The following is a 113,675-nucleotide window of genomic DNA, read 5'->3' as shown; positions in this document are numbered from 1 at the left end:
CCAAGCTCAACCTCGCCGACCCCGACCTCCGCGCCGCGATGGTCGAGGGCCCCGACTCGGTCGTCGCCCGCTGGCTGCGGCCGCCGTTCGACGTCGACGGGTGGCGCATCGACGTCGCCAACATGACCGGCAGGCTCGGCGCGGTCGACGTCAACCACGACGTGGCCCGGGCCGTCCGCCGCACCGCCGAGGCCGAGCGGCCCGACCCGCTGGTCATCGGCGAGCACAACCACGACGCGTCCGGCGACATCGACGGCGACGGCTGGCACGGGACGATGAACTACTCCGGCTTCTCCTGGCCGGTGTGGTCGTGGGTCCGCGACCCCTCGTCGCCCGCCCGCGCGTTCGGCCGCCCGCTGCCGGTGCCGCGGCGGCCCGGGCCGCTGGTGCTCCGGTCCTTCCGGGAGTGGCTGGCCCGCTTCGGCTGGCGCGCGGCCAGCCAGTCGTGGAACATCCTCGGCTCCCACGACAGCGCCCGCATCCGCACCGTCGCCGGCTCCCCCGAGGTGCACCGGGTCGCGGCCGGGCTGCAGTTCACGCTGCCCGGAGTGCCGATGCTCTTCGCCGGGGACGAGATCGGGCTCGAGGGCGTGCTCGGCGAGGACTCCCGCCGGCCGATGCCCTGGGACCGGCGCAAGGACTGGGACCACGCCACGCTGGCGACGTACGCCGCCCTGGCCGCCGCGCGCCGCGACCACGACGCCCTGCGCCGCGGCGGGCTCCGCTGGGCGCACGTCGACGACGACGCGTTCGTCTTCGTGCGCGAGCACCCCTCCGGCTCGCTCCTCGTCTGCGCCCGCCGCGCGGGCGGCCCGGCCATCGGTCTCGAGGCGGGCCTGCTCGGCTTCGGCGACGGCTCCGTGGTGCTGGCGACCGAGGGCGAGCCCGCGCCGCTGACCGCGACCGACGGCACCGTCACCGTCCCGGCGTCCGAGCACCCCGGCGTCTGGATCTGGCGGGTCTAGGCTCGGCCGCGTGGCCCTCCACGTCGTCGCGCACCGACCCGACCCGGCGCTGCTCGGGCTGCCCTGGTCGGCGCCGCTGGAGGAGTGGGGCGCCGAGCACGTCGTTCCCCTCCCCCGAGGGCTCTCCCGCCACGTCGTGCGGATCGTGCGCCAGGGCGACTCCACGTACGCCGTCAAGGAGACCGTCGAGGAGATCGCGTTCCGGGAGTACCGACTGCTGCGCGACCTCCAGCGGCTCGGGCTGCCCGCGGTGGTGCCCCAGGGCGTGGTCACCGGCCGCGTCGACGCCGACGGCCAGGAGCTGCCCGCCGCGCTGCTGACCCGGCACCTGCGGTTCTCGCTGCCCTACCGCAGCCTGTTCAGCCACGGCACGACCGCCGAGGGGCTGCCGTCGCTGGTCGACGCGATGGTGGTGCTGCTCGTGCGGCTGCACCTCGCGGACTTCTTCTGGGGCGACGTGTCGCTGAGCAACGTGCTCTTCCGCCGCGACGCCGGCGGCTTCGCGGCGTACCTCGTCGACGCCGAGACCGGCGAGCTGCGCTCCTCCCTCTCGGACCGGATGCGCCACCACGACGTCACCATCGCCACCGAGAACGTGTACGCCGAGCTGCTCGACCTCCAGGCGAGCCGGCTCGTGCCCGACGAGGTGCCCGCGGAGGACATCGTCGCGCTGCTCGAGCGCCGCTACGGCGAGCTGTGGGACGAGCTGACCGGCGCCGAGGAGTTCTCCGCGGCCGAGATGTGGCGCATCGAGCAGCGGATCGAGCGGCTCAACACCCTCGGGTTCGACGTCGAGGAGCTCGACATCGTCACCGACTTCGACGGCGACCGCGTCCGCATCCAGCCGCGCGCCGTCGAGCTCGGCCACCACCGGCGCGAGCTGCGCTCGCTGACCGGTCTCGACGTCGAGGACGCCCAGGCCCGCCGGCTGCTCAACGACATCGCCCGCTTCACCGCCCACCACGACCTCGGCCGCGAGGACCGGGTGCTCGTCGCGACCCGGTGGCTCACCGACGTCTTCGAGCCCCTGATGGCGATGGTCCCGACCGAGGCCCGCGGCAAGCTCGAGCCGGCCGAGATCTTCCACGAGGTGCTGGTGCACCGGTGGTACCTCTCCGAGCGGGCCGGCCACGAGGTCGACCTCTTCGAGACCGCCCGCGACTACATCGACACCGTGCTGGCCGGCAAGCCCGAGGAGGCGCTCACTCCCGAGCCGGAGTGACGCGGCGTGCCGGGGACCGGCCGCGTGACCGGCCACGCGGATCGCCGGTCACGTCCCTTCCGGCCGCCGCGCTGGAGGCCGAGCTGCGGGAGCCAGACCCCGCCCGCCGCAGGCGGACCCCCCTCCCCGAGGCCGCAGCCCGTCTCACCGGGTTTCGACACGCTCAGGCCTGGCGGCCTTCGCTGCTCAACCAGCAGGAGCGTCGGGGCCGCGTCCCCGAGGCCGCAGCTCGTCTCACCGGGTTTCGACACGCTCAGGCCTGGCGGCCTTCGCTGCTCAACCAGCAGGAGCGTCGGGGCCGCGTCCCCGAGGCCGCGGCTCGTCTCACCGGGTTTCGACACGCTCAGGCAGCAGGAACGGCGGGACCGCTGTCCCCGAGGCCGCGGCTCGTCTCACCGGGTTTCGACACGCTCAGGCCTGGCGGCCTTCGCTGCTCAACCAGCAGGAACGGCGGGACCCCGTCCCCGAGGCCGCAGCCCGTCTCACCGGGTTTCGACACGCTCAGGCCTGGCGGCCTTCGCTGCTCAACCAGCAGGAACGGCGGGAACCCCGTCCCCGAGGCCGCAGCCCGTCTCACCGGGTTTCGACACGCTCAGGCCTGGCGGCCTTCGCTGCTCAACCAGCGAGGGCGGCCTTCGCTGGTCGACCAGCAGGGGCGGGGCGGAGGGGGTCAGGGCTTGCAGACCCGGCAGGTGGTGAGCTGGCCGGCGCGGCCCTGGGCCTCGGCCTCGCCGACAGGGTGGAGGTCGGTGCGGTGGGCGATGAGCGCGCAGTCGCGGCGGTGGATGGTGGTGCCCTCCCCCGCGGTGACCGGCAGCGCGGAGGTGTCGACGCCCTGGTCGTTGACGGCGGCGGACCGGGAGGTCACGTCGGCGAGCACGAGCAGGGTGTCGGCCAGCCGCTTGGACGACTCGCGTCCGTCGTCGGCGATCCGCGCCAGCCAGGCCCCGAAGTAGAGGAACCCGCCTACGAACGTCAGTCCGAGGCCGAGGAGGCCGCCGGAGACGAGGTAGGAGAGCTGGTCGTACTGGTAGGGCGTGTTCGCGGCGCCGTACCAGCCCAGCACGATGACGACGAGGCCGAGCGGGAGCAGGATCGCGCCGGCCCAGAAGAGCACGACCTGGAGCAGCTGGTAGTTGTTGTTCTTCATGGGGGCCGCGCCGGTGGCGCTCCCGCCGCGGCCGGCCCGCGGGAGGGCGGAGCCGGAGCCCATCCGTGCGCCGGAGGCGGGCGTGGACATGGAGGTCATCTCAGGGTGCCTTTCGAGTGGAGCCGCGCGGGTCAGGCCTTGCGGAGGTCGGGGAGGCCGCTGTCGAGGCCGTGGGGGCAGGAGGCGCCGGCCCCGAGGGCGAGCGCGCCGATCTTGCGGAGGTAGCTGCCCGCGACCGCGGCCAGCGCGATGCCGCCGAAGAGCAGGGCACCGGGGATGGAGTTGAGCGGCGGGAGGCCGGCGCCCGCGGGCGCCGCGTCGACGAGGTCGCCGTCGGCCGGCGCGGAGTCGCCGCCGGCGTCGCCCGCGCCGAGGTCGGACGGGGACGAGGGGGTGCCGGCCGTACCGCTGCCGGTGGTGCCGCCCGACGTACCGCCGGAGCCACCGCCGCTGCTGTCACCGCCACCCTCGCCGGACGGGTCGTTGTCGGGGATCTCGCCCTCGGGGAGGTCGAGCTTGGGCGCCCGCTTGACCTCGCTGCCGGCGACACCGAGGTGCAGCACGATCCGCGGGGACAGCTGGTTGAGGGCGCCGAGGAGGCTCTTGAGGATCGCCGCCTCCTCGGGGAACGGGATCGGCGCGAGGATCTCGCCGAGCGGGATCTGGGACAGGACCGGCTTGAGGATGCCGAGGTCGACCTGGACGCGGAGCGCCTCGATCTCGGCGCTGGCGGCCTTGCCGCCGCTCTCGAGCCGGGGCTTCGGGAGCGTGATGGAGACGCCCAGCTGCTCGAGCGCCTTGGCCGGGTCGTCGGAGAGCCCGGGGATCGCGCCGCCCTGGCCGACGGCCTCGTAGCCGTCGGGGCCGATGGAGAACTCCTGGCCCGCGATCGAGAGGGTGCCGTAGCGCGCCTTCCCGGAGGACTTCTCCGCCTTGCCGTCGCTGCTGGTGACGGCCTTGGCGGTCACGCCGGAGAGGGTGATGATCCCACCGAGCAGGCGGACGTCGCCGAGCGCGGAGCGGGTCGTGGTGGTGACCGAGCCCTTCTCGACCTGCGACCGGCTGGTGGAGATCATCCCGCCGACGTCGACGAGCGCGTTGAGGGCGGAGGGGATCTGGCAGGCCGCGGCCTCCTCCTCGGCCTGCTGCTGCCGCTCGGCCTCCGTGGCGGCCGACTGGCCGGTGATCGCGGCGCCGAAGTCGCTCAGCGGGTTGCCGGCCGAGCCACCCGAGCCGCCGGTGAGCCCGCCGAGGCCACTGGCCAGCCCGCCGAGCAGGCCGTCGAGGCCGCCGGTGGGCAGGCCCGGGATCTCGGGCAGGCCCGGGATCGGGCTGTCGCCGCCCCCGTCGCCGCCGTCGCCACCGTCGCCGGCGTCGGGCTCCTCGACGTCGCAGTCGCTGGAGAAGCCGGACGCGGCGCGGACGTCGCCCTCACCCGCGCTGGTCCGCGACACCGAGCCCGGGAAGGGCTCCTGCGCCTCGGACTCGGGGCCGCCGGGGAAGGCGGAGTTCACCTGGATCGGGTAGCCCTGCTCGGCGATCGGGTTGGCGATCTCCGGCGGCAGCCCGAGGTTCTCGACGACGGTCTTGAGGCCCTCGCCGATCGAGTCGCCCGGCCAGAGGTACGCCGCGCGGCCCTTGCCGCCGCTGCTGTCGGCCGTCACCTTGCTGTAGCCGAGGTTGAGCTCGAACTGCGGGGTGGCCGGGATCGGGATCACCGGCTCGAAGATCTCCAGCTTGATGGGCGTCGCCGTGCCCTCGGAGCTGTAGCCGTAGTCGAGGGTCTCCTTCCCCGACGGACCCGACGGCTGGGCGGCCGCGGGGGACGCGGTCGTGGCGCCGAGCGGCAGCACGGCCGCGACGAGGCCACCGGCGACGAGGGGCAGGACCCCACGCTTGGACGGGTTGAGCGGCGTGCGCTTCACGCGGCACCTCCGAGGATGACGTCGGACATGGTCTCGAGGACCTCGGCGGGTTCGCCGGAGGCCACGATGCGGCCGCCGGACATGACGGCTGCGTAGTCGGAGACCCGCAGCGCGGTGCGGGCGAACTGCTCGATGCACAGGATCGAGACACCGGACTCCGCGATCTGCGCGACGGTGTCGTAGAGCTCGTCGACGATGAGGGGCGCGAGCCCCATCGACAGCTCGTCGAGCAGCAGGAGCGCCGGGTCGGAGGCGAGCGCCCGCGACATCGCCAGCATCTGCTGCTCGCCGCCGGACATGGTCCCGGCGAGCTGGTTGCGCCGCTCGGAGAGGCGCGGGAAGTAGGAGTACGCCGTCTCGAGCACCGCGTCGGCCGACACCCCGGCGTACGACATCAGGCGGAGGTTCTCCTCCACGGTGAGGTTCGGGAAGACCGACCGGCCCTCGGGGACCGTGCACAGCCCGAGCCGGGCGAGCTCCTCCGAGCCCGCGCCGCGGACGTTGACCCCGCCGAGGTGGACGTCGCCGGAGGTCGGCTTCTTCTGGCCCGAGATCACCTTGACCAACGTCGACTTGCCGGCGCCGTTGGGCCCCAGCAGCGCCATCACGGCGCCCTTGGGGACGGCGAGGTCGACGCCGCGCAGGACCTCGATCCGGCCGTACGCCGCGTGGAGGTCGACGACCTCGAGGATGGGGATGCTCATCGCGGCGGCTCCTGGCCGTGGGAGGGGACTGGGGGCGCTGCAGGGACGACGGGGATGACGGTGGTGGCGTCGGTGGCGGCGCCGACCGGCACCAGGTCGGTGCGGGTCTCCTCGACGGCGCTGACGTGGGTGCCGACGTGCGCACCGGTGGAGGCACCGACGAGCTCGTGCTCGGGGACCTCGTCGGAGTAGCCGAGGTAGGCCCGCTGCACGGCCGGGTCGCGGCGGATGTCGCCGGGCGCGCCGGAGGCGATGACCGAGCCGAAGTCGAGGACGTGGATGGTGTCGCAGACGCCCATGACCAGGTCCATGTCGTGCTCGACCATGAGGATGCCGCGGCCCTCGGCGGCCAGGTCGCGCAGCAGGTCGCCGAAGTCGTCGGTCTCGGACTCGTCGAGGCCCGAGGAGGGCTCGTCGAGCAGCAGCAGCTGCGGGTCGCCGGCCAGGCAGCGGGCCAGCTCGAGGAGCCGCGCGGTGCCGGTCGGGATCGAGTCGGCCCGCTCGTCGGCGTACTCCGCGATCCCAACCCGCTCGAGCAGCGCGTCGATGTCCTTGGCGCCCGGCCGGAGGAGGCCGACGATCCCGCGGTGGATGTCGTGGGCGACCCGGACGTTGTCGCGCACGGTCAGCGAGCCGAACGCCTCGAGCCGCTGGAACGTGCGACCCATCCCCCGCTTGGAGCGGCGGTGGACCGGCGCGCCGGTGACGCTGCGGCCGCGGAAGCGGACCTTGCCGCGGGTCGGCTTCTGCAGGCCGGAGATCACGTTGAAGCAGGTGGTCTTGCCGGCGCCGTTGGGCCCGATCAAGCCGGTCACCTGGCCGGCCTCGGCGACGAAGGACGCCTCGTTGACGGCGGTGACGCCACCGAACTGGACGACCACGTGGTCGACCTCGAGCAGCGGGACGTGCGCCCCGCCGTGCTGGCCGTGGGGCAGCTGGTCAGACATGGGCGGGCACCTTCCCGGTGGAGTCAGGGGTGTCGGGCAGGAGGTCGGCGAGCTCGCCGTCCTCGGCGTCGGCGTCCCGGCGGCTGGGCAGGACCGGCAGCCGGTCGCGCAGCTGCGGCACGACGACGGTCTGGATGCGGCGGCCGAGCCCGAAGAGCAGGTTCGCCAGGCCGTTGGGGTCGCGACCGAGCGCGACGGCGCCGAAGCCGAGGATCGCGAAGATCAGGCCGGCGATGCCGGGGTTGTTGGACTGCATGACCGGCAGCAGCATCAGCCCGACCCCGCCCAGGGTGGCGCCGGTGACCGAGGTGACGCCGAAGACCACCGCGAGCAGCAGCAGCGGCAGGCTGTTGAAGAACTGGAAGTCGGCCGCGCCGATCGTGCCGCGCAGCCCGGCGAAGAGCGCCCCGGCCAGGCCGGCCATGCCGGCCGAGAGGCCGAAGAGGCCCACGCGGAACCACCGCATGTCCAGCCCGAGCGTCCCGCAGGCGGCCGGGCTGTCGCGCATGGCGATGAGCACGCGGCCGAGCGGGCCGCGCCGCAGGAGCAGCAGCCCGATCCCCATCAGCACGAGGAAGAGCGTCATCACCAGCACGTAGCCGCCGGTCGACTCGATCGCGTTGCCGAGGATCGAGAGCCGGCCCGCCTGGAGCGTGCCGTTGAACCCGAAGGCGAACTCCGCCTGGAAGATCATCTTGTCCATGAGCACGCCGAAGGCGAGCGTGGAGAGCGCGAGGTAGAGGCCGGTCAGCCGCAGCACCGGCAGTGCCACCAGGGCGCCGACGCCGGCGGCGATCGCGGCGGCGAGGAAGAGGCCGGCGAGGTTCGGCTGCTCGAGCTTGGCGTAGGCCAGGGCGCCGACGCCCGCGAAGGTCAGCTGGGCCAGCGAGACGTGCCCGCCGTAGCCGGTCAGCAGGACCAGGCTGAGCATGACCATCGCGTACGTCGCCGCGGTGCCGACCAGCAGCAGGTTGGCCGTCGACATCCCGCCGCCGACCAGCAGCGCCACGAACACCAGCAGCGCGCCGCCCCAGCCGACCGACTTGGTGATGGAGGGCAGCGGCGCGGACACGATGCCCTTGACCTGGCCGATGCGCAGCTGCGCCTGCGGCATCGCCACGATCACCACGAACAGGAACAGCGCCGGCACGACCGCCCGCGTCCCGGCGAGGAAGCCGTCGCTGGGCAGGTAGGCCACCGCGAACGACTGCAGGATGCCCAGCCCCATCGCCCCCACGAAGGTCAGCGGGAGCGACTTGAGCCGGCCCAGCATCGCCGCGGCGTACGCGTTGATGACGAGGAGGGTGAGGTCGTAGTAGGACAGGCCGATCACGCTGGAGAGCAGGATGCCGCCGAGCGCCGCGAGGCTGATGCCGATCGCCCACGACAGCGCCGCGACCGTGTCGGGCTTGCCGCCGAAGAGCTTGAGCAGCTCGGGGTTGTCGACCGAGGCGCGCATCGCCGTGCCGATGCGGGTCCGGTTGAGCAGGACGTAGAGGCCGAGCGCGACGGCGATCGAGATGACGATGGTGATGATCTGGTGCGCGGTGACGTAGGTGTCGCCGAGCTGGATGCCCGAGGCCGCCATGAACGGCGGGACGGTGCGCGGCTCCGGCGGCCAGACCTGCTGGGCCAGGCCGATGAGGCCGACGAACAGGCCGACCGTGACGACCAGGGCCACCGAGACCGGGCCCTCGCCGAGGCCCTTGGTCACGAACCGCTGGATCCCCCAGCCGATCGCCGGGGCGATCACGCCGAGCACCAGGAACAGCGAGAGGAACAGGTTGAGCCCCTGCCGCTGGGAGAAGTCCCAGAAGACGAACGCCATCACCATGCCGAAGGCGCCGTGGGCGAGGTTGAAGACCCGCGTCGTGGTGTAGGTCAGCACCAGGCCGGAGGCGGCGATGGCGTACGCCGCCCCGGTGAAGAGCCCGAGGATGGTGAAGGACAGCAGGGAACTCATCGGTCAGCCTCCCAGGCCGGTGTTCGTCATCGAGCCGCAGAGGTACTCGCCGGGCGAGACCTTCTTCCACGTCCCGTTGCTGAGCTGGATGATCGAGGCGCAGTTGGCGGTGGTCTCCGCACCGACCTGCTGCGGGACGTGGATGCCGTTGCCGGTCCAGTCCTTGACGCCGCCCATCCGCTCGACCAGCGAGGCGCGGGTGAGCTTCCCGCCGAGCGCGACGGCCTGCTCGACGAAGAGGCGGGCGGCCGACCAGGCGAAGACGCCGTAGGTGTTGGGCTGGGCGCCCGGGTCGACCTGCTGCAGCCAGGACCGGTAGAGCTTCATCTCGGCGACCGAGTAGTCGTCGAAGAGCGGCGTCTGCGAGTAGACGTAGGTGCCGTCGCCGTCCGCGCCGGCCTCGTCGACGTAGCGCTGGTCGTGGACGGTGGCGTCCTGGAGGAAGACCTCGGGCTCGTAGCCCTGCTGCTTCATGGCCTGCTGGAGCCGGACGGTGAACTGGTAGGGCCCGGTGTAGTTGACCAGCTGGGCGCCGGCGTCCTTGGCCTGCTGGACGTACGGCGCGTAGTTGAACTCGGCGGTGTCGATGGCCTCGAAGACCTTGACGTCCCAGCCGTTCTTCTCCCAGGCGGCGCGGAAGTTGGCGGCGTTCGCGGGGGCGGCGCCGGCGTTGACGTAGAACATCGCGACCGACTTCACGGCCTCCGGAGCCTTCTTGGCCCAGAACTGCGGCATCGCGTTGGGCACGAGGTTCGGCTGGACGGCGTACGCCGCGAAGCAGGTGGTGCACGCGGTGCGGTCGCCGTTGACGGAGTAGGAGCGGATGTCGGGGAGGCCGCAGTCCTGCGCGGTCCGGGCGCCGCCGGAGTCGAAGGCCGACATCGACCCGACGGCGGCGAAGGCCTCCTCGCAGGCGCGGGCGTAGGCCTGCTGGTCGGCGCCGGCGTCGGCGCGGCTGTCGAGGTCGAGCACCTTCAGCGAGCGGCCGCAGACGTCGCCGGCGGAGTTGAAGTACGCGGCGTACGCCTGCGTGGCCTGCTGGGCGGACTCGAAGATGCCGGGCACGGGACCGGAGATGTCGGAGACGTTCGCGATCGTGATCGTGTCGTCGGTGACACCGGTCTGATTCTCGAACCCGTCGCAGGAGCCGGCCTCGACCCCGCCGTCGGCGGCGTTCTCGCCGCCGCCCTGGGCGCCCGCCGCCGGTGCGTCACCGCCACCGGTCGAGCCGGTGCCCGCGCCGCCCGTGCCGCCGGTGCTCGACCCGGCGCCACCGCCGAGGTCGCCGCCACCGACCGTGCCGGGGACGGATCCGGCGTCGCCGCCGGTGCCGCCGACGAGGCCTCCCTCGGCGCCGGGTACGCCGGCGCCGGCGCCGGTCCCTGCGCTCATCCCCACCACGGTGTCGGGGTCCATCCGCGAGCCGCACGCGGCCAGCGAGGCCGCGGCGACGACTGCGACGAGCACCGCGACGCGGCGCGCGGGGCGCCGGCGAGGCAGGTGCGGGACCCGGGGACGGGTGCGCAGCGAGGTGGTCATGGGGTCCTCCGCGAGGTGGGACGAGTACCGGTCAAACGAGACACAACCGGCCAGGTGACGCGGATCACAAGCCCTACCCGCGGGTATGGACCACTTTTCGGACAAGTTTCGTCCGATCTCGGTCACGGCCCCGTCCCGTCGTCGTCCGCAGGTCCGGTCAGACCGTGGTGAGGCCGGCGCAGGTGTACTTCGTGCCACCCGCGGACACCCACCTGCTGCCCTCGAGGGTCAGGAAGCGCCAGCAGTCGCCGGTACGGCGCGGGCCGGGGTACTGCGGGGCGTGCATGCCGTTGGCGGTCCAGTCCGACACCCTGCCGAGGTCGGCGACGAGGGACTCGCGGCTGAGCTTGCCGCCCAGGGCGACGGCCCGCTCGACGAACAGGCGGGCGGCCGACCAGGAGAAGACACCGAAGAACGACGGCTCGGCACCCGGGCGGACCTGGTTGAGCCAGCTGACGTAGGTCTGCATCTCCTTGTTGCTGCTCGCCTCCTCGAAGGGGACGAAGTTCGTGAACACCGTCGTGCCGTCGACCGCGGAGCCGCCGCTCTCGACGTACTCGGAGTCGTAGGCCGAGGGGTCGATCATGAAGACGTCGGGCTTGAAGCCCTGCTGCTGCATGGCGTCGGCGAGCCGCACGAACTGCGCGGGCTGGGCGATCATCTGGACGTACTTCACGCCCTTGTCCTTCATCTGCTGGACGTAGGGGGCGTAGTTGAACTCGGCGATGTCGATCGCCTGGACCATCGAGAACTTCATGCCGCGCTGGGTCATCGCGGAGGCCTGGAGCTTGCCGTTCTCGGCGGCCGCACCGGCGTTGATGTAGAGCATCGCGGCGTTCGCGGCGGCGTCCGGGAAGTTCTTCTTCACGTAGTCCGGCACGGCGTTCTGGAACTGGTTGGCGACCGTCGACTGGGCGCCGAAGCAGGTGCCACAGTCCTGCCGGTCGTTGGTGACCATGGCCGAGCGGATGTCGGGCAGGCCGCAGCCCTGCGCGGCCGCCGCGCCGCCGGAGTCGAAGGCCGACATCGACCCGATCATCGCGAAGACGTTCTCGCAGCCGTCGGAGTAGGCCTGCTGGTCCGCCGCGGCGTCGGTGCGGCTGTCGTAGGACTTCAGCTCCAGCTTGCGCCCGCAGATGTCGGTGGAGGCGTTGAAGTAGGCGACGTACGCCTTCACCGCGTCCTGGCTGGACTCGAAGATGCCCGGCACCGGGCCGGAGATGTCCGAGGCGTTGCCGATGGTGATCGTGTCGTCGGTGATCCCGACCTGGTTCTTGAAGCCGTCGCAGGAGCCGGCCTTGGTCCCGCCGTCGGCCGCGTTCTCGCCACCGGGCTGCGGCGCGCCACCCGCCGAGCCGCCCGAGCCGGACGCCCCGGTCGTGCCCCCGGTGGTCCCGCCGGTCGTGCCCCCGGTGGTCCCGCCGGTCGTGCCGGCACCCGTGCCGAGGTCGCCGCCCACCGTGCCGCCACCCGGCACCTCACCGCCCGCGACCGCGCCGCCCTGGACGCCGGCCGCCGTGCCGCCGGCACCCACCACCTGGTTCGGGTCGAGCTGCGACCCGCAGGCGGCGAGGCTGAGCGTGAGCGCGCCGGCGAGGACGCCGAGGGCGACCGATCCGGCTCGGTGACGACGAAGGCTGGGCACGGGTCCTCCACAAGAACTAGAACAGGTACTAGTTCCTAACGAGGCCGGTCACCAAAGGTGACGGCGCCCACACGTTTGGCCGTCCGCCCGAGTGGGTTGTCGCCCGTCCCCGCGGCGGCGCGGCCGGGTCAGCGGAGCAGGTCGCGGCCGATGACCATCCGCTGGATCTGGTTGGTGCCCTCGAAGATCTGGGTGATCTTGGCGTCGCGGAAGAGCCGCTCGACGGGGTAGTCGCGGGTGTAGCCGTTGCCGCCGAGCACCTGCACCGCGTCGGTCGCCACCCGCATCGCGGCGTCGCTGGCGCTCAGCTTGGCGATGCTCGCCTGGCGGGAGAAGGGGCGGCCGGCGTCCTTGAGCCGCGCGGCGTGGAGGTACGTCGCCCGCGCCCGTTCCACCTCCGCGCCCATGTCGGCGAGCAGGAACTGCAGCCCCTGGAACTCCCCGATCGCCCGGCCGAACTGCCTCCGCTCGCGGGCGTAGGCGACCGCGTGGTCGAGCGCGGCCTGGGCGATCCCGGTGGCGACCGCGGCGATGCCGAGCCGGCCGGCGTCCAGCGCGGAGAGGGCCACCCGCATGCCGGCGCCCTCCTCCCCGATCCGGTTGGCCGCGGGGATCCGAGCGCCGTCGAGGATCACCTGGGTGGTGACGTCGCAGTGGAGGCCGAGCTTCTTCTCGGGCGCCCCGAAGGACACGCCGGAGGTGTCGCCGGGGAGGACGAACGCGGAGAGGCCGCGCTTGGGGTCCTCGCCGGTGCGCGCGAAGAGGATGTAGTAGTCGGCGTGCGAGCCGTTGCTGATCCACTGCTTGGTGCCGGTGACGACGTACTCCCCGTCCTCCGGCGAGCCCTCGAGGACGGCCTTGGTGGCGATCGCGCTGACGTCGGAGCCGGCCTGGGGCTCGGAGAGGCAGTAGGCGCCGAGCCAGTCGCCCGAGAGCATCCGCGGCAGCCAGGTCGCGCGCTGCTCCTCGGTCGCGTGGGCGGCGACGACGGTGGCGGTCAGGGAGTGCACCGAGGCGCCGACGCCGACGCTCGGCCACGCGGTCGCGAGCTCCTCGATGACCTGCAGGTAGACCTCGTAGGGCTGCCCGCCGCCGCCGTCGGCCTCGGGGAACGGCAGGCTCAGCAGGCCGGCCCGCCCGAGCAGCGCGTAGGCCTCGGCGGGGAACTCCGCACGCTCCTCCATCTCGGCGACCTGAGGCGCGAGCTTCTCGGTCGCGATGGAGCGCGCCAGGTCCAGCAGCGCCTCCGCGTCCTCGCCCGGCAGGAGCCTCTCCACGTTCGTCGGCATGCGCCCAGCCTAGGTCGGCCGGGACGCCGTAGGTTCGCCGCCATGACCCGCACCACCCGCCTGCTGACCGCCGACGACCTGGGGCAGACGCTCGCCCTGGGGCAGGAGGCGTTCGGCGCCCCGCCCGAGGGCTGGCGCCCGCCGACCGCGGAGGGCTGGCCGCCGCCGGGGCGGCACTCGTGGGGCACCTTCGCCACCGGCCCCGACGGCGACCGGTTGCTCGCCCGCGTCATCGGGCTCGAGCTCGGCTCGTGGTTCCACGGGGCCGCGGTGCCGACGTGCGGCATCGCCGGGGTCGCGGTCGCCGCCGAGCACCGGGGCCAGGGCATGCTCGCGGACCTGTTCCGCGTCGTGCTGGGCGAGGCGGCCGAGCGGGGCGAGGCGCTGAGCGCGCTCTACCCGACCGCCCCGGGCATCTACCGCCGGCTGGGCTACGAGGTGGTCACCGCCCTCGACGACGTCGACCTGCTGACCGCCGACCTGGCCGCGGTCCGCCCGCCGGCCGACGGCACGACCGTGCGCCGCGCGACGGTGGCCGACGTCCCCGCGGTCCGGGCGGTGTACGACGCGTGGGCGGCCGCCCAGAACGGCCCGCTGACCCGCCGCGGCCCGTCCGACACCGCCACCGACGCCGAGCTGCTCGACGAGGTCACCGCCATCACCGTCGCCGAGGACGCCGACGGCCGGGTGACCGGCTTCGCCTCGTGGGACCGTGGCACCGGCTACGACGAGTCGGCCGTCATCACCGTCCACGACCTGGTCGGCCTGACCGGCGACGCGCACCGGGCGCTGTGGCGGGTGCTGGGCTCCTTCGCGACCGTCGCGCGCACCGTCCGGCTCACCACCTCCGGCGCGGACGCGGCGCGGCTGGTGCTGCCGGCCTACGCCTGGCGCCGGGTGGTGCACCGGCCCTACATGCTGCGCGTGCACGACCCGGCCCGCGCGCTCACCGGGCTGCGGCTGGCGCCGGGCTCGTGGGAGGTGGCGTTCCGGGTCGCCGGCGACGTGCTGGGGGTGATGGACGGCGGCTACCGGCTGGTCGTCCGCGACGGGGTCAGCACGTGCACGGCCGCCGAGGTGCCGGCCGACGCGGCGACGTACACCCCGCAGGGGCTGGCGCTGGCCTACGCCGGCACGCAGGACTCCGCGAACCTGCGGCTGGCCGGCCACCTCGGCGGCAGCGCGGCGGACGACGCGGTGCTCGACGTGCTGCTGCGCGGCCGGCCCGCGCACGTGCGCGACTACTACTGAGCCGTTACTGAGCGGCGGCGACGGCCGGGGCGTCGTAGGACAGCTCGACGTACTCCCCCACCTCGAAGACGCCGTTGGTGAGCAGGTCGACCTCCTGGAGCCCGACCGGCCGCTCGTCGCGGTAGGTGATCAGCGTGACCGACGCGGTGCGCCGGATCTTCGAGCCGATCGCGATGGCGTACGCCGCCCCGCCGGTCGTGCCGGTGGTGAAGCTGTGCCCGACCTCGCCGTTCTCGCCGACCACCTGCTCGGGTCCGCTGGCGACGTGGAGGTGGCCGCCGACGACGAGGTCGGCGCACCCGCGGTCGAGCACCTCGCGGCCGAGGTTGGCGTCGTGGACCAGCACGGTGGCGACCCGCTCGTCGGCGTCGCAGACTACGTCGGCGAGCCGCTCGCCGACGTCGGTGAACGACAGCTCGGTCTCGTCGCGCCACGCGCCGAGGCCGCTGGACCGTGGGTCGTCGACGCCCATGAGCGGTGCGCCCCCGGGCCCGTCGACGACCTCCCCGTCGCTCGCGTCGAGCATCGTCCAGCCGCGGTCGGCCAGGTAGTCGCGCACGAAGCTGCCGTGGTCGTGGTTGCCCGCGACGCCGTACCGGTCGAGGTCCTCGAAGGCGGCGGTGACCGAGTCGAGGGAGAAGGCCTCCCACGGCTTGCCCGTGGAGGTGTCGTCGCCGGCGTCGAGGACCGCGGTCGCGCCGCCGGCGTCGCCGATGGCGCGGGCCACCTCGTCCATGCCGATGTTGTCGTGGCGGTCGGAGACGAGGAGCGCGACAGTCTCGTCCTCGGCGGGCTCGCGCACGTCGAGGCCGGCGGCGTCCTCGGCCGCCGCGGCGTACCACTGCTTGCTCCGCATGTAGGTGTCGACGGCGCTCTCGACGAGCCGCTTGGTCTGGGAGGTGGTGACGTCGCCGCGGACCTCCAGGCCGGCGAGCTCCTCGGGCAGCGGGACGGACGCACCGAGCCACTGCGCGAACGGCACCCAGGCGCGGGCGTCGTCGACCGGCTCGTCGTCGGAGCGCCACGGCTCGAGCAGCACGACGACCAGGCCGGCGACGAGGACGACGGCGACTGCTCCGCGCCAGGAGCGGCCGCGGCGCAGCAGCTCACGGCGGCGGTCGCGGCCGACCGCGGCCCACACGAGGAGCGGGACCAGGGCGATGACGCCGCCCCGGACCGCGGCGTCGCGGGCCATCGAGGCGACGACCCCGGTGACGCGCACCCGCGGCCCCTCGGGCTGGGTGCCGATGTAGGCGTAGCGCTGGACCAGCTCGTCCAGGGTCGTGGCCTCGGTCTTGCCGAGCCGGACGTCGACCCCGATCCGCGAGCCGGAGTCCAGCCGCAGGTCCGGCAGCACCGGCCCCGTGCGGACCACGACGGTGCCGTCCAGGGTCGGCCTGACCACGGCGTCGTGGCTGGCCAGCGAGACCGTCCGGGCGTCGGCGAGGAACAGGGTCAGGCCGACCGCCACGGCGAGCACCGCCCACACCACCACCGCGACGGTGGTGGTGAGGACGCGACGCGGCACCCGGGGCACCGTCAGGCGCGCGCCTGCGCGATCGCGTAGAGCGTCACCGACGCGGCGACGCCGGCGTTGAGCGACTCCAGGGTGTTGGCCATCGGGATCGACACGATCTGGTCGCAGGTCTCCTCGACCAGCCGGGAGAGGCCGCCGCCCTCGGCCCCGACCACCACGACCAGCGGGCCGTCGGCGAGGTCGAGGTCGGGCAGGGAGACGTCGCCGTCGGCGGCCAGGCCGATGACCATGCAGCCCGCGTCCTGGTACGCCTTGAGCTGGCGGACCAGGTTGACGGTCTGCGCGACCGGGATCCGCGCCGCGGCGCCGGCGCTGGTCTTCCACGCCGCGGCCGTCATGCCGGCCGCCCGCCGCTCGGGGATGACGACGCCGTGGGCGCCGAAGCCGGCGGCCGAGCGGACGATCGCGCCGAGGTTGCGCGGGTCGGTGATCTGGTCGAGCACGACGATCAGCGGCTTCTCGTTGTTCGCCGCGGCCGCCTCGAGCAGGTCGTCGGGGTGGGCGTACTCGTACGCCGGGATCTTGGCGACCAGGCCCTGGTGGACCGCGCCGCTGGTGATCCGGTCGAGCTCGCCGCGGGGCACCTCGAGCAGGCCGATGCCCTTCTCCGAGGCCAGCCGGAAGGCCTCGCGCAGGCGGCCGTCGCGCTCGGCGCCCTCGGCCACGTGCACGGCGGTCACCGGCACGCCCTCGCGCAGCGCCTCGACGACCGCGTTGCGACCGGCGATCCACTCGACGTCGCTGGTCTTCTTGCGGGTCCGCGTGGGGGCGCGGCGCTCGCTGCGCTGCGCGTCCTTGTAGGCCTTGTGGTAGGGCCGGTCCTTCGCCTTCGGCGTCGGGCCCTTGCCCTCGAGGCCGCGCTTGACCCGACCGCCCGAGCCCGCGGTGGGTCCCTTGCTGGTCTTGCGGATCGCGCCCTTGCGCTGGCTGTTCCCTGGCATCAGTCAAGACTCCACTGGTAGTCGCGGTCGGGACCGTCCTGGACGGAGATCCCCGCGTTCTTGAGCTCGTCGCGGATCGCGTCGGCGAGCGCGAAGTCACGGTTCTCCCGCGCCGCCCGCCGCTCGTCCATCCGAGCCCTGATGAGCATGTCGAGCGCCGCCTGCGCCTTGTCCTCGGCGCGCGACGAGGCGCCCCAGGCCGGGTCGGCGGGGTCGAGGCCGAGCACGCCGAGCATGGCGCGCACGGCGCCGGCCCGCTCGCGCGCCCCGGCCGCGTCGCCGGCCTGCAGCAGGCGGTTGCCCTCGCGGACGGCGTCGTAGAGGACGGCCACCGCCGCCGGCGTACCCAGGTCGTCGTCCATGGCGTCGACGAAGCCCTGCGGCAGCGCGCCGGGCTCGACCTCGCCGGCGCGGTCGAGGAAGCCCTCGACCCGGCGGAACCCGGCGGCGGACTCCTCGAGCGCCTCGAAGCTGAACTCGACGTGGGAGCGGTAGTGGGAGGCCACGAGGTAGAACCGCAGCTCGATGCCGCGGAAGCGCTGGAGCACCGACGGGATGGTCAGGCTGTTGCCGAGCGACTTGCTCATCTTCTCGCCGGCGGTGGTGATCCAGGCGTTGTGCATCCAGTACGACGCGAACGGGTGGCCGGCCGCGCGCGACTGGGCCTGCTCGTTCTCGTGGTGCGGGAACCGCAGGTCGACGCCCCCGCCGTGGATGTCGAAGGCGCTGCCGAGGTACTTGCCGGCCATCGCGGAGCACTCGATGTGCCAGCCCGGGCGGCCGCGACCCCACGGGCTCGGCCACGACGCCGTCGACGGCTCGGACTCCTTGCGGCCCTTCCACAGGGCGAAGTCGCGCGGGTCGCGCTTCCCTCGCGGGTCGGCGTCCTCGGCGGCCTCCATGTCGTCGATGCGCTGCGAGGTCAGCTCGCCGTACGCCGGCCAGGAGCGGACGTCGAAGTAGACGTCACCGGAGCCGTCCTCGGCGGCGTACGCGTGGCCCTTCTCGATGAGCGCCTCGATCAGCTCGACCATCTCCGGGACGTGGCCGGTGGCGGCGGGCTCGTACGTCGGCGGGGCGACGTTCAGCGCGGCGTACGCCGCGTCGAGCTCGCGCTTCATCGTCGCGGCGTGGGCGTACCACGGGCGGCCGAGCGCCTCGGCCTTGCCGAGGATCTTGTCGTCGATGTCGGTGACGTTGCGGATGAACGTGACGTCGTAGCCGCTGTGCCGCAGCCACCGCTGGAGGACGTCGAAGTTGACGCCCGAGCGGACGTGGCCGACGTGGGGCTCGGACTGGACCGTGAGACCGCAGACGTAGACACCCGCCCTCCCCTCCTCCAGGGGGACGAAGTCGCGCACCTCGCGCGTCGCGGTGTCGTAGAGCCTCAGGGTCACCCCGCCAGTCTAGGGACGCGGCGGGGCGCGGCCCGCATCCCCGGCGGCCGCCTCGGGGACCGACTCGTTCCTGTGACTCCTGGGACGGGTGTGACATACCGTGGCACCATGCGGCGGCTCCTCCCCCTCCTCCCCCTCGTGCTCACCGGCTCGCTCCTCGCGGCGGTGCCCGCGCCCGCCTCCGCGGCGCCCGCGCGGCCGATCGCCTACACCCAGTGGGACAGCCCGGCCGAGCTGCGCTCCGGGCGTCTCGACGGCACCCGGGTCACCCGCGGGACGCTCGTCCAGACCAAGGCACCCTCGGGCCGGCGGAAGGTCGACGGGTCGGCGTACGACGTCGGGCACTGGCTCTCGCCGTGGACGGAGCCGGGCTTCGCGCTGACCGAGCTGATCGGCTCCTGGTCGGCGACCACCAGCGGGGACAGCTGGGTGGAGGTGTCGGTCCGCGGCCGCGCCGCCGGCGGCGGGCAGTCGAGCTGGGACGTCCTCGGCCGGTGGACCTCCGGCGACGAGTTCACCCGCCGCACCAGCGTCGGCGGCCAGGGCGACGACCTCGCCGACGTCGCCGTCGACACCTGGAAGGCGGCGCGCGGCCTGACGTCCTACCAGCTGCGCGTCTCCCTCGCCCGGCGCACCGGGACCGCCGCCAAGGCGGTCGTCGACACCGTCGGGGCGGTCGCCTCGCGCCTGCCGGCGGGCGAGGTCGCGACGTCGAAGCCGGGCGTCGCCCGCGGCGTGGTGCTCGACGTCCCGCGCTACAGCCAGATGATCCACGAGGGCCACTCCCCGCAGTGGGGCGGCGGCGGCGAGGCGTGGTGCTCGCCGACGTCCACCTCGATGGTGCTGGGCTACTACGACGCGCTGCCCGCGGCGGCCGACCGCGCCTGGGTCGGCAGCGGTCACCAGGACCCGTGGGTCGACCACGCCGCGCGGATGACGTACGACGCGGCGTACCGCGGCACCGGCAACTGGCCCTTCAACACCGCGTACGCCGCCCCGCTGGCCGGCCACGCGTTCGTCACCCGCCTGCGCTCGCTCCGCGAGGCCGAGCGGCTCGTGAAGGCCGGCATCCCCGTCGTCGCGTCGGTCTCGTTCGGTCGCGGGGAGCTGTCCGGCGCGCCGATCTCGGCGACCAACGGCCACCTGCTCGTGATCGTCGGCTTCACCCAGGCCGGCGACGTGGTGGTCAACGACCCCGCCGCCCCCACCAACGCCGGCGTCCGGCGCACCTACGACCGCGGCCAGTTCGAGTCGGCCTGGCTGCCCACCTCCGGCGGGCTCGCCTACGTCATCCACGACGACGCCCACCCGCTCCCGGCCTCCAACGGCACCTGGTAGTCCACCGCGAGTCGAGCAGCGGGCTCCTCGCCGAGGGGCGTCGCGGCCCGGGAGCCCGGGAGCCGGGTGCTGTGGCCGCCGCCCTGCGTCCCCCACCCGGTCTCGACCCGCTCGCGCCACCTCGTTCCTCGGTCGCGTCGCTTGCTCGACCCGCCTTCGCCCACGCGCCGTCCTCGTTCCTCGGACGGCGCTGCTCAGGCGTCAGGCGGAGTAGCCCCCGTCGACGTCCAGCTTCTGGCCAGAGACGAACCCGGCCCGGTCGGAGGCGAGGAAGAAGACCGCCTCGGCGACGTCGTCGGCGCTGCCGAAGCGGCGCAGCGGGATGTTGCGCCGGGTGACGGCGAGCGCGGCCTCGTCGAGCTCGCCGGAGCCGATGAGCCTGGCGGCCATGCCGTCGGTGAGCATGCCGGGCCCGACGGCGTTGACGCGGACGCCGTACCGCCCCTCCTCGACCGCCAGCGCCCGCACCATCGCCTCGACCGCGCCCTTGGGCGCAGACGACAGCCCGTCGCGGACCGGGAACCGGCTGGTCGCGGCGGTGGTGACCGCGACGACCGAGCCGCCGGCCTCGCGCAGGTGGGGCAGGGCCGGCTGGACGACGCCGAAGAAGCCGGCCGCGTCCGCGTGCAGCTGGGCCGCCATCGTGGCCGGCGCGACCCCGGACAGGTGGGTCATAGGCACGTGCGGTCCCGCGGCGTGCACCAGCGTGTGGAGGCCGCCGTGCCCCGCGACGACGGTGTCGACGACCTCCGCGGCCGCGTCGAGGTCGGCCAGGTCGAGGCGGTGCGCGTCGGCCCGCACCCCGTGCGCCCGGACCGCGTCGACGGCGGCCTCGGCGGCGTCGGGCCGCGAGCGGTAGGTCAGCGCGACGGCCGAGCCGCGGGCGGCCAGCATCCGGGCGACCGCGAGGCCGATCCCGCCGCTCCCGCCGACGACGAGCGCGCAGCCCGCGCGGTCGGCGAAGTCCCGATTCGTCATGCCTCCACCGCACGGAAGGACCGCTCGTGCCAGCCGGTCGCGCCGTCGGGCAGGACGTCGGCCTCGGCCCCGGTCTGCACAAGCCCCTCCTTGTCGGTCATCCGCACCCGCACCACGTGGTCCCCCTCCTCGACGTCGGCCTCGGCCACCCACTGCACCCAGGTGTCGTCGGTGCCGGGGTCGGCGACCTCGGCGGCCAGCCACGGCCCCCCGTCGACCGCGACCTCGACCGCCGCCACGCCCGTCGTCTGCGCCCACGCGACCCCGCCGAACCGCACGGTCCCCGCGGGGACCTCGGCGCCGGACGGCGGGACGTCGACCCGCGAGGCCATCTTGATCGGCCCGCGCTCCCCCCAGCCCTTGCCCGTCCAGTACGCCTCGAAGTCCGCGAACCGGGTCACCTCCAGCTCGCGCACCCACTTGGTCGCGGACACGTAGCCGTAGAGGCCCGGCACGACGGTGCGGACCGGGAAGCCGTGCTCGACCGGCAGCGGACGCCCGTTCATCGCCACCGCGAGCATCGCGCCGCGGTCGTCGGTGAGCGCCTCGAGCGGGGTGCCGCAGGTCCAGCCGTCGTCGGAGGTCTGCTTCACCGCGTCCGCGCCCTCCTGGACTCCGGCCTCGGCGAGCAGGTCGGCGATCAGCACGCCGCTCCACCAGGCGTTGCCGACGAGGTCACCGCCGACCTCGTTGGAGACGCAGGTGAGCGTGACCCAGGACTGGGTGATCTCGCGGGCGACCAGGTCGGCGTAGGTGATCTCCAACGGGCGGTCGACCATGCCGGTGATCCGCAGCGTCCAGTCGGCCGGCGCGATCGCCGGCACCACCAGCGCGGTGTGGATCAGGTAGAAGTCCTCGTTCGCGGTGCGCCACGGGCTGACCTCCTCCAGGTCCACCCGGGCGCGTGCCGGCACCCGCCCCTCGGTGACCCCGTCGAGCTTGAGCAGCCGGCGCGACTCCTCGACCTCGCGCCGACCCTGGCCGACCGAGCGCCCGAAGACTGCCACCGCCGCCCCGAGCGCGGTCAGCAGGCCCGCACGCAGCACGAAGCCGCGCCGCGTGTGCCGGTGCAGCGTCGGCAGGTCGCCGCCCCCGCCCGGGCCGCGGTCGGCCGCCTCGGCCTCGACCAGCTCCGCGCGGCGCAGCGGCTCGACGAGGACGAGCAGCGCCACGGCCCAGGTGCCCAGGCCGACGCCGACCGGCAGCAGGTCGACCGGCCCGGCGCCCCGCTGGGCGAGCACGGCGACGGCGCCGATCGCGGCGAGCACGAGGTAGACCACCCCGGGGCGCCACCACGACCGCCTCGCCAGCCGCCCGGCCCAGGCGAACGTCGCCACCAGGGCGGCCAGCACGAGGAGGACCAGCAGCGGCTTGCCGAGCGAGCCGAGCAGGCGGATCGCCTTCTCGGTGACCCCACCGGGCACCAGCCGGATGATCTGCTCGACCACCGCGACGACCGGGGAGTCGCGGATCGTCATCACCATGGCGACGCAGTACGACGTCGCAAGACCGGCCGCACCCGCGACGAGCCCTGCGAGCGACCACGCACCGCGAGACGTCCGCACGGGGGTGATTCTTGCTCAGGCATGATCACCGCGTGCCACCGAACCTCGCAGCCGGGATCCGCGTCGGGACCGGCACCGACGTCCACCGCCTCGTCGACGGGGTGCCGATGCACCTGGCCGGCCTCGCCTGGCCCGACGAGCCGCAGGGTCTCGAGGGCCACTCCGACGCCGACGTCGCCGCGCACGCCGCCTGCGACGCGCTGCTCTCCGCCGCCGGCCTGGGCGACCTCGGCTCGAACTTCGGAACCTCCGAGCCCGAGTGGGCGGGCGCCTCCGGCGCGGCGCTCCTCGGCGAGACCGCGCGGCGGGTGCGCGCGTCCGGGTGGGAGGTCGGCAACGTCGCGGTGCAGGTGATCGGCAACCGGCCGCGGCTGGGTCCCCGCCGGGCCGAGGCCGAGGCCGCGCTCAGCGCCGCCGCGGGCGGGCCGGTCACGGTCTCCGCGACCACCACCGACGGCCTGGGCCTGACCGGTCGCGGCGAGGGCGTGGCCGCCGTCGCCACGGCGCTGGTCGTGCGGGCGGGCGCATGAGGCACACGCTCACCACCCACGACGGGCTCACCCTCCACGTCACCACTCACGGTCGCGAGGACGCGGCGGTCACCGTGCTGCTCGCCCACTGCTGGACCGCCGACGAGGAGGACTGGCACTACCAGGTGCGCGACCTGCTGGACCGCTACGGCGCCGACCTGCGGATCGTCACCTGGGACGCCCGCGGGCACGGCCGCTCGCAGGAGGCGCCGCTCGAGGCGTGCACCATCGCCGACCTCGCGCGCGACCTCGGCGCGGTCGTCGACGCGCACGCCGCCGACGGCCCGCTCGTGCTCGCCGGGCACTCGATCGGCGGCATGACGCTGATGGAGCTGCCCGAGACGCGCCCGGACCTGGTGCACCGCGTCCGCGGGCTGCTGTTCGTCTCGACGTCCTCCGGCGACCTCGGCACCGTGACCCTCGGCCTGCCCGACGTCGGCTCGGCCGCCCGCCGCGCGATCCCGCACGTGCTGGCGCTGCGCGCGCGGCTGCTGACCCGGCGCGAGCGGCGGCGCACGCCGTCCATCGAGCGGTACGTCGTCAACCGGCTGCTCTTCGGGGAGCCGCTGCGCCTGCGGGACGCCGGGCTGGCCACCGACCAGCTCATCTGCTGCCCGCCGGCCACGATGGAGGGCTTCTACCGCGACCTGATGCAGCACGAGCGGTTGGCCGGCCTGGCGGCGTACGACGACGTCCCCGCGATCGTCCTCGTCGGCAGCGCCGACCGGCTCACGCCCCCGCCGCACGCCCGCCGGCTGGCCGGGGGCATCCGGGGGGCGCGGCTGCTCGTGGCGCCGGGGGCCGGGCACTACCTCCCGCTGGAGCGCCCGGAGCTGGTGACCGAGCACCTCGTCGCGCTCGTCGAGGGCGCCCGGGGCTGAGCCCGCGCCGGTCAGGCGGCGGCGGAGTGCTGGACGGCGCGGAACCGTCGCGCCACCAGGTCGGCCACGAACCGGTGCGCGCCGATCGGCTCGGCGACCACCGCGGCGCCGGCGGCGGCCGCCCGCCCGCGCAGGGCCTCGGCGTCCGCGCCCGGGGCCAGGACGTACGGCGTGACCACCGTGCCGCGGCCGATCACCTCCTCGGGGCGCGGGCCGGGGCCGGCCGTCGTGGCCAGCCGGACCGGCCCGGTCCAGGTGTCGGCCAGCAGCGCCGCGGCCCGGTCCAGCCGTTCCTGGGCGTCGTGGTCCTCGGACCCGGCGGCGACCATGACGACCGGACGGCCGGCGCGCACCCCGGCCGCGAGCAGGCGGGCCGCCTGGGCCGCGGCGAGGAGCGGGTGCGGACCCAGCGTGGGCCCGAAGCCACCGGCCGCGTTGAGCTGCAGCGGGACCAGCACCGGCGTCCCGCCGGAGCGGCGCAGCGCCGCCGGCAGGTCGGCGGGCCACGTCGCGACGGCGGGGACGCCGAGCGCGACGCCCGCCCGTCGGGTCACCTCGCGCGCGACCGGGCAGGACCGCTCGGCGACGGTGACCAACGTCCTCATGCCGCGGCCGCCTTGCGGTGGCCGATGTGCACGGTGCCGTCGACGACCTTGACGTCGTAGGCCGGCACGGCTGCGCTCGGGTCGTCGAGGCACTTGCCGCTGCGCAGGTCGAAGGCGTGCCGGTGCGCCGGCGACGCGACGAACGGGACATCGCCGCGGCGACCGACGATGCCCTTGGCGATGACCGACGCCTTCGCGAACGGGTCGTGGTTGCCGAGCGCGTAGACCCGGTCGTCGGCGAGCCGGAAGATCGCGATGGCCTGCCCGTGGACCAGCGCGGTCGCCGCGCGGTCGACCTCCAGGTCGGCGAGGGCGCAGACCGGCTGCCACTGGTCGTGGGCGGCTCGCGGGGTCACCGTCCGAACGTAGGTCCGCGATGTTCTGGCCCGGTTTCGTCGTGCAACAGCCGTGTAAATCGTTGCGTGCACCGGTGCCCGGACCCGGGCGGTAGCCTGCGCCGCGTGCCAGCCGCCGTCGTGATCCTCGCCGCCGGCGCCGGCACCCGGGTCGGCGCCGAGGTGAACAAGGTGCTGCTCCCCCTGGGGCCTGCCGCCGTGCTCGCCTGGTCGGTGCGCGACGCGCTCGCCCTCGACGACGTGGCCCGGGTCGTGCTGGTCGTGCGCGCCGGCGAGGCGCAGGCCGTCGCGGACGCGGTCGGCCCCCACCTCGGCGACCGCGAGGTGCGGCTCGTCGTCGGCGGGGCCTCGCGGCACGCCTCGGAGTGGCAGGCCCTCCGCGCGCTCGCCGCGGACGTCGAGTCCGGTCTCGTGGACGTCGTCGCGGTGCACGACGGCGCCCGGCCGCTCGCCGGACCCGACCTGTTCGCCCTGACGCTGGACGCCGCCCGGGAGCACGGCGGCGCCATCCCGGTCGCCCCGGTGCCGGGCGTGCTGTCGGTGGCGGGCGGTCCGCTGCCGGCCGGGCTGTCCGGCGTGCAGACGCCCCAGGCCTTCCGCGCCGACGCGCTCCTGGCGGCGTACCGCCGTGCCGACGCCGACGGCTTCGAGGGCACCGACACCGCCAGCTGCCTCGAGCGCTACCCCGACCCGGCCCGCCCGGTCCGGGTCGCGGCCGTGCCGAGCACCTCGCGCAACCTCAAGATCACCTTCCCCGAGGACGTCGAGCTGGCCCTCGCGGTGAGCGAGGGCTTCTAGCGCTCGGGCGTGGTCAGCGCCTCGAGGAGGCGTACGTCGTCCTCCCCGGCCACCCGGCGCGCCGAGGGCGGCGCGTCCGCGAGCTCGACGGGGAACCGCGCCCGCAGGTCCTCGACCAGCTCGACGAAGTCCAGTGACGGCAGCCCGTCCAGACGCGCCACGACGCTCGCCGGCAGGACGACCGGGGACGCCACCGCGACCAGGCCGGCCCGGTCCACGGTCGCGCCGACGAACCCGCCGGCCGTCTCCTTGACCGTGTCGGTGACCGGGCGGGTGCCGACGACGACGACGTCCTGCTCCGCCGCCCGCTCCAGGCACGCGACGAGGAAGTCGGTGGGGGTCATCGGGCACAGCGCGTCGTGCAGCACCAGCGGCGCGCCGGCGTCGACCAGCCCGGACCACTCGGTCCCGACGTCGATCAGGGTCACCCCGGCCTCCCCCAGCGCCCAGGACGCCGCCACGACCAGCGCCTCGCCGTGCACCAGCGCGAAGGGCAGGGAGCCGCGGCCGGACTCCACGACCGTCCCCAGCGGCCGGACCCGCTCGTCCTCGTCGTCCCAGTCGAAGTCCACGCCCCCGACCCTAGGCCCCGGGCCCGGCCACGCGGCTCGACGCGGGCCGGGCCCGGACGCGACGAGGCCCCCGGGTGGTCACCCGGGGGCCTCGGTCGACTACTGCTGCGCGAGGGGCGTCAGGAAGCGAGCACCTCGTCGAGGAGGGCCTCGGCCTTGTCCTCGTTGGTCTTCTCGGCCAGCGCGAGCTCGGAGACCAGGATCTGCCGGGCCTTGGCGAGCATCCGCTTCTCGCCGGCGGACAGGCCGCGGTCACGCTCGCGACGCCACAGGTCACGCACGACCTCGGCGACCTTCATGACGTCGCCGCTGTGCAGCTTCTCCAGGTTCGCCTTGTAGCGGCGCGACCAGTTGGTCGGCTCCTCGACGTGCGCGGCACGCAGGACGTCGAACACGCGGTCCAGGCCGTCCTTGTCCACGACGTCGCGGACGCCGACCAGGTCCAGGTTGCACGCGGGGACGCGCACGACCAGGTCCTGCTGGGCGACGATCCGCAGGACGAGGTACTGCCGGTCCTCGCCCTTGATGGTCCGCATCTCGATGTCCTCGATGACAGCGGCCCCGTGGTTCGGGTAAACAACCGTTTCGCCGACGGTGAAAGTCATATGTCAGGTACCCCTTCCTAGGGGACCATCTTATCATGCGTCTGGACCACTCCGATCGACGTTCTCGCAGGTCAGAGCCACAATGCGGTCTTGACAGACCCCAGGTCCATGTGCAGGCGGGGCCTCCGCGGGAGGGGTCTCGGAGGACGAAACCGCAGGTGAACCGCGTGGTTCGCCCGTTCCCCGACGTGACGGAGGCGATACTGCGGACATGGCGATGAGGGAGCGATTCCGGCGGCGAAGTGGTACGCCGGGGACCGATCAGGCAGGGGTCGCGACGACCGAGGGAGCGACCGTGGCGGGCGGCGCCTCGGCGGTCGCGGTCGAGGACCGCTCCCCCCAGGAGCCGCCGGCGCCCGTCGTACGCCGTCGGCGGGGCGTGCGCGACCTCGAGCCCGTCCTGCTCCTGCAGGCGGCCCACCCCAAGCAGGCGGTCCTCACCGCAGTCGGCATCGCCGCGTGCGCCGCGCTCGCCGGACGTGAGCTGCGCGAGGTCGGCGTCGTCCTCTTGACCGTGCTGGTGGGGCAGACGGTCCTCGGCTGGCACAACGACCTCGTCGACCGGCGCCGCGACGCCCGGCACGACCTGCCCGGCAAGCCGGTCGCCCAGGGCCGGCTCGAGCCGGGCTCGGTGTGGTTCGCCATCGCCTGCGGGGTGCTGCTGCTGGTGCCGCTGGCCGTCACGACGGGGATCACCGCCGGCAGCTGCTACCTGCTGTCGGTCGCGATCGGCCTGCTCGGCAACGTCGTGCTGCGGCGCGGCCTGCTGTCCTGGGTGCCGTGGGCGGCGTCGTTCGCGCTCTACCCGGCGTACCTCTCCTACGGCGGCTGGGGCGGCCAGCACGAGGGCAACCCGCCGGAGGTCCTGGTCGTCGTGCTCTTCGCGCTCCTCGGGGTCGGGGTGCACGTGCTGCGGGCGCTGTGGGGGCTGGTGCCCGACAACAAGGACGGCTGGACCTACCTGCCGCTGCGGCTCGGCCTCCGCCTGGGGGCCGCGCGGCTGCTGACGGTGACCTCGGTCTACCTCGGCGCGGTGCTCGTCGGTCTCGCGTTCGCCGGCACCTCGGTCGGACTGTCCCGGTAGCCACCGCTAGGCTGAGCCGCATCTCCGGCCGCTCACCCTGCGAGGCTCCAGACATGCTGCTCCGACGCACCACCGCGCGCGCCCTCGGCGTGCTCGTGCTGACCGTCCCCGTCCTCGGCGCGTGCGGGTTCAACCCCGCCACCGACCGGGTCAACACCATCTCGATGAGCGGCAACGACCGCTCCGGGTCGGTCGACGTCGTCGGCGCGGTCATCGTGTCCGAGCGGGCCGGGTCAGGCACGTTCCTCGCGACGTTCTCCAACAACCCTGAGGCCGACGCCACGGAGGTCGAGTCGCTCACCGGCGGCTCCGGCGCCAGCGTCGAGGCCGCCGAGTTCGAGCCCTACGAGATCATCGAGGGCGGGCTCGTCTCGCTGCTCCAGGAGGGCGGCATCCGCCTGACCGGCGACTTCGACCCCGGCGACTTCGTGCCGCTCACGATCGGCTTCTCCTCCGGCGAGGAGGTCTCGCTGACCGTGCCGGTCGTCCCGGCCTGCGACGAGTACGAAGGTCTCGACGACGCCCCCGAGGCCGAGGGCGCGACCACGTCCGACGCCGAGGCGTACGACTGCGAGGGCGTCTCGGTCGAGCCCCACGACGTCGAGGGCTCCGCGCCGCCGGAGGCTGAGTCGGAGTGACCTCGACGCTGGTGCTGCTCCGCCACGGCGAGAGCGAGTGGAACGCCAAGAACCTCTTCACCGGCTGGGTCGACGTCAACCTGACCGAGAAGGGCCGCGGCGAGGCCGTCCGCGGCGGCGAGCTGATGCGTGAGGCCGGCGTCCTGCCCGACGTCGTCCACACCTCGCTGCAGCGCCGCGCGATCAACACCGCCTGCCTCGCCCTCGACGCCGCCGACCGGCACTGGATCCCGGTGCGCCGGTCGTGGCGGCTCAACGAGCGCCACTACGGCGCGCTCCAGGGCAAGGACAAGAAGCAGACCCTCGCGGAGTTCGGCGAGGAGCAGTTCATGCTCTGGCGCCGCTCCTTCGACGTGCCCCCGCCGCCGCTCGACGACGACGCGGAGCACTCCCAGGCCGGCCTGCCGCAGTACGCCGACCTCGGCGAGGACATGCCCCGCACCGAGTGCCTCAAGGACGTCATCGCGCGCTTCCTGCCGTACTGGGAGTCCGCGATCGTGCCGGACCTCCGCGCCGGCCACACGGTGCTCGTCGCCGCGCACGGCAACTCGCTGCGCGCACTGGTCAAGCACCTCGACCGGATCGGCGACGACGAGATCGCCGGGCTGAACATCCCCACCGGCATGCCGCTGGTCTACGAGCTCGACGACGACATGCGGCCCACCGCGCCCGGCCGCTACCTGGACCCCGAGGCCGCCGCCGCCGCTGCCGCCGCCGTCGCCAACCAGGGCCGCTGAGTCACCGCGCCGGAGCGACCGGGGCACGAGGTCGGTCCGCCGCGCACGGAGATCGAGCAAGCCGCGCGGCCGGCGGTCCCTGCTGGTCGAGCAGGGAGGCGCGCCAGCACCGAGCGTCGTCGAGACCCCGTGGGCTGCCCACGGCCGCAGGGGAAGGTCACCCGCTCTCGGCGCAACGTGCGCTGCCGGGATAGTCACGGACGTTTTCGTCCTCCCGGGTGGTGGTCACGGACGTTCTCGTCCGTGACTACCCCGCCAGCCGGCGCCGCCGGCACGGCGGACGGTCAGGCGGTCACCGAGTGCGGGTTGTCGCCGGTGACGACGAAGACGACCCGGTTGGCGACCGAGACGGCGTGGTCGGCGATCCGCTCGTAGTAGCGGCCCAGCAGGGCGATGTCGACGGCCGCCTCGACGCCGTGCTGCCAGTCGTCGGCGAGCAGCTCGGCGAAGCTGCGGCGGCGCAGCTGGTCCATCTCCTCGTCGGCGCGGCCGAGCGCGATGGCGGCGGCGACGTCGCGCCGGGTGATGATCTCGGCGACCCGGCGGACCATGTCCTCGGCGACGGTCGCCATCCGCTCGATGGTGGGCCGCACCTCCTCGGGGACGGCGATGCCCGGGACGCGCAGCCGGGCGATCTTCGCGACGTGGACCGAGAGGTCGCCCATCCGCTCGAGCTCGCTGACCATCCGCAGCGCGGCGACGACCGTGCGCAGGTCGCCGGCGACGGGCGCCTGGAGGGAGAGCAGCTGGAACGCCGCCTCCTCGACCTCCTCGCGTGCCCGGTCGATGTCGGCGTCGGCGCTGATCACGCGCTCGGCCACCTCCGCGTCGCCGGTGAGCAGCGCGCGGCTGGCGTCGCCGACCGCCAGCTCGACCCGGCTGCAGATGCCGGCGAGATCGGCGAAGACGGACTCGAGCTGCTCATGGAAGGCCTCACGCATGTGACCGAGGGTCGGGCACGGTACGCAACGGGTGGCAGGCACGGGGTGAACGCCGGATGAACGTTCGTGAACCGGGCGCCCGGGCGGCGGAGCGGCCCCGCGCGCGGCCGTACGATCGCGGCGTGGACCCGACGATGCAGGCGTTCCTCGCCGCGATCATCGGGGCGCTGGTCGGTGGTGCCGCCGTGCTGGCCTGGGCGGTCAGCGAGCGGCAGCAGCACCGGCTCCCCGCGACCGACGAGCCCGTCGTCCCCGCGGGCGTCGCGACCGTGCTGTCGGTGCTCCGCAGCAGCGCGGTGGTCGTCGACGAGTCCGACGTCGTGCTGAAGGCCAGCGCGCCGGCGTACTCCATGGGCCTGGTGCGGGGGACGGTCCTCACCTCCGACGAGCTCGCCGACCTCGTGCGCCAGGTGCGCCGCGACGGGCAGATCCGGGAGACCGAGCTGCTGATCGAGCGCGCCGGCGTGCCCGCGCGCAACGTCAGCGCGCGCGTGGCGCCGCTCAGCTCGCGGCTGGTGCTCGTGCTGGTCGAGGACCGCACGCGCGAGCGGCGGGTGGAGGCGGTGCGCCGCGACTTCGTCGCCAACGTCAGCCACGAGCTGAAGACCCCCGTGGGCGCGATCCGGCTGCTGTCCGAGGCGGTCGCGGAGGCCGCCGACGACCCCGACGCCGTCAAGCGCTTCTCCGACCGGATGCTCGTCGAGAGCGAGCGCCTCGGCCAGCTCGTGCAGCAGGTCATCGAGCTCTCCCGTCTCCAGGCCGACGACCCGCTCGAGGCGCCGCAGCCGGTCGCGGTCGACGAGGTCATCGACGTCGCCGTGGACACCAGCGCCATCGACGCCTCCGCCAAGCGGATCACCGTCGTCACCGGCGGCACGACCGGCCTGCGCGTCCTCGGCAACGCCGAGCAGGTCGCGGCCGCGGTCTCGAACCTGGTCGCCAACGCCGTGTCGTACTCCGACCCCGACTCCACAGTCCTGGTGGCCACCAAGGCCGAGGACGGCATGGTGGAGATCTCGGTGGTCGACCAGGGCATCGGCATCCCCAGCCGGGAGATCGACCGGATCTTCGAGCGCTTCTACCGCGTCGACCCGGCCCGTCACCGCTCCACCGGCGGCACCGGGCTCGGGCTCTCCATCGTCAAGCACGTCGCCGCCACCCACGGCGGCGAGGTCCGCGTCTGGTCGGTCGAGGGCCAGGGGTCTACCTTCACCCTGACCCTGCCGCAGCAGGCCGACCGGCCCTCCCACCTCTCGGGCCACCACGTCTCGGACCACCTCGTCCCGGGCCCTCTTGTCCCGGACCCCGTCAACCAGGAGGAACGCCCGTGACCCGGGTACTCGTCGTCGAGGATGAGGAGAGCTACAGCGAGGCTCTCTCGTACATGCTGCGCAAGGAGGGCTTCGAGGTCGCCGTCGCGGCCGACGGGCACGCCGCGCTCGCGGAGTTCGACCGCAACGGCGCCGACATCGTGCTGCTCGACCTCATGCTGCCCGGCATCCCCGGCACCGAGGTCTGCCGCACCATCCGCCAGACGTCCAACGTGCCGGTGATCATGGTCAGCGCCAAGGACGACGAGGTCGACAAGGTCGTCGGCCTCGAGCTCGGCGCCGACGACTACGTCACCAAGCCCTACTCCCCCCGCGAGCTGGTCGCCCGGATCCGCGCGGTGCTCCGCCGCGGCCAGGAGCCGGACCTCGCGCCCGCCACCCTCGAGGCCGGCCCGGTCCGGATGGACGTCGAGCGGCACGTCGTCACCGTCGACGGGCAGGAGCAGCGGCTGCCGCTGAAGGAGTTCGAGCTGCTCGAGCTGTTCCTGCGCAACCCCGGCCGCGTGCTCACCCGCGGTCAGCTCATCGACCGCGTCTGGGGCTCGGACTACGTCGGGGACACCAAGACCCTCGACGTCCACGTGAAGCGGCTGCGCGCCAAGCTCGAGCCCGACCCGGGCGAGCCGCGCTACCTCGTCACCGTGCGCGGCCTGGGCTACAAGCTCGACCTCTAGCCCAGGAGCGGGTACGTCGGGTGGTCGCTCGGCGCCCGCCCGGTCGCCTGCAGCACGACCTCGACCGGGCTCGCGGCCGGTGGCAGCGGGCCGCCGTGGATCCGCTCGAGCACGGCGGTCGTGTGCTCGACGGCCTCCGCCGGCGGTTCACCCCACAGGTCGAGCAGGTGCACCGTCGCCTCGACGACCAGCGTCGAGACCAGGTCGCGGGCGCTCAGCACGTGGCCCTGGGTGGACACGAGGGCGTCCGGGTCCGCGGCGGCGGCCGCCCGGGCCGCGGCCCCGGCGGTCTCGGCCCACTCCGCGAGCAGGCCGGCGCTGCCGTCGTACGCCGCAGCGGCACGGACCACGAACCGGGCATGGGCGGCTCCACCGTCGCCCTCGTCCGGCCGGAAGCCCCGCCAGTACGTCGCCGCGTCGACGTCCGCCGGCCCGGCCGCCGGCGTGGCCAGCGCGACCAGCGCGCGGCGGGCGTCGAGCAGCTGGTGGAGCAGCAGCTCGCGCACCGTCCACGCCTCGGCGCGCGAGGGCTGCGCGAGGTCCTCCTCCGAGCGCACGCGGAGCGTGTCGGTGATGGCGGCGTACACCTGGTCGAGCACGCGGGGCCGGTGCCCGCCCGGGGGCTCGGGCGAACCTGGCAGCCGATCGCGCATCGACGTCCGGAAACCGCGTGTCGACCGTCGGCACCCCTCCCTAGGCTTGCCCGGTGACGACCGGTACGACGACCCCCTCGGCTCCCGCCCCCGCCCCCGGCTCCGCCGCCCCCGGGCCGGCCTGGCTGCCCGTGGCCGCCGTCGGGGTGACGCTGGTGCTGTGGGCCTCGGCGTTCGTCGCGATCCGCCACCTCGCCGACGACTTCGGCCCCGGCTCGCTCTCGCTGGGTCGCCTGCTCGTCGGGGCGGTCGTGCTGGGGGCGTTCGTGGTCGGCCGCCGGCTCCCGCGGCCGACGGGACGGCAGTGGGTCTCGCTGGTGACGATCGGCGTGCTCTGGTACGGCGTCTACAACGTCGCGCTCAACGCCGGCGAGCACCGGGTCGACGCCGGCACGGCCGTGATGCTGATCCAGGTCTCCCCCGTGCTCATCGCGCTCCTGGCCGCGGTGTTCCTGTCCGAGCGGTTCACCGTCCACCTCGCGCTCGGCCTGGCGCTGGCGTTCGGCGGCGTCGCCGTCATCGCGTTCTCGACCTCCGAGGCCGAGGACCGCGACCCCCTCGGCGTCGTGCTGTGCCTGGTCGCCGCGCTCGTCTACTCGATCAGCCTGGTGCTCCAGAAGCCGCTGGTCGCCCGGCTCTCCGCCCTGCACGTGACGTGGCTGGCCTGCACCATCGGCGCGGTGGTCTGCCTGCCGTGGGCCGGCGAGCTCGTCGCCGACGTGCGCGACGCCCCGACCAGCTCGGTGCTGTGGGTCGTCTACCTGGGCGTCTTCCCGACCGCGATCGCGTTCACGACGTACGCCTTCGCGCTGCAGCACATGAGCGCCTCGAGCCTGGGCATCACGACCTACCTGGTCCCCCCGATCACCATCGTGCTCAGCGTGCTGCTGCTCTCCGAGGCGCCGCCGGCGATGGCGTACGTCGGCGGCGTGCTCGCCCTCGTCGGCGTCGCCGTCGCCCGGCGCAAGCCGCGCACGGTCGCCCAGGAGCCGGCTCCGGCCTGAGGCCGGGGATTCCTTTACCCGGCTAGACCGTTGCGGCGGATGCGGTCGTTTGCGCCGCCCCGGGGGTGCCGCGCCCCCTAGCCTTGCCAGGTCGGACCCGGAGGGGCGTCCGCGGTCGACCTGGGGGGGAAGGCATGAGTGCTGTCGCGCGCGCCGCCGCCGACCCCCCGCGCCGGCCGGTGGGCCGCCGTCGCCGCACCGTGGTGATGCGCGTCGACGACGGCGTGGTCAGCCTCGGCGGCCACCGACTCTTCACGGGCACCGAGGAACAGCTGCTGGCGTCGATCGCCGAGCTGCGCGCGCTGGGCCGCCCGACGCTGATGGTGACCGCGAACGTCGACCAGGCGCTGGACCTCGAACGCCGGGCGGGGACCGCCGAGGCCTACGCCGCCGCGGACCTCGTGATCGTCGACGGGATGCCGCTGGTGCACCTGGCCCGGGCGCTCGGCGCCCGCGGGATCCACCGCCACACCGGCGCCGACCTCCTCCCGCAGGTCGCCGGGCTCTCCGGCGGCCGACGCTGGCGCGTCGTCGTCCTCGGCGGCGACCCGGCCGTCGCGGAGCAGGCCGTGCGCAACCTGCGCGCTGACCACCCCGGAGCGCGCATCTCCGCCGTCCCCTTCCCGTGGATCGACTCGGCCGACGACCCGGCGTCCTCCGCCGCAGTCGAGGGCCTGCACCGGGCCCGTCCCGACATGGTGTTCGTCTGCCTGGGGTCGCCCAAGCAGGAGGCGTGGTACCTCACCTGGCAGGACGCCCTGCCGCCAGCCGTCTACATCGGTGCCGGCGCGGCCGTGGACTTCGCCGCCGGCCGGTTCGCCCGCGCGCCGAAGGTCGTCCAGCGCATCGGCGGGGAATGGGTGTGGCGACTGTGCCAGGAGCCGCGCCGGCTCGCGCACCGGTACCTCGTCAAGGGACCGCGCATCGTCCGGGTGGCGCTGAGGTCGTGGGCCGCCCGACGGTCCCCGGACCCCGAGGGCCGCGCCGAGGTCGGCCTGACGGTGGTGTCGCCGGCGCCGCCGCCCTGTCGCGGGTGCGACGGGCCGGTGCCGTGCGACCTCCACCGAGTCCCGGTGGAGAACGGCGACCAGCCGATAGCCTGACGCACCGTCGGGTTCCGTGCCGAGCGAGACGACGATGGGGGTGGGCGATGGACCTGCGCGAGTACCTGCTGCTGCTCCTGCGGCGGTGGCCCTCGTTCGTCCTCGCCTTCGCGAGCATCGTCGCCCTCGGCGTCGGCGCGTCCCTCCTCATGGAGCCGACCTACGAGGCGTCGGCGTCGGTCTACGTCAGCGCGGACCCCGTGCGGGTCGAGGCGGCCGCGGGGTCCCAGGGCGACTTCGAGTCGGCCCTCTCCGCCCAGGAGCGCGGTGACGAGCTCGTCGCCGAGCGGCTGAAGAGCTACGCGATGGCCATCAACTCCGAGGCCGTGCTGCTCCCCGTGATCGAGGAGCTCGACCTGGGCGGCGAGGCGCAGTTCGGCGCCCTGAACCGCCGGGTCTCGGCCGAGGTGGTCTCCGACTCCCGGGTCATCGAGGTGACCGTCACCGACCGCACCGCCGGCGGGGCGGCCGACGTGGCCAACGGCATCGTCGCCAGCCTCCCGTCCGCGGTCGCCCGGCTCGACGGCGCCCGCGGGCCGCAGGCCTCGCTGGCACAGTTCGCCGTCCTGCAGCGGGCCCTGCCGCCGCAGGACCGGGTCTCCCCGAACCTCAAGCTCAACGGCGCGCTGGCGCTGGTCCTCGGACTCTTCGCCGGCGCCCTCGCGGCCGTGCTGACGGAGACGTTCGACAACCGGCTCCGCCGCGGCTCCCAGGTGAGCGCCTCGGGCGCACGCCACCTCGGCTCGCTGCCCGAGCTCAAGGAGCGGGTCCGCGCGACGCTGCTCGTCCCCGACGAGCAGCCGCCCGAGGTGCGCAACCTCTTCACCCGGCTCGCCGTCGACGTGCGCATCGCCGCCGGGCCCGGGCCGCTCCGGCTCCTGGTCACCTCCCCCCGCGAGGGGTCCGGCACCACCAGCGTCGCGGCCAACCTCGCCGCCCGTCTCGCCGCCGCGGGCGAGCAGGTGCTGTACGTCGACACCGACACCTCCGACCGCAGCTTCTCGCGGGTCGCGGGCCTCGCCGACGGCACCGGTCTCTCCGACGTGGTCGCGGGGAACAGCGAGCTGGAGACCTCGCTGACCTTCTGGCAGCCGGGCGGCTTCACCGTGCTCCCGCACGGCCGGTCGACGGTGAACGCGGCCGACCTGCTCGGCGGGGCGTCGTTCCGCAGCCTGCTGGAGACCGCCGACCGCATCTTCGACGCGGTCGTCCTCGACGCCCCCACGATGAGGCACAGCCCCGAGGCGGGGCTCCTGCTCCGGGAGGTCCCCAACGTCCTCCTCGTGGTGGGTGCCCGGCGCACCCGGCGCGCGGAGTTCCGGGCGGCGATCGAGGCCGTGCAGCGGTCCGGGGCGACCGTCGTCGGCTCCGTCCTCACGCGGGCCACGCGGAGCACGACCATCGCCACGGCCGCCGAGGAGCACGAGGCGCCGGAGGCGGTCGCCCGGTGAGGCTCCTCGTCGTGACCCCCGTGCACAACGAGGCGGAGAACGTCGCCGGGCTGGTCGAGACGCTGGCCGACCAGCACTTCCAGGACTTCGACTGGGTGGTGGTCGACGACGGGTCCACCGACGACACGGTCGCCCGGCTCGCCGCGCACGACCGGGCCCGGCGCGCCCGCGTGGTCGCCAAGGCCAACGACGGCGGCCTGATCGGGGGGTCGGCGTACACCTCGTGGCGCTTCGGCGTCGCCGCGGCCCTCGCCGAGCGCGAGGACCACACCCACGTGATGAAGCTGGACGCGGACGTGCGCCTGGCCCCGGACTACCTGGCCCGGGTCGTGCCGCTGGCCCGCGGCGACGTCGGGATCGCGGGCGGGGTGATCGTGTCGCGCGGGATGGCCGAGCAGAAGTTCCACGTCCCCGGGCCGGTCAAGCTCTTCACGCGCGAGGCCTACCACCTGGCCGAGACGCTCCCGGCCGCGATCGGCAACGACGTGATGGACGAGGTGGCGGTCGCCCGGGCCGGGTTGCGGACGGTCGTCGACCCCGCGGCGCGGTTCACCCTCGCCCGGGCGATCGGCGCCAGCGAGGGCCGGGTGCACGGCCGCTTCCGCAACGGCCGGGTCTGCCGGTGGACGGGCTACGACCCGGCGTACTTCCTGCTCCACGCCGCGCGCTACCTGGTGCGACGGCCGTGGGCGGTCGGGACGATCGCGATGCTGGCCGGCTACCTCACCGCCGGCCCCGGCCCCTACGAGCCGGGGCTGAAGGACGCGCACCGGCGGATGCAGCGGCGCAAGCTCGCGGAGGCCGCCCGCGGCCCGATCGCCTTCTGGCGCCGGGCCTACCGGGTCGAGCACCCCTGACGGCTCAGCCCTCCGGTCCGGCGTTCCGGCTGGAGTGCAGGCCGAAGGCGGGGTCGGCGGCCAGGCGCCGGCGGTTGGCGCGCTGGTCCCCGTCCGGGTCCCGGAGCCGCCGACGCCACGGGCTCGCCTCGACGGTCGCGTAGACGCGTCGGTGCAGGTCGACCCCGGTCCCCCAGCCGCGCCGGTCCAGCGGGGGCGGGCCGGCGCGCGCCGCGTCGCGGGCGGCGACGAGGGCGTCCCGGAGGACCTCGGCGGTGAGGGGCGGGTCGTGGAGGGCGACCCAGGCGGGCCCGACCTCCGCCTGCAGGGCGAGGTTCGCCGGGCTCCGCGGGACGAGGACCGGCCGGCCCACGGCGAGCGCGTAGAGGAGCGCCCCGGAGTTGTACATGCCCTCGTACGGCAGGACGACGAGGTCGCGCGCCCGGATCATCCGGACCAGCTCGTCGTCCGGGACGTGCCGCGCGGCCAGCTCGACACCGGGGCTGCGGTCGGCGAGCGCGCGGAGCTCCGCGGCGTACGTCGCCTCCACCGGCCGGCCCGCGACGAGGACCGGCACGTGCGCCGCGGTCGCCGCCTCGACGACCCGCTCGATCCCCTTGTAGGGCCGCAGCATCCCGAACAGCACCGCGCCCCCGACGTACGCCGCCCGCCCGTCGTCGAGCGAGGCGGTGCGCTCGAGCCAGGGACGGTAGGACCCGTGGAGGACGACGACCCCACGTGAGGTGTCGTTGTGCTCGGCCTCGTTGAGGTAGACGCGCACCGACACCAGACGGTCGAGGAACCGTGCGAGCAGCCGCTCGGCCCGGCTGCCCGTCTCGTGGGAGGCGAGGTTGTGCACGGTCAGCACGACCGGGACGCGGCCGCGGGCCACGCGCAGGAGCAGGACGGTCGAGGTGAGCAGCTTGACCAGCGTCCGGAGCCGGGTGGCGCCCCGCACGAGCTGGTGGGGCCAGTGCACGTGGACGACGTCGGCGCGCAGGCGCAGGGCCGTCCAGGGGTCGAGGAACCGGATGTCGGCGTGTGCGCCCAGGCCCGCCACCAGCTCGTGCAGGTACGGGTTGTCGGTCTCCTTGAGCGGCCCCGTCGAGAACAGGACCACCGGCCTGGCGGCGCTCACGCGGGGCTCCTGCCGAGGACCGAGCGACCGGTGGCGACCAGCACCCCCAGGTCCGCGCGGCACCCGCGCGACAGCAGCGCGGGCGTGCAGGCCAGCACCCACACGACCGCGGCGACGAGCAGGGCCGGCACGGCACCCAGCTGACCGCCCCACCGGGCGTCGGCCCAGGCGGTCACCCCGCAGGCGACCGCGAAGACCGCCGCCGGACGCAGGGGCACCGCGAGCAGCAGCCCGGACGGGATGCCGACCCGGGGCAGCGCGACCACCGCCGCGGCCAGGAGGAGCAGCAGCTGGCCGGCGGCCGCCGCGAGGGCCACCCAGGTCGGCCCCCACGGGGCCGCGACCACCATCATCGCGACCATGACCGTCCGGGCCCCCAGCTCGGAGGCGAGCAGCACGCCGGCCCGGTCCTGCGCCAGCAGCACCCAGTAGCAGACGTAGCCGGCCGCCTGGAAGGCCCCGCCCAGGCAGAGCGCGCGCACGTACGGGACGGCCTGGTCCCAGCCGTCGCCGAGGACGACCTCGACGAGCGGCCGAGCAGCGCCGGCGATGAGGCTGAGCACGCCGAGGAGCAGCGTGCACAGCAACAGCTGGGCCGTCCGCACGGCGCCGGCGAAGGCGACCGGGTCCGCACGGCGGGCCGTGAGCTGGGGCAGGACCACCCGCGTCAGCGGCGCGGCGACCTGCTGCACCGGCAGCCGGGCGACCTGGAACGCGCGGTTGTAGGCCCCGAGGACCGTCGGGCCCCACACGCGCCCGACGAGGACGGAGTCGACGTTGCTGCTCACGTAGTTGGCGACCTGGGCGGCGAAGGTCAGGCCCCCGAAGCGCAGCAGACCGCCCATGCCGGCTCCCCGTCCCGGCAGGCCCGGCCACCAGCCGGCGCGACCCGCCAGCACGACCAGCGTGACAGCGGCCGCGGCGACCTGCTGGACGACCAGGCCCCAGTGGCCGCCACCGGCGAGGATGGTGACCAGGCCACCGGCGAGGCCGACGACCTGGCCGACGACGTCGGCCCCGGCGAGCACGCCGAAGCGAGAGGCGCGGTTGAGCTCGGTCCGGAACTGGCCGGCCAGGCCGTTGAGCAGGAAGACCACGGACAGGCCGTACGCGACGGGGCCGACCGCCGGCTCGTCGTACACGGCGACCAGCAGCGGCGCCGAGGCGCAGACGGCGGCCGCGAGCACCGCACCGATGCCCGTGGAGATCCAGAACAGGTTCGAGCGCTGCCGCGCGGTCAGGTCAGGGGCGCTGAGCGCCGCGAGCGAGAGGCCGAAGTCGCCCAGCACGTGGGCGACGCCCACCACGGCGACGACCATCGCGACGAAGCCGAACTCCTCCGGATTCAGCATCCGGGAGAAGAGCATCAGGGCTACGATCTGGACGCCGTACTTGGTCCACTGCCCGCCGAGCGCGACAGCTGCGTGCCGACCGGAGACGCGAGCACTCACGCAGTTGCCTTCCTCACCCCTCTGGAGTCGTAGCCGGTGACAAGCTCCGTGGCGGTCCGGGCGACTGGGCCGAGACTAGCGAGCCGACGCCGTCCTGTTCGCGAGTTGCTGCGGGTCGGCCCGCAGCGGGCGGCGTCGCTGCTCGCGGTGCTGCTGTGGCTGCGCCTGGTCGGTGAGCTGCTCGTGCTGTCGTTCACCACCGAGAAGCGGTTCGTCCCCGTCGGCCAGGAGGCTCCCTCCAACGCCACCGCCGGCGCGGTCGCCACCGGGCTGACCGTCGCGACCATCGCCGTGGCCGGCCTGCTGGTCCTCGCCAACCTCAACGCCGCCACGAGGGTGGGGCTCGGCCGGGTCGGGCTCTTCCTGCTGCCCTGGCTCTACCTGCTGTGCCGGGACGCGTACGCCGGGCACGTGGAGCGCAACGCCGTCGTGTTCGCCCTGATCGTGCTCGCCCTCGCCGCGCTGAACCCGGGCGTCGCGCTGTTCCGGACGCTGGCGGCCCTGACCGTGCTCACCGCCGTGATCGCACTCGTCCTGGGGATCGTCGCCCCTGAGACCGCACTGCTGCGGGAGACCACCGGCGAGCTGCGCATCTCGGACAAGGCCCTCGTCCCCGCCCTGGGGCTGCTCCAGGGCCCGTTCACCTCCGAGAACAACCTCGCGCAGTACCTCGCCCTCGGACTGCCGTCGCTCGTCGTCCTCCGGCGCCGCGCCTGGCGGTGGACGTCGGTGGTCCTCGTCCTCCTCGCGATCGGGTGGAGCTCGAGCAGGAGCGGGCTGCTGACCGCCGGCGTGGTGCTCGCGGCCGGCGCGGTGCTCGCGGTCCTGGCGCGCCGGGGCTGGCGGCGGGCCGTGCAGCTCGTGGCGCTCGGGCTCACCGCCTGCCTCGCGGCCGTCGGGGCGGTGCTGCCGTTCCTGCCGTGGCCGCCGGAGGCGTTCACCGAGCGGGCCCTCATCTGGCAGGGCACCGCCGGCGCGTGGCTGTCCCAGGACGAGGTCTTCGGGCTCGGCACGCAGTGGTTCACCGAGGTCGGCGGCACCGTGACCAGCCCGCTCAACGACGCGGCGTACCACGCCCACAACCAGTTCCTGCAGCTCGGCGCCACCGGCGGGCTGCTGCTCGTGGTCCTCGCGTCCGTGTGGCTCCTCGCCGTGACCCTCCTGGCGACCGACGCCGGCTCACCCGCCCAGCTGCCCGCGGCGCTCACCGTGCTGGCGGTGGTGGTCAGCGGCTACCTCGAGGTCCCGGTGGGCTTCGTCGACCGGTGGGCCTTCTGGGTCGTGACCTCCGTGCCGCTCGCCGCGGCGTACTTCTCGGCCCCCCGGGTCTTCCGCTGGGGAGGGGAGGGATGACGCCTCCGTCCGTGCAGGAGTCGCTCCGCGACGCCCTGGAGCAGGATCGCCGGGACCGTCGCTCGCGGGTCGTCGTCGGGACCGTCGTCGTGCTCGCGCTGGTGGGAGCCCTGGTGCTGGGGACGACCGGCGTGCTCTCCGCCCTCGGCCAGCACGGTCGGTTCGAGCACGAACCCGCCGTGGTCGTGACCGACGGCGACCCCTACACGACGATGGCGCTCTACGCCGACCCCGCGTCGGAGACCGCGCGGGCCGCCGCGACCGATGCCCGGGTCGCCCCGCTCGCGGCCGTGCCCCAGGGCGCGTGGTTCACCGACTGGACCGACGCCTCGACGATCCGCGGGTCGGTGGCGGCGTACGTCGGCGGCGCGTCGGCCCGGCACGAGCTGCCCCTCGTCGTGCTGTACCGGATCCCCGACCGGGACTGCGGCGGCCACGCCAGCGGAGGCGCGAGCGATGCCGAGGACTACCGCGCCTGGGTCGAGGGCGCGGCACGCGGGATCGCCGGCCGGCCCGCCATCGTCGTCATCGAGCCGGACGCGGTGGGCCAGCTCGACAAGTGCACCGGCCCGGAACGGGTCGACCTGCTCCGCTTCGCCGTGGAGCGGATGGCGGCCACCGGGGCGTGGGTCTACATCGACGCGGGGCACTCCGACTGGTGGCCCGCCGAGGAGATGGCTCGGCGGCTCGAGTCGGTCGGCATCGCCGGTGCCCGCGGCTTCGTCACCAACGTCGCGAACTACCACTCCGCCGACGCCGAGCAGTCCTACGCCGAGGACGTCGTCGCAGCGCTCGCCGCCCGCGGGACCGAGGACGTCCGCTACCTCGTCGACACCGGCCGCAGCGGCGGCCGGGTCGAGGCCGGCGAGCGGTGCAACCCGCCCGGGGCGAGGACCGGCCCGGCCCCCGCCCTGGTGTTCGACGGCAGCCTCGACGGCTACGCGTGGGTCAAGCCGCCGGCGGAGTCGGACGGGCCTTGCGCCGGTGGCCCGCCCTCCGGGTACTACCGGCAGCTGGCGCTCATGCTGCTGGGCCTCCCGAACAGCATCGAGGACTGACGCATTCGCCGGTCGCAGCCGCCCTGCAGTTGCTAGCGTGCGTGCAATGCACGGGGGAGCAGGAAAGGGTGTCGCCGTCGTCATCGACGACGAGCCGGACGCCCGTGCCCTCCTCGAGACGATCCTGGTCGCGGCCGGCTTCGACGTCGTGACCGCGGGCGACGGCGCCGAGGGGCTCCGCGCGGTCCGGGCCCACACCCCGCGGCTGATCACGCTCGACCTCTCGATGCCGGGCACCGATGGCTTCGCCGTGCTCCGGGAGGTCCGCGAGCTGTCCTCGGCCTACGTCGTCATCGTCTCCATGCGCGCCGACGAGGTCGACCTCCTCCAGGGCCTCGGTTCCGGCGCGGACGGGTACGTCGTCAAGCCGGTGCGCCCGCGGGAGTTCCGAGCCCGCGTCGAGGCGCTGCTGCGCCGGCCCCGCCAGCTCGAGCAGCAGGCCGCCGGCCACCTCGCCGGCGCCGCGCCCGCCACCGCGCCGGCGCTCCCGATGCCGATGCAGGCGGCACCCGCGCCGCTGCTCCCGCCCGTGCCGGCGCAGGCCGCACCCGCGCCGGTGCTCCCGCCAGTGCCGGCGCAGGCCGCACCCGCGCCGGTGCTCCCGCCCGTACCGGTGCAAGCGCCTCCTGCGCCGCCGGCACCCACCCCCCTGCCGCCGGCACCAGCACCGCAGGCCGAGGCCCCCGCGCCTCCCCCAGCGCCCGAGCCCGCACCCGCACCCGAGGCGCTCGAGGCACCTCCGAGCCCGGCCGCCGGGGCACCGCCGCCCGAGCCGGTCCGCGCCGGCTCGTGGGAGCGCTTCCGGGGCCTGGCCCTCAACCGCACGACGCGGGAGCTCGTCGTGGACGGCGACCGCATCGAGCTCGACGCCGACCAGTTCGAGCTCCTGGTCTCGATCCTCGGCTCCGGCCGCCGGCTCCGCACGCGCTCGGACCTGTCGGTGGTCCTCACCGGTCTCGGGGAGCCCGGTGCGGGGTCCTCGGACCTCGAGCCACGGCACGTCGACGCGGTGATGGCGAGCCTGCTGGTGACCCTCGGCGAGGACCTCGAGGCGCCTCGGTGGATCGAGTCGATCCCGGGGGTCGGCTACCGCCGGGCGCAGATGTAGCGCCGGGCCGGGGTGCAGCTAGGCCGAACCGTCGGCGTCCGGGTCGGGCTCCTCGCCGGACTCCAGCCAGCCACGGAACGCCTCGAGGTTGCGGGTGGACTCCCCGCGCAGCTTGCGCCACTCCCACTCCTTGCGGATGGACGAGGCGAAGCCGAGCTCGAGGATGGCGTTGAACGACTCGTCGGCGTAGGTCAGCACCGACCCGAGGAGCCGGTCGAGCTCGTCGGGGCTGACCGAGCCGAGCGGCAGCCGGCCGTCGAGGTAGATGTCGCCGGTGCGGTCGACGGCGAAGGAGACAGCGTACATCCGCAGGTTGCGCTCGAGCAGCCAGCGGTAGACGCGCTCGTGGTTCTCGTCGGGGTTGCGGCACACGAAGGCGTGGACGCCGAGCGCGTGCTCGCCGACGTCGAGGCGGACGGCGGTCTGCAGCTTCTTCTCGCCGGGGAGGGTGAAGGAGAAGAGCCCCTCGCGGGTCTCCTCGAACTCGATCTCGTTCTCGGCCAGGTAGGACCGGACGCTCTCGGCGGTCTGCTCGTTCATGCCGCGGCCTCCCGCATGCCGGCGCGCGCCCGGCGGTAGACGTCGAGGGTCGCCGCGGCGGTCGCCTCCCAGGAGAACTCGCGGGCCTGGGAGAGCGCCCCGGCCGCGAGCCGGTCGCGCAGGACGGGGTCGGTGACGACGCGGTCCAGGGCCGCGGCCCAGTCGCGGGCGTCGTGCCCCTCGACGAGGAGGCCGCTGCGGCCGTCGCGGACGACGGTGGTCAGCCCACCGACGGCGGCCGCGAGCACGGGGGTCCCGCAGGCCTGGGCCTCGGCGGCGACGAGGCCGAAGGACTCGTTGTAGGACGGTACGGCGACGGCCGTGGCGGCGGCGTACCACTGGGCGAGCACCCGCTGGTCGACCGGCGGCACGAACCGCACGACGTCCGCGATCCCCAGCTCGGCGGCGAGCGCGGCGAGCGACTCGGGGCGGTCCAGGCCGGAGCCGGACGGGCCGCCGACGACCGGCACGACCAGGCGCGAGCGCAGCCCCGGCGAGCGGCGGAGCAGCTCGGCCACGGCGCGCAGCAGCACGTCGGGCGCCTTGAGCGGCTGGATCCGGCCGGCGAAGAGCAGCACGGCCGCGTCGCGGGGCAGGTCGAGCGCGGCGCGGGCGGTTGCCTGGTCGGTCGGGCAGAAGACCGACAGGTCGACGCCCGGGTGGACGACCTCGACGCGCGCCGGGTCGGCGTCGTACAGCTCGATCAGCTGCTCGGCCTCGAGGTCGGTGTTGGCGATGAGCATGTCCGCGGCCTCGACCACCTGCTCCTCGCCGATGATCCGGGCGGCGGGCTCCGGGGAGTCGCCGGCGGCCAGCGCGGCGTTCTTGACCTTGGCCATCGTGTGCATCGAGTGCACGAGCGGCACGCCCCAGCGGTCGCGGGCCAGCGCGCCGACCTGGCCGGAGAGCCAGTAGTGGGAGTGCACGACGTCGTAGTGCCCGACGGGCTGGACCGCCTCCGCGCGCAGCACCTCGCGGGCGAAGACGCACAGCTGGGCGGGCAGCTCGGCCTTGGTGAGGCCCTCGAACGGCCCGGCGTGGACGTGGCGCACCGAGACGCCGTCGTACGCCTCGACCACCGGCGGCAGCGCCGAGCTGGTCGCGCGGGTGAAGACGTCGACCTCGATCCCGTGGCGGGCCAGCCGCTTGGCGACCTCGACGACGTAGACGTTCATGCCTCCCGCGTCACCGGTGCCGGGCTGGTCGAGCGGCGAGGTGTGCAGGCTGATCATCGCCAACCGCCTGATCGGGTCCACGCTCGTCCTTCCGCCGTCCGCCGGTCCTCCGGGGCCCAACCGGTGGAGACCGCCGGTTGTTCCCGTCACCGGGCGTGGCTCCTGGTACCCGTTCGGCGGGAGGGCCGTCCCCGCCGGGCGCGGGCAGCCCCGGCCGCGGCCACGAGCAGCGCGCCGAGACCGACGAGCCCGTCGAGGGCGAGGCCGTCGCCGTCACCACGCAGCACCTCGAGCAGCGACCCGACCAGCACCGGCAGCGCCACCCCGACGACGACCTGCAGCCAGGTCACCCGCACGAGCGTCGCGCCGTACGCCGCGAGCGCGACGGCCAGCGCGACCAGGCCGATCCAGTACGCCGCGTCGCCGGCCGCTCCGCTGCCGAGCGGCCAGCGCACCGACCAGGCGAGACCGCCCAGCAGGCCGGCGGACCGGGCGAGCAGGAGGAGGCGGGGCTGGGACACGGCAGGCCAGTGTGCCAGCGGGCCGGACGGCTCACCACAATGGTCCGCATGACCGAGCCGACCCCCGCCCGTCGTACCGCCGTCGTCACCGGAGCCAGCAGCGGCATCGGCGCAGCGACCGCCCGGATGCTCGCGGGCGAGGGGTTCCACGTCGTCTGCGCCGCCCGGCGGGCCGAGCGGGTCGAGGCGCTCGCGGCCGAGATCGGCGGCACCGCGGTCGTGTGCGACGTGACCTCCGAGGAGTCCGTCGCGGCCCTCGCCGAGGTCGTGGGCGACCGGCTCGACGTGCTGGTCAACAACGCCGGCGGGGCGTTCGGCTCCTCGCCGGTCGCGCAGGCCGACAGCGACGAGTGGCGCCGGATGTACGAGGTCAACGTCATCGGCCTGATGCAGGTGACCCGTGCCCTCCTGCCCGCGCTGGTCGCGAGCGGCGCCGGCGTCATCCTCAACGTCGGGTCGACCGCCGGGCGGATCGCCTACGAGGGCGGCGGCGGCTACACCGCCGCCAAGCACGGCACGCAGGTCGTCACCGAGACCCTGCGGCTGGAGCTGTGGGACCAGCCGGTGCGGGTCTGCGAGGTCGCGCCCGGGATGGTGAAGACCGACGAGTTCGCGCTCGTGCGGTTCGAGGGCGACCGCGAGAAGGCGGAGTCGGTGTACGCCGGGGTCGCCGAGCCGCTGACCGCCGAGGACGTCGCCGACGCGATCACCTGGATGGTCACGCGTCCCTCGCACGTCAACGTCGACGAGCTGGTCATCCGCCCGCGGGCGCAGGCCGCGCAGCACAAGGTGCACCGCGTCCTGGACTGACGCGTTCCACGGTGTGGCCCGTCGCACGCCCCCGGCGGCCGGGAACCGTGGAAGGCTGACCGCCATGCAGACGATCGGACTTCTCGGCGGGCTCGGCTGGAAGAGCAGCGCCGTCTACTACGAGGCCCTCAACCGCGGCGTCGAGGAGCGGCTGGGCGGGCTCCACTCCGCGCGCACCGTGCTCGCGTCGGTGGAGTTCGCCGAGGTGACCGAGCTGGCCGCGGCCGAGCGCTGGGACGAGGTCGCAGCGACCCTGGTGGCCGCCGCGCAGGGCGTGGAGCGGGCCGGCGCGGACTTCCTGCTGATGTGCACGACGGCGTACCACCAGGTCTTCGACGAGGTCGAGGCCGCCGTCGACGTACCCGTCCTCCACCTCGCCGACGTCGTCGCCGACGCGTGCAAGGAGGCGGGGGTGTCGTCGGTGGGCTTCCTCGGGACGAGGTTCTCGATGACCCGGCCGTTCTTCACCGACCGGCTCGCCGGCCACGGCATCACCGTCCACGTGCCCGACGAGAAGCACCACCAGGAGCTCGACGACGTCGTGTACGGCGAGCTCGTGCACGGCCGCGTCCTCGACTCCTCCCGCCGCGGCGTCGTCTCGGTGATCGACGAGCTCTGGGACGCCGGCGCGGCCGGTGTCGTCCTCGGCTGCACCGAGCTCGAGCTGCTCGTCAAGCAGGCCGACGCCGACATCCCCGTCTTCCCCTGCACCACCCTGCACGTGGCTGCTGCGCTCGACCGCGCGCTGGGCTGAGCGGTCCTCCCGGGGGTAGTCACGGACGTTTTCGTCCTCCGGAGGGGTAGTCACGGACGTTCTCGTCCGTGACTACCCCGCCTTCGCCCGGGCGCGCCTAGGACGACGGCACGCGGTCCGGCGGGAAGCCACCGGTCGCGACGGGACCCCACGAGGTGGGCGTGATCCGCAGCAGCGACTTGCCCTGGTTGCGCATGGCGGCGCGGTACTCCTCCCAGTCCGGGTGCTCCCCGGAGATGCACCGGAAGTACTCCACCAGCCCGTCCTCGGCCTCCGGCGACGGCATGTCGAGCACCTCGCAGGTGCCGTCGACCTGCACCCAGGCGTCGTTCCACTCGTCGGAGAGGACGAGGACCGAGCAGCGGGGGTCGCGGCGGAGGTTCACGGCCTTCGCGCGGTCGGGGTACGTCGAGATCACGATGTGCCCCTCGGCCGAGACGCCGCCGGTGACCGGCGAGACCTGCGGGCGGCCGTCGGCGCGGTGGGTGACCAGCACGAGGTGGTGCCGGGTGCGGGCGAAGTCGAGCAGCTCGGGCAGCTCGACGCGGGTGTTCGTGGCGATCGTGGGCATGCGTCCACGGTGCCCCGGGCCACACCCGACGATGCGGACCGACTGCGCCCCCGCCTCTAGACTCGACGAGGCCCTCCTGCGGCCCCGCACCTCTGACTTGACCCCCGACGGAAGCGACGTACCACTGCCATGCCCGGAACCACCGCCCGCACGGACCTGCGCAACGTCGCGATCGTCGCGCACGTCGACCACGGCAAGACCACCCTCGTCGACGCGATGCTCCGCCAGGCCGGCGCCTTCACCGCGCACCAGGCCGAGAGCGTCGCCGAGCGCGTCATGGACTCCGGTGACCTGGAGCGCGAGAAGGGCATCACGATCCTCGCGAAGAACACCGCGGTCCACTACGCCGGTCCCGCCGCGGACGGCAAGCCGATGACGATCAACATCATCGACACCCCCGGCCACGCCGACTTCGGTGGCGAGGTCGAGCGCGGGCTGTCGATGGTCGACGGCATCGTGCTCCTGGTCGACGCCTCCGAGGGCCCGCTCCCCCAGACCCGCTTCGTGCTGCGCAAGGCGCTCAACGCCGACATGCCGGTGATCCTGGTCGTCAACAAGACCGACCGCGGCGACGCCCGGATCGCCGAGGTCGTCGACGAGACCTACGAGCTGTTCATGGACCTGCTCGACGACAGCCACAGCCAGGAGGCGCTGGACTTCCCGGTCGTGTACGCCTCGGGCCGCGCCGGCGTGGCGGGCCTCGAGCAGCCGGCCAACGGCGAGCTGCCGGACAGCCCCGACCTCGAGCCGCTGTTCAAGACGATCCTCGAGACCATCCCGGCGCCGACGTACGACGAGGGCGCGCCGCTCCAGGCCCACGTCACCAACCTCGACTCCTCGCCGTTCCTCGGCCGGCTCGCGCTGGTGCGCGTGCACCAGGGCGAGCTGCGCAAGGGCCAGCAGGTCGCGTGGATGAAGCGAGACGGCTCGGTCAACCGCGTGAAGATCACCGAGCTGCTCGTCACCGAGGGCCTCGAGCGCAAGCCCGGCGAGCTGGCCGGCCCCGGCGACATCGTCGCGATCGCCGGCATCCCCGACATCACCATCGGCGAGACCCTGGCCGACCCGGAGAACCCGGTCGCGCTGCCGCTCATCCACGTCGACGAGCCGGCGATCTCGATGACCATCGGCACCAACACCAGCCCGCTCGTCGGGCGGGTCAAGGGCGCGAAGGTCACCGCCCGCCTGGTCAAGGACCGCCTCGACTCCGAGCTGATCGGCAACGTCTCGCTGCGCATCCTCCCGACCGACCGCCCCGACGCGTGGGAGGTCCAGGGCCGTGGCGAGCTGGCGCTGGCGATCCTCGTCGAGCAGATGCGCCGCGAGGGCTTCGAGCTGACCGTCGGCAAGCCGCAGGTCGTCACCCGCGAGATCGACGGCAAGGTGCACGAGCCGGTCGAGCGGCTGACCATCGACGCCCCCGAGGAGCACCTCGGCTCGATCACCGAGCTGCTGGCCACCCGCAAGGGCCGCATGGAGCAGATGACCAACCACGGCACCGGCTGGGTGCGCATGGAGTTCCTCGTGCCGGCGCGCGGCCTGATCGGCTTCCGGACCGAGTTCCTCACCGTCACCCGCGGCACGGGCATCGCCCACCACATCTTCGAGAAGTACGAGCCGTGGGCCGGCGAGATCCGCTCGCGCAACAACGGCTCGCTGGTGGCCGACCGCAAGGGCGCCGCGACGGCGTACGCGATGACCTCCCTGCAGGAGCGCGGCGTGATGTTCGTCGAGCCGACCACCGAGGTCTACGAGGGCATGATCGTCGGCGAGAACTCCCGCGCGGACGACATGGACGTCAACATCACCAAGGAGAAGCAGCAGACCAACATCCGGTCCGCGACCTCCGACAACTTCGAGAAGCTCATCCCCCCGAAGAAGCTCTCGCTGGAGCAGTGCCTGGAGTTCTGCCGCGACGACGAGTGCGTCGAGGTGACGCCGGAGATGGTGCGCATCCGCAAGGTGATCCTCGACGCCAACGAGCGGGCCAAGATCGCTTCCCGCGCCCGCAAGTCGAAGTAGCCGCCACCGGCCCTCCCCACCGCCTCGTGATGCCCAGGGTGCGCTCCAGCGCACGCTCGGCATCACGAGGCGGTCGGCATTTGCGCGGCGTCCGTCCTCGCGGCTTGGTGGAAGCGCTTCCACGGCGTCTAGGATCGAGCGCATGAGCCGCCCTGACGCCGTCGAGTTCCCGCCCGGCTTCCTCTGGGGCGCCGCCACCGCGGCGTACCAGGTCGAGGGTGCCGCCGCCGAGGACGGCCGCAGCCCGAGCATCTGGGACACCTTCGCCCGCGTGCCGGGCGCGGTCATCGGCGGGCACACCGGCGACGTCGCGTGCGACCACTACCACCGGTACGCCGCGGACGTGGCGCTCATGGAGGAGCTCAACCTCGGGGCCTACCGGTTCTCGGTCTCCTGGCCGCGCGTGCGGCCCGACGCCGGCCCGGTGAACCCGGCCGGGCTCGCGTTCTACGACCGGCTCGTCGACGAGCTGCTCGCCCACGACGTCCTGCCGTGGCTGACGCTCTACCACTGGGACCTGCCGCAGGCGCTCGAGGACGCGGGCGGCTGGACGAACCGCGACACCGCCTACCGGTTCGCGGAGTACGCCCTCTCCGTCCACGACGCGCTCGGCGACCGGGTCGGCGCGTGGACGACGCTGAACGAGCCGTGGTGCTCGGCGTTCCTCGGCCACACCGGCGGCCAGCACGCCCCGGGCCGGCAGGAGGGCGCGAACGGCCTCGTGGCCGCCCACCACCTGCTCCTCGGCCACGGCCTGGCCGCCGCGGAGCTGCGCAGCCGCGGCGTCGTCGCCGACACCGCGAAGCCGCACTCCGGCCTCGGCATCACCCTCAACTTCACCGTCGCGGACGCCAACGACCCGAGCGACGAGGTCGACGTGGACGCCGCGCGCCGCGTGGACGGGCTGTTCAACCGGGTCTTCCTCGACCCGCTCTTCCGCGGCAGCTACCCCGCCGACGTCCTCGCCGACACCGAGGCGATGCCGGTCCCCGGCCGCAGCAGCTGGACCGACGCGATCCAGGACGGCGACCTCGAGGTCATCAGCGCGCCGATCGACGTGCTGGGCGTCAACTACTACAACGGCAACGCGATCGCCGGCCGCCCGCACCCCGACGAGCTGGTCAGCAACGAGAACGAGACCGGCCGCACCACCAGCACGCCGTACGTCGGCTGCGAGGACGTCATCTTCGTCGGCCGCGGCCTGCCCCGGACCGCGATGGACTGGGAGGTCCAGCCGGAGGGGCTGACCCGGCTGCTGGTCCGGCTCGACGAGGAGTACGACGTCCCGCCGCTCTACATCACCGAGAACGGTGCGGCCTACGACGACGAGGTCGCCGCCGACGGGTCGGTCGACGACCCCGAGCGGGTGGCGTTCATCGACGCGCACCTGCGGGCGCTGCACGCGGCGACCGAGGCCGGCGTGGACGTGCGCGGGTTCTTCCAGTGGTCACTGCTGGACAACTACGAGTGGGCCTTCGGCTACACCAAGCGGTTCGGCATCGTCCACGTCGACTACGACACCCAGGTGCGGACGCCCAAGTCGTCGGCCCGGTTCTACGCCGCGGTCGCCGCGTCCGGGAGCGTGCCGCCCCCGCAGGCCTGAGGCCCGCTAGGTTGCCTCCGTGGACGCCCCCGGTACGCCGACCCTCGACGAGGTCGCCCGGCTCGCCGGGGTCTCGCGGGCCACGGCCTCGCGCGCGATCAACGGCGGCAGCCGGGTCAGCGAGCGGGCACTGGCCGCGGTCGACGCGGCGGTGCGCAGCCTCGGCTACACCCCGAACCCGGCCGCCCGCACGTTGGCCACGCGACGTACCGACTCCGTCGCGGTGGTCGTCCCCGAGCCCGACGACCGGGTGTTCTCGGACCCGTTCTTCGGCCGGACGCTGACCGCGGTCAACCGGGTGCTCGCCGAGCGCGACCTGCAGCTCGTGCTGCTCCTCGCGCGGCCGGGCGAGGAGGAGGGCCGGACGCTGCGCTACCTGCGCAACGGGCACGTCGACGGCGCGATCGTGGTCTCCCACCACCGCAGCGACCACCTCGCCGAGCACCTCGGCGCCCTGGGGCTGCCGTGCGCGTTCGTCGGCCGGCCGATCGTCGGCGCGGACGGCGTGGCCTGGGTCGACACCGACAACGTCGCGGGCGCCCGGCTCGCGACCGACCTGCTGCGCGAACGCGGCTGCCGCCGGATCGGGCACGTCGCCGGACCGTCGGACATGGCCGCCGGGCAGGACCGGCTCGAGGGGTACGTCGCCGCCTCGGGGGCCGGGCCGGGAGGCGCGCTCGTCGAGCACGGCGACTTCACCGAGGCCAGCGGCGAGGCGGCCTGCGCGCGGCTGCTCGCAGCGCACCCCGACCTCGACGGGCTCTTCGTCGCCTCCGACCTGATGGCGCGCGGCGCGCTGCGGGCGCTCGCCGCGGCCGGGCGGTCGGTGCCGGACGACGTCGCGGTCGTGGGGTACGACGACCTCGGCGCCGACCACTGCGATCCCCCGCTGACGACCGTCGTCAACCCCGCCGGCGAGCTCGCCGAGCGGGCGACGCGGCTGCTGCTGGACCGGCTCGCCGGCTCCGCAGCCGGACCCGCGTCGGTGCTGCTGCCGCCCACGCTCGTGCGGCGGGCGTCGGCCTGAGCGACCCACGACCCGTCGCCGCACGGCGCGGGCCATGGACCGCCGGAGGCCCGGACCGCTACGGTCCCCCGGTGCGCGGACGGGTGGACCACCTCGACGGGATCCGCGCGCTCGCGATCCTGGCGGTGCTCGGCGCGCACTGGGTGGCGACGTACCTGCCGGTCGGGAAGGGCGGCTACCTCGGCGTCGACGTGTTCTTCGTGCTGAGCGGCTTCGTCATCACCTCGGTGATGTGGCGCTCGCGGTCGAGCGAGCCGGTGGGCCGGCAGTACGTGACGTTCCTGCGCAAGCGGGTCCGCCGCCTCTACCCCGCCCTGCTCGCGCTGGTCGTGGTGTCGCCGATCGCGGTGGCGCTCGCGCCCGGCGCGGCCGTGACCGCCACCGACGCCGCCGAGCGCGGCCTGCTCGCGGCGGTCCAAGGCACGTGGGTGCTCGAGGCGATGGGCGAGACGACCGACCCGTTCCGCCAGACCTGGTCGCTGGCGATCGAGTGGTACTTGTACCTGCTCTGGCCGCTCGCCCTCTACACCGCCAGGCGCCGCGGGGTCCCCGCCCGCACCTTCGCCCGCTGGTCGGCCCTGACCGCCGTCGTGCTGTACGCCGCCGCGCTGCCGATGAGCGGGCTGCTGTTCTACGGCACCCCGCCCGCCCGGTTCGCGGAGATCCTCGTCGGCGCGGTGATCGCGCTCGCGGTGGCCGAGCCCGCCACCCCGGACCGGCCCGGCCGGATCCCCACCGGGCGGGGACCGCAGGCCCTGGCCCTGCTCGCCCTCGCCGCGGTGACGGCGTACGTGGTGCTCGCCCCGTGGCACTACACCGCCGACCCGGTGCGCTGGCTCGGCGTCCCGCTCGCGGTCGCGGCGACCGGCTGGCTGGTGCTCCACGGGGTCGCCGAGACGGGCGGGCCGGCGCTGCGGCTGCTGTCGTGGGGACCGCTGGCGCTGCTCGGGCGGGCCAGCTACAGCCTGTACCTGTGGCACTGGCTGCCGGTCTACCTGCTCGACAAGGACAGCATCGGGCTGCCCGTGCCGGTGCTGGCGCTGCTCGGCGTCGGCCTGGCGGCGGGGCTGACCACGGCGAGCTACCTGCTGCTCGAGCGGCCGTTCATGGGCTCGCACGCCGCCGCGCTCCGGCCGGGCCGCGAGTCCCCGGCCCCCACCGAGAGGGTCTGAGGATGCTCCTGGACGTCCAGCTCGACGGGAGGCCCGACCGGGCGGCCGAGCGCGCCCGCGAGCTGGTCGGTGCCGGCGTCGCGGGGCTGTTCACCTTCGAGGGACCGCACGACGTGTTCCTGCCGCTGGCGGCGGCCGCCGGCGCGGTGGAGACCGACCTGATGACCAACGTCGCGATCGCGATGCCGCGCAGCCCGATGCACCTGGCGCACACCGCGTGGGACCTGCAGCTGATGTCGGCCGGGCGGTTCCGCCTCGGGCTGGGGTCCCAGGTCAGGCCGCACGTCGAGAACCGGTACGGCGCAACCTGGTCCCCGCCGGCCGCGCGGATGCGGGAGATCGTGCTCGCGGTCAAGGCGATCCTCACCTCCTGGCAGGAGGGCACGCGGCTGGACTTCCGCGGCGAGCACACGCGCCACACCCTGATGCCGCCGACGTTCGTCCCCGGCCCGAACCCGTTCGGGCCGCCGCCGGTGCTCCTCGGTGCGCTCGGCCCGCTGATGACCCGCACCGCCGGCGAGGTCGCCGACGGGCTGCTGGTGATGCCGTTCCACAGCCACCGGCACTTCCGCGAGCGGACGCTCCCCGCGCTCGGGACGCCCGTGTCGCCGACCTTCCGGGTCCACCCGCAGGCGATCGTCGCGATGGGCCGCACCCGCGAGGAGCAGCACGCCGCGGCGCTGGGCGTGCGCGGGCTGCTGGCGTTCTACGGCTCCACGCCGGCGTACCTCCCCGTCCTCGAGGTCGAGGGCTGGGCCGACGTCCAGCCCGAGCTCAACCGGCTCTCCAAGGTCGGCGACGTCGCCGCGATGATGGAGCTGGTCACCGACGACATGCTGCACACGCTCGCGGTCGTCGGCACGCCCGAGGAGTGCGCCGCCGAGATCCACCGGCGCTTCGGCGACGTGGCCGACCGGGTCTGCGCCTACTTCCCGGGGTACGACGCGCCGCTGAACCAGGTGGGGGCCCTGGCCCGCGCGCTGGCGTGAGGCGGGCCCGGGGGTCGGGGTAGTCACGGACGTTTTCGTCCTCCCAGGAGGTGCCCGAGGACGTTTTCGTCCGTGACTACCCCGACGACGACCCGCCCAGCAGCGCCGCCCGCCGCCGAGCGAGACGGTCGAGCTCGGCCTGCTGCTCGGCGACCCGCTCGAGCAGCCGCGCCCGCACCTGCTGGACCACGTGGGCGGTACGACCGACCCGCTCGGCGGCCTCGGTGATCCGGTTGCGCACCGACCAGTCGCTGAAGATGTTGTCGAACCACACGTCGAAGGCGCGGGCGAGCTGGGTGACCTCGATGCCGCCGACCGCGGCCTCGCCGACGTCGGCCAGCTCGACCGAGAGCCGGCGCAGGGCGGCGTCGGCGTCGCGCATCAACCGCTGCGCGGAGTCCATCCGGTCGTACTTCACCAGGTCGGTGACCAGCCCGCCGTCGAAGAACGTGTCGGCCGTCGACCAGCTCCGCGCCGAGGCGAGCAGGTCCGCGGCGGCGCCGAGCCGGGCCAGCGCGTGGTCCGCGGCCACGCCGGCCTCCTGCAGCTCGGCCAGCGCCGAGCGGCCGGCACCGGTGGCGGCCGCGACCCGGTCGAGCTCGACGGCGGACGGGTGGCCGGTGCCACGCAGGTGCTCCTCCTTCGCGGCCAGCGCCCGCTCGCGGCGTACGTCGGCGTCGGAGACGGCCCGCAGTCCGGACGCGGCCCGGGCGGCCTCGTCCTCGGCCGCGGCCAGCCCCGCCTCGGCCCGCGCGACGGCGTACTCCGCCGCCTGCTGCTCGGCCCGCTCGCGGTCGAGGTCGACCTCGCGGCTCCCGCGCATCGCCGCCCAGATCCGGGTGGGGCTGAACGACTCGAGCCGCGCGACGTCGGCCTGCTCGTCACCCAGCGCAGCGCGGGCCCGGCCCACCTCGGCCCGCGCCCGCTCGACGGCGGCCTCACCGCGGGCCAGGCGGGCGGTCAGCCGCGACTTCTCCGCCAGGTCGCGCTCGGCGTCGGCGAGGGCGGCGTCGAGCTCGGCGAGCCGGTCCTCAGGCACGGGCGAGGCTCCTGCGGTGCGGGTCGGGCAGGGCGGCGGTGATCGCGATGCCGGCGAACCCGAGCGCGAGGAGCAGGACCGCGGCCCGGGTGACGGCGTCGGGGAGCACGCCGCCGAGGGCCACCGCGACCAGGTGGGCGGCCAGCACCGCAGGCACCCAGCGCGGGACCTCGGGGACGCGCAGCAGCGCGAGGGTGACCAGCAGCTCCCCCAGGACGAAGGCGACGACCCACCCGTAGAGCACGACCGTCAGGCCGGACTCCTCGGCCGCCGCCCGCAGCGCGGGCCCGCGGATGGCGTCGGTGATGACGAGTGCGCGGAAGAACGTCACGAGCATCCCGTAGCCGGCGAGGCCGATGAACCCCAGCGCCAGGCTGATCACGCCGAGGCCGCCGAGGAACCGCGACCGGTCCTGCAGCACGTACAGGATCGTGGGCAGGCCGAGGGTCAGGCAGGCGGAGGCGAGCAGGTAGATGACGGCGACGGCGAGCCACCGGCCGTCGTTGTTCTCGACGCTGCGCAGCGTCTCGCTCGTGCTGCCGCCGGAGTCGCCGACGAGCGTGGCGAGCGCGAGGGCCATCGCGCCGGTGACGAGCAGCGCGGCCGAGACGGGGAGCCAGTCCGAGCGCATGGCGTCACACCCTAGGCCCGGCTGCGCCGATCGACCCAGGACGCCGCCAGCGCGCCGCCGACCGCGCCGAAGAGATGGCCCTGCCACGAGACGCCCGGCTGGCCGGGGAGGACGCCGAGCAGGAGGCCGCCGTACGCCAGGAACAGCACGATCCCGAGGATGATCTCGCCCGCGCTGCGGGTGAAGACGCCGCGGAGCATGAGGTAGACCAGCCAGCCGAAGACCAGGACGCTGGCGCCGAGGTGGAGGGAGTACGCCGGCGCGGTCAGCCAGACGCCGAGGCCGCCGACCAGCCAGATCACGGCGGTCGCGGCGAGCCCGCGCTCGGTGCCCCCGACGAGCACGAGGAACGCCAGGACGAGCACCGGCAGGGTGTTGCCCGACAGGTGGTCCCAGCCGGCGTGGAGCAGCGGCGCGAGCGCCACGCCGACGAGCCCGTCGTCGTCGCGCGGCCGGACGCCGTACGTGTCGAGGTCGCGGCTCCACACCGCGTCGAGCACCTCGATCGCCCAGAGCAGCGCGACGAACCCGACGCTGAGCACGGCCGCGCGGGCCCAGGTGCCGCCGAGGTCCGCACCGGAGCGGTGCCGGGTGCTCACCGCAGCAGCTCCGCGACGGCCTCGACCTGCGCGACGTCGGAGCCCGTGGGGATCAGGTGCACCTCGTCGGTGCCGACGTCCTCGAAGCGGCGCAGCGTGTCCCGCAGCTGCGCCGGGGTGCCCGCGAAGCCGGTGGTCGGCGCCATCGCGTCGACCAGGTCGGCCGGCAGCCAGCTCATGTAGTGGCGCAGGTGCCGGTGGACCTGCGCCCGGGCCGACCCGTCCCCGTCGTCGAGGGCGAACCAGAACGACGTCGTCAGTCGCGGCTGCCCGCGTCCGGCCTCGGCCCAGGCGGACTCGGCGACGTCGAAGAGCCGTCGTACGCCGCCGGGATCGACGTCGAGCGTCACGCCGGCCAGGCCGTCGGCCCACGCCGCGGCGGACCGGATCGTCCGCGGGCCCATGGTGCCGACGAGCAGGTCGGGGCCGCCCGGTCGTGCCGGCGGCGGGCCGATCGGGCGGGACGCTCCAGCGACCGTGCTGCCGCTCCACACGGTCCGGAGCACGGCCGCGCGCTCGGCCATCTCCCGCATCGTCTGCCCGGCGAGGTCGGCGCCGACGACGCGGTAGTCCTCCTCGCGGCCGCCCACACCGAGCCCCACCGTCAGCCGCCCGGCGCAGAGCCGGTCGCCGGTGGCGAGCGACTTCGCGAGCAGCACGGGGTCGTGCAGCTGCGGCACCACCACCGTGGTCGCGAGCTGCACCCGGCTGGTCCACGCCGCGACCGCGCCCAGCAGCGTGAGCGTCTCGGGGTTGTCGAAGGCGATCCGCTCGCCGAAGCACAGCGTGCCGAACGGGCCCTCGTCGACCGCGCGCGACCACTCCTCGAGCGTCGTCGCGCCGTCGTCCCACAGGTCCGGCTCCATGACCGGCAACGTCATCCCCACCTGCACGCGGGCAACTGTGGCAGACCCGTCGCAGGCGGACGTTACGGTTCGTCGGTGCTCCCTCGTCTCTCCGGCGCGCTCGTCATGCTGCTCGCGGCCCTCGTCGTCGCTGGCACGGCGTGGGCGTACCTCGACTGGCAGGACCGCGTCCGGGCGGACGTGACCGCCGACGACCCGGTGGCCGACCGCCCGATCGAGGGCTCCGCGTCCGCTGCACCGACCTCGTCGCCGACCGAGCCGCCTGCCACGGAGACCGGCACCCGGCCGGTCTCCCTGTGGCTGGGCGACGGCTACACCACGGGTTACGCGTGCGCGACCGCCGAGGAGCTCGACTGGGAGTGCGTCGTCGAGGCCGAGGAGGGCGCCGGGTTCGTCAATGCCACCACCGGCGCGCGGCTGGTCGACCGGCTCAGCGAGGTCGTCGACGAGGGTGTCGATCCCGACGTGGTCCTCGTCGACGCCGGTCGCAACGACCTGCGCCTCGTCGACGGGCCCAACCTCCGCACCGCCATGGACACCTACCTCGACGCGCTGCGCGAGGCGTTCCCCGACGCCGCCCTCGTCCAGGTGGTGCCGTGGACCCTCGCGCAGGAGGGCCCGCTGCCGGGCGGCGTCGCGGCGCTCGTCACCGAGGTAGCGGAGGAGCACGACGGCTTCGCCGTGGACCCGGTCGCCGAGGGCTGGGCGGGCGCGGGGCGCACCGACCGCGCCGACCTGCGCGACCCCGAGGGCGGGGCCAGCACCGCCGGCGACGCGTACCTCGCCCGCAACCTCGCTGACGCCCTGGCCGACCTGGACCTCCCGCTGCCCGCGGCGGGCTGACCGCCTGGGCGGGCGTCAGTCCGCGACGACCGCCGCGGCCCGCCGCAGCTCGGGGACGAGCGCGACCAGCCCGAGGAGCGGGAGCACCGCGAGGATGCCGAGCGCGCCGGGGGTACCGATCGCGTCGCCGATCCCGCCGACGACCGCGGAGCCGACCGACCCGCCGACGAGGAACAGCAGCGTCGCGACGCCGAGGGCGACCCCGCGGACGTCGAGCGAGACCGCGTCACCGACGGACGCGGTCAGCGCCGGCTGGCCGAGCCCGAACGCCATGGTCACCAGCACGACCGAGACCCCGAGGACCACCGGCGAGACCGCCGCGGTGCCGACCGCCGCGAGCACCAGCGCGACCGACGCGGTGACGCCGGAGAGCGCCAGCGCGGTCGGCCCGCCGACCCGGGTAAGCAGCGGCCCGGCCACCCGCGGCACGAACAGCGCGATCACCGCGCTCGGCACGAGCAGCAGCCCGACCTGCCAGGCCTGCCAGCCGTGGGCGACGAGCACCGCCGGGACCGAGACGAGCAGCCCGAACCACGCCGCCGGCACGGCCGTCGCCGCGACCGCGCTCCGCACCACCGTGGCGTTGCGGACGACGGCCAGGGGGAGGAAGCCGTGCGGCCGGCGGCGTACGCGCAGGGCCACGAGCGGCGTGCCGAGCACCATCAGCAGCACCCCGACGAGCGCGACCACCAGGCCGGTCGAGGGCGACTGCACGAGCAGGACCAGCCCGGCCGCGGTCGCGGCCACGAGCACGGCACCGAGGACGTCGAGGCTCGCGCCGCTGCCCTCGCCGGTCAGCGCGCGCCACAGGAAGGGCACGACCAGGACGCCGAGGATCGGCAGCGCCATCACGACGCGCCACCCGAAGGCGTGCTCGACGAGCCCGCCGGCGAGGGGGCCGAGGCACGACACCGCGGCGGCCATCCCCGCGAGCCGGCCGAGCGCGAGACCCTTGACCTCGCCGTCGTACCGCGCGCTCAGCGCCGCCACGCCCAGCGTCGGGACGGCGGCCGCGCCGGCGCCCTGGAACAGGCGGCCGCCGAGGTGCACGCCGTACGTCGGCGCGAACGCGGCCACCAGCGCGCCGGCGGTCATCAGGCCGATGCCCACCAGCAGCGGCAGCTTGACCCCGACCAGGTCGGAGATCCGTCCGTAGACCGCGGTGGTCACCGCCAGCATGAGCGCGTAGAGGCTGATCGACCACGTCGCCACCCCGACGTCGACGCCGAGGTCGCTGCCCATCAGCGGCAGCGCGACCGCCGCGGAGGACGAGCCCATGCCGGCCAGGCCGAAGAGCAGTCCGAGCAGCAGCGACACGCGGCGTGAGTCGTCGGGGGTCATGGGCCTCGTCAACACCGAGCGGACGCTCGGTGTTCCCGCGGCGCGTGTCGGGTACCCCTCCACGTGCCCGGCGCCGTCCACGACCTCCCGACGACCAGCGACCCCGCCACCCACCCCGAGAGCCGCACCGACACCGAGGACGGGGTGGGCGGCCGTGTGGCGTGGCGGTTCCTCGTCGTGGGCGGCCTGGCGTACGTCGTCGACCTCGGCTGCTACAACCTCGCCCGGCAGCTGCTGGAGACCGGCCCCCTGACCTCGAAGACGCTGGCGTTCGTGGTCTCGGCGACCTTCGCGTTCGCCGGCAACCGGGCCTGGGTCTTCGACCGGCGCCGACGCACGCAGCTGACCACGGCGTACGCGCTGTTCTTCCTGGTCAACCTGGGCGGCCTCGTGGTCAACCTGGTGCCGCTCGCCCTGACCTCCTACCTGCTGGGCTGGACCTCGGCGGTTGCCGAGAACGTCTCGGGGAACCTGGTCGGCGTGGCACTCGCGACGCTGTTCCGCTTCTGGGGATATGAACGTTGGGTGTTCCCCAGGGAAACCCCTCCGGGCACCGACGACCGGCACCGTACGGTGGGTCCATGAGGTTCCGGCTCGCCGTCGCGCTCGCACTCACCCTGGGGTGCGGTGCCGGTCTGTCGTACGCCGACGGGCAGGCCCCCGCCCGCACGGCCGCCGAGCCGGCGCTCGCGCCGCCGGCCGTGTCCGGGGAGATCCCGACCTTCGGCTCGACCGACCCGGTCCCCCCGTCGCTCGGCCTCTACCCGCCGCCGGTCGTCGCGGACGTCTCGCCCGGCACGGCCGCCCCGCCGCAGCTGGTGTTCCCGTCGTCGTACACCGCTCCCGACATCGCGCCGACCACGTCCTACGTGCCGCCCGCCGACCACACCTCGGCCCCGTCCGGGGCGCCGTCCCCCCCGTCGACGGCCGGTGGCCACCAGTCCGACCACGCCTTCGAGTCGGCCGAGCCCTCGCCGGCACCGCAGCAGCCGTCGGGTGACTCCGGCTTCGAGCCGGGGCCCGCCCCCCAGCAGCCGCAGCCGACCCCGCAGCAGCCCCAGCAGCCGACGCCCCAGCCCCAGCCCCAACCGACGCCACAGCCGGAGCCGGAGCCCGTGGCCGACCCGTGCGCGGACGCACTGGCGCTGGAGTGGACCTGCGAGGTCGACGAGGACGCGGCGCCGACCGACCCCGCGACCGTCGAGGACGAGGAGGCGCTGCTCGAGCTCGTGCCCGAGGAGGCCGACGGCGCGGCGTACGAGCTCGTCCTGGACCTCGGCGGGGAGGACCGGCCGGTCATCGTGGTCGGCACCAGCGACCTGACGCGCGAGGCGCTGGTCGCCTACCTGGCCACCGTCCGCGAGACCCGTCCCGACGCCGCCCTGCTCTCGGTCGCCGGCCCGGCGACCGACGCCACCGCGGACACGGAGGTCCAGCCGGCCGGCTGAGCCCGCCTGGCCGTCGGCGGCGCGCGTGGTTTGGATCACGTGCGCGGACGGAAGAACTGCGCCATGACGGATTCATGGGGGTTGGGTTCCGGCGCCGCAGCCGGAGGACGCCTGGTCACGAGCGACGAGTTCGCCCGGACCGTGGACGAGCGGGTCGAGGAGATCGCGGTCGCGGCCCTCGACTCGGCGATGTACTGGCACATGCGGGACAGCGCGGTCTCGGCCGTCCCCGGTTGGGCCGACGACGCGGCGGTGCACATCGACGGCGACCCGCAGAACGGCTGGAGGGCCTACTTCGGGATCGCTCCCCTGTTCGTGTGGGTGCGCCGCTACCCCTCGCCGCTGACGGGGGCCACCCCGTCGTTCGACGCCCACTACCTCGGCTTCGACGTGCCGGACGGCGCGGTGGACGACAAGGTCGAGCCCGAGGTCCCCGCCGGGCTCCTCGAGGAGTACCGGGCGGCCCTCCAGGAGGCCTTCGAGCCGTGGCGCAGCCTGCAGGCCCCGGAAGGCATCGTCACCGGCACGGTCGTGCCGATCATGGACGGGATGTACCTCGTCTCCGACGAGCCGAGCGCGCTCTCGGGCAGCAGCAAGCCGCCGGTGCTGGCCAACAAGGACTACCACGACCTGCTGGCCCGGTTCGGGGACGCGACCCCGCACCTCAAGGGCGTGGCGATGGAGTACTTCAAGAGCAAGTACGTCCGCCAGCTCGACGTCGTGATCCCCAACCTGCAGTACGTCATGGGCGAGATCGCCGAGGCGGCGCTGGGCAACGCGCTCGCGGTCCAACGCGCCCGCAAGGCGGTGCTCGCCGTGCTCGACGCGGCGATCGTCGCGATGGAGCGGGCCAAGCCCGGCGACGACTACTCCGGGTACCAGGTGGCGCTCGGCATCCTGGGCGCCGTGGTCTCCGCGGCCGCGGCGTTCGCCACCGGCGGCGCCGCCATCCCGTTCATCGCGGGCCTCGGCGGCGGCCTGATCGGCACGCTCGCCGGCAGCATCCCGGACGGCGATCCTGCCGACATCTCCGTCACGCTCGGGGCGGAGAAGCCGACCGGGGTGCTCGAGAACATCCGCTCCGCGCTCGCCACCACGGACCGCGAGCTGCTGACGGAGGAGCAGGCCGCGGCGTACGCCGCCTTCGACCAGATCGACCTGCTCAACGCGACGCCCGGGCCCGGGCAGCCGGACCCGTTCCGTCTCGAGGAGCCGGACGAGACCCGGGGGCCGCTGATCCAGGCCGACCGAGCCAACATGGCGGTGCTCTGGGACACGCTCCCCCTGATCGCGGCTCGCCTCCGGAAGGCCGCCGCGCTGCTCGACGGAGCGGTCGGCAACGACGCGGTGTTCCGCCACGGCAGCGTCGGCCGATCCGTCGTGGGTGCCCAGCAGGACATCGCGGCTGCAGGCCAGGAGGCGTGGACGGCCCTGCGCGCCCTGGCCGAGGACCTGGACGAGGGCGCGCAGGGGCTGCGGGACCTGTGGCGCGACTTCTCCGACACCGACGGCCTGACCCGCGGGGAGTTCGCGGACATCAAGCGCGAGCTCGCGTGAGGCCAGGGCCCGGTCGGGCACCACAGGTCGTCACGGAGGTGGTGGAGCCGAGGGAGACGCGGCGGCTTCGCGGACTCCCATGTGCGGGGAGCGCCGCCGCCCGCGAGGCCGCCGCGTCTACGCGCGTCCCGTTGACCCGCACCGGGGAAGGTAAAACCGGAGACGTCGTCCTGGTCTGGACCACCGCGCGGATGACTAGTCCGCCCTCGCGGACGAATGGCTCGGACGAGCCATGTCGCACGCATCGATCCCGGCCTAGCGTTCTGCCCCATGGGGGTCTCGTTGTCGCTGTTCTACTCGTTGATCGGGCTCGGCCTGGCGCTGTGGGCCGTCGTCATCCTGGCACTGGTGGGCAGCCTCCTCTGAGCCCGGCGGCCCGGGTCGCGTGAGCGCGGCCGGGAGCTCCTCAGGCCCCACGCTGACCCACGACGAGTTCCTGGGCCTGCGCCGGTTCGGCTCCCTCGACGGCCTGCGGGCCATCGCGATCACGCTGGTCTTCACCGCCCACATCGGGCACCAGCAGCTCTGGCCGCACCTGCACGGGGCGAGCGGCGTGACGCTGTTCTTCGTGCTCTCGGGCTTCCTCATCACCACGCTGCTGCTGCGCGAGGAGGACCGGTCGGGCCGGGTGGGGTTCGGCTCGTTCTACGTGCGCCGGGCCTTCCGGATCTACCCCATGTTCCTGGGCGTGCTGGCGCTGTACTGCGTCCTCATCCTCGGGCTCGGCCTCGAGGCCGACCGCCGCGACCTCTTCGTCGACGCGATCCCGGAGATCGTGCTGTTCTTCCCCGAGCACATGGTCTTCTTCCACCCCGACGGCCAGCCCTACCCGCCGTACGACGGCGCCTGGTCGATCGGCATCGAGGAGAAGTTCTACTTCGTCTGGGCGGTCCTCGCCTTCGCGCTGCTCGCCGGCGCCCGGGCCCGGCTGCGGCTGCCCGTGCTGGTGGTCCTCGGCGGGCTGAGCCTCGCGGCGAGCTTCCACGACCCGCTCATGTACCTCGCGCCGTACCAGTTCCTCGCCTACGGCGCGATCGTCGCCGTCCTCCTCCACCACCCGGCCGGCTTCCGGGTCGCGGCCGCGTGCGGCCGGCCGGTGGTGCTGCTCCCGGTGCTCGTCGCACTGCTGGCGCTGCAGGTCGGCTCCGACCAGATCGACGCGTACGGCGACCTGTACTGGCTCTACGGCCTGCTGGTCGCCCCGCTGGTGGCCGGTCTGGTGGTGACCCGGTCGCGCGGCGTGGGGTGGCTGTCGTCGCGGCCGATGGTCCACCTGGCCGCGGTCTCCTACGTCTTCTACCTGCTGCACAACTTCGTGCTGAACGGCGTCGAGTCGGCCCTCCCGACCGGTGGGGGCCTGCCCGGCTCCGTGCTCTCCAGCGCGCTCGCCTTCGCCCTCGCCGTCGTCGGGTCGACCGTCGTCCACCGCACCTTCGAGGAGCCGCTGCGCCGCGTCGGTGTGCGGATCTCCCGCCGGCTCGAGCGACGCGCGGCCGACCGGACCGCCCAGCGGCTCGACCCGCTGGCCCCCTGAGCGCATGCGCGTCTCGCTCCGACGCCGCGTCAGTGCACGATGCTCGCGATCGCGTCGAAGACGTCGGCGATCGTGAGGTACCCGGCCTTGAGGCAGAGGTAGTCCGCCACCATGACGGCGGCCAGGACCCTCATGGTCTCGTCCTGACGTCGCTGGCGCTGGTCGTCGGCACTGTGCAGTTCTCGTTCCGTGCCTGGACAGCACACATCGAGGCAACCTCCCCCCGGCGGTCACTCGTCGTTCCTCTCCACGTAACACGACGACCGGGCCGATGCCCAGAGGGCTCTAGACCGGCGACTGGGCTCCGTGGTGGAGGAGCCGACCTCCCGACCGCCCTGTCAGCGGCATCACAGGGGGAATCACCCGTCCACACCCATCCACACCTGCAGCGGCCTCGGATCAACCAGGTCGGCCTCGACGTGGAGGCGCCTGGGGGGAGTCACCGCGCGGCCGACGAACCGCCGGCCGCGTCCCACCTGCTGGCGCGGCCGGCGGGCACCAGCAGGCTTCCGGGCCGGGGTCGCTCCCCGCCGCCGGGCACGCCGCGCCCCGTGCCCCGGCTCACCCCCGGTCCACGAACCACCGGGCGAGGAGGGTGCCGCGCTCCTCGAGCAGCAGCTCGAGGGAGAGCGGTACGTCGACGGGCGGGCCGGCCGAGATCCGCGGCCCGTCGGCGGCGACCAGCGTGGGCACGATCGTCGTGCACACCTCGTCGACCAGGCCGGCCGCGAGGAGGTCGTGCAGCAGGTGCGGGCCGCCCTCGGACAGCAGGCTCCCCCAGCCGCGGCCGACGAGCGCGTCGCGGAGCGCGGCCAGGTCGACGGCGTCCTCACCGAGGACCAGCACGTGCTCGGCGCCGAGCAGCACGCGCGCCTCATCGAGGTGCTCGGCGGTGGCGCACGTCGCGACGAGCACGCGACCGGGCTCGTGACCACGGAGCTTCGGCGGCACCTCCGCGCGCCGGCTCACCAGCACCAGCGGCACGTCGGCCGGCCCGTACTCCTCCGTCCGTGCGGTGCCCGCGCCCACCACGACCGCGTCGGCCAGGCCCCGCAGCGTGCGGAAGACCGTGTGGTCGGCGTCGTTGTTGATCGAGCCGCTGCGACCGTCCGGACCGGTGGCGGCGCCGTCGACGGTGCTGACCATGTTCGCGCGCAGCCACGGCCGGCGCGGCACGGCGTACAGGTCGGGCAGGTCGCCGCCGCGCGGGCCGAGCAGGACCCTCACGCGCCCCACCTCATGACCCAGTACTGCACGCCGTACGGATCGTCGTCGAGGTCGACCCTCGCCGGCCCGGCGATGACGTCCGCCGCGCGGCGGATCCCGTCCACCGCCGCCCACAGGTCCCCGGCGAGCGACCAGTCCACGCCCCCGAGGTCGCCGGCGACGAGCGCGGACCGAAGGGCGTCGTCGAACGCGGAGGACCGCTCGTCGAGGTGCCCCGGCGCCTTCTCGGACCGCTTGGCCGAGCCGTTGCCGACGACGAGGTAGGCGCCGCTCCCGCGCCGCACGGCCGCGGCCTCCAGCAGGGCGTCGGCCACCCGCTCCCCCTGCGGGTCGGCGAGGACCTCGACGCCGCCGGGGACCTCCCCGAGCCACCGCACCGCCGCGAGGGCGGCCGCCCGCAGCTCCGGGAGCGGGTCGACCTGCGAGGCGTACGCCGGCAGCAGCGCGAGCGCCCCGGGCACCAGCACGACCCGCGTCACTGGAGCCCCCGGATCGCCCGCGCCGGCAGCCGCCGCCCGGCGATCGTGTTGACCATGTCGACGACCTGGCGGGTCTCGACGACCTCGTGCACGCGGTAGATCCGCGCGCCGGCCAGCGCGCAGACCGCCGTCGCCGCGAGCGTGCCGGTGAGCCGCTCACCGACGGGCAGGTCGAGCGACTCCCCGACGAAGTCCTTGTTCGACAGCGACACCAGCACCGGCCACCCGGTCGCCACCATCTCGTCGAGCCGGCGGGTGATCTCGAGGGAGTGGAAGGTGTTCTTGCCGAAGTCGTGCGCCGGGTCGATCACCAACGACTCGCGCGCGACGCCGGCGGCGAGCGCCCGCTCGGCGTACGCAGTCGTGTCGTCGATCGCGGAGCGGACCACGTCGTCGTACTCCACCCGGTAGGGCCGCGTCCGCGGCACCGCCCCACCCGTGTGCGTGCAGATGAGCGCGACGTCGTGCTTCGCGGCCACGTCGACCAGCCCCGGGTCGGCGCCGCCCCAGGCGTCGTTGAGCACGTCGGCGCCGGCCTCGCAGACCGCGTCGCCGACCGAGGCGCGCCAGGTGTCGACCGAGATGACGAGCGAGGGGTACGCCGCCCGCACCCGCGCGACGAAGTCCACGACCCGTCGCTTCTCCTCGGTCTCGTCGATCTCCTCGCCGGGGGCCGCCTTGATGCCGCCGATGTCGACCATCTCGGCGCCCTCGTCGACGACCTGGGCGACCCGGTCGAAGGCCTTGTCCTCGGCCCAGGTGGCGCCCTTGTCGTAGAACGAGTCGGGCGTGCGGTTGACGATCGCCATCATGATCGTCGCGTCGTCGGCGAACTCGTGCCGACCGAGCCTGAGCGTCATGCGACCGACCTGGCGGGCGGGCGCTCGGCGACGAGCACCGCGCGGTCGACGGGTGCGATGCCCCCCGGCCCCGGCTGGTACTGCCGCAGCGCGACCGTCCCCCGCTGGTCGAGCAGCGAGCCCCGGCCAGCGTCGACGAGACCCGGTGAGCCGGAGGACCTCCGGCCGGCCATCGCCGCGAGGATCTGCGTGGCCATCGCGCCGAGGTCGAGCAGCGCCTGGTGCGCGTGGTCGCGCCGGCCGAGGTCGACCTGGGCGATCGCGTCGACCCCCAGCAGGCCGACCGTGTCGACGAGGGCGGCGAGCTCCACGGCGTACCCCGTCGGCACGGGCAGCGCCTCGAACAGCGACCGCCGCACCGCCCACTCCCCCGCGAGCGGCTGCACGAGCCCGGCGAGCTCGGGGTGCTCGAGCGCGATGAGCGGTCGGGCGACGAGCTCGGTGACCCGGCCGCCGTCGTACGGACTCTCCGCCCCCGGCCGCTCGTAGAAGCCCTTGACCAGCGCGACGTCGGACCGGGTCAGCAGCGGACCGAGCAGCCCGGGCACGAAGTGGGTGTCCCAGTCGAGGAGGTCGGCGTCCATGAAGACCAGCACGTCGCCGGTGGTGACGAACAGCGACTTCCACATCGCCTCGCCCTTGCCCGGGTGCGAGCCGAGGTCCGGCCGCACCTCGGCCGAGCGGTGCACGACCGCGCCGGCGTCGCTCGCCACGGCGTACGTCGCGTCGGTGGAGTCGGAGTCGATCACGACCACCTCGTCGACGAGGGCGACCGTCTCGACCAGCGCCTCGCGCACGCGGGAGACGACGTCGCCGACGGTGCCGGCCTCGTTGCGGGCGGGCACGACCAGGCTGACGCGCTGCGAGCCCTTCGCCGCGACGAGTTCGGCCAGCGACCAGTCGTCCCAGTGGTGGGTGTTGCGCGTGAACCAGCCGGCCCCCGCGTCCTCCATCGGCACGGACATGCCGCCAACCTAGTGGGCCACCGGATGGTTCAATCGCTGGCATGGCGTCCCCCCACCCCGCGCCGCGCCGCAGCCGCGGCCGCCCGCGCACGCCCGGGGCGGAGGCGCGGATCCTCGAGGCGGCGCTGGAGGAGTACGGCGAGCGCGGCTGGGCCGGCTTCACCATGGACGCTGTCGCCCGCCGGGCCGGCGTCGGCAAGTCGACGGTGTACCTGCGCTGGCGCGACAAGGACTCGCTCCTGCTCGACGCCGTGGAGGCCCGCGCGGCCGGCATCGAGGACGTCGACACCGGCTCGTTGCGCGGCGACCTGGAGGACCTGGCGACCAACCTGTTCCGCCACTACCTCGACCCGGCCGGCTGGGCGACCGTGCGGATGGCGGTCGACGCGGCCGGCGCCCCGTCCTCGCTCGGCACCTTCACCGAGAAGGTGGCTCGCCACCACACCGACGCGGTCCTGCCGATCCTCCAGCGCGCGGTCGACCGCGGCGAGGTGCCGGCGGACCTGCCCGCCACGACGCTGGTGCTCTGCCTGTACGGCGCGGTCACCATGAACCGGCTGCTCCTCCCCGGCGAGGGCCGCACCCTGGGCGACGACGAGCTGCGGGCGCAGGTCCAGACCATCGTCGACTTCGTGCTCGCCGGTGCCGGGGCCGCGAGCGCCACCCGACCGGAGCGAACTGCGCGGTAACAAGCCGGACCCCTACCCTCCGGCCATGAGCTCCCTCACCAGTGCCGTCTCATGGGGACGACGGCACATCCCCGACGTCGCCGTGCCGGCGATCACCCGCACCAGGCTGGCCCGCGCCCGCAAGGACGACGCCCGCGCCGCGAAGGCCCACCGCGAGATGGACTTCCTCCTCGGCGGCGTGAGCACGCCCGCCGAGGTCGACCGGGCCGCCGAGCGGTACCTCGAGCGCGACATCCTCCGCTCCGAGCTGCGCTGGCACCCGAAGCTCATCACCTTCCAGGAGGTCGAGGGCGTCGCGAACCTCGTCGCGGCCCGCAAGCGCGGTCGCGGCGTGGTCATCAGCTTCTTGCACCACGGCCACTACGAGGGCGCGGTCGCCTCCGTCTGCCGAGCGGACCAGCCGATGCTGGTGGTGGTGTCCCCCGAGATGCTCGCCCCGGACGCGCCGGAGTTCCTCAAGCAGCACGTCCGCACCGGCACCGTCTCCGGCGGTCGCCCCCTCGACGCCACGGTCGGCGCGAAAGGCATGCTCGCCGCGCTGGCCGAGGGGGAGGTGCTCGCCATCGCCAGCGACGTCCCGGGACGTACGCCGATCCGCTTCCTCGGCGTGGACCGCCTGGGCTCCTTCGGCGCCGCCCGCCTGGCCACCGGCGCCGGAGCGCCGGTCGTCTCGATGACCGCCCACCCCGACGCCGACGGCCGGCCCTATCTCCGGCTCAGCGAGCCGCTCGACCCGCGCGACTTCGCCTCGCCGGACGACCTGCTGCTGGAGATGGTCCGGCTGCAGGAGGCACCGGTGCTGGCGTGGCCGGAGGCCTACCACCAGCCGACCCTGCGCTGGGGCGCCGTGCAGCCGGCCGGCTCCGCCGCGGCCTCCTGAGAGGTCCCGGCTGCCGGGTGACTCTGGAACACCCGGCAGCCGGGCGTGCCCAGCCTGGCACTCGCCCGCAGTGACCAGATCCCCCGGACGTCCGGGTCTCGACTAGTCCGACCCCAGCCCTGAGCCCGCCCGGCAGCACACGCACACCGCACGGGTCACTCGTAGCCGAGGACCTCCGCGCGCTTCTCGCCCCAGGCGAGCGCCGAGGCGATGGCCTCGTCCAGCGAGAGCTCGGTGGACCAGTCGAGCAGCTGCCGCGACTTGTCGACGTTCGCGAAGGCGCCGACGGCGTCCCCCGGTCGCGGGGGCGCCTCGGTCGTCGGGACCGAGGACCCGAAGACGTTCTCGAACGACGCGATCAGCTCGCGGACCGTCACCCCCGATCCGGTGCCGATGTTGATGACGGTGCTTGGCGCGCCGACGGCGTCGATCACGTCGTCGAACTTCTCGACCGCGCGCACGTGCGCGCGAGCGAGGTCCCACACGTGGATGTAGTCCCGGATGCCCGTGCCGTCGCGCGTCGGGTGCTCGACGCCGGTGATCGTGAAGCTGTCCTTCTGCCCGCGCGCGGCCATCACCAGCTGGCCGAGCACGTGGGACGGCTCCTTGGCGTAGATGCCGGTCTCCAGGTCCGGGTCGGACCCGATGGGGTTGAAGTAGCGCAGGATGACCGCACGCAGGTCGGTCGCGGCAGCCATGTCCTCGAGGACCTGCTCCATCATCCGCTTGGTGCGGGCGTACGGCGACTGCGGCGCCAGGGGGTCCTCCTCGGTCACCTCGAAGGAGTCCTTCGTGGCGTAGAGGCTCGCGGAGCTGGAGAACAGCACGCGCCCGAGTCCGAGGCCGTCCAGCTCGTCGAAGAGCTCCAGCGACTTCGCGACGTTGTCGCGGTAGTACTCGTACGGCTTCTCCACCGACTCCGGCACGACGATCCGCGCGGCCATGTGGATCGTCGCGTCGAGGTCCGGGTGCTCCTCCGCGATCCGGCGCAGGAGCGCGCGATCGGCGATGTCGCCCTCGTAGAACGCGCGGTCGCCGACGAACACCCGCGGTCCGGTCAGCAGCGAGTCGAGCACGACGGGCACGTGCCCGGCCTGCTCGAGCGCCTTGCAGGTGGTCGAACCGATGTAGCCGGCACCGCCGGTGACGAGGACCTTCATGCCCGGCAGGCTAGCGCTCGGGGAGCGCCGCTCAGGGCGACGACGCAGCCGGCGGGCCGGATCGGCGGTGTCCGTCACCACGCGAGGGCCGGTCGAGACCTGTCCTCAAGGGTGGTTTCGTCGTCCGTGACGACGGGCACAGGTGCGCACAGCCCAGCAGGAGGACCAGATGAGCACCGCACCCCAGCCGATCGACGACCAGGTGTCCACCCCGTACGAGTCGTGGTGCGAGCGGCAGGGTGTCCATCCGGAAGCACCGGGGGCTTTCGACCACTACGTCTCGACGCTCGACGCGCCGATCGCCTGACCCAGGTGGGCCGCTCCCGGCGGGCGCACTAGCACGAACGGGCCCGGATCAGACCACCCGAGCGGGCCATCCTCGCTTTCTTTACCCTGTCCGGTGAGGTGAGGGCTTGAGGGGGCATACATTGGTCGTGCGAGGCCGCCGAAACGCGCTGCCGACCCGGTTCCGGCGCTCGCGATCCATCGCGGCAACGACGCCGGGTTGTCATCGCCGACCGACCCCAGGACACCCCGTGGACGCAGGATGACTGTTCTCTCTGAGCGGCGCTCGCGCAGCCGGGCATCGGGATCGACGGGATCGTTGCGTTACCTCCCTGCGGCGACGTTCACGTTGGACGCGGCGCTGATCGCAGGCGCGGTCCTCCTCGCCGTCGTCGGCCGCAAGTCGTTCGGCATCTTCCCGAGCCCGGCCGACGTGTCGGAACGGCTGGGGACCTTCGGCCCCCTCATGGTCCTCGGTTGGATCGGCACCCTGGCCCTCTCGGGCGCCTACAGCGACAGCGTGTTCGGCGCCGGCACCGACGAGTACAAGCGTGTCTTCAACGGGTCGATGGTCGCGGCCGCCCTCGTGGGGGTCGGTTGCTTCTTCGCCGACTACCCGCTCTCCCGCGGCTTCTACTTCCTGGCGTTCGCGATCGGCATCCCGGGCCTGCTCCTCGGACGCGCGCTCGTCCGATCCGCGCTGCACCAGGCTCGTCGCCGGGGCAGCTTGTTGCACCGCGTCCTGATCGCCGGCTCGCCGGCCCACGTGGACGAGATCGCCGCGGTGCTCCGGCGTGAGCGCTGGCTCGGCTACCGGGTCGTCGGCGCGCTGACGCCCGCGCACTACCTCGAGGAGGAGACCCGCTCGGGGATCCCGGTGCTCGGCAACTCCGACGACATCACCTCGGTCGTGCTGGAGTCCGGTGCCGACGTCGTGTTCATCGCCGGCGGGGCGCTCGGTTCGGCGACCCAGATGCGTCGCCTCGCCTGGGACCTCGAGCACGAGCGGGTCCAGGTCGTCGTGGCACCCAGCGTGACCGACGTCTCCGGGGAGCGCGTCCGCGTGCGCCCGGTCGGGGGCCTCCCGCTCATGCACATCGACCCACCGCGCGCGACCGACGCCTCGCGTTGGGGCAAGCGGTTGTTCGACGTCGTCGGCTCGGCCGGTCTCATCCTCGCGTTCAGCCCGATCTTCATCGTGGCCGCACTGCAGATCAAGCTGCACGACCGCGGCCCGGTGCTGTTCCGCCAGACGCGTGTCGGGCAGGACGGGCGCGAGTTCGCGTGCCTGAAGTTCCGCACGATGGTGGTCGACGCGGAGGAGCGGCTGCGCGAGCTGCACGCCACCCAGGGCTACGAGGCCGGCCTCTTCAAGATGAAGGACGACCCGCGGATCACGAAGCCAGGACGTTGGCTGCGCCGCCTCTCGATCGACGAGCTCCCCCAGCTCTTCAACGTGCTCATCGCCGACATGAGCCTGGTCGGCCCGCGCCCTCCCCTGCCGCTCGAGGTGGCGCGCTACGAGGGCGACACGGTCCGCCGGCTACGCGTCCGCCCCGGCATGACGGGGCTGTGGCAGGTCTCCGGCCGCTCGGACCTGTCCTGGTCGGAAGCCGTGCGCCTCGACCTCTACTACGTCGACAACTGGTCGATGATGCAGGACCTCTCGATCCTGGCGAAGACCTTCGGCGCGGTGTTCGGCTCCCGCGGCGCCTACTGAGGGTCCAGCAGCCCCAGCAGGTAGTCGCCGTACCCGCTCGCGCGCAGCCCCTCGCCGAGCCGCCGCAGCTGGTCGTCGTCGATGAAGCCCATCCGCCAGGCGACCTCCTCCGGCGCGCCGATCTTGGTCCCCTGGCGGTGCTCGATCGCGCGGACGTAGTTCGCGGCGTCGTTCATCGCGTCGAACGTCCCGGTGTCGAGCCAGGCCGAGCCGCGCGGCAGCACCTCCACCTGGAGCCGCCCCTGCTCGAGGTAGCGACGGTTGAGGTCGGTGATCTCGAGCTCGCCGCGGGCGGACGGCCGAAGCTCCCGGGCGTGGTCGACGACGTCGTCGCCGTAGAAGTACAGCCCGGGGACGGCGTACCGGCTCCGGGGCCGCGCCGGCTTCTCCTCCAGCGAGATCGCCCGCCCCGTGCCGTCGAACTCGACCACGCCGTACGCCGTCGGGTCGGAGACCTGGTAGCCGAAGACGGCCGCCCCGTCGATGTCGGCGAACCGGCGCAGGTGCGTGCCGAGGCCGGACCCGTAGAAGATGTTGTCACCGAGGACCAGCCCCACGGTGTCGCCGGCGACGAAGTCGGCGCCGATGAGGAACGCCTGCGCCAGCCCGTCGGGTGAGGGCTGGGCGGCGTACGTGAGAGAGATGCCGAGGGCCGAGCCGTCACCGAGGAGCCGGACGAACTGCTCCTGCTCGTGCGGCGTCGTGATGACCAGGACGTCACGGATCCCGGCGAGCATCAGGGTCGAGAGCGGATAGCAGATCATCGGCTTGTCGTAGACCGGCACGAGCTGCTTGCTGACCGCCCGGGTGACCGGGTGCAGCCGCGAGCCGGTGCCGCCCGCCAGGATGATGCCGCGCATGGGCCGACCCTAGAGCCCCGCGACCCCGGGATCCGCTCACCCTAGGATCGACGGGTGCAGCGACTCCTCGTCACCGGCGGTGCCGGCTTCATCGGCGCCAACTTCGTGCACCACGTCGTCGCGCACACCGACGCCGAGGTCACGGTCCTCGACAAGCTGACGTACGCCGCCAGCCGGGAGGCCCTCGACGGGCTGCCCGACCACCGGGTCCGCCTCGTGGTCGGCGACGTCGCGGACGAGGGCGTCGTCGACCCGCTCGTCGCGGCGCACGACACGGTCGTGCACTTCGCCGCCGAGTCGCACAACGACAACTCCCTGGACGACCCGGCGCCGTTCGTCCGCACGAACCTGGTGGGGACGTTCACGATCCTCGAGGCGGCGCGACGGCACGACGCGCGCCTGCACCACGTCTCCACCGACGAGGTCTACGGCGACCTCGACCTCGACGACCCGAAACGGTTCACCGAGGACACGCCGTACCGCCCGAGCAGCCCGTACTCCGCCACCAAGGCCGGCTCGGACCACCTGGTCCGCGCGTGGGTCCGCAGCTTCGGCCTCCGGGCGACGATCTCGAACTGCTCGAACAACTACGGCCCGTGGCAGCACGTCGAGAAGTTCATCCCCCGCCAGGTCACCAACGTCCTCGACGGCGCCCGGCCGCGGGTCTACGGGGACGGGCGCAACGTCCGGGACTGGATCCACGCCGACGACCACTCCTCCGCCGTCCTCGCGATCCTCGAGCGCGGGCGCATCGGCGAGACGTACCTTGTCGGCGCCGACGGCGAGCGGACCAACCTCGAGGTGGTCCGGGCGATCCTGCGGCACCTCGGACGCGAGGAGGACGACATCGAGCTCGTCGCCGACCGCGCCGGCCACGACCGCCGCTACGCGATCGAGTCGGCCAAGCTGCGCGCGGAGCTCGGCTGGCGTCCCCGGTTCGAGGACTTCGAGGCGGGCCTCGCCGACACCATCGAGTGGTACGTCGCGCACGAGCCGTGGTGGCGCCCGCACAAGGCGGCGACCGAGGCGGCGTACGCCGCGAAGGGCCAGTGAGCGTGCGCGTCGAGCCGACCGCCATCCCGGGCCTGCTGCTGGTCCACCTCGACGTCCACGAGGACGCCCGCGGCTGGTTCAAGGAGAACTGGCAGCGGCGGAAGCTGGGCGACCTCGGCTTCCCCGACCTCGGACCCGTCCAGCACAACCTGGCCTTCAACCACCGGCGCGGCACGCTCCGCGGCGTCCACGCCGAGCCGTGGGACAAGCTCATCTCGGTCGTCACCGGCCGGGTCTTCGGCGCCTACGTCGACCTCCGTGCCGGCGACGGATTCGGTCGGGTGGTGACGGTCGAGGCCGACCCGTCGCTCGCCGTGCTCGTGCCGCGCGGGGTCGGCAACGCCTACCAGACGCTCGAGGACGGCACGTCCTACTCCTACCTCGTCAACGACCACTGGAGCGCGGACGCGACCTACGTCGCGGTCGACCCGGCCGACCCCGCCCTGGCGATCCCGTGGCCCGTCCCGCCGGCCGAGTCGGTCGTCTCGGACAAGGACCGCGCGAACCCGCTGCTCGCCGACGTCGCGCCGATGCCCGTGCGCCGCCCGCTCGTCCTGGGCGCAGCGGGCCAGGTGGGGCGCGCCCTCGCCGCGGCCTTCCCCGGGGCGACTCTGGTCGACCGCGACGACGTCGACCTGGCGGACCCCGCCGCCGTCGCCGGCCTGGACTGGCGGGACCACGACGTCGTGCTCAACGCGGCGGCGTTCACGGCGGTCGACGCCGCCGAGACGCCCGAGGGTCGGCGCGCGGCCTGGGCCCTCAATGCGACGCTGCCCGCCACGTTGGCGCGGCTGGCGAGCGAGCACCGCTGCACGCTCGTCCACTTCTCGACCGACTACGTCTTCGACGGGACCTTCGCCGGCCCGGAGGGCCACACCGAGGACGAGCCGCTCTCGCCGCTCGGCGTCTACGCGCAGTCCAAGGCGGCCGGCGACCTCGCGGTCGGGACCGCGCCGCGGCACTACGTGCTCCGCACGTCCTGGGTCATCGGCGAGGGCGGCAACTTCGTCCGCACGATGCAGCGGCTCGCGGCCGACGGGGTCTCCCCCGCCGTGGTGGACGACCAGGTCGGCCGGCTCACCTTCACCGACGAGCTCGCTCGGGCGACGCGCCACCTGCTGGACTCCGGCGCGGCGTACGGCACCTACCACGTCACCAACGGCGGCGCGCCGACCTCCTGGTACGACGTCGCGCGGGCGGTCTTCCGGCTCGCCGGCCGCGAGGAGTCGGACGTGACGCCGACCAGCACGGAGGCGTACGGCGCGGGCAAGCAGCTCGCCCCGCGCCCGCTCGGCAGCGTGCTGGACCTGGCCAAGCTGCGCGCGACCGGCTTCGAGCCGGAGGACGCCATGGCCGCCCTCGAGCGTTACGTCGCCGGCCGGACGTAGCCGGCCGGCGATACGTCAGCGGCGGCGCAGGCCCGTCAGCGCCGGCCGGACGTCGGCGAGGTAGACGAATGCGGCGATCGTGAAGGCGATGTTGAGCAGGCTGATCGGCGATCCGATGAGCAGCAGCTGCAGCACCAGACCGAGGCCGAGGATGAGGCACCAGGCGGGCTTCGTCAGCTTGCCGGCGGCGTCGTAGGCCTCGGCGCTGAACAGCAGGCTGTTGACGAAGGCGAAGATCTTCACCGCGAGCAGCACGAACTCGACGAGCAGCATGATGCCGCCCTCGATGGCGAAGACGTCGTTCACACCCGAAGGCTATCGGTCGCGGTCCGCGCGCCCCCCGCCGGTTGAGCAGCGAGCGCCAGCGAGCGCCCCCCGCTGGTTGAGCAGCGAGCGCCAGCGAGCGTGTCGAAACCCAGCGACCTGCCCACCACGTCGACCGGCGTCACCGCTCCGCGGTGTCGAGGATCAACGTGACGGGCCCGTCGTTGACCGACTCCACCCGCATGTCCGCCCCGAACCGCCCGCGCTCGACGTGCGCGCCGAGCCGCTCGAGCTCCGCGCACACCGCGTCGTACGTCGGCTCGCTGACCGGGCCGGGGGCGGCGGCCTGCCAGGTGGGGCGCCGGCCCTTGCGCGCATCGCCGTACAGCGTGAACTGGCTGACCACCAGCACCGGCGCCCCGACGTCGCTCGCGGACCGTTCCTCGCGCAGCAGCCGGAGCTCCCAGATCTTGCGCGAGGTCCAGACCACCTCGTCCTGCCCGTCGCCGTGCGTGACACCGAGGTAGACGAGGAGCCCGGGGCCCTCGATCGCGCCTGTGACCTCGCCTTCCACGCTCACCCGGGCCGACAGGACACGTTGGACGACTGCTCGCACGCCGGCAGCCTCCCAGACGCGCCGCCGCTCGCCGACCGGGCGTCGTAACCACCGGACCCGGGGACCGTTGGTCGGTCGTGCGCACCCTCTCCCTCCTCGCGGCGTCGGTCCTCGTGACCGCCGGCCTCGCGGCGACGGCTCCCGCGGCCGTCGCCGAGCCCTACCCAGGCACCGTCTTCACCGCCTGCGACATCGGCGGCCGGGCCAACGTCCCGGACGCCAAGCCGCGGCCCCGCTCGACCGTCCACGTCAAGACCGCGGGCACCGCCTCGCCGGCCGGCACCCTGAAGGTGACCTACCTGCGGATGAAGGGCGGCTACAAGTCCAAGCAGTCGGTCGCCTACAGCGGCCGGAGCAAGGGCTTCGCCGGCCCCCGGCTGGCCAAGCGCGGGCGCTACAAGGTCTCCGTGCGGTTCGTCCCGAGGGCCGGCTCGGTCTGGAAGCCCTGCTCGGACCAGTACTTCCTGACCCGCGTCAAGGTCGTCCGGCGCTGACCGGTCGCCTGGTCCGCCGCGCCCTCGGCGCGGCGGCGGTCGTCGTGCTGCTCGCGGCCGCCTGGACGGCGTACGTCGTCTGGCGGGTCACCGCGGACGTCGATGACGCCGAGACCTCCGCCGCCGCGCTCCTCGACGCCGTCGTCGACGAGGACCTCGCGCGGGCCCGGACCGCCGCCCTCCGGCTCCAGGGCCCGGCGACCGCGGCGGCCGATCGCACCGACGGTCCCTGGTGGGAGGTGCTCACCTGGGCGCCGGTGCTCGGGGACGACGCCGACGGCCTGCGCGCCGTGGGTCGGTCGCTCGGCACGGTGGCCGACGACGGGGTGGGCCCGCTGGTCGAGGCGCTCACCCGCCTCGACCACCTGACCGTGGACGGCCGGGTCGACCTGCGGCTCGTGCGTGACGTGACCCCGCTGGTCACGCGGGCCGAGGACGCCTTCGGGCGCGCGTCGGCCCTCGTCGCGAAGCGGGACAGCGAGGGGTACGTCGGTCCGCTGCGTGACTCCTTCGACGAGTACGCCGAGCGGCTGGCCGGGGCGGCCGACGGGCTGGCCACAGGCCGCCAGGCGCTCGACGTCCTGCCCACGATGGTCGGCGCCGACGGGCCACGGACCTACCTGCTGGTCTTCGAGAACAACGCGGAGATCCGCGCGACCGGCGGCCTGCCCGGGTCCTGGGGCCTGGTGCACGCCCGCGACGGCCGGCTCACCATGGACCGGCAAGGGTCCGGCGGCGAGGTCGAGAAGGCCGCGCCGGGCACCGTCCTCCGGGTCTCGCGCGCCGAGCGACGGATCTTCGGCGAGCAGCTGAGCCACTACTTCCGCTCGGCGAACGCCACTCCGGACTTCCCCCGCGTCGCCGAGCTGGTGCGCGCGCGCTGGGAGGCCGGCGGCGGCGAGCCGCTGGACGGCGTGATGTCGATCGACGTGCGTGCGATGGCGTACCTCCTGCGCGGCACCGGCCCGATCGAGGTCCGCGACCTGCGCCTGACCGGCGACAACCTCGTCGAGGCGCTGCTGAGCCGCGCCTACGAGGTGCTGCCGCCGGAGCTGCAGGACCAGGCCTTCGAGGAGGCCGCCAAGGCGGTCTTCGACGCGACGCAGCGCGAGCTGCTGTCGCCGTTGCGGTTGCTCTACGGCCTGGGCCGCGCCGCGCAGGAGGGCCGCTTCCACCTGGCGTCCTTCCGCGAGCCCGTCGCCGAGGCTCTCGCCGGCTCCGACGTCCTCGGCGAGCTGCCGGGCGACGACGGCACCACGCCCCACGTGGGCGTCACCGTCAACGACGCGACCGGCTCGAAGATGTCCTACTACCTGCGCTACGGCGTCGACGTCGACGCCGCGTCCTGCGCCGACGGCAGCACCCAGGTGCTGGAGGGCCGGATGCGCGTCGCCCAGCTCGTCGACGTCGCGCGCGCCAAGCGGCTGCCCGACTACGTCACCGGCGGCGGACAGTACGGCGTGGAGCCGGGCACCCAGCTCGTCGCGATCCGGTTGTACGCGCCGTACGGCGGCTCGGTCGACGACATCACCGTCGACGGCCAGGCGATCGGGCGCCGGCTGGCCCAGGTCACCGAGCAGGACGGCCGGGAGGTCGCGACGCTCTTCGTGCAGACGTCGGACGCCGGGTCCGACCTGAGCTGGACCATGACCGGCGGGCGGGGCCAGACCGGCGACGTCGCGGTCGACGTCACCCCCTCGATCGAGCCGATGTCCTCGAGCTCGACCGCGCCCTCCGCCTGCTGACCCCGCTGGTCGAGCAGGAGACGCACCAGGCTGATCCGCTGGTCGAGCAGGAGACGCACCAGGCTGACCCGCTGGTCGAGCAGGAGGCGCGCCAGCGCCGACGATGTCGAGACCCCCGCACCCGCGCAGGGCCGCAACCACTCACACAGACGACGAAGCCCCCGGACCAACTGGTCCGGGGGCTCCGTTCGTTCAGAAGAGACTCAGCTGCCCGAGATCGGGCGCCTCTTCATCAGATGCTCTTCAGTCGCCGACCTTCTTGGCGGCGGCCGTGGTGGCCTTGGTGGCCGCGGTGGCGGTCTTCTTGGCCGCGGTGGCGGTGCCCTTGGCGCTGCTCTTCGGCGCGGCGGTCGTCTTCTTGACGGTCCGCTTGGCGGTGTTGCTGGTCTTGCGGGCCGTCGACTTGGTCGCCTTGGCCGACTGGGTCTGCGTGGTCTTCGCCTTCGCGACGGTGGTCTTCGCGGCGGCGGCAGTCTCCTGGGTCTCCTGCTGGCGGCGGATCCGCGTGATCAGCTGCTCGCCGCGCTTGGCGAGGTCGGCGTAGGTGTCGGAGACGATCACGACGTTGTCGTTGACCGTGGCCTGCACGCGGGTCGGCAGGGCGCGGGCCTCGCCCTGGAGCTCGGCGACGCGGGCCTCGACGGCGGTACGGCGGGCCTTGGCGTCCTTCGACAGAGCCTCGAACCGCGCGTTGACGGCGACGAGCGCCTGGTCGCGCAGCGCCTTGGGCTCGAAGTCGAAGTCGGCGACGGTCTTCTGCACGGACGCCTGGGTCTCGGCGAACCGCTTCTGCACGTCGGCGGCGTAGTCGCGGACGTAGCCGACGACGAGGTCGGTGGCGCCGACGCCGGCGTACAGCGGGCGCTTCGCGGCCGCGGGGATCTCGATGTCGGCCAGCGTCTTGTCGGCCAGCGTCTTGATGTCGAACGTGGTCCTAGCCATGTCCTTCTCCTCTTCTCGGTGGGTCAGTCCTGGGTGTCGGCCTCGGGCTGCCCGGCGTTGAGGGCCAGGAACGAGGCGTAGATGTCGAGCAGGGACTGCTTCTGCCGTTCGGTCAGTCCCGCGTCGTTCAGGACCGCGAGCTCGACCGAGCCCCCGACCCCGTCCTCCGGGCTGACGATCCCAGCGCGGACATACAGCTGCTCCGCGGAGATGCGCAGCGCCTTGGCGATCTGCTGCAGCACCTCGGCGGAGGGCTTGCGGAGCCCCCGCTCGATCTGGCTGAGGTAGGGGTTGGAGACCCCGGCCTGCTCGGCGAGCTGGCGGAGCGAGAGCGACGCGGCGGTGCGCTGCTCCCGCAGGTAGTCCCCGAGGGACCCGACTGCGGTCCCTACCTTCCCCTTGGCCATGCCTCTAGTGTGCTTGCTCCTGCTAGCGCTTGCAAGCGCTAGCAGTGTGCGACTGTTCACACATGGCGCTCTGTGCGCTAGCAGGTTGCTAGCGCCATGGCCCTGCGCTTGCACCGCTCGCGGCGTGCCGATCACGGACAACCGGGGCCGCCGCACGGGCCAGGGAAGGGTTGAGGCCCACGGCCGCGCAAGTGAGGCGGCCGCGCGGGTCAGAGCGTCGCGCGGACCTCGCCGACGACACGCCCACCGCCATGCAGCTCGACCAGGCCCGTCCGGCGTACGGCGTCGTCGACGACACCGGCGCGCTCGAGAGCCGCGGCCATGACGACACGACGTGCCCGGTCGGCGCCGTCCTCGATCTTCAGCGCGACGGCCCGCCCGTCCGATAGCGCGACGGCGTGCAGGGCCTCCGCGCCCATCTTCCCGATCGCGCCGGGGATGGCGGCGAGCAGGTCGCGCTCGTCGCGCGTCGTGCCGGAGACCATCTCGGGGTGCTGGCGGATCGCGTCGGCGACCCGCCGCTCGGGGCCGTCGGTGGCGAGCGCGAGGAACCGGAAGGCGCGCGCGAGGCCGGTCAACGACGTCGAGAGCAGCGGCGCCCCGCATCCGTCGGTGGCCGCCACCAGGACGGGCTCGCCGGTGAGCTCGTAGAACGTCTCGATGATCGCTCGCTGGAGCGGGTGGTCCTGGTCGAGGTAGGTCGCGGTGTCCCAGCCGTTGACGACGCAGGTCACGAGCATGGCGGCGTGCTTGCCGGAGCAGTTCATCGCGATCGGCGACCTCTCGCCGCCGGCGCGGACGTAGGCCAGGCGCGTCTCCTCGTCCATCGGCCAGTCCGCCGGCGTCCGCAGCGCGGACTCGTCGAGGTCGACGGACGCCAGGATCCGGCGTACGCCGTCGAGGTGGACCTGCTCGCCCGAGTGCGACCCGCAGCCGAGCGCAAGCAAGTCCGGCGGCAAGTCGAGCCCGTGCCGGACCATCGCCAGCGCCTGCACCGGCTTGTTGCACGACCGCGGCAGCACCGGCGACTCCACGTCGCCGACCGACCACTCGACCGTGCCGTCGGCGGCGAGCGCGACGACCGAGCCGTGGTGACGGCCCTCCACGAATCCGGAACGGACGACCTCGGCCACGACGACGGGGGCAGGGACCACGGGAGCAGGCATACGGCCAACCCAACCACGCCGGTTTGCAAGGATGAGCGCGTGCCGACCCCGCCGCAGTACTGCCCCACCCCGCGCGAGCTCGACGACCTCGAGCTGCTGGTGACCGGCGCGCTGGCGCCGCTGAGCCGCTTCGACGAGCCCGGCAGCCCGCTCACGCTCACGCTGCCGGCCGAGGTGGCGGCCTCCGCGGCCGAGGCAGGCGCGGTCGAGCTCGTGGACCCCGAGGGTCTCCCGCTGGCGCGCGTGAGCGTCCCCGACGGGACCGTCGAGGCGCTGACGCACGTGCAGTACGGCCCCTTCCGCAGCCACTACCTCTCCCCCGCCCGGGTCCGCGAGACGTACGCCGGCCGGACGTTCGTGCCGGTGACCGACGCCCTGACCGAGCAGCAGCTCGAGGAGCTCCGCCCGCTCGGGCCGCTGGTCCTCCTGGCGTACGTCGGCGCCGGCACGCCCACCCTCTCGCCCGTCGGGCTGGTCCGCGCGAGCCTCGCGGCGGCGGCCCTGCTCCCCGACGCCGCCGTCGTCGCCGTCCCGCTCGCCTCCCACGGCGACCCCGAGGTCGACCACCGGCTCGGCGTCCAGGTCGCCCAGACGTACGCCGCCGGCGACCCGGTCCACGCGCTGACCGAGCCGGTGGCCGACGAGCCCCACCCGCCGTCCGTCGCTGAGATCGTCGCCTTCGACCGCCTGGAGCCGGCCGACCAGGGACTCGTGCTGTTCTTCACCGGCCTCTCCGGCAGCGGCAAGTCGACCCTGGCCCGCGCGCTGATGGACCGGCTGCTCGAGCAGGGGACGCGCACCGTCACCAGCCTCGATGGGGACGTCGTTCGGCGGAACCTGTCGGCCGGCCTGACCTTCTCCAAGGCCGACCGCGAGACCAACATCCGCCGGATCGGCTGGGTCGCCGCCGAGATCTCCCGGCACGGCGGGGTGGCGGTGTGCAGCCCCATCGCACCGTTCGACGAGACCCGCCAGCAGGTCCGCGCGATGGTCGAGGACGCCGGCGGCGCGTTCTTCCTCGTCCACGTCGCCACGCCGCTGGAGGAGTGCGAGCGGCGCGACCGCAAGGGGCTCTACGCCAAGGCGCGCCGGGGCGAGATCCCCGAGTTCACCGGCATCTCCTCGCCTTACGAGGAGCCCGCCGACGCCGACGTCCGCGTCGACACCACCGGGCGGACCATCGACGACGCTCTCGGTGACGTCGTCGAGGCGCTGCGCGAGGCGGGTTACCTCGACCTGAGCATCCCGGCCGCACCGCTGGTCGAGCAGCGAGCGCCAGCGAGCGTCGACGAGACTCCCGCCCCCGGCAGCGCGGCGCGACCCCTGCAGGTCCTCTTCGTCTGCACCGCCAACATCTGCCGCAGCCCGTTCATGGAGCTGGTGGCCCGCCGACTGGCCGGTCCCGACGCGTCGGTGACCTTCGCGAGCGCCGGCACCCACGGCTTCCGCGACCACCCGATGGACGACGTCATGAGCGCGACGCTCGCCAGCCGCGGGGCGGAGGTCGGCGACTTCGCCAGCCGCGCGGTCACCCGGCAACAGGTCGATGAGGCAGACCTCGTGCTGACCGCCGAGGCGGCGCACCGCACGTTCATCCTCGACGACCAGCCGGCGGCGTTCCGCAAGGTGTTCACCCTCGGGCAGTTCGCCGAGGCGGTCCGCGCCGCCGACCCGTCGCTGACCGGGCGCGACCTGGTCCGGGTGGTCGGCGAGCGCCGCGGGCCGGCGGACGCGCGGCTCGACGTGGCCGACCCGTACCGCCGCGGCCCCGAGGCCGCCGAGCGGGCGGCGGCGGGCATCGAGGAGCTGCTCCGCGTCATCGTCCCCCGGCTCGCCGAGGGACCGCGGGAGGGCTGATGTTCGTCCTGCGCAACGCGATCCGCGAGTACGCCTGGGGCTCGAGCACCCACCTGCCGCGTTTCCTCGGCACCGAGCCGACCGGCGACCCCCAGGCCGAGCTGTGGATCGGCGCGCACGACGGCGACCCGTCGTACCTCCCCGACGGGCGGGCGCTCAACGACGTCATCGCCGGCGACCCGAGCGAGCTGCTCGGGCGGACGGTCGTGGACACGTTCGGTCCCCGGCTGCCGTACCTCATGAAGGTCCTCGCGGTCGCCGAGCCGCTGTCCCTCCAGGTCCACCCGAGCTCCTCGCGCGCCCGGATCGGCTTCGCGCGGGAGGACGCCGCCGGCGTGCCGCTCGACGCCCCGCACCGCAGCTACAAGGACACCTCGCACAAGCCGGAGCTCATCTTCGCGCTCACCCGCTTCGAGGGGATGGCTGGCTTCCGCGACACCGAGAAGTCGGCGCAGATCCTGCGCCTGCTCGACCTCCCGTGGGCCGACGACGTGGCGCACCGGCTGGTGTCGGGGCCGCCGTTCCAGACGCTGCGCGCGATCGTCACCGACATGCTGGCCCGCTCGGGCCCCGACCTCGAAGCGCTGCTGGCCGACGTGCAGCGGGCGGCACGGCACGCCGAGGAGCGCGGTCACCGCGAGGAGATGCGGGCCAACCCGGTGCGCGTGGACCCGGCGCGGATCAACCGCGAGGCGACCCGCGTGTTCGCGATGATCGGCAAGCTCATCGACCAGTACCCCGCCGACCCGGGCGTCCTGGTCACCCTCCTGCTCAACCACGTCGTGCTGGCCCCTGGCGAGGCGATGTTCCTCGACGCCGGCGTCATCCACGCGTACGTCTCGGGCCTGGGCGTCGAGATCATGGCGTCGTCGGACAACGTGCTGCGCGCCGGCTTGACCCCCAAGCACATGGACGTGCCCGAGCTGCTGTCGGTCACCAACTTCACGCCGATGCCCGGCCCCCAGTGGCTGCCGTCGGTCAACGCGCCGCACCACTGCCACCTCGAGCCGCCCGTGCCGGACTTCGCGCTCACCGTCGGCGACGTGCCGGGCGTGACCGCGCCGGCCGCCGGCCCGCGGACGGTCGTCGTGCTCGACGGCGAGGTCGACCTGGTCACCGACGGCGAGGCGCTGACCGCGACGCGTGGCCAGACGGTCTTCGTCGCGGACGCCGACGGCCCGGTCCGGGTCACCGGGCACGGCCGCGTCGCCATCGGCGGCGTCCAGCTCTAGCCGCTCCGCCAGGCGCGCCGCCGGCCGGTCAGTCCTGCCAGGCGGGCAGCTGCGGCCGGTCGATCCAGTGCCGGCCCTCGTGCTTGAGCGCCTCGATGTCGGCGTCGACCATGATCCGGACCAGCTCGGCGAAGCGCACCTCGGGCTTCCACCCGATCCGCTGCTCGGCCCGGCTGGCATCGCCGACGAGCGCGTCGACCTCGACGGGCCGCAGGTAGCGCTCGTCGAAGCGCACGTGCTTCTCCCAGTCCAGCCCCGCGTGGTCGAACGCCGCCGCGACGAAGTCCCGGACCGTCGCGCGTTCGCCGGTGGCCAGCACGAGGTCCTCCGGCTCGTCGGCCTGGAGCATGCGCCACATGCCCTCGACGTACTCCGGGGCGTAGCCCCAGTCGCGCACCGCGTCGAGGTTGCCGAGGTAGACGAAGTCATCGAGCCCGGCCTGGATCCGCGCCACGGCCCGGGTGACCTTGCGGGTCACGAAGACCTCGCCGCGCCGGGGCGACTCGTGGTTGAAGAGGATGCCGTTGACGGCGTGCATGCCGTAGCTCTCGCGGTACGTCGTGGTGAGCCAGTGCGCGTACGCCTTCGCGGCGCCGTACGGCGACCGCGGCCGCAGCGGCGTGTCCTCGCTCTGCGGCGGCGGCTCCGCGCCGTACATCTCCGAGCTGCCGGCCTGGTAGAACCGCGCCCCCACGCCGGACATCCTCAGCGCCTCGAGCAGGCGCACCGCTCCGACGCCTGCCGCCTCGCCGGCGTGCTCGGGCTCCTCGAAGCTCGCCCCGACGTACGACTCCGCCGCGAGGTTGTAGACCTCGTCGGGCCGGACCTGCTGCAGCAGGGACAACAGGCGACCGCCGTCGGAGAGGTCGCCGCGGTGGAGGAAGAACCGGCAGTCCGGCGCGTGCGTGTCCTCGACCAGGTGCGCGACGCGGGAGGTGTTGACCGACGAGGTACGCCGCGCGAGCCCGTGGACCTCGTAGCCCTTGGTCAGCAGCAGCTCGGCGAGGTACGAGCCGTCCTGGCCGGTCACGCCGGTGATCAGCGCCCGCTTGGTCATGCGTCCTCCGCTGGTTGAGCTTGTCGAGACCACCTTAGGCGCCACGCCCGGTGACAAATCCTGCCTTTCACGATGACAGCACTAGGCTTTCACCCCGTGGACGACCTCTTCACCACCTCCGCCCTGGCCGTCCTGGCCGTGAGCTTCGGCGTCGGCATCGTCGTGGGCCTGACCGGTATGGGCGGCGGCGCACTGATGACGCCCGCGCTCATCTTCCTCGGCATCCCGCCGACGGCCGCGGTCGCCAACGACCTCGTCGCCGCTGCGGTGAACAAGACCGTGGGAGCCTCGGTCCACTGGCGGACCGGGTCGCCGAACATCAAGCTGGCGGCGTACCTCATCGTCGGCTCGGTGCCGTTCGCCCTGGCCGGCGGCTTCATCGTCCAGGAGCTCGGCGGCGAGGACGCCGAGGACTTCCTGGTCACCGCGATCGGCATCGCGCTGCTGTTCGCGGCCGCGAGCTACGCGTTGCGGATGTACCTCCAGCTCCGCCTGGTCACCTCGGGCAACCAGGCGCCGGTTGGCGAGCCCGCCATCCGACCGATCCCGACGCTCCTCGTGGGCGCCGTCGGCGGCCTGCTCGTCGGCATCACCTCGGTGGGCTCGGGCTCGCTCATCATGGTTGCGCTGCTGCTGCTCTACCCGACGCTCTCGGCGCTGAAGCTGGTCGGCACCGACCTGGTCCAGGCCGTCCCGCTCGTCCTTGCCGCCGCCATCGGCCACGTCGTCGTGAACGGCGTCGACTGGGGCGTCCTCATCCCGCTGATCCTCGGCGGCACCCCGGGCACCTTCCTCGGCGCCCGGATGGCCAGCTGGGTCAGCCAGTCGGTCATCCGCCGCGGCATCGTCATCGTGCTCAGCCTCACCGGGTTGAAGATGCTCGGCGTCTCCCCCGAGGCCGTCGGCATCATCGGCGCCGGCCTGCTCCTGCTCGGCCCGCTGGCCTGGGGCTTCGTCCGCCAGACCCGCGGCCTGCCGGCCTTCGACAACAACGCCGCCGCTTGGTACCACGAGCGCCAGCGCCAGGAGCAGAACCAGCACCAGTAGCCACCCGACCGCTGGTCGAGCAGGTCGCGCTGGGACCCTCTCGAAACCCGGCCCCAACCGCTGGTCGAGCAGGCGAGCGCCACGACCGTCTCCAACCCAGCCCAAGCCGCTGGTCGAGCAGGCGAGCGCCAGCGAGCCGTCACCAAACCCAGCCCCCACCGCTGGTCGAGCAGGCGAGCGCCAGCGAGCCGTCGTCGAGACCCCCGCACCCGCGCACGGCCCACGCCACGCCCGGTCGGAAGGCCGCACCAGCCACCCCCTCGAACCCAGCCCCGACCGCTGGTCGAGCAGGCGAGCGCCAGCGAGCCGTCGTCGAGCCCCCCGCACCCGCGCAGGGCCCACGCCACGCCCGATCGAGCAGACCGCGCCAGCGACCGTCACCAAGCCCAGCCCGAACCGCTGGTCGAGCAGGCGAGCGCCAGCGAGCCGTCGCCGAGACCCCCGCACCCGCGCAGGGCCCACGCCACGCCCGTGGGAGGAAGCCGCACTGGCGACCGTCTCGAAACCCAGGTCGCAACCGGCGCGGACCCGGTCAGTCCCGCCCGTAGATGTCCCGCGTGTAGACCCGGTCCGCCACATCGGCCAGCACCTCGGTCCGCCGGTTCGCGACGATCACGTCCGACCGCTTCTTGAACTCGTCGAGGTCCCGCACGACCTCGGAGTTGAAGAACAGGTCCTCCTCCAGCGCCGGCTCGTAGACGACGACCTCGATGCCCTTGGCCTTGAGCCGCTTCATGACGCCCTGGATGGACGACATGCGAAAGTTGTCCGACCCGGCTTTCATGATCAGCCGGTAGATGCCGACCGTCCGAGGATTCCGCCGCAGGATGTCGGCGGCGATGAAGTCCTTGCGCGTGGTGTTGGCCTCGACGATCGCGCTGATCAGGTTCTGCGGGACGTCGCGGTAGTTGGCCTGGAGCTGCTTGGTGTCCTTCGGCAGGCAGTAGCCGCCGTAGCCGAAGCTCGGGTTGTTGTAGTGGTCGCCGATCCGCGGGTCCAGGCCGACGCCCTCGATGATCTGCGCGCTGTCGAGGCCACGGGTGACCGCGTAGGTGTCGAGCTCGTTGAAGTAGGCCACCCGCAGCGCCAGGTAGGTGTTGGCGAAGAGCTTGATCGCCTCGGCTTCCGTGGAGTCGGTGAGCAGGACCGGTACGTCGGTCGCCTCCGCGCCCTCGACGAGGAGGTCGGCGAAGAGCCGGCCCTTCTCGCCCCGGTCGCCCACGACGATCCGCGAGGGGTGCAGGTTGTCCCACAGCGCCCGTCCTTCACGCAGGAACTCCGGGCTGAAGATGATGCAGGCTCCCCGGTGCCGCTCCCGCAGGTCGGCCGTGAACCCCACCGGAACGGTGGACTTGATGACGACGGCAGCGGACGGCGCCAGCTCCAGGACGTCGGCGACCACCGACTCCACGGACCGGGTGTTGAAGTAGTTGGTCCGCTCGTCGTAGTCCGTCGGCGTCGCGACCACGACGAGGTCCACCCCGTTGTACGCCGCCCGCTTGTCGACGGTCGCGACGAGGTCGAGCTCCCGGGTGACGAGGTAGTCCTCGAGCTCTGGGTCCTCCAGCGGCGACTCCCGCCGGTTCACCATCGCCACCCGCTCCTCGTCGAGGTCGAGGGCCCGCACCTCGTGGTGCTGGGCCAGGATGACGGCGTTGGACAGCCCGACGTACCCCAGACCCGCGATGGCGATCTTCATGCGACGAGCGTAGGACCACGAGGACGCGCGGGTGAGCGCAACTGGTCCGACGGCGAGACCGGGTCTGGAGCGGCTAGCGTGACGCCATGCCGGACAACGTGCCGATCATCGACCTGTCGAAGGCTCCCGGCTCCCGCGAGTCGTGGGACCGTCCGTTCTGGATCGTGCTCCTGTGGGCGGTCGTGGAGCCGGTCCTCGTCACCAGCTCACTGCAGCTCAGCTCGCGTGTGCGCATCGCGGTCCTCCGCTGGTTCGGGGCGGAGATCGGTCCGGGCGTGATCATGCGCCCCGGCCTCAAGGTCCGCTTCCCCTGGAAGCTCTCGATCGGGGCGAACAGCTGGATCGGCGAACGCGTGTGGCTGCACAACCAGGACCGCCTGGAGATCGGTCACGACACGGTGATCAGCCAGGACTCCTTCGTCACGACGGGCACGCATGCGGTGAAGACGGACATGGCGCTCGTCACCCGTCCGACGTTCATCGGCGACGGCGTCTGGGTCACGTCCCGGTGCATGGTCCTGGGCGGCTCGCGGATCGGTACGTCGGCACTGATCCTCCCGAACACCGTGGTCAAGGGCGACGTGCCCGCCAACGCCGTCTACGGTGCTGCACCAGCCACGGTCGTGGGCGACCGCTTCAGCGACGACACAAGAGCTCGCCGACCCAGTCCCGATAGTCGCTGAGCGCCGCCTGCTCCGACAGGCGCGTCCGGGCGTACTCGGCACCGCGACGTCCTACCTCGGCGCCGTCAGCGGCGAGGAGCTCGTCCAGCCCGGCGAGCAGGGCGTCCGGGTCGCCGGACGGGACGACGACACCGGCGCCGCTCGACCGCACCTCGTGCGCCGCAGCGCTGTCCGCGTCGGTGGCACCCAGCACCGGCCGTGCCGCCGCGAAGTACGACGTCAGCTTGCTGGGCGCGCACATCTCCTTCAACCCGGGGCGCTCGTGGAGCAGGAGCACGTCGGCGGCGGCGAGCACGCCGGCGAAGTCGCCGCCGCTCACGGGCTCCATGAACTCGAGCGTCTTCACGCCGATCGCGAGCTCCCCGAGGTCGCTGCGCCTCGCGCCGTCGCCCATCAGCACGAAGCGGAGCTCGCGTCCGAGCTCCTGGGCCCTGCGCGCCGCGGTGACGACGTGCTCGAGGCCCTGCTTCGCGCCCATGTTCCCCGCGTGGAGGACGACGACGTCGTCGATCCACCCGAGGCGCTGCCGCACGACCGTGCGGTCGCCCGCGAACTCCTCGATGTGGGTCCAGTTGGGGATGACGGACAGCCGCTCGGCGGACACCCCGTAGTCGTCGGCGATGGCGCGGGCCATCCGCTCGTGGATCGAGACGACCGAGTCCGACGCTCGCAGGAGCCGCCCTTCCAGCGCTGTGATCGCCCGCTCCAGTCCCCCACCCAGCAGCCCGAGCTCGCCGGCTGCCTTCCCGTAGAGGTCCTGGACGACGACACCGACCGGAGCGCCCCATCGACGTGCGCGAGCGAGAACAGGCCCCATCGGTAGCAGCGCAGGCGTGACGACGACGACCGCATCCGGTCTGGCCTGACGCGCGAGCGCGACCCGCAGCGCGAAGCTCGCTTCGCTGACGATGCGGCTGACCCCCGCCGGGTCGTGCGGGACGTAGTGGAGCAGGCGCTTGACGGGGATCCCGTCGACCAGCTCCGAGCGCTCCCCGCCTCCGTACCCCGGGAGGACCTCCCACTGCGGGTAGTGAGGATGTGCCGTCACCACGTTGACGTCGTACTGCTCCGCCAGTCCGCGCGCCATGCCTGCCGTGTACGGCGCGATGCCCGTCGACTCCGGCGCGTAGTTGAGGCCGACGACCAGGACCCTGGGGCGAGCAGTCACAGGTGACCCCCTCGGAGAACTCGGAGTGAGAACGGTCGTGCGACCGCTCTGCGTACGCGTGGGAGGACCCTCGCGCGCACGGACGGAGCATAGAGGCGCGGTCCGCGCCTCGGCGCGCGTTGCGCGGCGCGGACCACCGCCATCCGGCACGGCTTCGCCCGTGACCGCCCGCGATGGCTACGATGACGGCTGCTGTCCCGACGAGAGGTCCACTGCACGTCATGACCGACACCCACGCCGACTACCGGCTGAGCCAGCTCGACCAGCTGGAGGCCGAGTCGATCCACATCTTCCGCGAGGTCGCTGCGGAGTTCGAGAAGCCCGTCCTGATGTTCTCGGGCGGCAAGGACTCCATCGTCATGCTCCGCCTGGCGGAGAAGGCCTTCTACCCGGCGAAGATCCCGTTCCCGGTCCTGCAGGTCGACACCGGCCTGGACTTCCCCGAGGTGCTCGCGACCCGCGACAACTGGGTGAACCGCCTCGGCGTCAACCTCGTCGTCGCGAGCATCGACGACGCGATCGCGAACGGCGTCGTCGTCGACGACGGCAAGACCAGCCGCAACCGCCTCCAGATCGGCACCCTGCTCAACGCCATCGAGGAGAACGGCTTCACCGCCGCCTTCGGTGGTGGGCGCCGCGACGAGGAGAAGGCCCGCGCCAAGGAGCGCGTCTACTCCCACCGCGACGAGTTCGGCCAGTGGGACCCGAAGAACCAGCGTCCCGAGCTCTGGAGCCTCTACAACGGCCGCCTCCACGAGGGCGAGCACATGCGGATCTTTCCGATCTCCAACTGGACCGAGCTGGACATCTGGGACTACATCGGCCGCGAGGGCATCGAGATCCCCTCCATCTACTTCTCCCACCAGCGCCGCGTCTTCGAGCGCGACGGGATGCTGATGAGCGAGACCCCGCTCAACCCCACGCGTCCCGGCGAGGTCGTCGAGGAGCGCACGGTGCGGTTCCGCACCTGCGGCGACATCACGCTGACGGGGTGTGTCGAGTCCACCGCGTCCACCATCGACGAGATCATCGACGAGATCTCGATCGCGACGCTCACCGAACGAGGCGCCACCCGTGGCGACGACCGGTTCTCCGAGGCAGCCATGGAGGACCGGAAGAAGGAAGGCTACTTCTGATGAGCACCGTCAAGAGCACCCAGATGGACCTGCTCCGGTTCGCCACCGCGGGCTCCGTCGACGACGGCAAGTCGACCCTCATCGGGCGGCTCCTGCTCGACTCCAAGTCGATCTTCGCCGACCAGCTCGAGGCCGTGGAGTCGACCTCGAAGTCCAAGGGGTACGACTACACCGACCTCGCGCTGCTGACCGACGGCCTGCGTTCCGAGCGCGAGCAGGGCATCACGATCGACGTGGCGTACCGCTACTTCGCGACGCCGAACCGCAAGTTCATCATCGCCGACACCCCGGGCCACGTGCAGTACACCCGGAACATGGTCACCGGCGCCTCGACGGCCGACCTCGGCCTCGTGCTCGTCGACGCCCGTCAGGGGCTGACCGAGCAGTCGCGCCGGCACGCGGTGATCCTGTCGCTGCTCCGCGTCCCGCACCTCGTGCTGGCCGTGAACAAGATGGACCTCGTCGACTTCTCCCAGGAGGTCTACGACAAGATCCACAACGAGTTCACCCAGTTCGCGACGAAGCTGAACATCCCGGACCTCGAGGTCATCCCGATCTCGGCGCTCGCCGGCGACAACGTCGTGAACCGCTCCGAGAACATGAGCTGGTACTCCGGTCCCACGCTCATGCACCACCTCGAGAACGTGCACGTCGCCTCCGACCGCGACCTGATCGATGCCCGGTTCCCGGTGCAGTACGTCATCCGCCCGAAGTCCGACGAGTTCCACGACTACCGCGGGTACGGCGGCATGGTCGCCGGCGGCGTGCTCAAGCCGGGCGACGAGGTCGTCGTCCTGCCCAGCGGCATGACCTCGAAGATCTCCAAGATCGACCTGTTCGACAAGGAGATCACCGAGGCGTTCCCGCCGATGTCGGTGACCGTCCACCTCGAGGACGACGTCGACGTCTCCCGCGGCGACATGATCGCCCGGGTCAAGAACGCCCCGCAGCCGTCCCAGGACATCGACGCGATGATCTGCTGGATGACCACCACGCCGCTGAAGCCGCGGCAGAAGCTGGCCATCAAGCACACGACCCGCACGGCACGCGCACTGGTCAAGGACATCCAGTACCGCTTGGACGTCAACACGCTCCACCGCGACCAGGACACCAAGGAGCTGGGCGTGAACGAGATCGGCCGCGTCCAGCTGCGCACGACGGTGCCGCTGCTCTGCGATCCCTACTCGCAGAACCGCACCACCGGCTCGTTCATCCTCATCGACGAGGCCACCGGCGTGACCGTCGGCGCCGGGATGATCAACAGCGGCTCCTGACTTGAGACACACGAAGGGCCCGGCGAGTCTGGCTCGCCGGGCCCTTCGTGGTTCGCGGCTTAGGTCAGCCGGCCTCGCGCAGCTCGCCGACGTGCTCGCGGTACCAGGCGACGGTCGACTCGAGACCCTCGCGCATGCCGATCCGGGCTTCCCAGCCGATGCCGCGGAGCTTGGACACGTCGAGCAGCTTCTGCGGCGTCCCGTCCGGTTTGGAGGTGTCCCAGAGCGTCTCGCCCTCGTAGCCGACGACGTCGGCCACCAGCGCGGCGATCTCCTTGATCGTCGCGTCACGACCCGTCCCGACGTTGACCTGGTCAGGACCGTCGTAGTTCTCGAGCAGGTAGAGGCACGCAGCGGCCATGTCGTCGACGTGGAGGAACTCCCGCCGCGGCGAACCCGTCCCCCAGTTGGTGACACTGTCGGCTCCGCTGGTCTTGGCCTCGTCGTACCGACGGATGAGCGCGGGCAGGACGTGGCTCCCGGTCGGCGAGAAGTTGTCCCCCGGACCGTAGAGGTTGGTAGGCATCGCCGAGATCCAGTTGCGTCCGTACTGCCGCCGGACCGCTTGCACGCCGAGGATGCCCGCGATCTTCGCGATCGCGTAGGCGTCGTTGGTCGGCTCCAGGTGACCGGTCAGGAGCGACTCCTCACGGATCGGCTGCTCGGCCAGCTTCGGGTAGATGCAGGACGACCCGAGGAACAGCAACCGCTCCGTGCCGTGCTCGAGCGCGGCGTCCATGACGTTGGTCTGGATGCGGAGGTTGTCGGAGAGGAAGTCCACCGGGTAGGTGTTGTTGGCGAGGATCCCGCCCACCTTGGCCGCCGCAAGCACGACGTACGTCGGCTTGCTCTCCGCGAAGAAGTCGAAGACCGCGCCGCGCTCCTTCAGGTCCAGCTCTCGCGAACTCATGCCGAGGAGGTTGGAGTGACCCTTCGCCTGGAGAGCCCGCCAGATCGCCCCTCCGACGAGCCCACGATGGCCAGCAACATAGAAGGGAGCATCCGTATCGAGCGGGCCGACACGGAACTCGGTCACGTCAGCTCACTGACCGTCGGCCATCCCTGGAGCCTCGGCTGGTCGATCCAGTGCTTGCCCTCGTGCTTCAGCGCCTCGATGTCGGCGTCGACCATGATCCGCGCGAGCTCGTCGGTCTGGACCTCCGGCTTCCAGCCAAGGACGCGCTCGGCCTTGCTGGCGTCGCCGATGAGCGCGTCGACCTCAGTGGGCCGCAGGTATCGCTCGTCGAACTTCACGTGCTTCTCCCAGTCGAGACCAGCGTGCTCGAAGGCCGTCACGACGAAGTCCTTGACGGTGAAGTTCCCTCCTGTGGCAAGGACGAAGTCGTCCGGCTCGTCAGCCTGCAACATCCGCCACATGCCTTCGACGTACTCCGGGGCGTAACCCCAGTCCCGGACAGCATCGAGGTTGCCCAGGTAGACGTGCTCGTCGAGCCCCGCTCGGATGCGGGCAACGGCGCGGCTGATCTTCCGCGTAACGAAGGTCTCGCCGCGGCGGGGCGACTCGTGGTTGAAGAGGATCCCGTTGACCGCGAACATGCCGTAGCCCTCGCGGTAGTTCTTGGTGACCCAGTAGGCGTAGACCTTTGCCGCGCCGTAAGGCGACCGCGGGTAGAACGGCGTTTCTTCATTCTGCGGCGGCGGTGTCGCACCGAACATCTCGGAGCTCGAGGCCTGATAGTACCGGCAGTCGATGCCTGCCATGCGAACCGCCTCGAGCAGCCGCATAGCACCAACGCCTGTAGTGTCGCCCGTGTGCTCGGGCTCGTCAAAACTTACCCGCACATGAGATTGGGCGGCCAAGTTATAGACCTCGTCTGGGTTAATCTCGTGCATGAGCGTGACTAGACGTGCACCGTCAGAAAGGTCACCATAGTGTAAGAACAGGCGGGCATCCATATCGTGCGGATCCTGATATAGGTGATCGATGCGGGAAGTATTGAAGGTTGAGGCCCGCCTAATGAGCCCGTGCACCTCGTAACCCTTCCCGAGGAGCAACTCCGCTAGGTAGGAACCATCTTGACCCGTGATACCGGTTATAAGCGCTCGCTTACTCACAAGGATCTCCTGCCGCCTCGATTGACCTCTCGAGCGCACGAAGCGCCCCTTACTTCCTGAACTTGAGCGAGGGACCAGTCAGCTGCCCCGTCCTAGGCAACCCTATACGCGGAGCGGGGAAACTCTGGCACACCGACACTGGGCGGCCGTGCCGCGCCGGTTCGCCAGGACCGCGGAGCGCCGGCACGGCGTTCTCGCGGCTGCCCACATGCTCCGGCCTTGTCGGCACAGCCGGCGTGCACCCACCAGGCCGTGTCGTCGGCGAGCGCATCTGCCCCGACACGCAGAAGACGTCTGCCCGACGAAGCCACTGCATCCCCCGGACGACAAGTAGCAGGACTCGACGAGCTGGTGCCCTAGCATGAGCGCGCGCGCATGCCCACGTCGGCGGCAACTGCTCGACGACCCAGCCGAAGCGCGCACGTCTGCGCGGAAGGCGGAGAACTTGACACAGTCAGCACTGCCAATAACGGTCCTCGTCCAGACTAAGAACGAGGCCGCCGGAATCGAGAAGTGCTTGAGAGCACTGGGCGGAGCCTTCGACGAAGTGATCGTCGTGGACTCTGAAAGTACAGATGGAACACAAGCCATTGCGACGGGTTTAGGCGTCCGCGTAGAGAATTTTTCCTGGAATGGCGCCTACCCCAAGAAGAAGCAGTGGCAACTGGATAACCTAGTCACACGGAACCAGTTCATCCTCTTCCTAGATGCAGATGAAACGCCCACCAAAGAGCTCATCGACGAACTGCGACATCTAGTAGTCACTGGGCGATTGGGATCGTGCGGTGCGTACGATATCGAACTTGATTACAGGTTCTCTGGGCGCTTTCTCCGCCACGGCCATCGCGTTACCAAGAGATGCCTGGTTGACCGCACCGTTGCAAGCTTTCCCGAAATTGACGACTTGCGTTCTGGCGGCATGGGGGAGCTTGAAGGGCACTATCAGCCCATTTCACGTGGGCGGATCGGCACTCTGTCCGGACGCATTCGGCACGACGACGTGGATCCGGTAGCAACATGGTTTGACCGTCATAACCGCTACTCAGAATGGGAAGCGTACCTCCGCGTCGATCCCGCATTGCGCCGGAAGGTGCGCGGTCACCGCTCGCGACAGGGCCAGCTGTTTGACGCAATGCCCGGGAAGCCGATCCTATTCTTTTGTTATTCCTTCTTCTTTCGTCTCGGGTTTTTGGATGGTCGGGCTGGGCTTGATTATGCAATAGCCCTCGCATCTTACTACTGGCAGATCGACCTCAAAGTTCGAGAACTCACTCGCATAGACCGTCGGACACACCCGTGAAGAAGACACAGGCTTTATACCTCGCGGTTCTTCCAACGTATCGTCAGGCTTGCATCGACGAACTACTCCGCCGTCGCCCCGCCATCCGCCTGTTCACAAGTTCGTCGCATCTGGACCCGACGGTCAAGACTGGCATCAGACGTGAGCAGTACGAAGACGTCAGGATGTGGCGGCTAGGCGGTCGGGCCTTCATACAGACTGGGCACTGGCGTTTCGCGCTCACATGCACCGACCTCATCGTGGACCTCAATCCCAGGAGCCTCACTGCTTGGCTCTTCCTGGTAGCGAGGCGCGCGCGTCGGCAAAGGACGCTCGTCTGGGGTCATCTCTACCCGCAGGCGGGACCAGCCGGGCCTAGCGCTGCGCTTCGCCGAGCAATGCGGTGGTTAGCGTCAGGAACGATCACATACACGTTCAGCAATCTTGAGGACGCCATACGGGAAATGCCCAATCGTCCGGCCTGGGTTGCGCCAAATGCTCTATATACTTCCCAGCAGATCCAACCAGCGACAGGCCAAGACCAGGAACGGAAAGACTTTCTGTATGTCGGCCGATTGGAACCCCCAAAAAAGGTCGCCCTAGCCGTTTCCGCATTCGCGCGTAGCGGCCTCTGGCGCGAAGGCGCCCGCCTGGTTATCGTGGGAGATGGTTCTCAGCGCGAGTTTCTGCGTCGACTTTCCAGCGACCTGGCGATCGCCGACCACGTAATCTTTCAAGGATGGAATAGTTCATGGGAGTTCCTGTTCGAGCATTACAGGACTGCCGTTTGTGCACTATCAACGGGGTTCGCCGGGCTAGGCTTGACCCAAGCTCTCGGATTCGGGGTGCCGGTGTTAGTGGCAAGAAGCGAGCCACACTCACCCGAAATTGAACTAGCCGCAACTGGTGCGGTGCACTGGTTCGACTCTGACGACGAGTTCGCGTTGGCCGATGGACTTCATAGCGCGTGGCAAGCGAGGGAATCTGTGCCGCTGGGAAGTGTGAGCAGTCACGTCAAAGAACTGTACTCGGCCGAACGAATGGCGCACGGACTATTGTCAGCACTGATTGGAGCACAATGAACTCTAACCTCGCTGGCCGCTCCACGCTCGGGGGAAGTGTAGAGCGTCTTGCTCGCGCAGCGCTGCGCCGCATGACTATTCACGAGAATGTTTTGTACGGCGACTCTCTTCGCGTCGGACGCGGCTGCGTCATCAGCGCGCCGCATCGATTGATGATCGGTCGTCTCGTATCTATCGGTCCGCGGACGATCATTCAAGTCGACGGCGCAATTGGCGATCTGGCACTCATCGGGATGGGCGTACAAATAGTCGGCCGGGACGACCACGCAGTGAACGAAGTAGGGGTGCCCTATGTGCTGTCCACTTGGGTGGGAGACCGAGACCCTACTGCCCGAGATCAGGTTGACATCGGGCGTGACGTGTGGATTGGCGGAAGTTCCACTGTTCTTAGCGGTATCTCCATAGGCGAGGGTGCCTTGGTGGGATCAGGCTCGGTCGTAACGCGCAGCATTCCTCCTTACGCTATTGCCGCCGGAAACCCGGCTCGCGTGCTCTCTGAACGCTTCGGAGAGCAGGACCAGAAGCGCCATAGCGCTGCCCTTGATGAGTTCCTAGCAGAGACGCACGTACCGGGTGGATGACAGTCGGTACACGGTCGAGCAAGCGACCACAACTCCGCACATTCTCCGTCAGCCGTCACTCTCCACAGGGCCGCGTTGCACGGGCCGGGTCCGTTCCTCCAGGCAGGGGGCGCCACGTTGATTAACGGCACCGACAGCACCGCTCGATTGCGGGGTGTCGTCAGCAGTCTCGGCGCCAGCTTCTTCGCTCGGCTGATGGTGTTTCCGCTGACCGCGGCCGCAGCGCTCGGCAACTCGAGCATCATCCTGTCGGTCCATGGCGCGCCAATGTTCGCCGTTTACGCCGTCGCCACAACACCTCTTCAACTGATCCAGTTCATGGACCTCGGTATGGGAGCGGGGGTAATAAACGCAATTTCGACGACCCGGGAGAATGACCAGGCCCGGATCGCGACTCTCGTCACTGCCACGAAGTTGCTGTCGATAAGCACCCTTGCGGTCATTCTCCTAGCGGGGCTAACTCTCATTACGGGCTCCTGGGCCGATCTCTTTGGTGTCGGGGAGTACGGGATTCCAGACCTCGATCTTCTCATCGCGATTTCAATAGCCACGCTTTCGCTTTGCATCCCCTTGGGCTTAGGCCAACGAGTATTGGTCGGCCTCGGCAGAAACCCCGCGGTGGTCGCATCGGGTGCCATAGCCCCCTCAATAACGCTGGCTGCCACCGGCGTCCTGTGTGCAACCGGTGCGCCTCCCGCGTACCTGATCGCCAGCCCCGCTCTTGGTGCGCTTGTGTCGTCCCTCATGCTATACATTTGGGCTTGCCGTTCATTGAACTTCCGCGCTCGCCGATTGTTCACATTCACGGGAACTCCCGTCCGTTCTCTAGTATCGCAAGGGATTGCATACCTAATCCTGTCTGTGGCATCGATGTTGCCATTTCAGTTGGCACGCGTGTTCCTCGCGCGAAACAATACCGTTGAGGCGGTTGCTCAGTTCTCTCTTGCAAATCAGTTCTACCTCCCCACTTGGTCGTTTATCTCAGCTACCGGCGTAGCCCTTTGGCCTATCTACGCACGGTCCCGCTCGGCCGGTCGTTTCGAACCGGTATTTGTCTACAAGATTGCCGCCGGGTTCGCTGTATCATCCATTGTTTCGGGCGGTCTGCTTGTCTTGTTAGGCCCCCGCCTCGCGTCCGTAGTTTCAGATGGGGAGGTCAGGCCAGACCGGGAAATCTTCCTCGCGGCCGCCTTCCTCCTGCTTTCACAGGCCGGGCAGTTTGCGCTGGGCGTCTCACTTACCAGTCCACGTGATCTATGGTTCCAGGCGCGTTGGGCGTCCGCCGGCGCGGTCGCGGCGCTTGCTGGCCTGACCGTGACCAGTTCGTACGCCGCGCTCACTCCCTATCTCGTGATCGCGATCACCGTAGTAGTGTTCCAGCTGCTCCCGAATTTGGGGCGTCTAGAACAGATGAGAATCCGGCTCAGTCGTCACGAAGGAAGCGTCCGACCATGACAGTCATAGGCATAGTGGTGCCGACCTTAGGGACACGCGGCCATTGGCTACGCCAGACGCTCTGGTCCATACGAACCCAACAGGGACCGCACGACGTGCGCCTCTTGATCGTCTGCCCCGACGCACGATCAGTTTCGGCCGCCGCGAGCGAAGTGGACGCCGAGATACTGGAGTCACCTCGGCCAGGATTGTCAGCAGCTGTTAACGATGGCTTCAAGTCACTCACCTCTGTAGACGCTTTAGCCTGGCTCGGCGACGATGACATCCTTGCCCCTGGCTCCTTCCTGGCCTCTATCAATGCCCTTTTCGCATCGGGCGTGGTTGCGACCTATGGCGACGTGCGTTACATCGATGAGCGGGGTACGACCCTCTTTGTTACCCGCCCCGGGAGATTTGCTTCAATATACTTACCTTGGGGCAAGGACCTAGTTCCCCAACCCGGGAGCCTATTCCGAGCCAACGCCGTCAATCAGGTTGGTCTCGTTGACGAATCTTTGCGCTGGGCCATGGACTTTGAATACTTCCTCCGCCTCAAGCGCCTGGGCGCCTTGCGCTACATTCCACAGGAAGTCGCAGCATTCAGGCTACATTCGACCGGCATCACATCAAACCAGACAGGCTTTGAGGCGGAGGAGGTCCGTTCCAAGTACCACTCGCCCGCGATGAACCGCGTTCGAAGAATTGTGGCGCCGGCCCAGCGGCAAGCTGATCGCGTCCTATACCGAGCATTGCGCCGTGGGCGGCACACGCCCGTGCCCCTGATTCAGGGCGAACCATACGTAACGTGGACTCCATGACTGCTCGAAGGCCCGAATTCAGTGCGCGGTGGATCTTCCAAGACTTCCGGGCGAACCGGCACCGTGTACGTATCCAGCTAATGCTGGTCCTCTTCCGCAGTTCCCAGGCTGCCCGGTGGCCATTCGACCGCCGTAGTAGGCTGGCGGCGCGGCCGATAATTCTCCTCTACACCCTCTTCTCCGAGGTTGTATGTTCTGTCGAGTTACCAGTCAAGACGGCGGTTGGGCCTGGACTGAGGATCTCGCATGGCTTCGGCCTAGTTGTAAACGAAAAATCCGTCATCGGTCCGGGTGTTCAACTGCGTCACGGCGTCACCATCGGAAATCGTGGAGCTCAAGGCGGCTGCCCCACAGTGGGGGAAAAGGCGGACATCGGTGCCGGCGCGTGCGTCCTGGGTGACATCCGGGTCGCGCCGGGCACGCGGGTAGGCGCAAACTCGGTTGTCCTCTCGGACACCGAACCATACAGCTCCGTCGTCGGCGCCCCCGCTCGCCCGATCGGAGGATAGGTCGAGGTGTGGCCTACCCGCCAGCGAAGAACTCGCGTCGCATATGTGATCCGCCGATGGATCGAACTCATCGTTGGGTGGCGCGCTCCAGCCCGTCGTTATCCGGGGTTGGTGATCTCCGTGACCACGTACCCAGATCGGGCTGGTTCCTTCCACTGGACGCTACTGTCGCTACTGCGCCAGTCGGTGGTCCCGGACACAATTCTGGTGATCCTGTCGACCACACAGTTCCCGGGGCGAAGTTCCGACCTGCCGCGCACGTTGCGCGCGCTGATCCGTGCTAACGGTCGGCGCGTGCGCATCATCTGGGACGAGGGCGATCGACGCTCCTTCAAAAAGATTCTGCCCGCCTTAGAACGTTACCCGGAACGCGTCATCGTCACCGCCGACGACGATGTTCTCTACCCTCGCGACTGGCTTCGTTGGCTGATTGACGGTTCCGAACGCTGGCCGAAGTGCGTGGTGGGTACGAGAGGCGCCCGGGTCAGGATTCAGGGCAGGCAACTAGCGCCGTACGCTACCTGGCCGTCCGCGGAACTCGAGAGGCCGGGTAAGAACGTTCTACTTACCGGTCGAGGCGGAATATTGTATCCACCCGGAAGCCTCCATCCCGCGGTGTTGGACTACGCAACCGCAAGCAAGCTCTGCCCCGACGCAGACGATCTCTGGTTGAAGACCATGTCTCTACGAACCGGCCGTGAATGTGTAGTCGTCGGGCGAGCGGAGGAGTTTCCGAATACCGCACGGCAGCACAGCGCGCTTTATCGGACGAACCTACAGCGTTCCGGAAATGACATCGCCTTAGTCGCACTGGATCATGCCTTCGACCTTGTCGGCCTCCTAACGTAACCCCCGTCGGAGGTTTCGGCTTTCTCTGACGTCCCCCCGAGCGCAAGCAGCGTTGCAATACTGAGCCAGCCCCAGACGTCCAGCACCCCGAATGACCATAGGCGCTCCAGGAATCCGGTGTAGATAACGGGCAGGAAGAGGAATGCTTTTACGGAAGGTGATGCCTCTGAGTCGCGCCAGGCGAAGGCAAGTACGGCCATCAGAATCGAGACCCCAACCAGTCCGCCAGTATAAAGGAGATCCAACCACTGGTTATGCACCGCGTACGCCTGCGCTCGTTGGAGCACACCAGTGTCCACCAGTCTTCCCCATTCAAGCCCTCCGTGTCCGAACAACCAGAACCCGTGCATCCGCTCGATCGCCAGATCCCAGAGGTAGGCGCGCCCAGTGAAGGCGCCGGGTTCAAGACCAATAGTCGGTAAAAGCGCTCCGGCCAGGGCACCTGCTGTTGCGATGCCGATAACGGGACGCCACAGGTTGCCGTCGCCTGTCCGCCTCCATGACGAGAGCACTGCGACCGACACTACGATGGCCGAAGCGAAAAGAGCGGTCCTACTCCCGGTGATCCACACCGTTGCGAGGACGCCCCCGAGACATAGCCACCTCGCGCGGGACCGGGTTGCGAGATATATCGCTGGTAGAGTGGAAGCTAATAGAAGCCCGAGCGGGTTCTCGCCTGTGGCTGCGCCAAAGAATAGGTAGCCCAGTGGACCGCACTTGTCATCGCGGCAGCTCTTTAGCGCTGCATCGGGGTTGACGAGTGTTACGACACTGCTCACTAGCACAATTGATATTCCTACAACAGCTATGCCTGCGCGCGCCCCCTTGCCTCTTGGAAGGGTGGCCGCCGCGAGCGCGAAAGCAGAGAGGGCCAGTAGGCGAACGTCCAGCACCGACGACACGCCGAGATACCAGCTGGTAGCGTGCTGTAGACCGATTATAAGGACAATCCCAAGTAGGGGTGGCCACAGTTTCCGGCTATTCATGACGCCTACCGCGAGTACGGCTAATGACAAAAACGCTAAGCCAAATGTAGCAACTTGCGTGACTTGGGCGAATCGCGGGTCGCGCACGATAACTGTCACACTAAGGTCGGTCTCCAGAACCTGAGTACCTGACGTGAACTGCACGAAAGTGGATGGCCCGATTAGGAGCCACGCTCCTAAGCAAACGAATATCGAACTGGCGTCCCAGTTTTGTCTGACATCGCGATATCCGGCCACGATTCCTATAAGTACCGCGCCGCCGAACCCGAGCACGACGAGCGTCGCTAAGTTCATCGTCACACCCCCGATCATACTTCGGTTCATCCCCAACTGCTGCGGCTGGAGTGGGCGTGACACCCCTCGTTCTAGCGTGCTGATTTCGGCGAGCATTCAGGCATACATGCCAAGAAGACCAGCAGGAAGCGGGTCGCGACCCAGTTCTGTCGGAGCCCGCTACCGCTGACGACTTCGAGCGTTTCGCTGCAAGGGGGGCCGCCGTGCTGGCATCGATGGTGCAGCTCCGCGGGCCGAACCGATGAGATTGGAAAGTCCCCGCCGCAGGCGTCGTAGGCGATGTCGCAGCCTGGTCCTCGCAGACCGAAGTTCGGGGTGAGTTGCGGCGAGCGCCCTGTTGCTCGGCCAGAACATGCGCCAGAAGGCGCTGGGCCTTCGGTCAAGTCCCGCGAGCACGGCCACTAGGGGAGCTAGAGGCGAGTCCGCATATGCGACACGCAAATCCCACGAGCGTCGCTGACGCTTCGACACGTCTCCACCTAATGAGCAGGATGGCAACAGCGGCTGGACCGCGTAGGTCGCTCCGACCGACACGGCCAGCGTCGCGAAATCACGCCGGTCAGCCTGCGAAAGCGATGCGACCCGTTCTTCGAGATGCCGCAATTCTTCGACCCGCTTCGGCGCATCGCGCAGATAGTGCAGCGCAGTGATCAATAGACTTGCAACGAAATCCGGTGCTTTCACACCAACGCCGGCGATAGCAACTTCAGCCGTCCGCTGGTACAGCGCTTCGAAAGCGGCCTGCGAATCCGCGAAGATCCCAGGGAATAGCCAATGAAGATCGATCTGACAGGGCCACTGCCCGTGCTCGAGAACAACTGAATGCTCCGGCAGGATTCGAGTTCCCTCATGTATAGTCGCAAACTCGAACCCAACGCTTCTGAATATTCGACATGCCGCGTCGACGTCAGATGGCGCGATCAGCACATCCACGTCCACCGAGGAGTGTCGTTGGCGTAATGCATACGCGTCCGACACAGGACCCTTGATCGGTAAGGCCGGTATTCCAGCGCCCGCTAATAGCCGTGATGCCAGGACATATACCAAGGGCACCGCCTCGTCGAGCTTGAGTTCACTCAACGTGCGGCGCCCCTGGTGTACTTCTGGACAGTCCCGACGCTACTTCTTCTTGATCGGGATGGAACCCGAGACGGAAGCGCCGGAGGCCGAAAGTGTGTACTTGATCTTGCCGCCGCTGATCTTCTTGTTCTTCTTCTTCTTGAACTCGACCCGCAGCGGCGGGATGGTCTCGCCAGGCTTGACCTTGGCATCGAGGAGAACGACCCGGTAGGTGCCGGCCTTGGCCTTCGCGAAGGCGCCAACGGGGGCCCACGGCGCGTTCACGCTCGTCGGCCGCATCGAACCAGGAGGCGTCAGCGTGCCGAGGACGTTGCTCATGTCCGAACCGCCGGTGTTCTTCAAGCCGCTGATCACCGCGGCGACCGCGGTGCCGCCGCCGGTGACGGAGGCGGTGTCGTTGATCTGGCTCGGCGGCGGGAAGCTCGGCGGGCCGGACACGGCCAGCGCCGGCGCCGCGGTAGCCAGGCTGACGGCCGGGACAGCCCAAGCCAGATGAGCACCAGTCCGCACGACCGAGCGACGGGTCAGGCCGCCCTGCTGGTCGTCAACGCCGGCAGCGGTGTCGATGTGGTCGTGGGTCATGTCGTGCTCCAGAGTTTGTGTGCGATCCCCATGGCGGAGGTCTAGTTGTCCTCGCGGAGGAGCCTAAGCCACCTCTGGCCCTCGGTGCCAATCCTTCTCAGAATTTCACGCAGACGAAACATGGGCGAGCACGCCGGGGCGAATCAACTCGTCGACGCAGGCTGCGACAGCGGCCCCCGCGTCCTGACCGGGCGGGGGCGGCCCGAACGCGGCCTCGGCCGCCTCCACTAGGGCGTCGAGGTCCAGCTCGCTGGCCTTCGACACGGTCGCCAGGATCTCGGCAGCGAGCGGTGAGATGGCGAATACTTCCTGCTCCACCATGACCACTGCGGTGCCGTCCTCGCCGTAGACGATGTCGCGAACGCCGGGCCCCAACGCGATCAAGCTTCTTCTCCTAGCACCGCTCCGAGCACCGCGGCCAGCTCCTGGGTGCTCCCGTAGGTCACCTCCGTGCACCCGGCGCGCCGGACCAGACCGGCGAGCCGCTGCAACGGTTCCGGCAGCGCTGCGAGGTACGAGGTGTGCTCGGCCAGGCGCGCGACGGCCTCCGTCAACGGGACTTCACGGGACGTCAGGGCCGCTCCTTCCCGACGGTCGAGCAGGAGAACGGCCGCCGGCTCGAGCCGTTCCGGTGCGTGCGCGAGCCCGAGGTCATCCGGGCCGACCTGAGCTTTTACTGATGCCCCGCGGTCGAGCGACAACGGCTTCGGGTATCGCGTCAGCACTCCGTCCTGGTCCAGCGCCACGCATTCATCCGTGACGTAGGCCCACCGTCGCCCGTGGAGCTGGCAGGCGGTCGACTTGCCCATACCGGAGGGGCCGACGAGGACCGCCGTCCTCCCGGTCGTGGGATCGGAGAGCCCGCATGCGTGCAGCATCAGGAGCCTGCCAGCAGCGCGCGTGAGGCCCGCGATCGTGACGGACTGCGTGAGCAGCTCGAGCGCCGTCTCCGCGTCGGGTGCGTAGATCTCCTCCTCGATTCTGACCACGGCGGAACCAGGCTCCACGTGGACGTCGATCTGCTTGTCCGGCTCCGCATTGGCCGGCGGCAGGCACCGGGACCAGGCGCGGCGCGTCTCCCCAGCGAGGCGGGAGGCGTCCTTCCCTTCGAACCCGATGCCGACGACGGTGCCGAAGACGTCGATGGACAACCGCGGGGGCGTTCGCTCCATGCCTAGTCCGCTTCCTCGTTGCTCAGGACGAGTCCACGTCGTTCGAGGTCCTCCAGGAAGGCGCGGGCGCCGCCCACCATCTCGCTCGCCGGGGCGTCGAAGACCTCAGCCAGGTCGGTGAGCAGGTCGTCGATCGTCTGCGGCTCGGCGAGCAGCTGCCAGATGACCGCGGCACTTCCCTCGAGGATGATGGGCGGGTCGTCCAGGCGGCGCAGGTCGAGCATGGCAACCCTCAGGTCGCTCTCGACCATGGCCACGTCCTCCTCTCGGCGCCGCCACAGGCGCCGGTCGTCCGTCATGCCGTCGCGGGTCCGCGCCGGCCCGCTGACCGCTTCGCCTTCTTCGACCTCTTGCGCCGTCGGGACTGGTCCTCGCCGTAGTAGTACGTCTCGTAGTAGTAGCCGCTCATGCCGCGGCGGGAGGTCTTGTTCATGATCACGCCGAGGGCAGTGCCGCTCACCGCCTCCAGGTGGCTCAGTGCCTGAGACAGCTCGGCATCCACCGTCCGTCCGGCCGAGATAACGACCAGCGCTCCGTCCGCGCCGGCCGTCAGGATGGCGGCGTCCGTAACCGGGAGCAGCGGGGGCGCGTCCACGATGACCAGTGACGTCGCCGCCAGCGCGCTCAGGGTGCTCTTCATGGCCTGCGAGCCGAGCAGCTCGCTGGGGTTGGGCGGGATCCTGCCCGCTGCCAGGACGCCGAGGTTGGGGTGGACGGTCGACTTCTGCACGGCGTCGCTCGTCGTCACCCGTCCGACGAGGACATCGGTGAGTCCGACATCTCCGTCGACCTGCATCGACGTGGCGACCGTGGGCCGGCGCAGGTCGCCGTCGACGAGGGTGACCGGCTGACCGCTGTAGGCGACGGCCGCCGCGAGGTTCGCAGCCACCGTCGACTTCCCGTCGCCTGGCTGAGGACTCGTGACCACGATGACCTTCGGAGGGTCGTCGACGCGCATGAAGATGAGATTGGTCCGGAGCTTGCGGAAGGCCTCGGCCGCTTGCCGCTGGCGCGGATTGGCATCGCTGTCGTCGACCGCGACAGCCGCCCCCTCGTCGGGGTCCCGGCCGAGGGCGGGTGCCATCGGCACCATCCCCAGGACAGGGACCTCGAACCGTTCCTGGACGGCCTGAGGCGTGCGTAGACGACGGTCGAGGGTGTGCCGCAGGAGGGCGTAGGCGTACCCGAGCACCAGTCCGATCAGAAGGGCCAGTCCGAGGTTGCGCACCGGGTCCGGGGAGACCGGGGTGGAGGGCAGCACCGCCGACTCGACGGTCGTGACCTGGGGCGTGCCGGGACGGTCGAGACCCTTGGGGTCCTCGATCTCGTCGACCTCTGCGGCCAGGGCCTCCACCCACGCGTCCGCGAGGCGTTGAGCCCCCTGCGGGCTGGCATCTCGTGCCGTGATCTTGATCAGGACCGTGTCGAGCGGTTGCTCGACGGAGATCTGCGAGACCAGGCCCGCGGCGCTCTGCTCGAGTCCGAGCTCCTCGATCACGCGCTCGGCGGTCGCCCGGCTCGTCGCGATGTCAACGTACGACGTTGCTCGGGACTTCGACAGCTCGTCGTTGAGCGAGCCGAGCGCCGGATCCGTCGTGCCCGTGCTGACGAAGCCGTTCGCGTCAGCGGCGTACACCTTGTCGCGGGTGAACGTGTAGGCCGCTGCTCCAGCAACGACCAGCGAGACGATGACCACGACGCCCATCCAGTGCAGCGCCAGCATCCTCAGGTGGTCCCGCAGCTCCATCCGGACATCCCCATTCCTGTGTCGGTCCCCCTAGACCAGCAGACCCGTGACCAAAACGGTCCTCGTGCGTCGAGCCCCGCGGCGCGACGCCGCACCGGCATCGTAGTGGCCCGCGCGACCGCCTCCGCTCAGCCCGTGCACGCACTCCGGGCGGTCGAGGACGCGTTCCCTGCTGTGACGGGCGGTGTGACCGACACGTCGATGTCCCCGAGCTGTCCAGGAGCGGTCGTCATGTCCCAGTCGACCTGCAGCCCCTTCCCAGCGCCGAGACGGTGGGCCACCCGCACCGCCGGCCTGCCTTGCCACCGCACGATCCGCGCCGGGACGACTTCACCGTCGACGCGCACGCGTGTGAGGTCACCACCCTCGGGAGCAACAAGGAAGAGGACCAGGTCCTGGGCGCCGAGGGGCACGCCAGGGGTGCCACCCGTCACGTACGCCGGAAGGATCGCGGGGTCCGGTGGCGTCTCCGACCTCATCACGAAGGAGCCGTGGAGTCGCTGCCCGTCCGCCCCGCAGCGTCGCGACACCACCCGGGCGTCGTACCTCAGGTAGTAGCTCAACTTCGACCCGAAGTCGCCCGTGTCGTCGTTGACGTAGACGCCGACCTGCGGGCGCTGGCCCGGCGGTTGTCTGCGGAGACCGGCAATACGGGTGGTGTCGAGGACCCGCGCCTCACGCGGCACGAAGGAGTGGACGAGCACTCTGCCCTCGTCGACAGCACGCGACACCGCGCTGACGGCACCGGCGACATCCTGCGCCTCGAGAATCGCCGAGAACGCTGCCGTCCCGGCAGCCCGGAAGAACGCGTCCTGGTCCTCGGGGTTCGGGAGCCGTTCGTACGTCCGACTGAGGAGCTCGTCGACCGCGTTCTCCTCGGTCAAGGTCACCTCGCCGACAGGGACCGGCCCGGTCACCCCCAGGAGGTACGACAGCGTGACCGGATCAGCGGATATGACACCGTCCACCTGGTTGCCGAACCGCCGCGCCCAGTGCGCAGCGAAGATCTCGGCGGCTCGCCCGTAGTCCGGGATGGTGTTCCCGTCGACGAACTGGCGGCCGGCCTCGTCGGTGAACAGGGCACTCTCGGCCTGGTCCAGCGGGATGACCGGTTCGTCGAGGACTGGGAAGGTGGCGCCGGCCACCGGCTCGACGAGATCGACCTTCCCGCCATCGGTGCGCAGGACGAACACGCTCCCAGGAAATCCCCCTGTGGACCGGATCTCCGCGTTGTTCTGCAGCACCAGGAGGTACTGACGGGGTTGCTCGGCACCGAGCATCCCCGGGAGGATCTGCAGGCTCTTGTCCGCCTGGGCGAGGGTGCGCGTCGCGGAACCGAGCACGTCGGCGAGCTCGGTGCGTGCGTCCTCCACCGGCGTGAGGTAGTCACCAGCCGCGAGTGCGGCCATGTCGTCCTGTGCCCGCTCGAACACGCCGAGGCTGCTTGCCACCGTTCCATGAAGCTCGACCAGGCTGTCCACAGGAAAGCGGCCGGCCTCAGGAGCCAGCCCGCCGTCCTCAAGCGAGGCAACGAGGTCCAAGACGGGTGACACGCCCCCCCGCGCCAGGTCGTCCAGTGCGACGCTCAGCGTGCGGACGGCCTCGACGTCATCGCCCACCACGGGGGCCCATGACAAGGCGCGCCAGGTGGGGCCGCCGGTCTGCTCGTGCGCGCGTGCGCTGTGCCCCGACAGCACTTCCAGCGCCCGCCGTGCCTCGTCGAGGTCGCGCGCGTCGACTGCCGCCCGGAGCCGTTCAGCGGCGGTGCGGGCCTCCAAGAGCTCCGACCGCACGTGCCACGCCCGCCAGCCCGCGAGCGCGCACCCTGCGACGACGAAGACGCCGATGACGAGAAGGATCGCCCTCACGCGGGCACGGGTCGTCACGTTGTCGAGTCCTCATCGAGTCGGGCTTCGCGAGCCGTCAGGCTACCGACCCGGGGCCAGGACGAGCCCCGCGACCCGGAGCTCAGATCGAGACGACGACCTCGGCGACGGAGCCGATGGAGGCGACGACCTTCTTGTCGACGGGGTGGGCCTTGGGCGCGAGGGTCCGGAGAGTCCACTCGCCGTCGCCGGCAAAGAACCTGAAGTGGCCGCTGGCCGACGTCGGCACCTCGGCCGTGAACTCGCCGGACTTGTCGAGCAGGCGGACGTAGGCGTTGCCGACCGGCTCGCCCGACCGCAGGACCTGGCCCTGGACGATGGCCTCCTTCGCGACGTTCACGCCGTCGAGGGGAAGGCCACCTTCGGTGGCACCGCACATGTTCGTTCTTCCTTCTGTTCGCTTGGTTCGGGTGGCAGGGCCTGATCGATTCGACCAGGCCCTGCCTTCGCTTGCTGGGCTCAGGCTTCGCCGGGCTCGTCGCCGAGGACGACGGGGACACCGACGAGGGAGCCGTACTCGGTCCAGGAGCCGTCGTAGTTCTTGACGTTCTGGTGGCCGAGGAGCTCCTTGAGGACGAACCAGGTCAGCGACGAGCGCTCACCGATGCGGCACAGGGCGATGGTGTCCTTGGAGTCGTCGATGCCGACCTCGGCGTACAGCGCCTTGAGCTCCTCGTCGGACTTGAAGGTGCCGTCGTCGTTGCAGTTCTTGCTCCACGGCACGTTCAGCGAGGTCGGGATGTGGCCGGCGCGCTGGGCCTGCTCCTGCGGGAGGTGGGCCGGGGCGAGGAGGCGGCCGGCGTACTCGTCGGGGCTGCGGACGTCGATGAGGTTCTTGTTGCCGATCGCGTCGACGGTCTCGTCGCGGAAGGCGCGGATCGAGAGGTCGGGGTCCTGGGCGGTGTACGTCGCCGCGTCGCGGGAGGGGACCTCGTCGGTCAGCTCGCGGGAGTCGAGCTCCCACTTCTTGCGGCCGCCGTCCATGAGCTTGACGTCCTGGTGGCCGTAGAGCTTGAAGTACCAGTAGGCGTAGGCGGCGAACCAGTTGTTGTTGCCGCCGTAGAGCACGACCGTGTCGTCGTTGGAGACGCCGCGCTCGGAGAGCAGCTCGGAGAAGCGGTCGCGGTTGACGAAGTCGCGGCGGACCTGGTCCTGCAGGTCGGTCGTCCAGTCGAGCTTGATGGCGCCACGGATGTGGCCCTTGTCGTAGGACGTCGTGTCCTCGTCGACCTCGATGACGACGACCTTCGGGTCGTCGAGGTGGTCCTCGACCCACTGGGTCGAGACGAGGGAGTTCTCGCGGCTCATTGCTTCTCCTTGCTTGTTCTTCTCGGGTCAGGGGCGGTGGTGCGGGTGGTGCTCGGCTTGCGGGGGTTTCGACACGCTCGGCGATGGGACGCCTCGCTGCTCAACCAGCGGCGGTGGTGGAGGTGCGGTTCGGGCGGAGGCGCTGAAGAATCAGGTACAGCTCGCAGCCGAGGCAGAAGCGGAAGACCGCGTTCAGGAGGGCGGCGGCGAGGGCGAATCCGGTCGCGACCTGGCCGACGACCGTCGCACCGGCCAGGAAGCCCACGAAGGCGACGGCGGTGAACGCCAGGCCGACGGCTTGGGCGAACTGCGGCGGAAGCGGGTCCTCGAGCTCGGCCGGCGGGCTCAGCCGCGGACGGACCACGCGGCGGAAGAGCCAGGCGTGGGGCGTGCGCTGCACGCCGCCGAGCGCGCCGACCGCGAACAGGACGGCCTGCGCGCCGACGAGCAGCGTGGCGGCTGGCGTCGGAATGACGAGCACGACAGCCAGGACGACGGCGGTGAGGGCCGCGGCGAACTGGGGACCGCGCGGGTCGACGTCGGACGGCGTACCCACGCTGCGAGCGGTGCTGACGGACATGTCTCTCCTGCTGACCGGACGGGACGGACGGGCCGTTCCCGGGGGCCGGCGGTGCCGAGCAGGCGGGAACGTCAGGAGGTACGACAGAGCGACGAGCGGACGCGGCAGTGGTCCACTGCGCGTCGGCGGGTCAGCATCGTCGTGGGCATGGGCACCAATGTAGGTCGCAGCGGCCCGCCGACCCGCATCGCGGTCTCACATTCCGGGCGCCTCGTCCACCTACCGGGACGTCGTACCAGTGGGTAGGCTGCGCCGACCATGACTGCGCAGACTTCCCGGACGGCCTTGGTGACCGGTGTCGCCGGTCAGGACGGCATCTATCTCGCCCGCTTGCTCGTCGACCTGGGCTACCGGGTGGTCGGCACCATCCGGCCCGACGCGAGCGGCGTGCGCCGCGCCTACCTCGATGGTGTCGAGACGGTCGAGCTCGAGCAGCGGGACCGCGCGGGGTTCGGGGCCCTGCTGGAGTCGGTCCGGCCCGACGAGGTCTACAACCTGGCCGGCTTCACGTCGGTCGGCGCGTCCTGGCGGCACGCCGAGACCGTCGCCGAGACCAACGGGCTCGCCGTCGTGCGGATGCTCGAGGAGCTCGTGGCGTACGCCGAGCGGCACGGCGAGGCACCTCGCTTCTTCCAGCCGTCGAGCTCGGAGATGTTCGGCGTGTCCGACCAGCAGCCGCAGACGGAGGGCACGCCGCACCACCCGCGCAGCCCGTATGCCGCGACCAAGAGCTTCGCGCACCACCTGACGGTGAACTACCGGGAGTCCTACGGGCTCTTCACCGCGACCGGCACGCTCTACAACCACGAGAGCCCGCTGCGCGGCAGCCAGTTCGTCACCAGGAAGATCACCCGCTCCGTCGCCGAGATCGCCCTGGGACGCCGGGACGAGCTGACCCTAGGCAACCTGGACGTGCGCCGCGACTGGGGCTTCGCCGCCGACTACGCACGCGCGATGCACCTGATGCTGCAGCTCGACGATCCGCAGGACTTCATCATCGCCACCGGCGCCTCCCGGCAGCTCGCCGAGGTGCTCGAGGTGGCCTTCGCGGCGGTGGGGATCGACGACGCGTCCCGGTACGTGCGGCAGGACCCGTCGCTGATGCGCCCGGCCGACGTCGTCGACCTCTACGGGGACCCGACCAAGGCGCGCGAGCAGCTGGGATGGGCGCCGACGCTCGGTTTTGAGCAGATCATCGAGCACATGGTGCACACCGACGTCGAGCGGCTGCGCTCAGGCGTCGAGGAGACGCCGGCGTACCTCTTCCCCGCCTGATCCGCCGCCGGACGCTGCTCAGCCGCCGGCGAACGGCGGGAGGAACTCGACGTCGGAGCCCGCGGCGACCCGGACGGTGTCGGGGTCCTCGGAAGCGACCGGCCGGTCGCCCACGAGCGTCGAGCAGGTGCGGAGGATGTCGGGCAGACGGTCGGCGTCCGGGTGGAGCGCGAGGACGTGGTCGCGGACCTGGGCCAGGGTCAGCTCGCCGTCGACCGTGAGGACGTCCTCGGGCGTGCCGGCAGCCGCCTTCGCGGCAGCCCAGTAGCGGACGCGGATGGTTTGCGTCTCATTTACCTTGGATCGATCCACTGTGTCCGCCACGTTTCGCTATCCTTCCGAGAACTTCACGACCGAGGCCCAATGTTGCGTCCCGGTCCCCTGCCCGCCTTCGGGAGGAGACCATTGTGAGCACCTTGTTGCTGCTGACCAGCGCCCTGCAGCCGTCAGCAGAAGTCCTGCCGGGCCTCGCGTTGCTCGGACACCAGGTTCGCATCCTGCCGGCCGAGGGCAGCGCGCTGCTCGAGGCGCCGGACTCCGACCTGCTGCTGGTCGACGGTCGCCAGGAGCTCGCGCACGCCCGCGACCTGTGCCGCCTGATCCGCACGACCGGCACGGACGTCCCGGTGCTGCTCATCGCGACCGAGGGCGGGCTCGCGGTCGTGAGCCACGACTGGGGCATGGACGACGTCGTCCTGCACACGTGCGGACCGGCCGAGCTCGAAGCGCGCATCAAGCTGGCGATCGGCCGGCTCAACGCGCAGCGTGACGCCGCGGACCCCGACGCCCACGTGATCCGATCCGGCGAGGTGGTCGTGGACGACGCGACGTACACCGCGAAGATCGGCGGGCGGGCGCTCGACCTGACGTTCAAGGAGTTCGAGCTCCTCAAGTTCCTCGCGCAGCACCCGGGCCGCGTCTTCAGCCGGCAGCAGCTGCTGCAGGAGGTGTGGGGCTACGACTACTTCGGTGGCACCCGCACCGTCGACGTCCACGTGCGGCGCCTGCGCGCCAAGCTCGGCCCCGAGAACGAGACGCTGATCGGCACGGTCCGCAACGTCGGCTACCGGTTCGTCGTGCCCGCGAAGGAGAAGGCCGCCTCCGGCGACGCGCGCTCGGTCGAGGAGGACGAGTCCGAGCCCGACCGAGTGGACGCCTGAGGCCCGCCTGACAGACTCGGGGCCGTGGTCGATCTCGAGCTCGTACGCCGTATCGCCGACGCTGCCGAGGAGGCCGACGGAGCCGCCCCGCTCGACGAGGCGACGTGGCTCGCCCTGCTTCACCGCCCGGAGACCGTGCGGTCCTGGGTGCGAGTGGACGGCTTCGCCCTGCTGATCGGCGAGGACCTGTCGATCGTCGTGGACCCGTCGGCTCGCGGGCGCGGCCTCGGAGCCGGCCTCGCGGCAGACGCCGTGCCTGCCGCCGGGCCGGTCGAGGCCTGGTCGCACGGCGACCACCCTGCTGCGGAGGTGCTCGCGG

At 72.1% G+C, this 113,675-nt stretch carries 111 protein-coding genes (2 of these 111 running past the window's edge); 53 read left to right on the top strand and 58 right to left on the bottom strand.

Features of this window, described 5'->3' with window-relative positions; genetic code table 11:
* Both QWY28_RS16695 and QWY28_RS16690 read left to right on the top strand, forming a co-directional pair.
* A protein-coding gene (locus tag QWY28_RS16695; protein ID WP_300953698.1) for a glycoside hydrolase family 13 protein crosses the window boundary here: on the top strand, positions 1-965 show its 3' portion. The gene continues 886 nt to the left of window position 1, outside the view; 965 of the gene's 1,851 nt are visible here — the last part of the coding sequence; the start codon falls outside the window, past its left edge; it ends in the stop codon at positions 963-965.
* A 10-nt stretch (positions 966-975) separates the two neighbouring features.
* Positions 976-2,187: a DUF4032 domain-containing protein gene (locus tag QWY28_RS16690; RefSeq protein WP_300953697.1), complete on the top strand. Its 1,212-nt coding sequence runs from the start codon at positions 976-978 to the stop codon at positions 2,185-2,187.
* Positions 2,188-2,857: 670 nt separating this feature from the next.
* Here QWY28_RS16690 and QWY28_RS16685 read toward each other — a convergent pair.
* The 8 genes from QWY28_RS16685 to QWY28_RS16650 form a co-directional block, all read right to left on the bottom strand.
* Positions 2,858-3,427, bottom strand: a complete 570-nt coding sequence (locus tag QWY28_RS16685) for a hypothetical protein (RefSeq protein ID WP_300953696.1) — start codon at positions 3,425-3,427, stop codon at positions 2,858-2,860.
* Positions 3,428-3,468: 41 nt separating this feature from the next.
* Positions 3,469-5,262 (bottom strand): choice-of-anchor P family protein, encoded by a 1,794-nt coding sequence (locus tag QWY28_RS16680; protein WP_300953695.1) that lies wholly within the window; start codon positions 5,260-5,262, stop codon positions 3,469-3,471.
* Positions 5,259-5,966 carry an ABC transporter ATP-binding protein gene (locus QWY28_RS16675; RefSeq protein WP_300953694.1) on the bottom strand — a complete coding sequence of 236 codons (708 nt, stop codon included), beginning with the start codon at positions 5,964-5,966 and terminating at the stop codon, positions 5,259-5,261. Before QWY28_RS16675 ends, QWY28_RS16680 begins: the two co-directional genes overlap by 4 nt.
* Positions 5,963-6,913: an ABC transporter ATP-binding protein gene (locus tag QWY28_RS16670; RefSeq protein WP_300953693.1), complete on the bottom strand. Its 951-nt coding sequence runs from the start codon at positions 6,911-6,913 to the stop codon at positions 5,963-5,965. Before QWY28_RS16670 ends, QWY28_RS16675 begins: the two co-directional genes overlap by 4 nt.
* Entirely contained in the window at positions 6,906-8,876 is a 1,971-nt protein-coding gene (locus QWY28_RS16665) for a branched-chain amino acid ABC transporter permease (protein ID WP_300953692.1), read from the bottom strand. The genes QWY28_RS16670 and QWY28_RS16665 overlap by 8 nt, the downstream gene beginning before the upstream one ends.
* A gap of 3 nt (positions 8,877-8,879) precedes the next feature.
* Positions 8,880-10,415: an ABC transporter substrate-binding protein gene (locus QWY28_RS16660; RefSeq protein WP_300953691.1), complete on the bottom strand. Its 1,536-nt coding sequence runs from the start codon at positions 10,413-10,415 to the stop codon at positions 8,880-8,882.
* A 157-nt stretch (positions 10,416-10,572) separates the two neighbouring features.
* Positions 10,573-12,060 (bottom strand): ABC transporter substrate-binding protein, encoded by a 1,488-nt coding sequence (locus tag QWY28_RS16655; protein ID WP_300953690.1) that lies wholly within the window; start codon positions 12,058-12,060, stop codon positions 10,573-10,575.
* A gap of 128 nt (positions 12,061-12,188) precedes the next feature.
* A complete protein-coding gene (locus tag QWY28_RS16650; RefSeq protein ID WP_300953689.1) occupies positions 12,189-13,349 on the bottom strand; it encodes an acyl-CoA dehydrogenase family protein in 1,161 nt (386 codons plus the stop codon).
* Between the two features lie 42 nt (positions 13,350-13,391).
* On the opposite strand from QWY28_RS16650, the gene QWY28_RS16645 reads away from it, so the two are divergent.
* Positions 13,392-14,600, top strand: coding sequence for a GNAT family N-acetyltransferase (locus QWY28_RS16645; RefSeq protein WP_300953688.1), 1,209 nt, complete (start codon positions 13,392-13,394; stop codon positions 14,598-14,600).
* A 4-nt stretch (positions 14,601-14,604) separates the two neighbouring features.
* Here QWY28_RS16645 and QWY28_RS16640 read toward each other — a convergent pair whose 3' ends face one another.
* Genes QWY28_RS16640 through cysS form a run of 3 tightly spaced genes read right to left on the bottom strand, consistent with a single transcriptional unit; the run spans position 14,605 to position 18,475 of the window.
* The gene (locus QWY28_RS16640) at positions 14,605-16,128 is read right to left on the bottom strand and encodes a metallophosphoesterase family protein (RefSeq protein WP_300953687.1); all 1,524 of its coding nucleotides are present in this window, start codon (positions 16,126-16,128) and stop codon (positions 14,605-14,607) included.
* 11 nt (positions 16,129-16,139) lie between these two features.
* Positions 16,140-17,078 (bottom strand): 23S rRNA (guanosine(2251)-2'-O)-methyltransferase RlmB, encoded by a 939-nt coding sequence (rlmB, locus tag QWY28_RS16635; protein WP_300953686.1) that lies wholly within the window; start codon positions 17,076-17,078, stop codon positions 16,140-16,142.
* Entirely contained in the window at positions 17,078-18,475 is a 1,398-nt protein-coding gene (cysS, locus tag QWY28_RS16630; RefSeq protein ID WP_300953685.1) for a cysteine--tRNA ligase, read from the bottom strand. The genes rlmB and cysS overlap by 1 nt, the downstream gene beginning before the upstream one ends.
* A gap of 108 nt (positions 18,476-18,583) precedes the next feature.
* Here cysS and QWY28_RS16625 point away from each other — a divergent pair, with 108 nt between their 5' ends.
* Complete coding sequence (locus QWY28_RS16625; RefSeq protein ID WP_300953684.1) at positions 18,584-19,813, top strand: C39 family peptidase; 1,230 nt, start codon at positions 18,584-18,586, stop codon at positions 19,811-19,813.
* 201 nt (positions 19,814-20,014) lie between these two features.
* Here QWY28_RS16625 and QWY28_RS16620 read toward each other — a convergent pair whose 3' ends face one another.
* On the bottom strand, positions 20,015-20,791 hold the full coding sequence (locus tag QWY28_RS16620; RefSeq protein WP_300953683.1) for an SDR family NAD(P)-dependent oxidoreductase: 777 nt from the start codon (positions 20,789-20,791) through the stop codon (positions 20,015-20,017).
* On the bottom strand, positions 20,788-22,356 hold the full coding sequence (locus QWY28_RS16615; protein WP_300953682.1) for a molybdopterin-dependent oxidoreductase: 1,569 nt from the start codon (positions 22,354-22,356) through the stop codon (positions 20,788-20,790). Before QWY28_RS16615 ends, QWY28_RS16620 begins: the two co-directional genes overlap by 4 nt.
* Positions 22,357-22,388: 32 nt before the next feature.
* Between QWY28_RS16615 and ispF the strand changes: the two genes are divergently transcribed.
* On the top strand, positions 22,389-22,886 hold the full coding sequence (ispF, locus tag QWY28_RS16610; RefSeq protein ID WP_300953681.1) for a 2-C-methyl-D-erythritol 2,4-cyclodiphosphate synthase: 498 nt from the start codon (positions 22,389-22,391) through the stop codon (positions 22,884-22,886).
* Positions 22,883-23,767, top strand: coding sequence for an alpha/beta fold hydrolase (locus tag QWY28_RS16605; protein WP_300953680.1), 885 nt, complete (start codon positions 22,883-22,885; stop codon positions 23,765-23,767). The genes ispF and QWY28_RS16605 overlap by 4 nt, the downstream gene beginning before the upstream one ends.
* 11 nt (positions 23,768-23,778) lie before the next feature.
* On the opposite strand, the gene QWY28_RS16600 is transcribed toward QWY28_RS16605, so the two are convergent.
* Positions 23,779-24,372, bottom strand: a complete 594-nt coding sequence (locus QWY28_RS16600) for a sirohydrochlorin chelatase (protein WP_300953679.1) — start codon at positions 24,370-24,372, stop codon at positions 23,779-23,781.
* Positions 24,369-24,728 (bottom strand): nitrite reductase small subunit NirD, encoded by a 360-nt coding sequence (gene nirD, locus QWY28_RS16595; protein WP_300953678.1) that lies wholly within the window; start codon positions 24,726-24,728, stop codon positions 24,369-24,371. The genes QWY28_RS16600 and nirD overlap by 4 nt, the downstream gene beginning before the upstream one ends.
* 105 nt (positions 24,729-24,833) lie before the next feature.
* Between nirD and QWY28_RS16590 the strand changes: the two genes are divergently transcribed.
* Positions 24,834-25,526: an IspD/TarI family cytidylyltransferase gene (locus tag QWY28_RS16590; protein WP_300953677.1), complete on the top strand. Its 693-nt coding sequence runs from the start codon at positions 24,834-24,836 to the stop codon at positions 25,524-25,526.
* Here the strand turns inward: QWY28_RS16590 and QWY28_RS16585 are convergent.
* Together QWY28_RS16585 and QWY28_RS16580 are read right to left on the bottom strand one after the other, a co-directional pair.
* Positions 25,523-26,098 (bottom strand): 2-C-methyl-D-erythritol 4-phosphate cytidylyltransferase, encoded by a 576-nt coding sequence (locus QWY28_RS16585; RefSeq protein ID WP_300953676.1) that lies wholly within the window; start codon positions 26,096-26,098, stop codon positions 25,523-25,525. The two genes, QWY28_RS16590 and QWY28_RS16585, sit on opposite strands and share 4 nt — an antisense overlap.
* 119 nt (positions 26,099-26,217) lie before the next feature.
* Complete coding sequence (locus QWY28_RS16580; protein WP_166194061.1) at positions 26,218-26,703, bottom strand: CarD family transcriptional regulator; 486 nt, start codon at positions 26,701-26,703, stop codon at positions 26,218-26,220.
* A gap of 295 nt (positions 26,704-26,998) precedes the next feature.
* Between QWY28_RS16580 and QWY28_RS16575 the strand changes: the two genes are divergently transcribed.
* From QWY28_RS16575 to QWY28_RS16565, 3 genes are read left to right on the top strand one after another with little or no spacing between them, the layout of a single operon-like run.
* Positions 26,999-27,787 carry a UbiA family prenyltransferase gene (locus QWY28_RS16575; protein WP_300953675.1) on the top strand — a complete coding sequence of 263 codons (789 nt, stop codon included), beginning with the start codon at positions 26,999-27,001 and terminating at the stop codon, positions 27,785-27,787.
* Between the two features lie 53 nt (positions 27,788-27,840).
* Positions 27,841-28,425, top strand: coding sequence for a hypothetical protein (locus tag QWY28_RS16570; RefSeq protein WP_300953674.1), 585 nt, complete (start codon positions 27,841-27,843; stop codon positions 28,423-28,425).
* Positions 28,422-29,162 (top strand): phosphoglyceromutase, encoded by a 741-nt coding sequence (locus QWY28_RS16565; RefSeq protein WP_300953673.1) that lies wholly within the window; start codon positions 28,422-28,424, stop codon positions 29,160-29,162. The genes QWY28_RS16570 and QWY28_RS16565 overlap by 4 nt, the downstream gene beginning before the upstream one ends.
* A 284-nt stretch (positions 29,163-29,446) precedes the next feature.
* Here the strand turns inward: QWY28_RS16565 and phoU are convergent, their stop codons facing one another.
* Entirely contained in the window at positions 29,447-30,103 is a 657-nt protein-coding gene (gene phoU / locus QWY28_RS16560; protein ID WP_300953672.1) for a phosphate signaling complex protein PhoU, read from the bottom strand.
* Positions 30,104-30,225: 122 nt separating this feature from the next.
* Between phoU and QWY28_RS16555 the strand changes: the two genes are divergently transcribed.
* Positions 30,226-31,434: a sensor histidine kinase gene (locus QWY28_RS16555; protein WP_300953671.1), complete on the top strand. Its 1,209-nt coding sequence runs from the start codon at positions 30,226-30,228 to the stop codon at positions 31,432-31,434.
* Positions 31,431-32,108 (top strand): response regulator, encoded by a 678-nt coding sequence (locus tag QWY28_RS16550; RefSeq protein ID WP_300953670.1) that lies wholly within the window; start codon positions 31,431-31,433, stop codon positions 32,106-32,108. The genes QWY28_RS16555 and QWY28_RS16550 overlap by 4 nt, the downstream gene beginning before the upstream one ends.
* Here the strand turns inward: QWY28_RS16550 and QWY28_RS16545 are convergent.
* Positions 32,105-32,707, bottom strand: a complete 603-nt coding sequence (locus QWY28_RS16545; protein WP_300953669.1) for a maleylpyruvate isomerase N-terminal domain-containing protein — start codon at positions 32,705-32,707, stop codon at positions 32,105-32,107. The genes QWY28_RS16550 and QWY28_RS16545 overlap by 4 nt on opposite strands.
* Positions 32,708-32,814: 107 nt before the next feature.
* Here QWY28_RS16545 and QWY28_RS16540 point away from each other — a divergent pair, with 107 nt between their 5' ends.
* From QWY28_RS16540 to QWY28_RS16525, 4 genes are all read left to right on the top strand, one after another.
* A complete protein-coding gene (locus QWY28_RS16540; protein ID WP_300953668.1) occupies positions 32,815-33,765 on the top strand; it encodes a DMT family transporter in 951 nt (316 codons plus the stop codon).
* A gap of 134 nt (positions 33,766-33,899) precedes the next feature.
* The gene (locus QWY28_RS16535; protein ID WP_300953667.1) at positions 33,900-34,868 is read left to right on the top strand and encodes a WecB/TagA/CpsF family glycosyltransferase; all 969 of its coding nucleotides are present in this window, start codon (positions 33,900-33,902) and stop codon (positions 34,866-34,868) included.
* Between the two features lie 47 nt (positions 34,869-34,915).
* Complete coding sequence (locus QWY28_RS16530) at positions 34,916-36,319, top strand: hypothetical protein (RefSeq protein ID WP_300953666.1); 1,404 nt, start codon at positions 34,916-34,918, stop codon at positions 36,317-36,319.
* An 11-nt stretch (positions 36,320-36,330) separates the two neighbouring features.
* The gene (locus QWY28_RS16525) at positions 36,331-37,176 is read left to right on the top strand and encodes a glycosyltransferase family 2 protein (protein WP_300953665.1); all 846 of its coding nucleotides are present in this window, start codon (positions 36,331-36,333) and stop codon (positions 37,174-37,176) included.
* 4 nt (positions 37,177-37,180) lie between these two features.
* On the opposite strand, the gene QWY28_RS16520 is transcribed toward QWY28_RS16525, so the two are convergent.
* Both QWY28_RS16520 and QWY28_RS16515 read right to left on the bottom strand, forming a co-directional pair.
* Positions 37,181-38,293 (bottom strand): glycosyltransferase, encoded by a 1,113-nt coding sequence (locus QWY28_RS16520; protein WP_300953664.1) that lies wholly within the window; start codon positions 38,291-38,293, stop codon positions 37,181-37,183.
* Positions 38,290-39,744 (bottom strand): oligosaccharide flippase family protein, encoded by a 1,455-nt coding sequence (locus QWY28_RS16515; protein ID WP_300953663.1) that lies wholly within the window; start codon positions 39,742-39,744, stop codon positions 38,290-38,292. The genes QWY28_RS16520 and QWY28_RS16515 overlap by 4 nt, the downstream gene beginning before the upstream one ends.
* 105 nt (positions 39,745-39,849) lie before the next feature.
* Here QWY28_RS16515 and QWY28_RS16510 point away from each other — a divergent pair, with 105 nt between their 5' ends.
* Genes QWY28_RS16510 through QWY28_RS16500 form a run of 3 tightly spaced genes read left to right on the top strand, consistent with a single transcriptional unit; the run spans position 39,850 to position 43,263 of the window.
* On the top strand, positions 39,850-41,097 hold the full coding sequence (locus tag QWY28_RS16510) for an O-antigen ligase family protein (RefSeq protein WP_300953662.1): 1,248 nt from the start codon (positions 39,850-39,852) through the stop codon (positions 41,095-41,097).
* Positions 41,094-42,155, top strand: coding sequence for a glycoside hydrolase family 6 protein (locus QWY28_RS16505; protein ID WP_300953661.1), 1,062 nt, complete (start codon positions 41,094-41,096; stop codon positions 42,153-42,155). Before QWY28_RS16510 ends, QWY28_RS16505 begins: the two co-directional genes overlap by 4 nt.
* A gap of 46 nt (positions 42,156-42,201) precedes the next feature.
* Positions 42,202-43,263 (top strand): response regulator, encoded by a 1,062-nt coding sequence (locus tag QWY28_RS16500; protein WP_300953744.1) that lies wholly within the window; start codon positions 42,202-42,204, stop codon positions 43,261-43,263.
* Positions 43,264-43,281: 18 nt separating this feature from the next.
* Here the strand turns inward: QWY28_RS16500 and QWY28_RS16495 are convergent, their stop codons facing one another.
* From QWY28_RS16495 to QWY28_RS16485, 3 genes are all read right to left on the bottom strand, one after another.
* A complete protein-coding gene (locus QWY28_RS16495; protein WP_300953660.1) occupies positions 43,282-43,803 on the bottom strand; it encodes a type III secretion system chaperone family protein in 522 nt (173 codons plus the stop codon).
* Entirely contained in the window at positions 43,800-45,035 is a 1,236-nt protein-coding gene (gene mshA, locus QWY28_RS16490; protein WP_300953659.1) for a D-inositol-3-phosphate glycosyltransferase, read from the bottom strand. The genes QWY28_RS16495 and mshA overlap by 4 nt, the downstream gene beginning before the upstream one ends.
* A gap of 89 nt (positions 45,036-45,124) precedes the next feature.
* A complete protein-coding gene (locus QWY28_RS16485; protein ID WP_300953658.1) occupies positions 45,125-45,499 on the bottom strand; it encodes a hypothetical protein in 375 nt (124 codons plus the stop codon).
* A gap of 48 nt (positions 45,500-45,547) precedes the next feature.
* On the opposite strand from QWY28_RS16485, the gene QWY28_RS16480 reads away from it, so the two are divergent.
* The gene (locus QWY28_RS16480; RefSeq protein WP_300953657.1) at positions 45,548-46,309 is read left to right on the top strand and encodes an SDR family oxidoreductase; all 762 of its coding nucleotides are present in this window, start codon (positions 45,548-45,550) and stop codon (positions 46,307-46,309) included.
* Positions 46,310-46,373: 64 nt separating this feature from the next.
* The gene (locus QWY28_RS16475) at positions 46,374-47,063 is read left to right on the top strand and encodes an aspartate/glutamate racemase family protein (protein WP_300953656.1); all 690 of its coding nucleotides are present in this window, start codon (positions 46,374-46,376) and stop codon (positions 47,061-47,063) included.
* A gap of 97 nt (positions 47,064-47,160) precedes the next feature.
* On the opposite strand, the gene QWY28_RS16470 is transcribed toward QWY28_RS16475, so the two are convergent.
* A complete protein-coding gene (locus QWY28_RS16470; RefSeq protein WP_300953655.1) occupies positions 47,161-47,634 on the bottom strand; it encodes a PPOX class F420-dependent oxidoreductase in 474 nt (157 codons plus the stop codon).
* Positions 47,635-47,763: 129 nt separating this feature from the next.
* Here QWY28_RS16470 and typA point away from each other — a divergent pair, with 129 nt between their 5' ends.
* The 5 genes from typA (at position 47,764) to QWY28_RS16445 (ending at position 54,447) form a co-directional block, all read left to right on the top strand.
* Positions 47,764-49,656: a translational GTPase TypA gene (gene typA / locus QWY28_RS16465; RefSeq protein ID WP_300953654.1), complete on the top strand. Its 1,893-nt coding sequence runs from the start codon at positions 47,764-47,766 to the stop codon at positions 49,654-49,656.
* 142 nt (positions 49,657-49,798) lie between these two features.
* Positions 49,799-51,259 carry a GH1 family beta-glucosidase gene (locus QWY28_RS16460; RefSeq protein ID WP_300953653.1) on the top strand — a complete coding sequence of 487 codons (1,461 nt, stop codon included), beginning with the start codon at positions 49,799-49,801 and terminating at the stop codon, positions 51,257-51,259.
* 19 nt (positions 51,260-51,278) lie between these two features.
* Complete coding sequence (locus tag QWY28_RS16455) at positions 51,279-52,286, top strand: LacI family DNA-binding transcriptional regulator (RefSeq protein ID WP_300953652.1); 1,008 nt, start codon at positions 51,279-51,281, stop codon at positions 52,284-52,286.
* A gap of 71 nt (positions 52,287-52,357) precedes the next feature.
* Complete coding sequence (locus tag QWY28_RS16450; RefSeq protein ID WP_300953651.1) at positions 52,358-53,458, top strand: acyltransferase family protein; 1,101 nt, start codon at positions 52,358-52,360, stop codon at positions 53,456-53,458.
* Positions 53,459-53,460: 2 nt separating this feature from the next.
* Positions 53,461-54,447 (top strand): TIGR03617 family F420-dependent LLM class oxidoreductase, encoded by a 987-nt coding sequence (locus QWY28_RS16445; RefSeq protein WP_300953650.1) that lies wholly within the window; start codon positions 53,461-53,463, stop codon positions 54,445-54,447.
* Between the two features lie 76 nt (positions 54,448-54,523).
* Here QWY28_RS16445 and QWY28_RS16440 read toward each other — a convergent pair whose 3' ends face one another.
* The 4 genes from QWY28_RS16440 to QWY28_RS16425 are packed head-to-tail and all read right to left on the bottom strand — an operon-like array spanning position 54,524 to position 57,609.
* Positions 54,524-55,486, bottom strand: coding sequence for a hypothetical protein (locus QWY28_RS16440; RefSeq protein ID WP_300953649.1), 963 nt, complete (start codon positions 55,484-55,486; stop codon positions 54,524-54,526).
* Complete coding sequence (locus tag QWY28_RS16435; RefSeq protein WP_300953648.1) at positions 55,479-56,117, bottom strand: hypothetical protein; 639 nt, start codon at positions 56,115-56,117, stop codon at positions 55,479-55,481. The genes QWY28_RS16440 and QWY28_RS16435 overlap by 8 nt, the downstream gene beginning before the upstream one ends.
* 11 nt (positions 56,118-56,128) lie before the next feature.
* Positions 56,129-56,716, bottom strand: coding sequence for a rhomboid family intramembrane serine protease (locus QWY28_RS16430; RefSeq protein ID WP_300953647.1), 588 nt, complete (start codon positions 56,714-56,716; stop codon positions 56,129-56,131).
* Complete coding sequence (locus QWY28_RS16425) at positions 56,713-57,609, bottom strand: LLM class flavin-dependent oxidoreductase (protein WP_300953646.1); 897 nt, start codon at positions 57,607-57,609, stop codon at positions 56,713-56,715. The genes QWY28_RS16430 and QWY28_RS16425 overlap by 4 nt, the downstream gene beginning before the upstream one ends.
* Positions 57,610-57,657: 48 nt before the next feature.
* Between QWY28_RS16425 and QWY28_RS16420 the strand changes: the two genes are divergently transcribed.
* Positions 57,658-58,425 carry a GDSL-type esterase/lipase family protein gene (locus QWY28_RS16420; RefSeq protein ID WP_300953645.1) on the top strand — a complete coding sequence of 256 codons (768 nt, stop codon included), beginning with the start codon at positions 57,658-57,660 and terminating at the stop codon, positions 58,423-58,425.
* Between the two features lie 15 nt (positions 58,426-58,440).
* On the opposite strand, the gene QWY28_RS16415 is transcribed toward QWY28_RS16420, so the two are convergent.
* Positions 58,441-59,766, bottom strand: coding sequence for an MFS transporter (locus QWY28_RS16415; protein ID WP_300953644.1), 1,326 nt, complete (start codon positions 59,764-59,766; stop codon positions 58,441-58,443).
* Positions 59,767-59,829: 63 nt separating this feature from the next.
* On the opposite strand from QWY28_RS16415, the gene QWY28_RS16410 reads away from it, so the two are divergent.
* The 4 genes from QWY28_RS16410 to QWY28_RS16395 all read left to right on the top strand — a co-directional run bounded on the left by QWY28_RS16410 (position 59,830) and on the right by QWY28_RS16395 (position 64,305).
* Positions 59,830-60,351, top strand: a complete 522-nt coding sequence (locus QWY28_RS16410) for a GtrA family protein (protein WP_300953643.1) — start codon at positions 59,830-59,832, stop codon at positions 60,349-60,351.
* The gene (locus tag QWY28_RS16405) at positions 60,348-61,214 is read left to right on the top strand and encodes a hypothetical protein (protein ID WP_300953642.1); all 867 of its coding nucleotides are present in this window, start codon (positions 60,348-60,350) and stop codon (positions 61,212-61,214) included. The genes QWY28_RS16410 and QWY28_RS16405 overlap by 4 nt, the downstream gene beginning before the upstream one ends.
* Before the next feature lie 63 nt (positions 61,215-61,277).
* Positions 61,278-62,771, top strand: coding sequence for a hypothetical protein (locus QWY28_RS16400; protein ID WP_300953641.1), 1,494 nt, complete (start codon positions 61,278-61,280; stop codon positions 62,769-62,771).
* Positions 62,772-63,156: 385 nt separating this feature from the next.
* Positions 63,157-64,305, top strand: a complete 1,149-nt coding sequence (locus QWY28_RS16395; RefSeq protein WP_300953640.1) for an acyltransferase family protein — start codon at positions 63,157-63,159, stop codon at positions 64,303-64,305.
* 561 nt (positions 64,306-64,866) lie between these two features.
* Here QWY28_RS16395 and QWY28_RS16390 read toward each other — a convergent pair.
* From QWY28_RS16390 to QWY28_RS16375, 4 genes are read right to left on the bottom strand one after another with little or no spacing between them, the layout of a single operon-like run.
* The gene (locus QWY28_RS16390; RefSeq protein WP_300953639.1) at positions 64,867-65,532 is read right to left on the bottom strand and encodes a dihydrofolate reductase family protein; all 666 of its coding nucleotides are present in this window, start codon (positions 65,530-65,532) and stop codon (positions 64,867-64,869) included.
* Positions 65,529-66,011 (bottom strand): class III extradiol ring-cleavage dioxygenase family protein, encoded by a 483-nt coding sequence (locus QWY28_RS16385; RefSeq protein ID WP_300953638.1) that lies wholly within the window; start codon positions 66,009-66,011, stop codon positions 65,529-65,531. The genes QWY28_RS16390 and QWY28_RS16385 overlap by 4 nt, the downstream gene beginning before the upstream one ends.
* The gene (folP, locus tag QWY28_RS16380) at positions 66,008-66,871 is read right to left on the bottom strand and encodes a dihydropteroate synthase (protein ID WP_300953637.1); all 864 of its coding nucleotides are present in this window, start codon (positions 66,869-66,871) and stop codon (positions 66,008-66,010) included. The genes QWY28_RS16385 and folP overlap by 4 nt, the downstream gene beginning before the upstream one ends.
* Positions 66,868-67,836 carry a glucosyl-3-phosphoglycerate synthase gene (locus tag QWY28_RS16375; protein WP_300953636.1) on the bottom strand — a complete coding sequence of 323 codons (969 nt, stop codon included), beginning with the start codon at positions 67,834-67,836 and terminating at the stop codon, positions 66,868-66,870. The genes folP and QWY28_RS16375 overlap by 4 nt, the downstream gene beginning before the upstream one ends.
* A 41-nt stretch (positions 67,837-67,877) precedes the next feature.
* Here QWY28_RS16375 and QWY28_RS16370 point away from each other — a divergent pair, with 41 nt between their 5' ends.
* Positions 67,878-68,525 (top strand): TetR/AcrR family transcriptional regulator, encoded by a 648-nt coding sequence (locus QWY28_RS16370; protein ID WP_300953635.1) that lies wholly within the window; start codon positions 67,878-67,880, stop codon positions 68,523-68,525.
* A gap of 25 nt (positions 68,526-68,550) precedes the next feature.
* The gene (locus QWY28_RS16365; RefSeq protein WP_300953634.1) at positions 68,551-69,405 is read left to right on the top strand and encodes a lysophospholipid acyltransferase family protein; all 855 of its coding nucleotides are present in this window, start codon (positions 68,551-68,553) and stop codon (positions 69,403-69,405) included.
* Positions 69,406-69,560: 155 nt separating this feature from the next.
* Here the strand turns inward: QWY28_RS16365 and galE are convergent, their stop codons facing one another.
* The gene (gene galE / locus QWY28_RS16360; protein WP_300953633.1) at positions 69,561-70,565 is read right to left on the bottom strand and encodes a UDP-glucose 4-epimerase GalE; all 1,005 of its coding nucleotides are present in this window, start codon (positions 70,563-70,565) and stop codon (positions 69,561-69,563) included.
* Between the two features lie 169 nt (positions 70,566-70,734).
* On the opposite strand from galE, the gene QWY28_RS16355 reads away from it, so the two are divergent.
* Positions 70,735-70,872, top strand: a complete 138-nt coding sequence (locus QWY28_RS16355) for a hypothetical protein (protein WP_300953632.1) — start codon at positions 70,735-70,737, stop codon at positions 70,870-70,872.
* Between the two features lie 297 nt (positions 70,873-71,169).
* The gene (locus tag QWY28_RS16350; protein ID WP_300953631.1) at positions 71,170-72,570 is read left to right on the top strand and encodes a sugar transferase; all 1,401 of its coding nucleotides are present in this window, start codon (positions 71,170-71,172) and stop codon (positions 72,568-72,570) included.
* Here the strand turns inward: QWY28_RS16350 and rfbA are convergent.
* Positions 72,564-73,430 (bottom strand): glucose-1-phosphate thymidylyltransferase RfbA, encoded by an 867-nt coding sequence (gene rfbA, locus QWY28_RS16345; protein ID WP_300953630.1) that lies wholly within the window; start codon positions 73,428-73,430, stop codon positions 72,564-72,566. The genes QWY28_RS16350 and rfbA overlap by 7 nt on opposite strands.
* Positions 73,431-73,484: 54 nt before the next feature.
* On the opposite strand from rfbA, the gene rfbB reads away from it, so the two are divergent.
* On the top strand, positions 73,485-74,483 hold the full coding sequence (gene rfbB / locus QWY28_RS16340) for a dTDP-glucose 4,6-dehydratase (RefSeq protein WP_300953629.1): 999 nt from the start codon (positions 73,485-73,487) through the stop codon (positions 74,481-74,483).
* Positions 74,484-74,485: 2 nt separating this feature from the next.
* Positions 74,486-75,871, top strand: a complete 1,386-nt coding sequence (locus QWY28_RS16335; protein WP_300953628.1) for a sugar nucleotide-binding protein — start codon at positions 74,486-74,488, stop codon at positions 75,869-75,871.
* 15 nt (positions 75,872-75,886) lie between these two features.
* Here the strand turns inward: QWY28_RS16335 and QWY28_RS16330 are convergent, their stop codons facing one another.
* Positions 75,887-76,177: a DUF2516 family protein gene (locus tag QWY28_RS16330; RefSeq protein WP_300953627.1), complete on the bottom strand. Its 291-nt coding sequence runs from the start codon at positions 76,175-76,177 to the stop codon at positions 75,887-75,889.
* 139 nt (positions 76,178-76,316) lie between these two features.
* Entirely contained in the window at positions 76,317-76,751 is a 435-nt protein-coding gene (dtd, locus tag QWY28_RS16325; RefSeq protein ID WP_300953626.1) for a D-aminoacyl-tRNA deacylase, read from the bottom strand.
* A gap of 77 nt (positions 76,752-76,828) precedes the next feature.
* On the opposite strand from dtd, the gene QWY28_RS16320 reads away from it, so the two are divergent.
* Together QWY28_RS16320 and QWY28_RS16315 are read left to right on the top strand one after the other, a co-directional pair.
* Positions 76,829-77,245: a hypothetical protein gene (locus tag QWY28_RS16320; protein ID WP_300953625.1), complete on the top strand. Its 417-nt coding sequence runs from the start codon at positions 76,829-76,831 to the stop codon at positions 77,243-77,245.
* A gap of 44 nt (positions 77,246-77,289) precedes the next feature.
* Positions 77,290-78,990, top strand: coding sequence for a DUF4012 domain-containing protein (locus QWY28_RS16315; RefSeq protein ID WP_300953624.1), 1,701 nt, complete (start codon positions 77,290-77,292; stop codon positions 78,988-78,990).
* A gap of 243 nt (positions 78,991-79,233) precedes the next feature.
* Here QWY28_RS16315 and QWY28_RS16310 read toward each other — a convergent pair whose 3' ends face one another.
* The 3 genes from QWY28_RS16310 to QWY28_RS16300 form a co-directional block, all read right to left on the bottom strand.
* The gene (locus QWY28_RS16310; RefSeq protein WP_300953623.1) at positions 79,234-79,932 is read right to left on the bottom strand and encodes a hypothetical protein; all 699 of its coding nucleotides are present in this window, start codon (positions 79,930-79,932) and stop codon (positions 79,234-79,236) included.
* 23 nt (positions 79,933-79,955) lie between these two features.
* On the bottom strand, positions 79,956-80,339 hold the full coding sequence (locus QWY28_RS16305) for a helix-turn-helix domain-containing protein (RefSeq protein WP_300953622.1): 384 nt from the start codon (positions 80,337-80,339) through the stop codon (positions 79,956-79,958).
* 209 nt (positions 80,340-80,548) lie between these two features.
* Positions 80,549-81,493 (bottom strand): asparaginase, encoded by a 945-nt coding sequence (locus tag QWY28_RS16300; protein ID WP_300953621.1) that lies wholly within the window; start codon positions 81,491-81,493, stop codon positions 80,549-80,551.
* Positions 81,494-81,544: 51 nt separating this feature from the next.
* Here QWY28_RS16300 and cysC point away from each other — a divergent pair, with 51 nt between their 5' ends.
* Positions 81,545-83,362: an adenylyl-sulfate kinase gene (gene cysC, locus QWY28_RS16295; RefSeq protein WP_300953620.1), complete on the top strand. Its 1,818-nt coding sequence runs from the start codon at positions 81,545-81,547 to the stop codon at positions 83,360-83,362.
* Positions 83,362-84,594 (top strand): mannose-6-phosphate isomerase, class I, encoded by a 1,233-nt coding sequence (gene manA / locus QWY28_RS16290; protein WP_300953619.1) that lies wholly within the window; start codon positions 83,362-83,364, stop codon positions 84,592-84,594. The genes cysC and manA overlap by 1 nt, the downstream gene beginning before the upstream one ends.
* Before the next feature lie 28 nt (positions 84,595-84,622).
* Here manA and gmd (QWY28_RS16285) read toward each other — a convergent pair whose 3' ends face one another.
* Complete coding sequence (gmd, locus tag QWY28_RS16285; RefSeq protein WP_300953618.1) at positions 84,623-85,651, bottom strand: GDP-mannose 4,6-dehydratase; 1,029 nt, start codon at positions 85,649-85,651, stop codon at positions 84,623-84,625.
* A 96-nt stretch (positions 85,652-85,747) separates the two neighbouring features.
* On the opposite strand from gmd (QWY28_RS16285), the gene QWY28_RS16280 reads away from it, so the two are divergent.
* Positions 85,748-86,698, top strand: coding sequence for a sulfite exporter TauE/SafE family protein (locus QWY28_RS16280; RefSeq protein ID WP_300953617.1), 951 nt, complete (start codon positions 85,748-85,750; stop codon positions 86,696-86,698).
* Positions 86,699-87,230: 532 nt separating this feature from the next.
* On the opposite strand, the gene QWY28_RS16275 is transcribed toward QWY28_RS16280, so the two are convergent.
* A complete protein-coding gene (locus tag QWY28_RS16275; protein ID WP_300953616.1) occupies positions 87,231-88,397 on the bottom strand; it encodes a nucleotide sugar dehydrogenase in 1,167 nt (388 codons plus the stop codon).
* Positions 88,398-88,483: 86 nt separating this feature from the next.
* Between QWY28_RS16275 and QWY28_RS16270 the strand changes: the two genes are divergently transcribed.
* On the top strand, positions 88,484-89,080 hold the full coding sequence (locus QWY28_RS16270) for an LbetaH domain-containing protein (RefSeq protein WP_300953615.1): 597 nt from the start codon (positions 88,484-88,486) through the stop codon (positions 89,078-89,080).
* Here QWY28_RS16270 and QWY28_RS16265 read toward each other — a convergent pair.
* The gene (locus tag QWY28_RS16265; protein ID WP_300953614.1) at positions 89,034-90,248 is read right to left on the bottom strand and encodes a glycosyltransferase; all 1,215 of its coding nucleotides are present in this window, start codon (positions 90,246-90,248) and stop codon (positions 89,034-89,036) included. The genes QWY28_RS16270 and QWY28_RS16265 overlap by 47 nt on opposite strands.
* 221 nt (positions 90,249-90,469) lie before the next feature.
* On the opposite strand from QWY28_RS16265, the gene cysD reads away from it, so the two are divergent.
* Positions 90,470-91,384 carry a sulfate adenylyltransferase subunit CysD gene (cysD, locus tag QWY28_RS16260; protein ID WP_300953613.1) on the top strand — a complete coding sequence of 305 codons (915 nt, stop codon included), beginning with the start codon at positions 90,470-90,472 and terminating at the stop codon, positions 91,382-91,384.
* A complete protein-coding gene (locus QWY28_RS16255) occupies positions 91,384-92,658 on the top strand; it encodes a sulfate adenylyltransferase subunit 1 (protein ID WP_300953612.1) in 1,275 nt (424 codons plus the stop codon). The genes cysD and QWY28_RS16255 overlap by 1 nt, the downstream gene beginning before the upstream one ends.
* A gap of 64 nt (positions 92,659-92,722) precedes the next feature.
* Here the strand turns inward: QWY28_RS16255 and QWY28_RS16250 are convergent, their stop codons facing one another.
* Positions 92,723-93,694, bottom strand: a complete 972-nt coding sequence (locus QWY28_RS16250; protein WP_300953611.1) for a GDP-L-fucose synthase family protein — start codon at positions 93,692-93,694, stop codon at positions 92,723-92,725.
* Entirely contained in the window at positions 93,691-94,734 is a 1,044-nt protein-coding gene (gene gmd / locus QWY28_RS16245) for a GDP-mannose 4,6-dehydratase (protein WP_300953610.1), read from the bottom strand. Before gmd (QWY28_RS16245) ends, QWY28_RS16250 begins: the two co-directional genes overlap by 4 nt.
* Positions 94,735-95,095: 361 nt before the next feature.
* On the opposite strand from gmd (QWY28_RS16245), the gene QWY28_RS16240 reads away from it, so the two are divergent.
* The 5 genes from QWY28_RS16240 (at position 95,096) to QWY28_RS24440 (ending at position 99,928) form a co-directional block, all read left to right on the top strand.
* On the top strand, positions 95,096-96,034 hold the full coding sequence (locus tag QWY28_RS16240) for a glycosyltransferase family 2 protein (RefSeq protein WP_300953609.1): 939 nt from the start codon (positions 95,096-95,098) through the stop codon (positions 96,032-96,034).
* A gap of 164 nt (positions 96,035-96,198) precedes the next feature.
* On the top strand, positions 96,199-97,095 hold the full coding sequence (locus QWY28_RS24450; RefSeq protein WP_369292708.1) for a glycosyltransferase: 897 nt from the start codon (positions 96,199-96,201) through the stop codon (positions 97,093-97,095).
* Positions 97,092-97,676, top strand: coding sequence for an acyltransferase (locus tag QWY28_RS24445; RefSeq protein ID WP_369292705.1), 585 nt, complete (start codon positions 97,092-97,094; stop codon positions 97,674-97,676). Before QWY28_RS24450 ends, QWY28_RS24445 begins: the two co-directional genes overlap by 4 nt.
* 117 nt (positions 97,677-97,793) lie before the next feature.
* Positions 97,794-99,131 carry an MATE family efflux transporter gene (locus QWY28_RS16235; protein ID WP_300953608.1) on the top strand — a complete coding sequence of 446 codons (1,338 nt, stop codon included), beginning with the start codon at positions 97,794-97,796 and terminating at the stop codon, positions 99,129-99,131.
* Complete coding sequence (locus tag QWY28_RS24440) at positions 99,128-99,928, top strand: glycosyltransferase (RefSeq protein WP_369292704.1); 801 nt, start codon at positions 99,128-99,130, stop codon at positions 99,926-99,928. Before QWY28_RS16235 ends, QWY28_RS24440 begins: the two co-directional genes overlap by 4 nt.
* 1,324 nt (positions 99,929-101,252) lie before the next feature.
* Here the strand turns inward: QWY28_RS24440 and QWY28_RS16230 are convergent.
* From QWY28_RS16230 to QWY28_RS16185, 11 genes are all read right to left on the bottom strand, one after another.
* Positions 101,253-102,572 carry an O-antigen ligase family protein gene (locus QWY28_RS16230; RefSeq protein ID WP_300953607.1) on the bottom strand — a complete coding sequence of 440 codons (1,320 nt, stop codon included), beginning with the start codon at positions 102,570-102,572 and terminating at the stop codon, positions 101,253-101,255.
* Positions 102,573-102,725: 153 nt separating this feature from the next.
* Entirely contained in the window at positions 102,726-103,619 is an 894-nt protein-coding gene (locus QWY28_RS24435; protein WP_369292707.1) for a nucleotidyltransferase family protein, read from the bottom strand.
* Between the two features lie 66 nt (positions 103,620-103,685).
* Positions 103,686-104,228: a hypothetical protein gene (locus QWY28_RS16225; RefSeq protein ID WP_300953606.1), complete on the bottom strand. Its 543-nt coding sequence runs from the start codon at positions 104,226-104,228 to the stop codon at positions 103,686-103,688.
* A gap of 105 nt (positions 104,229-104,333) precedes the next feature.
* On the bottom strand, positions 104,334-104,612 hold the full coding sequence (locus QWY28_RS16220; RefSeq protein ID WP_300953605.1) for a hypothetical protein: 279 nt from the start codon (positions 104,610-104,612) through the stop codon (positions 104,334-104,336).
* Complete coding sequence (locus QWY28_RS16215; protein WP_300953604.1) at positions 104,609-105,400, bottom strand: hypothetical protein; 792 nt, start codon at positions 105,398-105,400, stop codon at positions 104,609-104,611. The genes QWY28_RS16220 and QWY28_RS16215 overlap by 4 nt, the downstream gene beginning before the upstream one ends.
* A 2-nt stretch (positions 105,401-105,402) precedes the next feature.
* Positions 105,403-105,699, bottom strand: coding sequence for a PqqD family protein (locus tag QWY28_RS16210; RefSeq protein ID WP_300953603.1), 297 nt, complete (start codon positions 105,697-105,699; stop codon positions 105,403-105,405).
* Positions 105,696-106,898 carry a tyrosine-protein kinase domain-containing protein gene (locus tag QWY28_RS16205; RefSeq protein WP_300953602.1) on the bottom strand — a complete coding sequence of 401 codons (1,203 nt, stop codon included), beginning with the start codon at positions 106,896-106,898 and terminating at the stop codon, positions 105,696-105,698. Before QWY28_RS16205 ends, QWY28_RS16210 begins: the two co-directional genes overlap by 4 nt.
* A 377-nt stretch (positions 106,899-107,275) precedes the next feature.
* Positions 107,276-109,033 (bottom strand): DUF4012 domain-containing protein, encoded by a 1,758-nt coding sequence (locus QWY28_RS16200; RefSeq protein WP_300953601.1) that lies wholly within the window; start codon positions 109,031-109,033, stop codon positions 107,276-107,278.
* Positions 109,034-109,115: 82 nt separating this feature from the next.
* Positions 109,116-109,412: a DUF1416 domain-containing protein gene (locus tag QWY28_RS16195; RefSeq protein WP_300953600.1), complete on the bottom strand. Its 297-nt coding sequence runs from the start codon at positions 109,410-109,412 to the stop codon at positions 109,116-109,118.
* An 80-nt stretch (positions 109,413-109,492) separates the two neighbouring features.
* Complete coding sequence (locus QWY28_RS16190) at positions 109,493-110,341, bottom strand: sulfurtransferase (RefSeq protein ID WP_300953599.1); 849 nt, start codon at positions 110,339-110,341, stop codon at positions 109,493-109,495.
* Between the two features lie 100 nt (positions 110,342-110,441).
* Complete coding sequence (locus QWY28_RS16185; protein WP_300953598.1) at positions 110,442-110,921, bottom strand: DUF4395 domain-containing protein; 480 nt, start codon at positions 110,919-110,921, stop codon at positions 110,442-110,444.
* Between the two features lie 258 nt (positions 110,922-111,179).
* Between QWY28_RS16185 and QWY28_RS16180 the strand changes: the two genes are divergently transcribed.
* Positions 111,180-112,196, top strand: coding sequence for a GDP-mannose 4,6-dehydratase (locus QWY28_RS16180; RefSeq protein WP_300953597.1), 1,017 nt, complete (start codon positions 111,180-111,182; stop codon positions 112,194-112,196).
* 18 nt (positions 112,197-112,214) lie between these two features.
* Here QWY28_RS16180 and QWY28_RS16175 read toward each other — a convergent pair whose 3' ends face one another.
* On the bottom strand, positions 112,215-112,520 hold the full coding sequence (locus QWY28_RS16175) for a MoaD/ThiS family protein (protein WP_300953596.1): 306 nt from the start codon (positions 112,518-112,520) through the stop codon (positions 112,215-112,217).
* 83 nt (positions 112,521-112,603) lie between these two features.
* Between QWY28_RS16175 and QWY28_RS16170 the strand changes: the two genes are divergently transcribed.
* Positions 112,604-113,356 (top strand): response regulator transcription factor, encoded by a 753-nt coding sequence (locus QWY28_RS16170; protein WP_300953595.1) that lies wholly within the window; start codon positions 112,604-112,606, stop codon positions 113,354-113,356.
* A gap of 24 nt (positions 113,357-113,380) precedes the next feature.
* Positions 113,381-113,675, top strand: the beginning of a protein-coding gene (mshD, locus tag QWY28_RS16165; protein WP_300953594.1) for a mycothiol synthase. It continues 563 nt past the right edge of the window; only the first 295 of its 858 coding nucleotides appear in the window; the start codon lies at positions 113,381-113,383; the stop codon falls past the right edge of the window.

This window comes from Nocardioides oceani (genome assembly GCF_030412965.1).
GTDB classification, from domain to species: Bacteria; Actinomycetota; Actinomycetes; order Propionibacteriales; family Nocardioidaceae; genus Nocardioides; species Nocardioides oceani.
This window is presented reverse-complemented; position numbering and strand designations above follow the sequence as displayed.

Bases quoted from the DNA above. Each gene is read 5' to 3' on its own strand.
- QWY28_RS16685 (WP_300953696.1), bottom strand. From the start codon at position 3,427: ATGTCCACGCCCGCCTCCGGCGCACGGATGGGCTCCGGCTCCGCCCTC.
- QWY28_RS16675 (WP_300953694.1), bottom strand. From the start codon at position 5,966: ATGAGCATCCCCATCCTCGAGGTCGTCGACCTCCACGCGGCGTACGGC.
- QWY28_RS16670 (WP_300953693.1), bottom strand. From the start codon at position 6,913: ATGTCTGACCAGCTGCCCCACGGCCAGCACGGCGGGGCGCACGTCCCG.
- QWY28_RS16665 (WP_300953692.1), bottom strand. From the start codon at position 8,876: ATGAGTTCCCTGCTGTCCTTCACCATCCTCGGGCTCTTCACCGGGGCG.
- QWY28_RS16660 (WP_300953691.1), bottom strand. From the start codon at position 10,415: ATGACCACCTCGCTGCGCACCCGTCCCCGGGTCCCGCACCTGCCTCGC.
- QWY28_RS16650 (WP_300953689.1), bottom strand. From the start codon at position 13,349: ATGCCGACGAACGTGGAGAGGCTCCTGCCGGGCGAGGACGCGGAGGCG.
- QWY28_RS16645 (WP_300953688.1), top strand. From the start codon at position 13,392: ATGACCCGCACCACCCGCCTGCTGACCGCCGACGACCTGGGGCAGACG.
- rlmB (WP_300953686.1), bottom strand. From the start codon at position 17,078: ATGCCAGGGAACAGCCAGCGCAAGGGCGCGATCCGCAAGACCAGCAAG.
- QWY28_RS16625 (WP_300953684.1), top strand. From the start codon at position 18,584: ATGCGGCGGCTCCTCCCCCTCCTCCCCCTCGTGCTCACCGGCTCGCTC.
- QWY28_RS16620 (WP_300953683.1), bottom strand. From the start codon at position 20,791: ATGACGAATCGGGACTTCGCCGACCGCGCGGGCTGCGCGCTCGTCGTC.
- QWY28_RS16605 (WP_300953680.1), top strand. From the start codon at position 22,883: ATGAGGCACACGCTCACCACCCACGACGGGCTCACCCTCCACGTCACC.
- QWY28_RS16600 (WP_300953679.1), bottom strand. From the start codon at position 24,372: ATGAGGACGTTGGTCACCGTCGCCGAGCGGTCCTGCCCGGTCGCGCGC.
- QWY28_RS16580 (WP_166194061.1), bottom strand. From the start codon at position 26,703: ATGACTTTCACCGTCGGCGAAACGGTTGTTTACCCGAACCACGGGGCC.
- QWY28_RS16570 (WP_300953674.1), top strand. From the start codon at position 27,841: ATGCTGCTCCGACGCACCACCGCGCGCGCCCTCGGCGTGCTCGTGCTG.
- phoU (WP_300953672.1), bottom strand. From the start codon at position 30,103: ATGCGTGAGGCCTTCCATGAGCAGCTCGAGTCCGTCTTCGCCGATCTC.
- QWY28_RS16535 (WP_300953667.1), top strand. From the start codon at position 33,900: ATGAGTGCTGTCGCGCGCGCCGCCGCCGACCCCCCGCGCCGGCCGGTG.
- QWY28_RS16530 (WP_300953666.1), top strand. From the start codon at position 34,916: ATGGACCTGCGCGAGTACCTGCTGCTGCTCCTGCGGCGGTGGCCCTCG.
- QWY28_RS16505 (WP_300953661.1), top strand. From the start codon at position 41,094: ATGACGCCTCCGTCCGTGCAGGAGTCGCTCCGCGACGCCCTGGAGCAG.
- QWY28_RS16500 (WP_300953744.1), top strand. From the start codon at position 42,202: ATGCACGGGGGAGCAGGAAAGGGTGTCGCCGTCGTCATCGACGACGAG.
- QWY28_RS16495 (WP_300953660.1), bottom strand. From the start codon at position 43,803: ATGAACGAGCAGACCGCCGAGAGCGTCCGGTCCTACCTGGCCGAGAAC.
- mshA (WP_300953659.1), bottom strand. From the start codon at position 45,035: ATGATCAGCCTGCACACCTCGCCGCTCGACCAGCCCGGCACCGGTGAC.
- QWY28_RS16480 (WP_300953657.1), top strand. From the start codon at position 45,548: ATGACCGAGCCGACCCCCGCCCGTCGTACCGCCGTCGTCACCGGAGCC.
- QWY28_RS16475 (WP_300953656.1), top strand. From the start codon at position 46,374: ATGCAGACGATCGGACTTCTCGGCGGGCTCGGCTGGAAGAGCAGCGCC.
- QWY28_RS16470 (WP_300953655.1), bottom strand. From the start codon at position 47,634: ATGCCCACGATCGCCACGAACACCCGCGTCGAGCTGCCCGAGCTGCTC.
- typA (WP_300953654.1), top strand. From the start codon at position 47,764: ATGCCCGGAACCACCGCCCGCACGGACCTGCGCAACGTCGCGATCGTC.
- QWY28_RS16460 (WP_300953653.1), top strand. From the start codon at position 49,799: ATGAGCCGCCCTGACGCCGTCGAGTTCCCGCCCGGCTTCCTCTGGGGC.
- QWY28_RS16445 (WP_300953650.1), top strand. From the start codon at position 53,461: ATGCTCCTGGACGTCCAGCTCGACGGGAGGCCCGACCGGGCGGCCGAG.
- QWY28_RS16435 (WP_300953648.1), bottom strand. From the start codon at position 56,117: ATGCGCTCGGACTGGCTCCCCGTCTCGGCCGCGCTGCTCGTCACCGGC.
- QWY28_RS16415 (WP_300953644.1), bottom strand. From the start codon at position 59,766: ATGACCCCCGACGACTCACGCCGCGTGTCGCTGCTGCTCGGACTGCTC.
- QWY28_RS16405 (WP_300953642.1), top strand. From the start codon at position 60,348: ATGAGGTTCCGGCTCGCCGTCGCGCTCGCACTCACCCTGGGGTGCGGT.
- QWY28_RS16400 (WP_300953641.1), top strand. From the start codon at position 61,278: ATGACGGATTCATGGGGGTTGGGTTCCGGCGCCGCAGCCGGAGGACGC.
- folP (WP_300953637.1), bottom strand. From the start codon at position 66,871: ATGACGCTCAGGCTCGGTCGGCACGAGTTCGCCGACGACGCGACGATC.
- QWY28_RS16375 (WP_300953636.1), bottom strand. From the start codon at position 67,836: ATGTCCGTGCCGATGGAGGACGCGGGGGCCGGCTGGTTCACGCGCAAC.
- QWY28_RS16370 (WP_300953635.1), top strand. From the start codon at position 67,878: ATGGCGTCCCCCCACCCCGCGCCGCGCCGCAGCCGCGGCCGCCCGCGC.
- QWY28_RS16365 (WP_300953634.1), top strand. From the start codon at position 68,551: ATGAGCTCCCTCACCAGTGCCGTCTCATGGGGACGACGGCACATCCCC.
- galE (WP_300953633.1), bottom strand. From the start codon at position 70,565: ATGAAGGTCCTCGTCACCGGCGGTGCCGGCTACATCGGTTCGACCACC.
- QWY28_RS16355 (WP_300953632.1), top strand. From the start codon at position 70,735: ATGAGCACCGCACCCCAGCCGATCGACGACCAGGTGTCCACCCCGTAC.
- rfbA (WP_300953630.1), bottom strand. From the start codon at position 73,430: ATGCGCGGCATCATCCTGGCGGGCGGCACCGGCTCGCGGCTGCACCCG.
- QWY28_RS16310 (WP_300953623.1), bottom strand. From the start codon at position 79,932: ATGGCTAGGACCACGTTCGACATCAAGACGCTGGCCGACAAGACGCTG.
- QWY28_RS16305 (WP_300953622.1), bottom strand. From the start codon at position 80,339: ATGGCCAAGGGGAAGGTAGGGACCGCAGTCGGGTCCCTCGGGGACTAC.
- manA (WP_300953619.1), top strand. From the start codon at position 83,362: ATGTTCGTCCTGCGCAACGCGATCCGCGAGTACGCCTGGGGCTCGAGC.
- gmd (WP_300953618.1), bottom strand. From the start codon at position 85,651: ATGACCAAGCGGGCGCTGATCACCGGCGTGACCGGCCAGGACGGCTCG.
- QWY28_RS16275 (WP_300953616.1), bottom strand. From the start codon at position 88,397: ATGAAGATCGCCATCGCGGGTCTGGGGTACGTCGGGCTGTCCAACGCC.
- QWY28_RS16270 (WP_300953615.1), top strand. From the start codon at position 88,484: ATGCCGGACAACGTGCCGATCATCGACCTGTCGAAGGCTCCCGGCTCC.
- cysD (WP_300953613.1), top strand. From the start codon at position 90,470: ATGACCGACACCCACGCCGACTACCGGCTGAGCCAGCTCGACCAGCTG.
- QWY28_RS16255 (WP_300953612.1), top strand. From the start codon at position 91,384: ATGAGCACCGTCAAGAGCACCCAGATGGACCTGCTCCGGTTCGCCACC.
- QWY28_RS16240 (WP_300953609.1), top strand. From the start codon at position 95,096: ATGAGCGCGCGCGCATGCCCACGTCGGCGGCAACTGCTCGACGACCCA.
- QWY28_RS24450 (WP_369292708.1), top strand. From the start codon at position 96,199: ATGTGGCGGCTAGGCGGTCGGGCCTTCATACAGACTGGGCACTGGCGT.
- QWY28_RS24445 (WP_369292705.1), top strand. From the start codon at position 97,092: ATGAACTCTAACCTCGCTGGCCGCTCCACGCTCGGGGGAAGTGTAGAG.
- QWY28_RS24440 (WP_369292704.1), top strand. From the start codon at position 99,128: ATGACAGTCATAGGCATAGTGGTGCCGACCTTAGGGACACGCGGCCAT.
- QWY28_RS16225 (WP_300953606.1), bottom strand. From the start codon at position 104,228: ATGACCCACGACCACATCGACACCGCTGCCGGCGTTGACGACCAGCAG.
- QWY28_RS16215 (WP_300953604.1), bottom strand. From the start codon at position 105,400: ATGGAGCGAACGCCCCCGCGGTTGTCCATCGACGTCTTCGGCACCGTC.
- QWY28_RS16210 (WP_300953603.1), bottom strand. From the start codon at position 105,699: ATGACGGACGACCGGCGCCTGTGGCGGCGCCGAGAGGAGGACGTGGCC.
- QWY28_RS16195 (WP_300953600.1), bottom strand. From the start codon at position 109,412: ATGTGCGGTGCCACCGAAGGTGGCCTTCCCCTCGACGGCGTGAACGTC.
- QWY28_RS16190 (WP_300953599.1), bottom strand. From the start codon at position 110,341: ATGAGCCGCGAGAACTCCCTCGTCTCGACCCAGTGGGTCGAGGACCAC.
- QWY28_RS16185 (WP_300953598.1), bottom strand. From the start codon at position 110,921: ATGTCCGTCAGCACCGCTCGCAGCGTGGGTACGCCGTCCGACGTCGAC.
- QWY28_RS16180 (WP_300953597.1), top strand. From the start codon at position 111,180: ATGACTGCGCAGACTTCCCGGACGGCCTTGGTGACCGGTGTCGCCGGT.